General features: G+C 62.8%; 103 protein-coding genes (1 of these 103 running past the window's edge). 56 read left to right on the forward strand and 47 right to left on the reverse strand.

The genetic code is table 11. The features are described 5' to 3' along the window. Together HNO82_RS14590 and HNO82_RS14595 are read left to right on the forward strand one after the other, a co-directional pair. Window positions 1-1,289, forward strand: a 1,289-nt coding sequence (locus HNO82_RS14590) for an HNH/ENDO VII family nuclease (RefSeq protein ID WP_217509930.1), incomplete at its 5' end; no start/stop codon positions are given. 6 nt (window positions 1,290-1,295) lie between these two features. Further along, on the forward strand, window positions 1,296-1,715 hold the full coding sequence (locus HNO82_RS14595; protein WP_081486008.1) for an SMI1/KNR4 family protein: 420 nt from the start codon (window positions 1,296-1,298) through the stop codon (window positions 1,713-1,715). 205 nt (window positions 1,716-1,920) lie between these two features. On the opposite strand, the gene HNO82_RS14600 is transcribed toward HNO82_RS14595, so the two are convergent. The 9 genes from HNO82_RS14600 to HNO82_RS14640 all read right to left on the reverse strand — a co-directional run bounded on the left by HNO82_RS14600 (window position 1,921) and on the right by HNO82_RS14640 (window position 11,837). Continuing rightward, window positions 1,921-3,183 (reverse strand): EAL domain-containing response regulator, encoded by a 1,263-nt coding sequence (locus HNO82_RS14600; RefSeq protein ID WP_008325503.1) that lies wholly within the window; start codon window positions 3,181-3,183, stop codon window positions 1,921-1,923. Continuing rightward, complete coding sequence (locus HNO82_RS14605) at window positions 3,161-4,360, reverse strand: protein-glutamate methylesterase/protein-glutamine glutaminase (protein WP_175344226.1); 1,200 nt, start codon at window positions 4,358-4,360, stop codon at window positions 3,161-3,163. The genes HNO82_RS14600 and HNO82_RS14605 overlap by 23 nt, the downstream gene beginning before the upstream one ends. Next, on the reverse strand, window positions 4,357-5,250 hold the full coding sequence (locus HNO82_RS14610; RefSeq protein ID WP_175344227.1) for a CheR family methyltransferase: 894 nt from the start codon (window positions 5,248-5,250) through the stop codon (window positions 4,357-4,359). Before HNO82_RS14610 ends, HNO82_RS14605 begins: the two co-directional genes overlap by 4 nt. Window positions 5,251-5,254: 4 nt before the next feature. Beyond that, window positions 5,255-5,830, reverse strand: coding sequence for a chemotaxis protein CheW (locus HNO82_RS14615; protein ID WP_008325495.1), 576 nt, complete (start codon window positions 5,828-5,830; stop codon window positions 5,255-5,257). A 106-nt stretch (window positions 5,831-5,936) separates the two neighbouring features. Further along, window positions 5,937-7,757: a methyl-accepting chemotaxis protein gene (locus HNO82_RS14620; RefSeq protein WP_175344228.1), complete on the reverse strand. Its 1,821-nt coding sequence runs from the start codon at window positions 7,755-7,757 to the stop codon at window positions 5,937-5,939. A gap of 41 nt (window positions 7,758-7,798) precedes the next feature. Further along, window positions 7,799-10,003 (reverse strand): chemotaxis protein CheA, encoded by a 2,205-nt coding sequence (locus HNO82_RS14625; protein ID WP_175344229.1) that lies wholly within the window; start codon window positions 10,001-10,003, stop codon window positions 7,799-7,801. Then, complete coding sequence (locus HNO82_RS14630; RefSeq protein ID WP_175344230.1) at window positions 10,000-10,314, reverse strand: STAS domain-containing protein; 315 nt, start codon at window positions 10,312-10,314, stop codon at window positions 10,000-10,002. Before HNO82_RS14630 ends, HNO82_RS14625 begins: the two co-directional genes overlap by 4 nt. Window positions 10,315-10,356: 42 nt before the next feature. Beyond that, window positions 10,357-10,725, reverse strand: a complete 369-nt coding sequence (locus HNO82_RS14635) for a response regulator (protein ID WP_008325491.1) — start codon at window positions 10,723-10,725, stop codon at window positions 10,357-10,359. A 17-nt stretch (window positions 10,726-10,742) separates the two neighbouring features. Continuing rightward, a complete protein-coding gene (locus tag HNO82_RS14640; RefSeq protein WP_175344231.1) occupies window positions 10,743-11,837 on the reverse strand; it encodes a chemotaxis protein in 1,095 nt (364 codons plus the stop codon). A gap of 714 nt (window positions 11,838-12,551) precedes the next feature. Here HNO82_RS14640 and panB point away from each other — a divergent pair. Then, window positions 12,552-13,379 carry a 3-methyl-2-oxobutanoate hydroxymethyltransferase gene (gene panB, locus HNO82_RS14645; RefSeq protein ID WP_175344232.1) on the forward strand — a complete coding sequence of 276 codons (828 nt, stop codon included), beginning with the start codon at window positions 12,552-12,554 and terminating at the stop codon, window positions 13,377-13,379. A gap of 93 nt (window positions 13,380-13,472) precedes the next feature. Here panB and dnaJ read toward each other — a convergent pair whose 3' ends face one another. The 6 genes from dnaJ to HNO82_RS14675 all read right to left on the reverse strand — a co-directional run bounded on the left by dnaJ (window position 13,473) and on the right by HNO82_RS14675 (window position 21,918). Continuing rightward, window positions 13,473-14,603, reverse strand: coding sequence for a molecular chaperone DnaJ (gene dnaJ, locus HNO82_RS14650; RefSeq protein ID WP_008325488.1), 1,131 nt, complete (start codon window positions 14,601-14,603; stop codon window positions 13,473-13,475). Window positions 14,604-14,860: 257 nt separating this feature from the next. Then, complete coding sequence (dnaK, locus tag HNO82_RS14655) at window positions 14,861-16,804, reverse strand: molecular chaperone DnaK (protein ID WP_175344233.1); 1,944 nt, start codon at window positions 16,802-16,804, stop codon at window positions 14,861-14,863. 155 nt (window positions 16,805-16,959) lie between these two features. Then, entirely contained in the window at window positions 16,960-17,529 is a 570-nt protein-coding gene (gene grpE, locus HNO82_RS14660) for a nucleotide exchange factor GrpE (RefSeq protein WP_175344234.1), read from the reverse strand. Between the two features lie 588 nt (window positions 17,530-18,117). Then, on the reverse strand, window positions 18,118-19,227 hold the full coding sequence (gene hemH, locus HNO82_RS14665) for a ferrochelatase (RefSeq protein WP_175344235.1): 1,110 nt from the start codon (window positions 19,225-19,227) through the stop codon (window positions 18,118-18,120). 47 nt (window positions 19,228-19,274) lie between these two features. Beyond that, window positions 19,275-20,921, reverse strand: a complete 1,647-nt coding sequence (gene recN / locus HNO82_RS14670) for a DNA repair protein RecN (protein ID WP_175344236.1) — start codon at window positions 20,919-20,921, stop codon at window positions 19,275-19,277. Between the two features lie 79 nt (window positions 20,922-21,000). Next, complete coding sequence (locus tag HNO82_RS14675) at window positions 21,001-21,918, reverse strand: NAD kinase (protein ID WP_008325482.1); 918 nt, start codon at window positions 21,916-21,918, stop codon at window positions 21,001-21,003. A 36-nt stretch (window positions 21,919-21,954) separates the two neighbouring features. Between HNO82_RS14675 and HNO82_RS14680 the strand changes: the two genes are divergently transcribed. Both HNO82_RS14680 and hrcA read left to right on the forward strand, forming a co-directional pair. After that, entirely contained in the window at window positions 21,955-22,683 is a 729-nt protein-coding gene (locus tag HNO82_RS14680) for an HAD family hydrolase (protein WP_175344237.1), read from the forward strand. A 70-nt stretch (window positions 22,684-22,753) separates the two neighbouring features. After that, a complete protein-coding gene (gene hrcA / locus HNO82_RS14685) occupies window positions 22,754-23,782 on the forward strand; it encodes a heat-inducible transcriptional repressor HrcA (protein WP_008325480.1) in 1,029 nt (342 codons plus the stop codon). 118 nt (window positions 23,783-23,900) lie between these two features. Here the strand turns inward: hrcA and fur are convergent, their stop codons facing one another. Further along, entirely contained in the window at window positions 23,901-24,326 is a 426-nt protein-coding gene (gene fur / locus HNO82_RS14690) for a ferric iron uptake transcriptional regulator (RefSeq protein WP_008325479.1), read from the reverse strand. 212 nt (window positions 24,327-24,538) lie between these two features. Here fur and HNO82_RS14695 point away from each other — a divergent pair, with 212 nt between their 5' ends. The 5 genes from HNO82_RS14695 (at window position 24,539) to HNO82_RS14715 (ending at window position 27,599) form a co-directional block, all read left to right on the forward strand. Next, window positions 24,539-25,087 carry an outer membrane protein assembly factor BamE gene (locus HNO82_RS14695; protein WP_008325478.1) on the forward strand — a complete coding sequence of 183 codons (549 nt, stop codon included), beginning with the start codon at window positions 24,539-24,541 and terminating at the stop codon, window positions 25,085-25,087. 36 nt (window positions 25,088-25,123) lie between these two features. Then, entirely contained in the window at window positions 25,124-25,930 is an 807-nt protein-coding gene (gene dapB, locus HNO82_RS14700) for a 4-hydroxy-tetrahydrodipicolinate reductase (protein WP_008325477.1), read from the forward strand. Between the two features lie 157 nt (window positions 25,931-26,087). Next, window positions 26,088-26,783 (forward strand): MotA/TolQ/ExbB proton channel family protein, encoded by a 696-nt coding sequence (locus HNO82_RS14705; RefSeq protein ID WP_008325475.1) that lies wholly within the window; start codon window positions 26,088-26,090, stop codon window positions 26,781-26,783. Between the two features lie 33 nt (window positions 26,784-26,816). Further along, window positions 26,817-27,260 (forward strand): ExbD/TolR family protein, encoded by a 444-nt coding sequence (locus HNO82_RS14710; RefSeq protein WP_175344238.1) that lies wholly within the window; start codon window positions 26,817-26,819, stop codon window positions 27,258-27,260. 12 nt (window positions 27,261-27,272) lie between these two features. After that, on the forward strand, window positions 27,273-27,599 hold the full coding sequence (locus tag HNO82_RS14715) for a barstar family protein (protein WP_175344239.1): 327 nt from the start codon (window positions 27,273-27,275) through the stop codon (window positions 27,597-27,599). Window positions 27,600-27,662: 63 nt separating this feature from the next. Here the strand turns inward: HNO82_RS14715 and HNO82_RS14720 are convergent, their stop codons facing one another. The 6 genes from HNO82_RS14720 to HNO82_RS14745 all read right to left on the reverse strand — a co-directional run bounded on the left by HNO82_RS14720 (window position 27,663) and on the right by HNO82_RS14745 (window position 33,419). Continuing rightward, window positions 27,663-28,484 (reverse strand): phosphodiesterase, encoded by an 822-nt coding sequence (locus HNO82_RS14720; protein ID WP_175344240.1) that lies wholly within the window; start codon window positions 28,482-28,484, stop codon window positions 27,663-27,665. Beyond that, window positions 28,481-29,575 (reverse strand): ABC transporter ATP-binding protein, encoded by a 1,095-nt coding sequence (locus tag HNO82_RS14725; protein WP_175344241.1) that lies wholly within the window; start codon window positions 29,573-29,575, stop codon window positions 28,481-28,483. Before HNO82_RS14725 ends, HNO82_RS14720 begins: the two co-directional genes overlap by 4 nt. Continuing rightward, on the reverse strand, window positions 29,572-30,375 hold the full coding sequence (locus HNO82_RS14730) for an ABC transporter permease (protein ID WP_008325465.1): 804 nt from the start codon (window positions 30,373-30,375) through the stop codon (window positions 29,572-29,574). Before HNO82_RS14730 ends, HNO82_RS14725 begins: the two co-directional genes overlap by 4 nt. Window positions 30,376-30,385: 10 nt before the next feature. Then, window positions 30,386-31,243, reverse strand: a complete 858-nt coding sequence (locus HNO82_RS14735) for an ABC transporter permease (protein ID WP_008325462.1) — start codon at window positions 31,241-31,243, stop codon at window positions 30,386-30,388. Window positions 31,244-31,264: 21 nt separating this feature from the next. Continuing rightward, window positions 31,265-32,272, reverse strand: coding sequence for an ABC transporter substrate-binding protein (locus HNO82_RS14740; RefSeq protein ID WP_008325461.1), 1,008 nt, complete (start codon window positions 32,270-32,272; stop codon window positions 31,265-31,267). Window positions 32,273-32,333: 61 nt separating this feature from the next. Continuing rightward, window positions 32,334-33,419 carry a LacI family DNA-binding transcriptional regulator gene (locus HNO82_RS14745; protein WP_008325460.1) on the reverse strand — a complete coding sequence of 362 codons (1,086 nt, stop codon included), beginning with the start codon at window positions 33,417-33,419 and terminating at the stop codon, window positions 32,334-32,336. A 524-nt stretch (window positions 33,420-33,943) separates the two neighbouring features. On the opposite strand from HNO82_RS14745, the gene leuS reads away from it, so the two are divergent. From leuS to HNO82_RS14820, 15 genes are all read left to right on the forward strand, one after another. After that, complete coding sequence (gene leuS, locus HNO82_RS14750; RefSeq protein ID WP_175344242.1) at window positions 33,944-36,592, forward strand: leucine--tRNA ligase; 2,649 nt, start codon at window positions 33,944-33,946, stop codon at window positions 36,590-36,592. Between the two features lie 28 nt (window positions 36,593-36,620). Then, on the forward strand, window positions 36,621-37,166 hold the full coding sequence (locus HNO82_RS14755) for an LPS-assembly lipoprotein LptE (protein ID WP_175344243.1): 546 nt from the start codon (window positions 36,621-36,623) through the stop codon (window positions 37,164-37,166). A gap of 18 nt (window positions 37,167-37,184) precedes the next feature. Further along, window positions 37,185-38,204 (forward strand): DNA polymerase III subunit delta, encoded by a 1,020-nt coding sequence (gene holA, locus HNO82_RS14760; RefSeq protein WP_175344244.1) that lies wholly within the window; start codon window positions 37,185-37,187, stop codon window positions 38,202-38,204. Window positions 38,205-38,254: 50 nt separating this feature from the next. Beyond that, complete coding sequence (locus HNO82_RS14765) at window positions 38,255-39,523, forward strand: glutamate-5-semialdehyde dehydrogenase (RefSeq protein ID WP_175344245.1); 1,269 nt, start codon at window positions 38,255-38,257, stop codon at window positions 39,521-39,523. 27 nt (window positions 39,524-39,550) lie between these two features. Further along, a complete protein-coding gene (locus tag HNO82_RS14770) occupies window positions 39,551-39,976 on the forward strand; it encodes a CopD family protein (RefSeq protein ID WP_008325441.1) in 426 nt (141 codons plus the stop codon). Window positions 39,977-40,046: 70 nt separating this feature from the next. Beyond that, a complete protein-coding gene (locus HNO82_RS14775) occupies window positions 40,047-40,652 on the forward strand; it encodes a 2-hydroxychromene-2-carboxylate isomerase (RefSeq protein ID WP_008325439.1) in 606 nt (201 codons plus the stop codon). A gap of 99 nt (window positions 40,653-40,751) precedes the next feature. Next, window positions 40,752-42,008, forward strand: coding sequence for a THUMP domain-containing class I SAM-dependent RNA methyltransferase (locus HNO82_RS14780; protein ID WP_175344246.1), 1,257 nt, complete (start codon window positions 40,752-40,754; stop codon window positions 42,006-42,008). 175 nt (window positions 42,009-42,183) lie between these two features. Next, on the forward strand, window positions 42,184-42,597 hold the full coding sequence (locus HNO82_RS14785; protein WP_008325429.1) for a DoxX family protein: 414 nt from the start codon (window positions 42,184-42,186) through the stop codon (window positions 42,595-42,597). Window positions 42,598-42,756: 159 nt separating this feature from the next. Beyond that, window positions 42,757-43,614, forward strand: a complete 858-nt coding sequence (locus HNO82_RS14790; RefSeq protein WP_175344247.1) for a dioxygenase family protein — start codon at window positions 42,757-42,759, stop codon at window positions 43,612-43,614. 51 nt (window positions 43,615-43,665) lie between these two features. Next, window positions 43,666-44,577, forward strand: a complete 912-nt coding sequence (locus HNO82_RS14795) for a LysR family transcriptional regulator (protein WP_008325420.1) — start codon at window positions 43,666-43,668, stop codon at window positions 44,575-44,577. 332 nt (window positions 44,578-44,909) lie between these two features. Continuing rightward, entirely contained in the window at window positions 44,910-45,446 is a 537-nt protein-coding gene (locus HNO82_RS14800) for a 2,4'-dihydroxyacetophenone dioxygenase family protein (protein ID WP_249777016.1), read from the forward strand. Window positions 45,447-45,457: 11 nt separating this feature from the next. Continuing rightward, the gene (locus tag HNO82_RS14805) at window positions 45,458-46,192 is read left to right on the forward strand and encodes an SDR family NAD(P)-dependent oxidoreductase (RefSeq protein ID WP_175344248.1); all 735 of its coding nucleotides are present in this window, start codon (window positions 45,458-45,460) and stop codon (window positions 46,190-46,192) included. 228 nt (window positions 46,193-46,420) lie between these two features. Further along, window positions 46,421-47,710, forward strand: a complete 1,290-nt coding sequence (locus HNO82_RS14810; RefSeq protein WP_175344249.1) for an MFS transporter — start codon at window positions 46,421-46,423, stop codon at window positions 47,708-47,710. Between the two features lie 95 nt (window positions 47,711-47,805). Next, window positions 47,806-48,531, forward strand: a complete 726-nt coding sequence (locus tag HNO82_RS14815) for an SDR family NAD(P)-dependent oxidoreductase (RefSeq protein WP_175344250.1) — start codon at window positions 47,806-47,808, stop codon at window positions 48,529-48,531. Between the two features lie 172 nt (window positions 48,532-48,703). Beyond that, complete coding sequence (locus tag HNO82_RS14820) at window positions 48,704-49,501, forward strand: IclR family transcriptional regulator (RefSeq protein WP_175344251.1); 798 nt, start codon at window positions 48,704-48,706, stop codon at window positions 49,499-49,501. 45 nt (window positions 49,502-49,546) lie between these two features. On the opposite strand, the gene HNO82_RS14825 is transcribed toward HNO82_RS14820, so the two are convergent. Next, entirely contained in the window at window positions 49,547-51,166 is a 1,620-nt protein-coding gene (locus HNO82_RS14825) for an alkaline phosphatase D family protein (protein WP_175344252.1), read from the reverse strand. A 180-nt stretch (window positions 51,167-51,346) separates the two neighbouring features. Next, window positions 51,347-52,189, reverse strand: coding sequence for an oxidoreductase (locus HNO82_RS14830; RefSeq protein WP_175344253.1), 843 nt, complete (start codon window positions 52,187-52,189; stop codon window positions 51,347-51,349). A gap of 162 nt (window positions 52,190-52,351) precedes the next feature. Here HNO82_RS14830 and HNO82_RS14835 point away from each other — a divergent pair, with 162 nt between their 5' ends. Then, window positions 52,352-53,296 (forward strand): AraC family transcriptional regulator, encoded by a 945-nt coding sequence (locus HNO82_RS14835; RefSeq protein WP_175344254.1) that lies wholly within the window; start codon window positions 52,352-52,354, stop codon window positions 53,294-53,296. A gap of 337 nt (window positions 53,297-53,633) precedes the next feature. Next, a complete protein-coding gene (locus HNO82_RS14840) occupies window positions 53,634-54,836 on the forward strand; it encodes an ammonium transporter (protein ID WP_008325388.1) in 1,203 nt (400 codons plus the stop codon). 166 nt (window positions 54,837-55,002) lie between these two features. Here the strand turns inward: HNO82_RS14840 and HNO82_RS14845 are convergent, their stop codons facing one another. Beyond that, the gene (locus HNO82_RS14845) at window positions 55,003-55,602 is read right to left on the reverse strand and encodes a TetR/AcrR family transcriptional regulator (RefSeq protein WP_175344255.1); all 600 of its coding nucleotides are present in this window, start codon (window positions 55,600-55,602) and stop codon (window positions 55,003-55,005) included. 206 nt (window positions 55,603-55,808) lie between these two features. Here HNO82_RS14845 and HNO82_RS14850 point away from each other — a divergent pair, with 206 nt between their 5' ends. The 3 genes from HNO82_RS14850 (at window position 55,809) to HNO82_RS14860 (ending at window position 58,864) form a co-directional block, all read left to right on the forward strand. After that, window positions 55,809-56,594 carry an SDR family NAD(P)-dependent oxidoreductase gene (locus HNO82_RS14850; protein ID WP_175344256.1) on the forward strand — a complete coding sequence of 262 codons (786 nt, stop codon included), beginning with the start codon at window positions 55,809-55,811 and terminating at the stop codon, window positions 56,592-56,594. Window positions 56,595-56,681: 87 nt separating this feature from the next. Next, complete coding sequence (locus tag HNO82_RS14855) at window positions 56,682-57,494, forward strand: oxidoreductase (protein WP_175344257.1); 813 nt, start codon at window positions 56,682-56,684, stop codon at window positions 57,492-57,494. A gap of 356 nt (window positions 57,495-57,850) precedes the next feature. Beyond that, complete coding sequence (locus HNO82_RS14860) at window positions 57,851-58,864, forward strand: NADP-dependent oxidoreductase (RefSeq protein WP_175344258.1); 1,014 nt, start codon at window positions 57,851-57,853, stop codon at window positions 58,862-58,864. A 108-nt stretch (window positions 58,865-58,972) separates the two neighbouring features. Here HNO82_RS14860 and HNO82_RS14865 read toward each other — a convergent pair whose 3' ends face one another. The 4 genes from HNO82_RS14865 to HNO82_RS22280 form a co-directional block, all read right to left on the reverse strand. After that, window positions 58,973-59,116, reverse strand: a complete 144-nt coding sequence (locus HNO82_RS14865) for a hypothetical protein (protein ID WP_502709276.1) — start codon at window positions 59,114-59,116, stop codon at window positions 58,973-58,975. A gap of 41 nt (window positions 59,117-59,157) precedes the next feature. Continuing rightward, on the reverse strand, window positions 59,158-60,186 hold the full coding sequence (locus HNO82_RS14870; RefSeq protein WP_175344259.1) for a methionine synthase: 1,029 nt from the start codon (window positions 60,184-60,186) through the stop codon (window positions 59,158-59,160). A 26-nt stretch (window positions 60,187-60,212) separates the two neighbouring features. Next, window positions 60,213-61,196 carry a DUF1852 domain-containing protein gene (locus tag HNO82_RS14875; RefSeq protein ID WP_175344260.1) on the reverse strand — a complete coding sequence of 328 codons (984 nt, stop codon included), beginning with the start codon at window positions 61,194-61,196 and terminating at the stop codon, window positions 60,213-60,215. Between the two features lie 276 nt (window positions 61,197-61,472). Then, on the reverse strand, window positions 61,473-61,805 hold the full coding sequence (locus HNO82_RS22280) for a hypothetical protein (protein WP_249777017.1): 333 nt from the start codon (window positions 61,803-61,805) through the stop codon (window positions 61,473-61,475). A gap of 294 nt (window positions 61,806-62,099) precedes the next feature. Here HNO82_RS22280 and HNO82_RS14885 point away from each other — a divergent pair, with 294 nt between their 5' ends. Then, on the forward strand, window positions 62,100-62,852 hold the full coding sequence (locus HNO82_RS14885; protein WP_008325383.1) for a GAF domain-containing protein: 753 nt from the start codon (window positions 62,100-62,102) through the stop codon (window positions 62,850-62,852). A 59-nt stretch (window positions 62,853-62,911) separates the two neighbouring features. Here the strand turns inward: HNO82_RS14885 and HNO82_RS14890 are convergent, their stop codons facing one another. The 5 genes from HNO82_RS14890 to HNO82_RS14915 form a co-directional block, all read right to left on the reverse strand. Next, on the reverse strand, window positions 62,912-64,717 hold the full coding sequence (locus HNO82_RS14890) for a putative bifunctional diguanylate cyclase/phosphodiesterase (protein ID WP_175344261.1): 1,806 nt from the start codon (window positions 64,715-64,717) through the stop codon (window positions 62,912-62,914). 3 nt (window positions 64,718-64,720) lie between these two features. Beyond that, window positions 64,721-66,298, reverse strand: coding sequence for a methyl-accepting chemotaxis protein (locus HNO82_RS14895; RefSeq protein WP_175344262.1), 1,578 nt, complete (start codon window positions 66,296-66,298; stop codon window positions 64,721-64,723). A gap of 517 nt (window positions 66,299-66,815) precedes the next feature. Then, the gene (locus tag HNO82_RS14905) at window positions 66,816-68,771 is read right to left on the reverse strand and encodes a putative bifunctional diguanylate cyclase/phosphodiesterase (protein WP_175344263.1); all 1,956 of its coding nucleotides are present in this window, start codon (window positions 68,769-68,771) and stop codon (window positions 66,816-66,818) included. Between the two features lie 348 nt (window positions 68,772-69,119). Continuing rightward, window positions 69,120-69,980 carry an IclR family transcriptional regulator gene (locus tag HNO82_RS14910; protein WP_175344264.1) on the reverse strand — a complete coding sequence of 287 codons (861 nt, stop codon included), beginning with the start codon at window positions 69,978-69,980 and terminating at the stop codon, window positions 69,120-69,122. Beyond that, on the reverse strand, window positions 69,977-70,777 hold the full coding sequence (locus HNO82_RS14915; RefSeq protein WP_175344265.1) for an IclR family transcriptional regulator: 801 nt from the start codon (window positions 70,775-70,777) through the stop codon (window positions 69,977-69,979). The genes HNO82_RS14910 and HNO82_RS14915 overlap by 4 nt, the downstream gene beginning before the upstream one ends. 339 nt (window positions 70,778-71,116) lie before the next feature. Between HNO82_RS14915 and HNO82_RS14920 the strand changes: the two genes are divergently transcribed. From HNO82_RS14920 to HNO82_RS14945, 6 genes are all read left to right on the forward strand, one after another. Next, window positions 71,117-72,076, forward strand: a complete 960-nt coding sequence (locus HNO82_RS14920; RefSeq protein WP_008325343.1) for an MBL fold metallo-hydrolase — start codon at window positions 71,117-71,119, stop codon at window positions 72,074-72,076. Window positions 72,077-72,130: 54 nt separating this feature from the next. After that, window positions 72,131-73,876 carry an FAD-dependent oxidoreductase gene (locus HNO82_RS14925; RefSeq protein ID WP_175344266.1) on the forward strand — a complete coding sequence of 582 codons (1,746 nt, stop codon included), beginning with the start codon at window positions 72,131-72,133 and terminating at the stop codon, window positions 73,874-73,876. A gap of 41 nt (window positions 73,877-73,917) precedes the next feature. Continuing rightward, window positions 73,918-74,145 carry a DUF2783 domain-containing protein gene (locus HNO82_RS14930; RefSeq protein WP_008325340.1) on the forward strand — a complete coding sequence of 76 codons (228 nt, stop codon included), beginning with the start codon at window positions 73,918-73,920 and terminating at the stop codon, window positions 74,143-74,145. 67 nt (window positions 74,146-74,212) lie between these two features. After that, the gene (locus tag HNO82_RS14935) at window positions 74,213-75,580 is read left to right on the forward strand and encodes an MFS transporter (protein ID WP_175344267.1); all 1,368 of its coding nucleotides are present in this window, start codon (window positions 74,213-74,215) and stop codon (window positions 75,578-75,580) included. A gap of 359 nt (window positions 75,581-75,939) precedes the next feature. Beyond that, window positions 75,940-77,685, forward strand: coding sequence for an ABC transporter permease (locus HNO82_RS14940; RefSeq protein WP_008325334.1), 1,746 nt, complete (start codon window positions 75,940-75,942; stop codon window positions 77,683-77,685). Window positions 77,686-77,699: 14 nt separating this feature from the next. Next, window positions 77,700-79,037, forward strand: coding sequence for an ABC transporter ATP-binding protein (locus HNO82_RS14945; protein WP_008325332.1), 1,338 nt, complete (start codon window positions 77,700-77,702; stop codon window positions 79,035-79,037). 39 nt (window positions 79,038-79,076) lie between these two features. Here HNO82_RS14945 and HNO82_RS14950 read toward each other — a convergent pair whose 3' ends face one another. Both HNO82_RS14950 and HNO82_RS14955 read right to left on the reverse strand, forming a co-directional pair. Continuing rightward, window positions 79,077-80,723 carry a methyl-accepting chemotaxis protein gene (locus tag HNO82_RS14950; RefSeq protein ID WP_008325330.1) on the reverse strand — a complete coding sequence of 549 codons (1,647 nt, stop codon included), beginning with the start codon at window positions 80,721-80,723 and terminating at the stop codon, window positions 79,077-79,079. A 328-nt stretch (window positions 80,724-81,051) separates the two neighbouring features. After that, complete coding sequence (locus tag HNO82_RS14955) at window positions 81,052-82,506, reverse strand: MFS transporter (RefSeq protein WP_175344268.1); 1,455 nt, start codon at window positions 82,504-82,506, stop codon at window positions 81,052-81,054. Between the two features lie 141 nt (window positions 82,507-82,647). On the opposite strand from HNO82_RS14955, the gene HNO82_RS14960 reads away from it, so the two are divergent. The 3 genes from HNO82_RS14960 (at window position 82,648) to HNO82_RS14970 (ending at window position 86,036) form a co-directional block, all read left to right on the forward strand. Next, window positions 82,648-83,598: a LysR family transcriptional regulator gene (locus HNO82_RS14960; protein ID WP_175344269.1), complete on the forward strand. Its 951-nt coding sequence runs from the start codon at window positions 82,648-82,650 to the stop codon at window positions 83,596-83,598. Window positions 83,599-83,620: 22 nt separating this feature from the next. Continuing rightward, entirely contained in the window at window positions 83,621-84,013 is a 393-nt protein-coding gene (gene gloA2, locus HNO82_RS14965; protein ID WP_175344270.1) for an SMU1112c/YaeR family gloxylase I-like metalloprotein, read from the forward strand. 145 nt (window positions 84,014-84,158) lie between these two features. Then, on the forward strand, window positions 84,159-86,036 hold the full coding sequence (locus HNO82_RS14970) for an AI-2E family transporter (protein ID WP_175344271.1): 1,878 nt from the start codon (window positions 84,159-84,161) through the stop codon (window positions 86,034-86,036). Window positions 86,037-86,123: 87 nt separating this feature from the next. Here HNO82_RS14970 and ilvD read toward each other — a convergent pair whose 3' ends face one another. Both ilvD and HNO82_RS14980 read right to left on the reverse strand, forming a co-directional pair. Continuing rightward, window positions 86,124-87,986 (reverse strand): dihydroxy-acid dehydratase, encoded by a 1,863-nt coding sequence (ilvD, locus tag HNO82_RS14975; RefSeq protein WP_175344272.1) that lies wholly within the window; start codon window positions 87,984-87,986, stop codon window positions 86,124-86,126. A 196-nt stretch (window positions 87,987-88,182) separates the two neighbouring features. Further along, a complete protein-coding gene (locus HNO82_RS14980; protein WP_008325314.1) occupies window positions 88,183-89,616 on the reverse strand; it encodes an MFS transporter in 1,434 nt (477 codons plus the stop codon). A 414-nt stretch (window positions 89,617-90,030) separates the two neighbouring features. Between HNO82_RS14980 and HNO82_RS14985 the strand changes: the two genes are divergently transcribed. Together HNO82_RS14985 and HNO82_RS14990 are read left to right on the forward strand one after the other, a co-directional pair. Further along, window positions 90,031-90,984, forward strand: coding sequence for a 2-hydroxyacid dehydrogenase (locus HNO82_RS14985; RefSeq protein ID WP_175344273.1), 954 nt, complete (start codon window positions 90,031-90,033; stop codon window positions 90,982-90,984). Between the two features lie 70 nt (window positions 90,985-91,054). Then, window positions 91,055-91,966, forward strand: a complete 912-nt coding sequence (locus HNO82_RS14990) for a LysR family transcriptional regulator (RefSeq protein WP_175344274.1) — start codon at window positions 91,055-91,057, stop codon at window positions 91,964-91,966. 2 nt (window positions 91,967-91,968) lie between these two features. On the opposite strand, the gene mntP is transcribed toward HNO82_RS14990, so the two are convergent. After that, window positions 91,969-92,550, reverse strand: a complete 582-nt coding sequence (gene mntP / locus HNO82_RS14995) for a manganese efflux pump MntP (RefSeq protein WP_175344275.1) — start codon at window positions 92,548-92,550, stop codon at window positions 91,969-91,971. Between mntP and HNO82_RS15000 the strand changes: the two genes are divergently transcribed. Then, the gene (locus HNO82_RS15000) at window positions 92,549-92,701 is read left to right on the forward strand and encodes a hypothetical protein (protein ID WP_175344276.1); all 153 of its coding nucleotides are present in this window, start codon (window positions 92,549-92,551) and stop codon (window positions 92,699-92,701) included. The genes mntP and HNO82_RS15000 overlap by 2 nt on opposite strands. 138 nt (window positions 92,702-92,839) lie before the next feature. Here HNO82_RS15000 and HNO82_RS15005 read toward each other — a convergent pair whose 3' ends face one another. Next, a complete protein-coding gene (locus tag HNO82_RS15005) occupies window positions 92,840-93,778 on the reverse strand; it encodes a cation diffusion facilitator family transporter (protein WP_008325306.1) in 939 nt (312 codons plus the stop codon). Window positions 93,779-94,035: 257 nt separating this feature from the next. On the opposite strand from HNO82_RS15005, the gene HNO82_RS15010 reads away from it, so the two are divergent. Then, window positions 94,036-95,673 (forward strand): flagellar assembly protein A, encoded by a 1,638-nt coding sequence (locus HNO82_RS15010; RefSeq protein ID WP_175344277.1) that lies wholly within the window; start codon window positions 94,036-94,038, stop codon window positions 95,671-95,673. A gap of 107 nt (window positions 95,674-95,780) precedes the next feature. Then, complete coding sequence (locus HNO82_RS15015; RefSeq protein ID WP_175344278.1) at window positions 95,781-96,179, forward strand: cytochrome c oxidase subunit Vb family protein; 399 nt, start codon at window positions 95,781-95,783, stop codon at window positions 96,177-96,179. Window positions 96,180-96,200: 21 nt separating this feature from the next. On the opposite strand, the gene HNO82_RS15020 is transcribed toward HNO82_RS15015, so the two are convergent. After that, a complete protein-coding gene (locus HNO82_RS15020) occupies window positions 96,201-97,049 on the reverse strand; it encodes a LysR family transcriptional regulator (RefSeq protein ID WP_175344279.1) in 849 nt (282 codons plus the stop codon). A 126-nt stretch (window positions 97,050-97,175) separates the two neighbouring features. Here HNO82_RS15020 and HNO82_RS15025 point away from each other — a divergent pair, with 126 nt between their 5' ends. The 4 genes from HNO82_RS15025 (at window position 97,176) to HNO82_RS15040 (ending at window position 100,205) form a co-directional block, all read left to right on the forward strand. Continuing rightward, window positions 97,176-98,195: a bile acid:sodium symporter family protein gene (locus HNO82_RS15025; protein WP_175344280.1), complete on the forward strand. Its 1,020-nt coding sequence runs from the start codon at window positions 97,176-97,178 to the stop codon at window positions 98,193-98,195. A 127-nt stretch (window positions 98,196-98,322) separates the two neighbouring features. Next, window positions 98,323-98,694 carry a VOC family protein gene (locus HNO82_RS15030; RefSeq protein ID WP_175344281.1) on the forward strand — a complete coding sequence of 124 codons (372 nt, stop codon included), beginning with the start codon at window positions 98,323-98,325 and terminating at the stop codon, window positions 98,692-98,694. A 117-nt stretch (window positions 98,695-98,811) separates the two neighbouring features. Continuing rightward, window positions 98,812-99,546, forward strand: coding sequence for a helix-turn-helix transcriptional regulator (locus HNO82_RS15035; RefSeq protein WP_050978055.1), 735 nt, complete (start codon window positions 98,812-98,814; stop codon window positions 99,544-99,546). A gap of 137 nt (window positions 99,547-99,683) precedes the next feature. Then, on the forward strand, window positions 99,684-100,205 hold the full coding sequence (locus HNO82_RS15040; RefSeq protein ID WP_008325295.1) for a hypothetical protein: 522 nt from the start codon (window positions 99,684-99,686) through the stop codon (window positions 100,203-100,205). A gap of 81 nt (window positions 100,206-100,286) precedes the next feature. Here the strand turns inward: HNO82_RS15040 and HNO82_RS15045 are convergent, their stop codons facing one another. The 3 genes from HNO82_RS15045 to HNO82_RS15055 form a co-directional block, all read right to left on the reverse strand. Next, the gene (locus HNO82_RS15045) at window positions 100,287-101,120 is read right to left on the reverse strand and encodes a GGDEF domain-containing protein (protein ID WP_175344282.1); all 834 of its coding nucleotides are present in this window, start codon (window positions 101,118-101,120) and stop codon (window positions 100,287-100,289) included. Between the two features lie 142 nt (window positions 101,121-101,262). Then, on the reverse strand, window positions 101,263-102,831 hold the full coding sequence (locus HNO82_RS15050; RefSeq protein ID WP_175344283.1) for a methyltransferase regulatory domain-containing protein: 1,569 nt from the start codon (window positions 102,829-102,831) through the stop codon (window positions 101,263-101,265). 54 nt (window positions 102,832-102,885) lie between these two features. Further along, window positions 102,886-103,329, reverse strand: a complete 444-nt coding sequence (locus HNO82_RS15055) for a nucleotide pyrophosphohydrolase (protein WP_175344284.1) — start codon at window positions 103,327-103,329, stop codon at window positions 102,886-102,888. 194 nt (window positions 103,330-103,523) lie between these two features. On the opposite strand from HNO82_RS15055, the gene HNO82_RS15060 reads away from it, so the two are divergent. From HNO82_RS15060 to HNO82_RS15075, 4 genes are all read left to right on the forward strand, one after another. Continuing rightward, window positions 103,524-104,117 carry an attG domain containing protein gene (locus tag HNO82_RS15060; RefSeq protein ID WP_175344285.1) on the forward strand — a complete coding sequence of 198 codons (594 nt, stop codon included), beginning with the start codon at window positions 103,524-103,526 and terminating at the stop codon, window positions 104,115-104,117. A gap of 341 nt (window positions 104,118-104,458) precedes the next feature. Further along, window positions 104,459-106,111: a methyl-accepting chemotaxis protein gene (locus tag HNO82_RS15065; protein WP_175344286.1), complete on the forward strand. Its 1,653-nt coding sequence runs from the start codon at window positions 104,459-104,461 to the stop codon at window positions 106,109-106,111. A 185-nt stretch (window positions 106,112-106,296) separates the two neighbouring features. Then, complete coding sequence (locus HNO82_RS15070; protein WP_008325282.1) at window positions 106,297-106,506, forward strand: hypothetical protein; 210 nt, start codon at window positions 106,297-106,299, stop codon at window positions 106,504-106,506. Between the two features lie 266 nt (window positions 106,507-106,772). Further along, window positions 106,773-106,928, forward strand: a complete 156-nt coding sequence (locus HNO82_RS15075; RefSeq protein WP_008325281.1) for a hypothetical protein — start codon at window positions 106,773-106,775, stop codon at window positions 106,926-106,928. A gap of 42 nt (window positions 106,929-106,970) precedes the next feature. On the opposite strand, the gene HNO82_RS15080 is transcribed toward HNO82_RS15075, so the two are convergent. Beyond that, the gene (locus HNO82_RS15080; protein WP_175344287.1) at window positions 106,971-108,008 is read right to left on the reverse strand and encodes a TRAP transporter substrate-binding protein; all 1,038 of its coding nucleotides are present in this window, start codon (window positions 108,006-108,008) and stop codon (window positions 106,971-106,973) included. 82 nt (window positions 108,009-108,090) lie between these two features. Next, complete coding sequence (locus HNO82_RS15085) at window positions 108,091-108,840, reverse strand: SDR family NAD(P)-dependent oxidoreductase (RefSeq protein ID WP_175344288.1); 750 nt, start codon at window positions 108,838-108,840, stop codon at window positions 108,091-108,093. A 283-nt stretch (window positions 108,841-109,123) separates the two neighbouring features. Here HNO82_RS15085 and HNO82_RS15090 point away from each other — a divergent pair, with 283 nt between their 5' ends. Continuing rightward, complete coding sequence (locus tag HNO82_RS15090) at window positions 109,124-110,011, forward strand: LysR substrate-binding domain-containing protein (protein WP_175344289.1); 888 nt, start codon at window positions 109,124-109,126, stop codon at window positions 110,009-110,011. 86 nt (window positions 110,012-110,097) lie between these two features. Continuing rightward, window positions 110,098-112,143: a transketolase family protein gene (locus HNO82_RS15095; protein ID WP_349627568.1), complete on the forward strand. Its 2,046-nt coding sequence runs from the start codon at window positions 110,098-110,100 to the stop codon at window positions 112,141-112,143. A gap of 532 nt (window positions 112,144-112,675) precedes the next feature. Here HNO82_RS15095 and HNO82_RS15100 read toward each other — a convergent pair. Next, the gene (locus HNO82_RS15100; protein ID WP_006461922.1) at window positions 112,676-112,885 is read right to left on the reverse strand and encodes a cold-shock protein; all 210 of its coding nucleotides are present in this window, start codon (window positions 112,883-112,885) and stop codon (window positions 112,676-112,678) included. A 417-nt stretch (window positions 112,886-113,302) separates the two neighbouring features. On the opposite strand from HNO82_RS15100, the gene HNO82_RS15105 reads away from it, so the two are divergent. Beyond that, on the forward strand, window positions 113,303-115,343 hold the 5' portion of the coding sequence (locus tag HNO82_RS15105) for an HD domain-containing phosphohydrolase (RefSeq protein WP_175344291.1). Its footprint extends 899 nt past the window's final position; the window shows 2,041 of its 2,940 coding nt (coding positions 1-2,041); the start codon lies at window positions 113,303-113,305; the stop codon falls past the right edge of the window.

Below are 115,343 nucleotides of genomic sequence, written 5' to 3' on the forward strand. Positions count from 1 at the left end.
AGGCCAATGCCGCAACTGATCCTGCCGTGGCAACACAGCTCAATGATCAGGCCAGCGCGCTGGAAACCAAGTGGGGGCCAGATGGGAGCATGCGGACTCTCGCGCACACTGTTGTGGGTGGGCTGACCGGTGGTCTCGCCGGTGCAACTGGTGCGGGAGCGGGTACTTTAGCCGCACCTGAGGTGGCTTCGGCCTTGAATCAGGCTGGTGTTGATGCTGATCTGGCGAAAGCGTTGACGGCGCTGTCGAGTACCTTGGTGGGCGCGGCTGTAGGTGGGACGCCGGGAGGGGCTGCGGCTTATAACGAGGTCGTCAATAATTTCCTCAAGCATGCTGATGCTGCCGCGCTCAAGAAGGAAATTGAGGCTTGCAGCAAGAAGAACGGTCGTTGTAGCGACGGAGACGTCACCTCAATCTTTAAAAAATACAAGGAGATCTCTGACCAGAATATCGCCGCAGTGCAAAGCTGCATCATTTCAGGGGATGTAGCGTGCGTCCAAAAAAATCTGGCTGAAGCGGCGAGTGTCAACGAAGTAAAGGTATTGCCATTCGGCTATACAAAACTTGAAGATACGCTGATCGGGCGTCAAGCGAATGTGATCAGTTATGGTTCCGTGATGGGCAACGCGTCCCTGATGGGAACGGATGTTGATCAGGCGAAGGAGGTTGCGACCTTCAGGACGAATAACTGTGGTGGACTGAGCGCGGCTGCCTGTGATGGACTGGTAAAGCAGGCGATAAACTATCGTCTTGTCCGGATGGCAGCGTTGTCTGCTGTCGCGGCTACTACTCCAGCCCTGGTGGGTGAGGCAAGGAAGCTTGTCTTGCCAAAGGAAAAGCTACCGGCGGTAACGCCTGATCGTGATCGATTTACTGCGGATCAGGATTTGCCGAATGTATATTCCAGGCAGGAAGTAGCAAAGAGATATTTCGGGCAAGAAAGGCAATACTGGAGTGCTGAGCCAGTAGAAGTCGCTGGAAATTTTGTATATCGACGCGACGACCTTATCGACCCTAATCGGGTGGATAGCCAAACCGGAAAAACCAATCTAGAACTAATGCAGGCTGGCAGAGCCCCGATTGGGAAGGATGGGAACCCCGTCAATCTACATCATATGTTGCAAAATCAGGATGGTCCCATTGCAGAAGTTATGCAGACGTTCCATCAGGAAAACTACTCTGCTATACACATAAATGCCGGCTCGGAAATCCCATCTGGCATTAATCGCAGTGTATTCAATACGTGGCGGCGTAATTATTGGAAGAGCCGGGCGAACGATTTTAAGTGAGATGAAATGGATAATAAATTGGTTGAGGCAGTAGACGCTTTGATAAATGCATCAGCGGGTGAACGGATTAGATTGCTGGAGCCTGATGATGAATTGATTGATAACTATGAGTCGAAAATTGGAATTACCTTTGGCGACGAATATCGTTATTTTTTAAAGAACGCGAGCACCATTTTTTTTGGGAACATTGAGCCGTTAGTTCTTTCTCCTGATATCAATAGCAGGGGAGACTTGCTGCGAGCGGTAAAAGTTGCAAGGCAGTTGGGAGTTCCTTCAAATTGGCTCCCCATATGTGAGGATAACGGTGATTATTACTGCCTGGATCAAACGGGTAAGATCAGATTTTGGAGTGGAAATGGAGTGAGTTCGGAGAGCTGGCCGACGCTTGCAGATTGGATAAACGATGTATGGATTGATGGGAACTAAGCTTAGAATCTCGGAGATACATTTTCAGTCGATTCATCATAGCCTAATCCTGAGCGCACACTTTTCAGATGAGATGTTGACCTGCACCCCAAAATTAGTACGGCAATGATGCAGAGTCTGCCTCAAACGGAAGCAGCATAAAGAACCGGCGACGTACCGAAAACAGATTATTTCCACGCTCAATTCAACAGTCCAACAACGAATCTCAAGTCACACCACCGCTAACACTCCCCTTTCCCAGCGGCCGCAATTCGCCGAGCCGGCGATGATGCCCCTTCAACCATAACGGCAATTCATTGGCCGGCATGGGCTTGCCAATCAGATAGCCCTGCCCCAGGCTGCAACCGAAGTCCTGCAGCAGGCGCCAGTCTTCCATGGTCTCCACGCCTTCGGCCACCGTCACCAGCTCCAGCCGTTGCGCCATGTCCAGCGCGGATTGCAGAATCACGCGCAGGTTCTTGCGGTCATGTGCACCATGCACGAAGGAGCGGTCAATCTTCAGTTCCGTGAAGGGGATACGCGCCAACTGCTGCATCGATGAGAAGCCGGTGCCGTAATCGTCAATCGACAGACCAAATCCCTTCAGGCGCAAGCGCGCCAGCATGCCCAGTGAATTACCCTTGTGCGCCACCACCGAACTCTCGGTGATTTCCAGCACCACGTTTTCGGCCGGCAGCGCGTGCTTGTCCACCAGCTCCAGAATACGATGCAGGAAATCCGGCTGTTCCAGCGACAGCGGCGAGAGATTCACCGCCACCTTGATCGCCAGGCCGCGGCTGTGCCAGACGGCAGCCTGGGCCATGGCCTGGTCCATCATGCTGATGGTGAGATCGTGAATCAGGCCGCATTGCTCTGCCAGCGGAATGAATCGGTCCGGCGGCACCATGCCGCGTTCCGGATGCACCCAGCGCGCCAGCGCTTCCACGCCTTTGAGGATGCCTGTCTGCACATCTACCTTGGGCTGGAAATACGGCAGCACCTGACCACCGCCGATGGCCACGCCCAGATCGCTCTCACACATGGAAGGCTGGGGATCGGCATCGGCAAGAGCGTCGCCACCGTGGGGCCGGAAAGATCGCAGCGCTGCGTGCAGCTGGCCTTGATTGAGCGGCTTCTGCAATACGCCGATCAGGTTCATGCCCAGCGCGTGGATCATGGTCTCCACCGACAACAGCAGCGAGGTCTCTCGACTGGAGGCGACGATCAGAGGAATGTCGATACCCTTTTGCTGCAAGTGCTGGATCAGTTCAATGCCATCCATGCCCGGCATCTCCAGGTCGATCACGACCAGGCCCGGCGGCAGTTTCAACAGCGCCAGCAGGTCCAGCGCCTCGTTGCCGTTGCCGGCCTCGTAGATCAGATCGACGCCCAGCGCCTGCAGCAGCGACACGCTGTGCTGGCGCTGCAGGGCACTGTCGTCGACGACCAGTGCGGATTCGATCAGCTCATTGAGATTCTCTGGAGGCATATTGTTCTATCACTGCGGAGATATGATCGAGCGGGAGGACGTCACGGACGCCGCCCATGTGTATCGCTTCTTTCGGCATGCCGAAGACCACGCTGCTGGCCTCGTCCTGAGCATAGGTGGCGGCGCCGCAATCGGCCATCTCCCGCATCCCTCTTGCTCCATCGTCCCCCATGCCGGTCATGATAATGCCCACTGCATTGCTGCCCGCCGCCTTGGCCAGCGAGCGGAACAGCACATCCACCGAAGGCTTGTGCCGGCTCACCAGCGGACCATCCAATGTTTCCACATAGTACTGCAGACCATCGCGCCGCACGACCAGATGTCGACCGCCGGGAGCGATCAGCACCCGCCCCGGCAGAACCAGATCGTGATGCTCGGCTTCCTTGACCTCGGCACCGGAAATGCGGTGCAGGCGGTCGGCGAAACTGCGCGTGAAACGCTGCGGCATGTGCTGCACTACCACCACGCCCGGACAACGGTGGTCCAGGCGGCCCAGTACCCGCTCCAGCGCCTGCGGCCCTCCGGTGGAGGCACCGATGGCAACGATGCGCGCAGTCGGTGGACGATAACCATCCTCCCTTCCCGGCGCGGCCAGTACCGCATCGGCCGTATGACGCTGCAGGACCGCAGACCAGCCCTCATCATGCAGTATTTCTCGTGATGTTGCTTTGACCGGGCGCAGCCGGAGCGCGGAGGCCATGGCACCGGTACTGCCGGGCAATGCGCCCGCCGCTCCCCTGGTGCCGGGGCCGGCCAGCGCTGCGGCCCGGATGGCACTGGCCAGTTCGACCACCGCTTCACGAAGGAAATCGCGCACACCCAGTTGCGGACGGGCAATCACCGAGACTGCGCCGGCGGCCAGCGCCTCGGCAGCGATATCGCCCGCACCAGCGGCACGCGCACTGCACATGATGACCGGCGTGGGCCGCGTGGCCATGATTTGACGCAGAAAGGTGATGCCATCCATGCGCGGCATCTCAATATCGAGCAGGATCACGTCGGGCCACTCCTGCTGCATCTTGCGCAGGGCAAAGACCGGATCGGGTGCGGTACCGATGACGCGGATATCGTCAGTCTGCGCCAGCAGCTGCTGCACCAACTGGCGCACCACCGAAGAATCATCGATGACCATCACGCGGATGATGGAGTCTGCCCCCGATGCAGACGGCCCACTCATTGCGGCCTCCGATAAATCGAGGGGGAGTGCATCAGCAGGTCCAGTTCCATGCCGTGCAGCGATTCGGAATGGCCCACCACCAGGTAGCCGCCAGGGCGCAGGCGGGCGATCACGTCGCGCAAGACCTGCAGCTTGGTATCGCAATCGAAATAGATGATGACGTTGCGCAGGAAAATCAGGTCGTATAGTCCATCCTCGTGTTCATGCAGCGCGGTCAGATTGCGCCGGGCAAATTCGACCTTGGCACGCAGGCCGGCCTGCACCAGGAAATGCCCCTCGTACTCGCCAGTGCCGAGCAGGCAATAGCGGCGCAGATACAGACGTGGAATATTCTCGCCCCGCGCCATCGGATAAAGGGCGCGGCGGGCAAAGCGCAAGACGCGGGTGCTGATATCGGAAGCAAATACCGACCAGCTGCCGGGGGGCCGGTGATGGTCCAGCAACATGGCCAGAGAATAGGCTTCTTCACCGGTAGCGCTGGCAGCGCTCCAGACGCGCAGGCTCTTGTGGTCACGCCACTGCGGCAACAGCTCCTGGGTCAGGAAATCGAAATGACTCGGTTCACGGAAGAAATAGGTTTCATTGGTGGTGATGAGATCAATGGCGCGCTGGCGTTCCTCGGCGCCGTCCGCCGCGCTGATGAGACGATGATACTGCGCCAGTCCGCACAGGCCGAGTTCATGCAGACGATGACTGAGGCGGCTTTGCAGCAGCGCCTTCTTGGACAAGGGCAAATGCAGGCCGATGTGCTGCTTGAACAATTGCTGGAACAGCAGCATGTCCTCATCGCTGACCTCGGCATCGGCAGCGCTGGCGACAGAAACGGTCTGGCCCGCACCCCGATCGTGTACGGCGTCGCGCCTGCCTGCCAGGTTGCCGGTGCTGGCCATGGACCTACTCCTGTTGCGTTTGCGCCGGCAGCACCGGCCCGCCACCCAGGGCATCCTCGGCGCTCATTCCCAGGAGGCTGGCCAGTTCATCCACCGACAATACGCGCTGCACGTCCAGCACGACGATGAAACGCTCATTGACGTTGATCATCCCTTCGATGAAATCGGCGCGGATGCCCGCTCCAAAGGACGGACGCGGTTCGATGCTGTCAACGCCGATGCTCAGCACGGCGCTGACAGCATCGACCATCACGCCCAGCAACAGCATCTGCTCGTCCTGGATCAGTTCCATGATGATGACGCAGGTACGCTTGGCCACCACCGTGGGCGCGCGACCAAAGCGCACCGACAGATCGATGACCGGCACCACCGAACCGCGCAGGTTGATGACGCCGCGCAGGAACTCGGGCATCAGCGGCACTTCGGTCAGACCGCCGAATTCGATGATCTCGCGAATGCTGGCAATGGGCATGGCGAAGCTCTCGGTTCCGACCAGGAAGGTCAGGAACTGGCGGCTTTCGATGACTTCTTCCTGCTGCCGCTTGCGGGCGGATTCGCCATTCAACGATACGCTGGGCATGGCCTGCTCTCCTTGCTGCCGCGCTCATCCCACGGCCAATTGATGCGTACGCGGCCCGCAGGCGGCGCGGTGAAACGGGACTGGATCAACGCCATGATCTGTCCTCTCAGAAACGCTTGAACGAAGATTCATCCACGCCCGGCGCATCCTCATCCACATCCAGCATGGACAGACGCCGTGCGCTCTCGCGCTTGTCCTGGGCGGCATGCCGGGCAGGCTTGCGGCGACTGCCATCCGCCCCCGACTGTGGTGCGCCACTGGCACGTACCGCCGGCTTCTGCAACTCGTCCACACGGAAGAAACGCATCAGATCCTGCAGATGGATGGCCTGGGCACTCATCTCTTCCGAGGTTGCCGACAATTCCTCCGAGGCCGATGCGGTCATCTGCGTAGTCTGTGCCATCTGGTGCACGGCATTGTTGATCTGTTCCAGCCCGGTCGATTGTTCCGCCGACGCCGCAGCGATTTCCTGCACCAGGTCAGCGGTCTTGCGGATCGATGGCACCATCTGATTGAGCAGGCCGCCCGCCTTTTCGGCCAGGCCCACGCTGTTCTCGGCCACTGCAATGATTTCCTGTGCGGCACTCTGCGAGCGTTCGGCCAGCTTGCGCACTTCGGCCGCCACCACGGCAAAGCCCTTGCCGTGTTCACCGGCGCGCGCGGCTTCGATGGCCGCGTTCAGTGCCAGCAGGTTGGTCTGGTAGGCGATGTCATCGATGATGCCGATCTTGCTGGCAATCTGCTTCATCGCCGCCACGGTCTCGCGCACCGCCTGCCCCCCCTCGGTGGCGGCGCTTGCCGAGAGGCTGGCAATACCATCGGTGGTCCTGGCATTGTCGGCATTCTGGGCGATGGTGGCGGTGATCTCTTCCACCGAGGCGCTGGTTTCCTCGACGTTGGCGGCCTGCTGCGAAGCGTTGTGCGAGAGCGCCTGGGAGGACGAGGAAATCTCTTCCGAGGCCGAGGCCAAAGCACTGGCGGTGCCGCTGACATCGCCGATGACGTCGGTCCATTTGTTGACCATCTGTTGGGTGCTGTAGAGCACGCTGACCCGGTCGTTCTTGCGCAGCGGCACACTCACCGTCAGATCACCTTCGGCCACGCGGCGCAACACGCTCATGGCATCGCGCGGCTCGCCACCGATCTGCGAGCGGATGGTGCGATAGGCAAACCCGAGACAGGCAAACAGCACCACCACGGAGGCGCTCAGCAGCCAGAATATCTTCTGTTCCAGTTCGACGTAGTCGCGACCGGCCTTGAGCACGCGGGCCTGGGTGCGTTCGTCGACCTGGCGCAGGAAGTCATTGATCGGTGTCATCACGCGACCGAACAGCGCACGGTAGGTCTGGTCGAACACCAACTCCTGCGCCATGGCCTGGTTGGGTGCGCCGACCACGGTGAACTTGCCCTGACCATCATCGAACTCGCCCTTGACCGCATGGAAGGCGGTAATCTCGATACGCGAGAGCTGATCGGCCAGTTTCAGGGCCTCCTGCATCTTGGCCAGTTCGTCTTCGGTAAAGCCGGCACGCTTCATCAGTTCACTCAGCGGCACCGCCTGGGCACCCGCCTCCACCGGCAGTTTGCGGGCACTGACCAGATCCCAGTTGAAGCGATCATAGTTGGAGGGCCGCGCACGCTTGCCGTTGCGGATGTCGAGGATCATGTAGTACCGGTCCTCGTCATTGGGATCGCCCGTGGTCACGTAGGCGCGCGCGAACTTGGTCATGTCCTCGGTGGTACGTCGCAGTTCATTGGCCAGCGCTGCCGATTCATAGCGCGATTGGTGCGCATGTTCGAGCGCCGCATTGGCCTGGCGCAAGGTACTGGTGAGACTGATCACCACCGCCACCAGGATGGACAGGACTAAACACAGCCAGATGAAGATCTGCTTGATGCTCATCCTGTTGGTCATCGATTCTTGCATGCTCGCTTCCCCTCGTGGTGCGGGCGTCCGATCGGCGCCCGTCATGGCGCCGACGCCACGCTGCTTTCGGCGTAGGCCGCCGTATTGCCTTGTTCCTGTTGCTGGGTATGCTGCACCAGGTGCGCGATATCCAGGATCAATGCGACCCGGCCATCGCCCAGGATGGTCGATCCGGACAGCCCCTTGACCTTGCCGAACAAGCGGCCCAGCGGCTTGATCACCGCCTGGCACTCGCCCAGCAATCCGTCGACCAGCAGGCCGGCGCGCAATTGTCCGTACTGTACGATCACCAGGCTCTTGCGTCCCCTGCCCTGGTCACGCGCAGGCAGGTCAAACAGTTCGCGCAGCGGGACGAACGGCAAGGGCTCACCGCGTACAGAGACGATGTGGCTGCCGCTCTGCCGGGGTGGCATGTCGATGCACTCCACCACCATATCCAGCGGGATGACGAAGACCGCATTGCCCACCACCACCTGGAAGCCCGAGATGATGGCCAGCGTCAGCGGCAGGCGGATGCGCACCACGGTGCCACGGCCTGGTTCGGTATCGATGCCCACCTCACCCTGCAGGGCATCGATGTTACGCTTGACCACGTCCATGCCCACGCCCCGTCCCGAGAGCTCAGTGACCTGCTGCGCGGTGGAAAATCCGGGCTCGAAGACGAAGCGGAAGATCTCGCCATCACTGAGCTCGGCATCGGGCGCGGCCAGTCCCTGGGCGATGGCTTTTTCCAGGATACGCGCGCGATCCATGCCTCGACCATCGTCCATCACCTCCACCAGCACGCTGCCCGATTCGTGCATGGCATTGAGCCGCAGGGATGCCTTGGCCGGCTTGCCGGCAGCAATACGCTCGGCGGCCGGCTCGATGCCGTGATCGATGGCATTGCGCACGATGTGCATCAGCGGATCGGCCAGGCGCTCCACCATGGATTTGTCCAGCTCGGTCTCGGAGCCGGTCATGGTCAGCTCGATGTCCTTGTCGAGATCGCGGGCGATGTCGCGCACGATGCGCGGGAAGCGCTGGAATACTTCATTGATCTGCACCATGCGCAACGTCAGCGCGGCATCGCGGATCTGTTCCATCAGGCTGTCGATGGCCTGGGTGGCCTCCTCGAACTGGCTGTCCTTGCGACGCCGTGCGATCAGGCGTGCGCTGGCACCGGCGATGACCAGCTCGCCCACCAGGTCGATCAACTGGTCCAGCTTGGAGACCTCGATCTTGATGAACTTCTGTTCCTGCGCGCGCCGCTCCTCCAGTGGGCGAGGCCGCGCGCCCGCGTCGGTGGCCGCCGGCACCACGGCGGCGACCGCTTCCTCCAGGGTGACGGCTCCCAGGCAACGCCATTGGACTTCATTGAACAATGACAGACTGCGCCACTGGCCGGCCAGGCGGGCCGCGTCCTCGCGGGCCAGGCGTTGCAGTACCGCGGCATACGCGCACAGGGGACTGTGCGGAGGCAGGATGTCGATACGGCTGTCATCGCGCACGAATTCAAACACATCCTCCAGCGTTTGCCGGGTGGAATCGGAGACCAGGCAGATTTCCACGCCGAGATAACAGCTCTCGGCATCCATGGCGGCGGCCGCAGGCATGCCCGCCTCCACCGGCAGGATGGCGACGATGCGCCCCAGCGAACGCAGGTAGTGCAGGAAAGACAGCGGATCGAGCCCATCGCGCAAGACGTTCTCGTTGAACTGCAGCGACAGGTGCCAGTAAGGATAATCGGCCGCCGCCTGCAAGGCGGCATCCATGCTTGCCTCGTCGGTGGCGAGCAGGTCGGCAGCAGGACTGCCGGCAAGGCGCTGCCCGACCAAGGTCGGCTGACCAGAGACCAGCTCCCGCGATGCAATGGCCGATTGCGCCACCTCGTCCAGTTCGGCCAGCAGCGTGGCACGACGTTCGGCGTTGGGCTCCTCGGCCTCCTGATTGCGTTCGATGGCATCGACCAGTTCACCGATGTAATCGCCACACTGCAGCAGCAAGGACATCATGTACGCGTTCAGCGGCAGGCGCTCTTCGCGCACCAGGTCCAGCACATGCTCCACCTGGTGGGTGAACTGCACAATGCTGTCGAAAGCAAACAGGCCGGCCGAGCCCTTGATGGTATGGGCGGCCCGGAAGATGGCATTGATGCTGTCGCGGCTCGGACCTTCCATTTCGATCTGCAGCAAGGCGGCTTCCATGGCCACCAGCAGTTCGCGGGCTTCCTGGACGACGGCATCGCGTGCGGAATCCTTCTTCATTCGGCCTCCACGGCGGGACTGAAGCGCTCATGCAGTTGCAGCAGGTCCAGTGCGGCCAGCACGGCCGGACTGTAGGCACCGATCTCCAGCTGGCGACCAATGTTGGCCAGCTCGCGGCGCAACAGCAGCAGTAATTGGATGCCGGCGGTATCGAGCTCGTCCACACCGGACAGATCCAGCACCACGTGGGTCTGCGCAAGTGTCAGCGCGTGCAGCAATTCCGGCTTGCGTTCGGCTGCCTGGAAAATGGTCAGGCCACCACTCAGCGTGAGCAGCAGCCGGTCCTCTTGCACGGAATACGTCAGCGGCATTTTCGGGGTCTCGGTTGGGTCTTCAACGGTCCTCTGGATCGCTCAGGGTTGCACCAGCTTGGCCACTGCATCGAGCAGCACCGGCGGCAGGAAGGGCTTGTGGACCCAGGCCCGGATGCCGGCGGCCTTGCCTTCCTGCTTGCGCACCTCGCTGCTTTCGGTGGTCAGCATGATGACGGGGGTGAATTTGTAGGCCGGCATCTGCTTCATCTCGCGTACGAAGGACAGGCCATCCAGGTTGGGCATGTTGAGGTCGGAGATGACCAGATTGAACTTGCGGCCATCCAGTTTCTTCAGCGCTTCAAGGCCGTCGGCGGCTTCTTCGACCTGGTAGCCGGCGCTCTTGAGGGCGGCCGTGATGGTCTGCCGCAGGCTGAAGGAATCGTCAACGATCAATATGCTCTTTTCCATCTCGGTTCCTCGTTGTCTCAGAAAAAATCCACCTGCGACGGTGGCACGGGATGGCCCTGCTGGCCGGCATGAATCTGGCGCTGTTCCTGGGTGGTGTAGGTCTTTTCGAGCTCGGCCAGCCACTGCTGCGGCGAGGGCAGCGCCTGCGCTTCGATGGCCGCGCTGCGCAGACGCAGGATGTCCTGCTGCACGTGATCCAGGATCTGGCTGATGCGGTCCTGGAATTGCAGGTGGACCAGGATGTCACATACTTCGCGATCCACTTCGCGGCCTTCGTCCTCCAGCGCCTCCACGGTGGTGGTGAGCTTCATGGCCGAATGGCGGAAGTCGGCAATGATCTGGTCAATCACGGCGCGCGAATTCTCAGCGACACCGTCGGTACTGGCGGCGGCGTCCCCGTTGGCGCCAATGGCCGCCATGATCTGCTGGCGCGCGCTCTTGGCGCGGGCGGCGATCTGGCGGCTGTTCTCGGCCGAGCGCTCGGCCAGTTCCTGCCAGCTCTGCTCGTCGCTGAGCAGATCGGTCACGCCGGTCTGCCCGGCCAGTTGCTCATTTTGCTGGGCCAGGCGGCGAATCTCGTCATTGGCCGCCATGAGGCTGTCGAACTTGGTCACCAGCAGCTGACGCGAGGCCAGCATGCCTTCCAGCGCCGAGGCAATACTGCCCAATTGTTCAGCCGCATGATGCACGGTCTGCAGGATCTCGCCATTTGCGCCGTGTCTGGCGGGGTCCAGTGCGCCGCCAAGGCGCTCGTGGATGCCGACGAAGCGGGCGGTCAAACCGTCGATGGCCGATTGCGTCTGTGCCCGCGCCAGTTGCACATTGCCCTGCCACACCGGCAGTACTTCGCGCAGCAGTGCGGCCAGCGAGGCCTGTCCATCCACAGGTGCGGACGGCACCGGCGACAAGGTCGGTGCTGCGGCGGCCTGCGCCAGCGGCGGCTGCGGGGACGCCACCGGCACCGCCGCCGGGGCGGGCAGGCAAGTCAGGTAGAAGGCACCGCCGATCAGCAGGCCCACCAGCGCCCCCAGCCACCAGTGCTGGGCCAGCATCATCAACAGCAGCAGATTCACCAGGCACAGCACCGGCAAGATATTGCGAAGCGATTTCACAGCCACGTTTTCCTGTTGGTTGTTGTCAGCTCGGGGCAAACCGTAGGGCCACGGTGCACGTACCCTGCCCCTGACGGTGTTTACGGCAGGAACTGGCGCTTCTTTTGACAGGCCCTCCTGCCAGGCCAGGCATGGACGGAGACAAAGGCGATTGAGCGCCTCCGCCCCGAGGACAACCCGGCACCAATGCACCTCGCGACAGGTTCCAGCCTGCGCGCACCGACCCACAGCCTATTGTGCTGGCTGAGCGGGTCTGGCCTTGCGTGGAATAAAGGCCGAATTCCGCTTGAGTTGTCTGCACCACCTGAGCATGGACAGGATATTGCATTGAATCAACAAAAGCCAAAGCGGGCATGAGCGCCGGCCGCAGTGAAATCAACTACAATGCCGCACCCGACGTGCCGGGCGAAGGAAGGCATGGCACTGGAAAGCGGCCGCCGCATCGCCATCGACTGCCCGGTCGCAACTGGCAAGCGCTCACTGACCGCCCGTCTGGCCGCACTGTGGAGCGCGCGGGATCCGCATGGAGGAAACCCTGTCCCAGGATTGCCTGCAATCGCTGTCGGAATGCTACAGTCATTTTTTCTATCACTACGAAGAGGCGTCGGTGCCGACCATCAACACCGAGCATCTGGATCCGCTTCACAAGGATGCGGCACATCCAGGAAATGCACGGCAAGCGCGCCTTTCTCAATCACGGAGGTTGAATTCTTCATGGCAGGCTATCTTCAGGAATCGGGCGCTACGCGCGCCAAGCCGGTGACCACCCACACCCTGCAGGCGATGCGCGCCAAGGGCGACAAGATCAGCATGCTGACCTGTTATGACGCCAGCTTCGCCACGCTCATGGAGCGCGCCGGGCTGGAAACGGTGTTGATCGGCGACTCCCTGGGCATGGTCTGCCAGGGTCACGATTCGACCCTGCCGGTGACCATTCAGGACGTGGCCTACCACACGGCGGCGGTGGCGCGCGGCAGCCGTACCATGCTGATCATCGCCGACCTGCCCTTCGGCACCTACCCGACCCGCGAGGAGGCCTTCCGCAATGCCGCGCTGCTGATGCAGGCGGGCGCGCAGATGATCAAGCTCGAAGGCGGCGTGTGGCTGGCCGATACCATCAAGTTCCTCACCGAGCGCGGTATTCCGGTGTGCGCCCACATCGGCCTGACGCCGCAGTCGGTGCACCAGCTGGGGGGCTTCAAGGTGCAGGGCAAGACCAGCGATGGCGCCACCCAACTGCATGCCGATGCGCTGGCGGTGCAGCAGGCGGGCGCTTCTCTGGTGGTGATCGAAGCGGTACCGGCCACGCTGGGCAAGGAAGTGACCGACCGGCTCAGCATTCCTACCATCGGCATTGGCGCCGGCCCCGACTGCTCGGGCCAGGTACTGGTGATGCACGACATGCTGGGCGTTTTCCCGGGCCACAAGAGCCGCTTCGTACGCAACTTCATGGAAGGGGCCAGTGGCATCGAGGAGGCGGTGCGCCGCTATGTGGCGGCGGTCAAGGATGGCACCTTCCCGGCGCAGGAGCATTGTTTCTGAGTACCTGAGCTCGAGCGATGGACAAGAAAAAGGCCAGCGAAAAATCACGCTGGCCTTTTGCTTTGCTGCTGATGCTGATGCTGATGTCACAACTTACTCGAAGAATTCCTTGACCTTGTCCTTCCAGGTCTTGGTCTGCGGGCTGTGCTTGGCGCCGCCTTCAGTGGTGAGCTGCTCGAACTCGCGCAGCAGTTCCTTCTGGCGTTCGGTCAGCTTGACCGGGGTTTCCACCACGACGTGGCAGAACAGGTCGCCCGCATAACCGGAGCGCACACCCTTGATGCCCTTGCCGCGCAGGCGGAAGGTCTTGCCGCTCTGGGTGCCTTCGGGAATGGAGAAGGAGGCCTTGCCGTTCAAGGTCGGGGCTTCGATCTCGCCACCCAGTGCCGCCTTGGCGAAGGAAATCGGCATCTCGCAATGCAGGTCGTCGCCATCGCGCTGGAACACGTCATGCGGCTTGATGTGGATTTCCACATACAGGTCGCCCGGAGGACCGCCGTTGACACCCGGCTCGCCATTGCCCGAGGAACGGATGCGCATGCCATCGTCGATACCTTCAGGGATCTTGACCTCCAGCGTCTTGTTGCGCTTGATGCGGCCGGCGCCAGCGCAGGTGGTGCAGGGTTCCGGAATGATCTTGCCGCTGCCGTGGCACTTCGGGCAGGTCTGCTGGATGCTGAAGAAACCTTGCTGCATGCGCACCTGGCCATGACCGCCGCAGGTGGTACAAGTGACCGGCGAAGTGCCGGGCTTGGCGCCACTGCCGTGGCAGGTATCGCACTGGTCCCAGGAGGGCACGCGGATGGTGGTGTCGAAACCGTGGGCGGCTTGCTCCAGGGTGATTTCCAGGTTGTAGCGCAGGTCCGCGCCGCGATAGACCTGCGGGCCGGAACTGCGACCGCGGCCACCGCCGCCGCCGCCAAAGATATCACCGAAGATGTCGCCGAAGGCATCGGCAAAGCCACCCGCACCGGCACCGCCGCCTGCTCCCATATTGGGATCGACGCCGGCATGGCCGTAGCGGTCATAGGCCTCGCGCTTCTGCGGGTCCGACAGCATCTCGTAGGCTTCCTTGACCTCCTTGAACTTGTCTTCCGCGCCCTTGCTGTCCGGGTTGCGGTCAGGATGGTACTTCATCGCCAGCTTGCGATAAGCCTTCTTGATCTCGTCGTCGCTGGCGTTCTTCGCCAGTCCGAGCACTTCGTAAAAATCGCGTTTTGCCATGTTGTATAACCCACCTTGTTATTGTGTTCCGTCGCTGCTGCGATGGCCTGCATCTGCATCTGCGGCCGCGCACGCACGACCGGAAACCAACAATGTGAAAAAGCCGAGTTCAGCTTTTGACTGCGGACTCGGCGTACCGGCCTGGCCGAAAAAACAACCCGGCCGGGTGGATGCTTCTCAAAAATCCGCCCGGGCTGCGGTAAACCGCACCCGGGCGCGAGCGCTGACCTCAGGGGAAACGAGGCGTCAGTCCCGGATTACTTCACTTCCTTGAAGTCGGCGTCGACCACGTTGTCGTCCTTGGGTGCGGCACCACCGGCAGCGCCGGCCTGTGCACCTGCGGCGCCCGCAGCACCACCGGCAGCGGCGGCTTGAGCCTGCTGGTCGGCGTACATCTTCTCGCCCAGCTTCTGGGCCGCAGTCGACAGGGCTTCGGTCTTGGCATCGATGGTGGCCTTGTCGTCACCCTTCAAGGCTTCTTCCAGTGCCTTGATGGCGGACTCGATGACTTCCTTCTCGCCACCTTCGAGCTTGTCGCCGTATTCGCCCAGTGCCTTCTTGGTCGAGTGCACCAGCGCATCGCCCTGGTTGCGGGTCTCGGCCAATTCCTTCAGGCGCTTGTCTTCCTCGGCGTTAGCTTCGGCGTCGCGCACCATCTTTTCGATCTCTTCTTCATTCAAGCCCGAGTTGGCCTTGATGGTGATCTTGTTTTCCTTGCCGGTGGCCTTGTCCTTGGCGCCCACGTGCAGGATGCCGTTGGCGTCGATGTCGAAGGTCACTTCGATCTGCGGGGTGCCGCGCGGTGCCGGCGGGATGCCTTCCAGGTTGAATTCGCCCAGAGCCTTGTTGCCCACGGCCATTTCGCGCTCGCCCTGGTAGACCTTGATGGTCACGGCCGGCTGATTGTCGTCGGCCGTGGAGAACACCTGGCTGAACTTGGTCGGGATGGTGGTGTTCTTCTTGATCATCTTGGTCATGACGCCGCCCATGGTTTCGATACCCAGCGAGAGCGGGGTCACGTCCAGCAGCAGCACGTCCTTGCGGTCGCCCGAGAGAACCGAACCCTGGATCGCGGCGCCCACGGCCACGGCTTCGTCGGGGTTCACGTCACGGCGCGGATCCTTGCCGAAGAATTCCTTGACCTTCTCGATGACCTTGGGCATGCGGGTCATGCCGCCGACCAGGATCACGTCGTCGATGTCGGAGACCTTCACGCCGGCATCCTTGATGGCGGTACGGCAGGGCTCGATGGTCTTGGAAATCAGTTCCTCGACCAGCGACTCCAGCTTGGCGCGGGTGATCTTCAGGTTCAGGTGGACCGGTGCGCCATTGGCCATGGCGATGTAGGGCTCGTTGATCTCGGTCTGTTGCGAGGACGACAGCTCGATCTTGGCGCGTTCGGCCGAGGCCTTGATGCGCTGCAGGGCGATGGCGTCCTTGGACAGGTCCAGGCCGTTGATCTTCTTGAATTCCTCGATGATGTAGTCGATCAGACGCTGGTCGAAGTCTTCGCCACCCAGGAAGGTGTCACCGTTGGTGGAGAGCACTTCGAACTGCTTTTCGCCATCGACGTCGGCGATTTCGATGATGGACACGTCGAAGGTACCGCCGCCCAGGTCATACACGGCGATCTTGCGGTCACCCTTTTCAGCCTTGTCCAGGCCGAAAGCCAGCGCGGCTGCGGTCGGCTCGTTGATGATGCGCTTGACGTCCAGGCCGGCGATGCGGCCGGCATCCTTGGTGGCCTGGCGCTGGGCGTCGTTGAAGTAGGCCGGGACCGTGATGACGGCTTCGGTGACTTCTTCGCCCAGGTAGTCTTCGGCGGTCTTCTTCATCTTGCGCAGGACTTCAGCGGAAATCTGCGGCGGGGCCAGCTTCTTGTCACGCACGCCGATCCAGGCGTCGCCGTTGTCGGCGGCCACGATCTGGTAGGGCATCAGGTTGATGTCCTTCTGCACTTCCTTCTCGGTGAACTTGCGACCGATCAGGCGCTTGGCGGCATAGATGGTGTTCTTGGGGTTGGTGACGGCCTGGCGCTTGGCGGGAGCGCCGACCAGGATTTCGCCGTCTTCCTGATACGCAATGATGGAAGGCGTGGTACGCGCGCCTTCGGAGTTCTCGATCACCTTGGGCTGGTTGCCTTCCATGACGGAAACGCAAGAGTTGGTGGTGCCCAGGTCAATACCAATGATTTTTCCCATGATTTTTCCTTCGTTCTTTCAGCCCTGGATGTCGGGCTACAGGTGTTTTGAATGGTTTGAATATGTGGAGGAAAGCCGGACTTTCAAGCGCCGAAACCACCGGGACAAGCAAAAATGATGCCTTTTGCGCTTGCCCTCTTGCGGCGCCGGTCCGCTTACTTTCCCTGGGCCACCGTCACCAGCGCCGGACGCAGCAGACGGTCGGAAATCATATAGCCTTTTTGCAGCACGGCCACCACGGTATTGGCTTCCTGCTCGGCCGGCACGGCCGAGACGGCCTGGTGCTTCATCGGGTCCAGCTTGTCGCCGGCCTGGGGGCTCACTTCCTGCAGCTTGTTCTTCTCGAAGGCCGAAGTCAGTTGCTTGAGGGTCATGTCCACGCCTTCCTTGAGCGACTCCAGCGAGGCGTTTTCGATCTTCAGGGCCATTTCCAGGCTGTCCTTGACCGCCAGCAGGGATTCGGCAAAGCCTTCGATGGCGAACTTGTGGGCCTTGGCGATGTCTTCCTGGGCACGACGGCGGATGTTCTCGCCTTCGGCACGGGCACGCAGGAAGGCGTCCTGCATCTCGGCAGCGCGGGCTTCGGCTGCCGCCAGCTTGTCTTCCAGCGTGGGCTCGGCAGCGGCAGCGGGAGCGGCCTGCTCGGCAGCAGGGGCCGCAGCGGCCTCAACAGCCGGGTTGTCTTGCTGGACGGATGGGGACTCCTGTTTTTCCATGTCTTGCATTCCTGAATTACCTCCAACAAATCAATGAGTTACGTGCGTGCGGCGGTCCGATGCAGGGCGCCGTCCACGATGGGATGCGGCACAAGTAAGGTATCTCCCTGCTTTTTCAAGGGCTTTTTGGCACTTCCCGGCGACTTTTTGCCTATTTCTGCGATTTCAAGAAGAAAAATGTTACGCGCGCTTACAGAAATTACGGGGTCTGACTTCAAGTTAATTCGAGCCCGACCTAAACTGAATTCGAGTTCTCGCCCGCTGGGGCCAACTCGTTCGACGGCTTTACCACTTCCCCTCTCTTGTCGCGCCAACAAGGTGTCATCATGAAACTGCCACTGATTGCGGCCACCATTCTCGTCGCCCTGTACAGCCTGCTCGCTACCGCCTGGATCAGCTATACCCATCTGGTGGGTGAATACACGCTCTGAACGACTGCGCCAGCCCGGTTTTTTTCTTGTATGAACAATTTGGCCCGCCGCTACCCGGCAGGCTCATTGCCGGACAGGCAACAAAAGGCGTTCAGCCCGCTATTCTAGCAGGCTGACGTGATCAGGCCGCCGTTGCGCGCAGGCCGATATGAAGCTTCGTGAAAAATCAGCGATCCGCGCCGAGCGCCTTGGCGCGCTCGGCGGCAATGCGCTGCTGGTGCGCCAGCTCCTCGCGGGCGGCGGCGTTGCTCATGGTCGGCCAGCCGGCCAGATGCTGCTCGACCAGCTCCACCATGCCCTTGATCCAGGCCGGAGATTCATTCAGACAAGGGATGAAGTGAAATTCCTTGCCACCGGCGTGAAGGAAGTCTTCCTTGACCTCCATGGCGATTTCTTCCAGGGTTTCCAGGCAATCGCTGGTGAAACCGGGGCACATCACGTCGATGCGACGCACGCCCTGGCGGCCCAGTTCCTGAGCGGTCGGGGCGGTGTAGGGCTGCAGCCATTCTGCCTTGCCGAAACGCGACTGGAAGGTGACCTGATACTGATCCTCGGCCAGACCCAGCGATTGCGCCAGCAGGCGTGCGGTCTTGTAGCACTCGCAATGATAGGGATCACCCAGCATCAGCGTGCGCTTGGGCACGCCATGGAAGCTCATGAGCAGCTTGTCCGGCCGCCCGTGCAGGTCCCAGTGGTCCAGCACTGACTGGCGCAGCGCCTGGATATACGCATCCTGGTCGTGATAATTACGGATCAGGCGCAGCTCGGGAATGTTGCGCACCTGACGATAGTGATCGAAGACCGCATCGAAGATGGATGCCGTGGTCGTGCCCGAATATTGTGGATAGGCCGGCAGCACCAGAATGCGCGTACAGCCCTGCTCCTTCAACTGGTCCAGCACCTGCGGCAGGGAGGGCGTGCCATAGCGCATCGCATACACCACCTGCAGCTGATGATGTCCGCGCGCAGCCAGCTGCGCGCCCAGCGCCGTAGCCTGGGCCTGGGTATGCACGCGCAACGGAGAGCCTTCCTCGGTCCAGATGCTGGCGTATTTCTCGGCCGACTTGGACGAACGGAACGGCAGGATGATGCCGTTGAGAATGAACCACCACACCGCCCGCGGGATTTCCACCACACGTGGATCCGACAGGAACTGCTTGAGATAGCGCCGCAGCGCGCCAGCGTTGGGCGCGTCGGGTGTACCGAGGTTGACCAGCACCACGGCGGTGGAGGCCGGGCTGCCATGGGTGTAGGGAGGTTCTTTGCGAAAGGCCATAGTCGTTGAGCTTGGTGTTCTTGATGTTCTTGTGAGGGAAGCCGCGATCAGGAAGCCAGCAACTCGCGCGCATGCTTGCGCGTGGTCGCGGTGATTTCCAGTCCGCCCAGCATGCGGGCGATTTCTTCCACGCGCGCCTTGGCGTCCAGCCCGTCGATGTCGGAGAGGGTCTTGCCCCCTTCGCTGCGCTTCTTGACCTGGTAGTGCTGGTTGGCCTGGCTGGCCACCTGCGGCAGGTGGGTCACGCACAACACCTGGCGTTCCTGGCCCAGGCGCTTCAAGAGCCGTCCGACCACTTCGGCCACGGCGCCGCCGATGCCGCTGTCGACTTCATCGAAGATCAGGGTCGGCACCGTAGTGGCGGCCGAGGCGATGACCGAGATGGCCAGCGAGATACGCGCCAGCTCACCGCCCGAGGCCACCTTGGCCAGTGCGCGCGGTGCCACGCCGGCGTGACCGGCCACCAGGAATTCGACCTGCTCCAGTCCGTAGGCGGCCGGCTCCACGGCATTGAGCGCGATCTCGAAACGTCCGCCGGCCATCGACAGATCCTGCATCGCCGCCGTGACCGCCTCGCCCAGCGCGGCAGCGGCCTTGGCGCGCGCCCCGGAGAGCTTCTGTGCCAGAGCGAGGTAAGCGTCCTTGAGCTTGTCTTCCTGCGCACGCAGGGCATCGAGGTCGCTGGCGTCGGCCAGTTGCTTCAATTCTTCGGAGAGCTTGCGATGCTCCTCGGGCAGCTCATCGGGCTGCACGTAGAATTTGCGGGCCGTGGAGTGGATGGCCTCGAGGCGCTCTTCCACTTCCTGCAATCGCGCGGGATCGAGTTCGACGCGGCCGAGATAATCATTCAAGGCATAGACCGCTTCCTGCAACTGGATCTGCGCCGGTTCCAGTGCATCGAGCACGGGCTTCAGGGCGGTATCGACATCGACCAGCTTGCTCAGCTTCTGCGTGATCGAGGACAGCTGCGAGAGGATGGGGGACTCCGATTCCGAGATCACCCCCAGCGCTTCCTGCGCGCCGCCGATGAGCGCAGCGGCATGTGAGAGACGGCTGTGCTCGGTGCTGATGTCGGCCCATTCGCCGGGCTTGACGGCCAGCTTGTGCAGCTCGGCCACCTGCCACTCCAGGCGTTCACGCTCCAGCAAGACATTGCGCGCATCCTGTTCGAACTGTTCACGCTGACGCGCCAGGGCGCGCCAGGTCTTGTAGGCGGTGGCCACTTCGCGCGCAGGTTCCAGCAGGCCGGCCTGGCTGTCCAGCAACTGGCGCTGGGCATCGGCCTTCATCAGCGACTGGTGCGCATGCTGGCCGTGGATGTCCACCAGCATCTCGCCGACTTCGCGCAATTGCGCGGCGGTGGCGGCGCTGCCATTGATGTAGGCCTTGCTGCGGCCGGCATTGTCGATTACCCGGCGCAGCAGCACGCCGTCGTGCTCGCCGGTGAATTCGTGTTCGTCCAGCCAGGCCATGACTTCCGGCGTGGCGGTGAAGTCGGCGCTCACGTCTGCCTTGGCCGCCCCCTCGCGCACCACGCTGGGGTCGCCCCGTCCGCCCATGGCCAGCGCCAGGGCATCGATGAGGATGGATTTTCCGGCGCCGGTTTCGCCGGTGAAGACGGAAAATCCGCGCGCGAATTCGAGCTCGATGGCATCGACAATCACGAAGTCGCGAATCGTTAAGGTACGCAGCATGGTGGTCTCGCAGCGGGTTGGACGAACAGGCCAGGGGTGCCATGCAGACCGGCACACGCCGGCCGGGACAATGGCGCGCTTATTGTAAACGGCCTTCTATCGACGGGTATTCATTCCAGTGCAGCTTCTCGCGCAGGGTGTCGAAATAGCTCCAGCCCTCGGGATGCAGGAAGGTGATCTTGTGCGCCGAGCGGCGGATCACGATGCGGTCGCCATGCAGCACGCTGGTGAGCGACTGCATGTCGAAGTTGGCGCTGACCTCGCGTCCGGCCACAACCTGGATGACGATCTCGCAGGAATCCGACAGGGTGATGGGACGGTTGGACAGCGAATGCGGTGAAATCGGCACCATCACGATGCCATGCAGACTGGGATGCAGAATCGGTCCGCCGGCCGACAGGGCATAGGCCGTGGAACCCGTGGGCGTGGCCACGATGAGACCATCGGAACGCTGGTTGTACATGAAGCGGCCATCGACCTCCACCCGCAGCTCGACCATGCCGGAGGTGGAGCCACGCGCCACCACCACGTCGTTCAGAGCCAGCGCGCGGAAGATCTCGCTACCCTCGCGGTAGACCCTTGCTTCCAGCAGCGAACGCGACTCGGCTTCGACCTTGCCTTCCAGCATGTCGGCCAGAGCCGGTATCATGCGGTCCTGGGCAATATCGGTGATGAAGCCCAGGCGCCCCTGGTTGATGCCGATCAGCGGTACGTTGTACGGAGCCAATTGGCGCGCAATGCCGAGCATGGTGCCGTCGCCGCCGACCACGATGGCCACGTCGGCCTGCTGTCCGATCTGCTCGGGCGTCAGGCTGTCATAGCCTTGCAGGGCGATGTTCTCGGCGGTCTCGGACTCGAAGACCACGGTGTGGCCATGCGACTCCAGGAACACGGCGATGTCCGACAAGATCTGCGCGATGCCGACGGCCTGGAACTTGCCGACGATGGCGACGGTTTTGGGTACGGCTGCCTGAACGGGTAATTTGATGGGCCACATGCTGCGGATTAGACCATAATTTGAGATGACATTGTAATGAAACCAAGCGCTTCCCCCCTGCCCTCCTCGCCTGCGCCCTCCTCCATTGAGGCGGTGCTGTTCGATCTCGACGATACCCTGTGGGCCATCGAACCGGTGCTGGTACGCGCCGAAGGCCTGCTCTACGACTGGCTGCGCGAGCATGCGCCCGCCGTGGTGGCGGCCCATACGATTGCCAGCCTGCGCGAACGCCGCATGGCCTTGATGAAGACCGATCCCATGTATCGCATCGACCTCTGGAAGCTGCGCCATACGGCGCTGTCCGAGGTCTTCCGCGAGCATGACGTGGACCTGGCGCTGGTCGACCCGGCCATGGCCGTATTCTCCGAGGCGCGCAGCACGGTGGCGCTGTTCGATGACGTGGAACCGGCGCTGCTGCGCATGAAGGGACGGCTGACGCTGGGCTCGGTCTCCAACGGCTTTGCCGACCTGGATCGCATTGGCCTGGCCGGTCACTTCGGCGTCTCGATTGCCGCGCACCGCTTCGGCCGCGCCAAGCCCGACCCGGCCATCTTCCATGCCGCCTGCGAAGCGTTGCAGGTTGCCCCGGCGGCCACTGTCTACGTGGGCGACGACCCGCTGCTGGACGTACAGGGCGCACAGCAGGCCGGCCTGCGGGCGGTGTGGATGAACCGTTTTGAGCGCACGCTGCCGGCAGGCATCACGCCGGACGCCATCTGCCGCGACCTGCATGAGCTGCATGACTGGCTGCAAACGCAGGCCTGATTCTTCGTACAATGTCCCCCAGGACGGAGTCGCCGTCACATTTGGCGGATATGCCGCTAGAATATGCCCCATGCAACTCGATAACCGCGCCCGCACACTTTTGAAGGCCCTGGTCGAACGGTACATCGCCGACGGCCAGCCTGTGGGCTCGCGCGCCCTGTCGAAACTGTCCGGTCTGGAACTGTCCCCGGCGACCATCCGCAACATCATGGCCGATCTCGAAGAGATGGGCTTCGTCGCCAGCCCGCACACCTCGGCCGGGCGTGTGCCCACGCCGCGCGGCTATCGCATGTTCGTCGATACCCTGCTCACCGTCGAGGCCATCGACGAAAGCGCCCTCGAAGGCCGCCTGCAGTCGCGCCTGCAGCACAGCGGCTCGTCCCAGAAGATCATCACCAATGCGGCCCAGGTGCTGTCCTCGCTGTCGCAGTTCGCCGGTGTGGTAATGACTCCCAAGCGCGAATCGGCGTTCCAGCAGATCGAATTTCTGCGGCTGTCGGAAAAGCGCATCCTGCTGGTCATCGTCGACCAGGGTGGCGATGTGCAGAACCGCATGCTCTTGACCGAGGTCGATTACACCCCCAGCCAATTGACCCAGGCCGCCAACTACATCAACCAGCATTACGCCGGCCAAAGCTTCGACCAGGTGCGTGTGCATCTGCAGGGCGAGCTGCGCCAGCTGCGCGACGACATGACCACGCTCATGCAGGCCGCCGTCGAAGCCGGCAGCGACGCCATGAGCGAAGAGGCCGACAACAGCGTGGTCATCTCCGGCGAGCGCAACCTGCTGTCGGTGACCGACCTGTCCTCCAACATGAATTCGCTGCGCCGCCTCTTCGACATGTTCGAACAGAAGACCGGGCTGTTGCAGCTGCTGGATGTCTCCAGCAAGGCCACCGGCGTACAGATCTTCATCGGCGGCGAATCCCAGCTGGTGCCGATGGACGACATGAGCATCGTCACCGCGCCCTACGAGGTCAACGGCCGCATCGTCGGCACCCTGGGCGTGATCGGGCCGACCCGCATGGCCTACGAGCGCGTCATCCCCATCGTCGACATCACCGCCAAACTGCTCTCCAGCGCGCTGAGCCAGCACTGAGCCCGGCCAGCACAACCATCCCGCCAGAACGCAAAAAAGCCACGTGCGACCACACGTGGCTTTTTGCATTTTGCTTCACGCTGCCTTGCTCAAATCGAGCCAGGAAGCGATGGCGGGCTTATTTCTTCACTTTCTTGCAGTTTTTGCAATGACCGTAGAGGGCCAGGGCGTGGTCGGCGATCTCGAAACCATGCTCCTGGGCAATCTTGATCTGGCGCTTTTCGATCTCGGCGTCGAAGAATTCCTCGACCTTGCCGCAATCCAGGCAGACCAGGTGATCGTGGTGCGAGCCTTCGTTGAGTTCGAAGACGGCCTTGCCGGTTTCGAAGTGATTGCGCTGGAGCAGGCCGGCCTGCTCGAACTGGGTCAGCACACGGTACACGGTGGCCAGACCCACGTCCAGGTTGTCGGAGAGCAATTGTTTGTAGACGTCTTCGGCGCTGAGGTGGCGCACCGAAGTGTTCTGGAAGATCTCAAGGATCTTCAGGCGCGGCAGGGTCGCCTTCAGGCCGCTGGCCTTCAGTTCGGATGGATTGTTCGGCATGGTAGAGTGGGTTCCCGGGGTTTACTGGTCTCGAACAGGCGCGGCGGTCCACTGGGAAGACCTGGCGGACCGTTCCGGCGGGGCGGTGGGGAACGCCCTTTTACACCCGGAACGCACTCATGCCTATTTAAGAAGTAAGTTCTAGCTTATCATATAGTGCTTTAGGCTCATGGCTCAACCCGGTTGAAATCTTTATGCGCATGCTTTCCCGAATGAAGTCCCGTCATCACACCGCTGCCCTCGGCCTGCTGGCCGCACTGGCCGTCACGCTGGCCGGCTGTTCCTCGACCAAGGCGCCGGAACAGGCGGCGCCCACCGATACCTCGGGCGTGAAGGTGACCGGCAAGAGCAACAGCCTGTTCGGCTTCCTCAAGCCCTATCGCATCGACATCCAGCAGGGCAACTTCGTCTCCAAGGAAATGGTGGCGCAACTGCGCCCGGGCCTGACCCGCGACCAGGTGCGCTTCGTGCTGGGTACGCCGCTACTGACCGACATGTTCCACAGCAACCGCTGGGATTACGACTTCCGCCTGGCCAAGGGCAATGGCGAGATCATGACCAGCCGCGTCTCGGTGTTCTTCAAGGATGACCTGCTGGATCACGTCGAAGGCGGCCAGAACCTGCCCACCGAAAGTGAATACCTGACCCTGATCACCGATGCCAAGGTCGGTTCCAAGGCCAGCTTCACTGACAAACCCAAGGATGAGAGCGAGATCAAGCCGGCCTCGCCGGTGGCGCCTTCCTCGGCCACCAACAAGTAAGCCCTGTCTCCTGCACTTCCTTCTTCCGAGTTTCACATGACTGCATTGAATATCGCGGTGACCGGCGCCTCCGGGCGCATGGGCCGCATGCTGATCGAAGCCATCCTCAACGCCGAGGATCTCAAGCTCTCCGGCGCCCTCGATACGCCCACCTCAGCGGCCATCGGCACCGATGCCGGCCTGTTCCTGGGCAAAACCACGGGCGTGATCATTGAATCGGACCTGGCACGCGGCCTGGCCGGGGCTGACGTACTGATCGACTTCACCCGTCCGGAAGGCACCCTCAAGCACCTCGAATACTGCGCCGCCCATGGCGTGAAGGTAGTCATCGGCACCACCGGCTTCGAAGCCGAAGGCAAAGCGGCCATCGCCGAATTCGCCAAGCGCACCGCCATCATGGCCGCCCCCAACATGAGCGTGGGCGTCAACGTCACCATGAAGTTGCTGGAACTGGCGGCCAAGAATTTCTCGCACGGCTACGACATCGAGATCATCGAAGCCCATCACCGCCACAAGGTCGATGCGCCTTCCGGCACGGCGCTGAAGATGGGCGAAGTCATCGCCGATGCGCTGGGCAAGAAGCTCGATGACGTCGCCGTCTACGCCCGCGAAGGCGTCACCGGTGAACGCGATCCGTCCTCCATCGGCTTTGCCACCGTGCGCGGCGGCGACATCATTGGCGATCACACGGTGCTGTTTGCCGGCATCGGCGAGCGCATCGAGATTTCGCACAAGTCGTCCAGCCGCGTCTCGTACGCCATGGGCAGCCTGCGCGCCGCGCGCTTCCTGGCCGACAAAGAGACCGGCCTGTATGACATGCAGGATGTGCTGGGCTTCAAGTAAGCCTGGCCCGCCACCACAGGAAATGCCCGACGCTGCCGCGCCCCACCAGGTCCGGCAGCGAATTTTTTTGGGGCCGGCCGCTCCAAGCGACTGCCCCGGACTTCACCGTCATTGACTCCCTGCCGCAAGCGCGGCGTCTTTCCCGAAAGCACCTACCATGGAACAGAACATTGGATTTGCCCACTACTGGGCGCAAGGCGATGCCGTTTCCCACTCGGTGGCCTATCTGCTGTTGCTCATGTCGATCGCCAGCTGGTTCTACATCCTCTCCAAGGCCTGGGCCGCCTGGCGCATCCGCCGTGGCAGCAATGCGCTGGAACAGTTCTGGCAGGCACCGACCCTGGCCGATGCCACCGCCGCCATGCAGCGCGTGGACAGCGAACTGATCTACACCCCCATGGCCGAACGCGCCGCCGAAGCCGCCGACATCGGCACCCGCCAGCAAGGTACGCCATCGCTCAACGCCGCCACCGATCCGGGTGAACTGATCACGCGCACCCTGCGTCGCGAAATCAACCGGGTCTCGGCGCGCCTGGAACGCGGCCTCACCCTGCTGGCCTCGGTCGGCTCCACGGCCCCCTTCGTCGGTCTGTTTGGCACCGTCTGGGGTATCTACCATGCGCTGGTGGCGGTCTCGGCCAGCGGCACGGTGCAGATCGACAAGGTGGCCGGCCCCGTGGGCGAGGCGCTGATCATGACCGCGCTGGGCCTGTTGGTAGCCATCCCCGCCGTGCTGGCCTACAACGCCTTCACCCGCATCAATCGCGTGGTGCTGGCCGAACTGGATGGCTTCGCGCACGACCTGCATGCGTACCTGACCACCGGCGAGCGCGTCGGCGGCATGCGCAAATAATTTCTTCGACACGACCTTCGAGAGGAGTCCATCATGAGTTTCGGCGGATTCAACGACAACCACAACTCGGGCCCGATGGCCGACATCAACGTCACCCCGATGGTGGACGTGATGCTGGTGCTGCTGGTGATCTTCATCATCACCGCGCCCATGTTCACCCACGCCCTGAAGCTGGACCTGCCCACCGCGCAGTCCAGCCCGGCCCCGGAAAAACCGGAGACCATCACCCTGGGCATCGATGCCGCCGGCAAGCTGTACTGGGACGACCAGCCGGTCAGCGAAGCGGACATGGATGCGCGCCTGGCGGCTGCCGCGGCCAAAAAGCCGCAGCCCGAGCTGCAGTTGCGCGCCGACAAGTCGACCCGTTATGAGATGATCGCCGAAGTGATGTCAGCCGCGCAGGGTGCGGGGCTGACCAAGCTGGGCTTCGTCACCGATCCCAAGGACGGCGGCAAGCGCGAGAAGAAAGCAAACTGAAAGAGAGCAGGCATGGCCACCGTACAATTGGCGGGCGACCGCATCACCGACTGGGAGAGCTTCCACACCGAAAGCGCGCAAGCCTTCGGCTTCCCGGATTTCTATGGCCGCAGCATGGATGCCTGGGTCGATTGCCTGTCCTATCTGCGCGATGACGACGGCATGTGCAAGTTCAGGCTCAAACCCAAGGAAGTGCTGACCATCGAGATCAGCCACAGCGCCGACCTGCACCAGCGCCTGCCGGCGCTGGTGGAAGATGTGGAATTCTGCTGCACGGCCATCAATGACCGTTGCGAGGATTATGGCGAGCCGCCGGTGATTGCGCTGGTCTGGAAGTGATATCCCCTACTTCCATTCATCGCCGCCATCGCTGCGGCGGCCCCGATTGATCTATTGCACAGATCAATCGATCAACTCATCCCCATCATAAAACGGATACGGCCCATCGAATTCCCCGATGAAGGCCGTATGGCTGACCAGACTCCCCGCCGCCGCATCCCACCAGTGCAACTGGAAACCCGGCGGCTCCATCACGAAGCAGGACGGTGCCTGTGCATCCAGATCCAGTTGCACCTGATGCGACACCCCCGGACAAGTCGTCGCCAGCGTCCCGCCAAAGCGGCGCTGGATGGAGCGATGCAGGTGCCCGCACAGGATACGCTCGACCTGCGGATGCTTGCGTACTACCGCTTCGAGCGCCTGCGGATTGACCAGCCCCATGTCATCCATGTGTCCGATGCCGGTGGTAAAGGGCGGGTGGTGCATGGCAATCACGGTCGGACGCTGCGGCTGCTGCGCCAGCACCTCATCCAGCCACAGCAGGCTGGAGGCAGCCAGTTCGCCACCGCTGGCACGCGGGATCACGGTATCGAGCGCAATGATGCGCACCGGATACTGCTCGATCACATACTCGATGCGCTCGCCCCCCTGCTGCAGGTAGGCATGGTCGGCAAACGCGGCACGCAGCGCACGGCGCTCGTCATGGTTGCCCGGCAACAGGTAATAGGGCATGGTCAGCGGCGCCAGCAATTGACGCAGGCAGGCATATTCGGCGGGCTTGCCAAAGTCCACCAGATCGCCGGTGATGACCAGCACATCCGGCTTCTGCTTCAGTGCATTGACCTGCCGCACGCAGCGACGCAAGGCCTCGGCGGTATCCACCACGCGATAGGATTTCTTGCCATCGGTCTTGATGTGCAGGTCGGAAATCTGACCCAGGATCATGCGGTCTCCTTCTCGGCGCGCGGCGCCAGTTTCACCAGTGCCTCGGCGGGCACGCGAATAGCGATCTGCTGCCCGGCCTCCCACCAGCCACGGCGGCTGGTCTCTGCGATGACGGGACGCTCGGTACCGATCTCGATTTCAAAACGGCTGCGGTCGCCGAGGAAAAAGATGTTGAGCAACTTGCCGCGCACGCACTGGGCATCGGCTTCGGTGACATCCACTACCTCGACATCTTCGGGACGGAACAACGCGCAGGCCTGCTGCCCTTGTTGTGCCGCATCGAGCTGCTCCAGCAGCGGCAGGCTTCCGCTGGGCAACAACAATCTATCTCCTGAAACGATACCTTGCACGCGATTCATCGCGCCGATGAAATCGGCCACGAAGTCATTGGCCGGATGATAGTAGATTTCACGCGGCGTGCCGATCTGCGAGATCCTGCCACGTTCCATGACCACGATGCGGTCTCCCAGCGCCATGGCCTCGCCCTGGTCGTGGGTGACGTAAATGGCGGTGATGCCCAGACCACGCAGCAGCTTGTTGAGATCGCTGCGCACGGCTTCGCGCAGCTTGGCGTCCAGAGCGGTCAGCGGTTCGTCCAGCAGCAGCACGCGCGGCTCCATGGCCAGTGCGCGCGCCAGTGCCACGCGCTGCTTCTGGCCGCCCGAGAGCTGGTCCACGCGGCGATGCGACAGGCCCTGCAGATGCACCATGTCCAACAGGCGTTCCACCTGCTCGGCGCGTTCGCCGGCGGGGATCTTGCGGATCTTCATGCCATAGGCGATGTTCTCGCCCACGCTCATGTTGGGAAACAGCGCATAGTTCTGGAACACCATGCCCACACCGCGCTTTTCAATCGGCAGGGCAGTCACGTCTTCGTCACCGAAGAAGACTTGCCCGCCCGTATCGGGAAACTCCAGCCCCGCGATCATGCGCAGCGTGGTGGTCTTGCCGCAGCCCGAGGGCCCCAGCAGGACCAGGGTTTCACCGGGATGGATATCAAGGTCCAGCGGCTGCAGCGCACGCGTACCGTTGGAAAAGGACTTGGCGCATTGCTGCAGGCGGATGGAAACGGCTTCTTGCTTGGGCTTCATAGACTGACTTTCTTGCGTGTTGCCTGGGTCGCCCACTGCATGCCGATCAGGAGCGGAATGATCATGAAAAAGAAGATCAGCGTATAGGCCGATCCCACCTCCAGCCGCATCGATGCGTAAGCATCGGCCAGACCCACCGGCAGAGTCTGGGTCAGCGGCGTGTGCAGCATCCAGGTGATGTTGAATTCGCCGATGGACAGTGTCACGACCATGAGCGCCCCGGCCAGAATGCCCGAGGCCGCATTGGGAATGACGATGCCGAAGAATCGACGCAGGCGCCCGGCACCGAGGCTGGCGGCGGCTTCTTCCAGTTGCGCCAGCTGCGAGGACTGCATCACCGCCAGCACCGGCCGCACCATGAAGGGCAGCGTGAAGATGACATGGCCGACCAGGATGAAGAAGATGCTGGCGCGGAACTCGCGCAGCTGACCATAGGCCATGATCAGCGCCAGCGCAGTGGCCAGCCCGGGCACGGCCACCGGCATCATCAGCAATTCTTCGATGATGCGCGCCAGGCGACTGTGACCACCGCGATAGCGCGCCAGCATGTAGGCCAGCGGCACACCCGCCACCAGCGTCACCGCCAGGCAGGCCAGCGCGATGATGAGCGAGCGCCAGATGGTGGGCTGGTACATGTCCCACACCTGGGCTACCCAGCGCAGCGTGAGCCCGCTGGACAAACCGACGAAGAAATTCTCGGTCACACCGGCCAGCATCGACAGCACCACCGGCACCACCAGGAAGGCGCAGACCAGCAGCGTGAAGGCCAGCTGAAGATAAAAACGGAAACGATTCTGCATGGCCTCTTCCTTATGCCGCCGCCGCAACGCCGCTGCCGGTGAGCGAACGCGCCAGCGCCAGCACGGCCCAGGTGAACAGCCCCAGCACGATGGACAGCGAAGCGGCCGTGGCAAAGTTGGCGTAGCCGGTAAATTCGTTATAGATGGTCATGGGCAGTACATCGATATTGGCCGCCAGCGTGAAGGCCGTCCCGAAGGCACCGACGCTGGTGGCAAAACAGATCGCACCCGACGAGATCAGCGCCGGCAGCAGTGCCGGCAGCACCACGTGCAGCAGCACCTGCCAGGGCCTGGCGCCCAGCGAGCGCGCCGCTTCTTCCAGCGACGGGTCGAGCTTTTCGGCGGCGGCCACCACGGTCAGGATCACACGAGGAATCGAGAAATACAGATACCCCAGAAACAGCCCCGCCAGCGAATACGCAAACACCAACGATTCACCGAAGAGCCAGTTGGTCAGTGAACCGATCAGACCCTGGCGCCCGGCCAGCATGATGACCATGAAGCCGACCACCACGCCGGGAAACGCCAGCGGGAAGGTCAGCATGGCCAGCAACAGCGACTGGCCGGGAAAGCGATTGCGTTGCAGGAACAAGCCCACGAACACCGAGATGGCCAGCGTGGCCGCCGTCACCACCGCCGACAACAACAGCGTGGAGACCAGGCTGGTGAAGTAATGACGGTTGGTCAGCACCGCCAGATAGGCCATCGCCCCCTCCGGTCCCGAGGCGCCCACGCCGACCAGCCGCACCATGGGCAGCAGCCAGAAGGCGCAGAAGATCGTCAACCCGGGCAGGGCGAACCACAGCCACACGCCGTTGCCTGCGGTCCGAGGGCGCGCACCGGAGACGGAGGGGATCATGCTTTTCATGCTTGCTCCTGCGGTCTGCATTCAACGCACTTCGGCCAGGTAACGCTCGCCGAACTTGCGCTGGGCTTCGGCCATCTTGCCGTAGTCCACCGACTTGGCACGGGCGTATTCAGCAGCCGGCAGGAAGCGCGCTTGAGCTTCCTTGGACATGGCCGAGGCACGCACCGGACGCAGGTAGGCATTGGCCCAGATGGCCTGGCCCTGGTCGGACAGCAGGAAGTCCAGCACCTTCTTGGCGTCGGCCTGGTGCGGACCGTTCTTCACCAGCGAGACCACGTAGGGCACGGTGACGGTCCCTTCGGTGGGGATCACGAAGGCGACGTTGGCGTGGTCCTTGTACTTCGCACGATAGGCGTCGAAGTCATAGCCCAGCAGGATGGGGATCTCGCCCGAGATCAGACGCGCGTAGGAAGTCTGCTTGGGGACGATGGGCTGGTTCTTCTGCAGGTTCTTGAAGTAGGTGATGGCCGGCGAGAAATCGTCCAGCGTGCCGCCCATGGCCTGGTTGATGGCCACCGCGCCGACATAACCGACGAAGGCCGAGGCCGGGTCGAGGTAGCCGATCAGGCCCTTGTATTCGGGCTTCTGCAGGTCGGCCCAGGACTTGGGCACGGGCTTGCCCTTCAAGGCATCGACGTTGACCATGATGCCCAGGGTGCCGGAGTGGATGGTGACCCAGTAACCGTCAGGATCCTTCAGTCCGTTGGGAATGTCATCCCAGTGCGCCGGCTTGTAGGCGGCCACCAGGTCCTTTTTCTTCGCTTCGATGCCGAAGGACACGCCCAGGTAGGTGAAATCAGCCACCGGACTGGCTTTCTCGGCGGTCAGCTGGGCCAGGGCCTGGCCGCTGTTCTTGTTGTCGGGCGGCACGGTGATGCCGGTCTTGTCCTTGATGGCCTTGATCTGCGCGGCCCAGTCGGCCCACTCGGGCGGACAGTTGTAGCAGATCGCGGTCTGGGCCGATGCAGCCAGGGAAGCCGACAGCAACAGCGCGCCGGCAGCAGTTTGAATAACACGTTTCAGGAACATGTCAGATCCTTTCCTAGAGGTTGAACAACGAGGGGACAACGAATGAGCCATTGCGGATACATCACGACGAAAGCGGTGCAGGCGGCGCCACCGACCCGCCCGCGCGCAGGACGTGCGGGAGGATGTGGCGCACGGCGTCGGTGGCGGCAGTGCTGATGGCGGGACCCTCCCCGGCGGCAGCCACGGCCGCCGCAGGCACCGCACGCTCGATGGCCTCGACCAGGGTGCGCAGGGCGACATCGCCAATCTGCTCCGAAGGTTGAACCACGCTGGCCAGCACCGGCTCGATGAGGGCCCCCACGGGAATGCCGTCGAAACCCATCACCGAGATATCGCCCGGCACCTGCAAGCCCAGCGCGCGCAGGTCGCGCATGGCACTCAGGGCCAGCAGGTCGTTGGAACAGAACAGGGCCGTGGGACGGTGCAGCGGATCGGCCATCATCTGCTGATAGTCGGTGGCGGCCGTGAGCGTATGGCGCTCGACCTCGATGGCCGGCAGCGGCGTGAGACCTGCGGCCTGCATGGCATCGAGATAGCCGCTATGGCGCTGCATGGCGCGATCGGAGGCATTGAAGCGCCCCGAGAGCATCTGGATGCGGCGATGCCCCAGCGCGATCAGGTGGCTGACGGCATCGCAGGCAGCGACGCGGTTGTCTACCGAAACTGAAGCGCGGTGGCTGGCCGCACCGGTGGCGGCCAGCTGGTTGTAGGCCAGCACGAAGGGAATGCGTTCGCGTTCCAGCAGGTCCAGCGTGGCATTGGCGCCGGCATCGGCCACCGTCAGGATCACGCCATCGACGCGATGCCCGAGCAGCAGTTCGACTGCGGCCGATTCGTCTTCCGGCAGGTACTCGGTGGTGGTGAACATGACCGAATAGTCCAGCGCCCGCGCTGCCAGCTCGATACCTTGCAGGCACTGGGCGAAGACCGTGTTGGACAGGGTCGGCACCACCACCCCGACCGTGCGCGAATTGCCGGCGCGCAGGTTGCGCCCGGTGAAATTGGGACGAAAGCCCAGCTCGGCGATGCTGCGATGGATCTTCTCGGCGGTTTCCGCACTGACCGAGCCTGGCTTGTTGAGCAGGCGCGAGACGGTGGCAATGGAGACGCCAGCCAGATGGGCAACTTGTTTGATGGACGGACGCACGGGGGTTTCCGGGGCAAATGAAAACGATTTCATGATGCCGCCCGATTGTTACGCCCTCATGACCACTAAAGCCTACGAGATGTGAACGAAAAATTCATAACTGCCTGGTCCGGGAGACTTTCAATTGAAGGACAAGCGACGCGGCCAAATTCTCCCCAACCCGAATAAAAAATTGCTTTTTCACAATTTTTCGAGAATTAACAAGAATACTTTCGAGAACACGCCACTCGGCGGCTGTCGATGGTTTCATACGCCATGCCAGCTCCCATGCAGGCCAGCAACACCGACCCAGTCCGTCGCCCCCTCGTAGGCGGGAACCGTGTAGCTGCTATCCCTGTTGCCACACTGCTCAGGCACAGGGGTCTTGGCCCGCCTCTTTACCGAGGCGGGTTTTTTTTTCGGGCAGGCGGGTTGACGGTCGGCCAAGGCGGGCCGGAATGCCGCGCCGGGGCGGCGAGCCGGTATAATGCAGGGTTTCGAATTGCAATCCCCTCCCAACCGAATTCCATCCGTATCAGCCCGTCATGCAAGATAAATACAGCCCAGCCGAAGTCGAACAGTCCGCACAGCAGCACTGGAACGCCATCGACGCCTACAAGACCGTCGAAAACGCCCGCGACAAGGAAGGTCGCGACAAGAAGAAGTTCTACGCCTGCTCGATGCTGCCCTATCCCTCCGGCAAGCTGCACATGGGCCACGTGCGCAACTACACCATCAACGATGTGATGTACCGCTACCTGCGCATGAACGGTTACAACGTCCTGATGCCCATGGGCTGGGATGCCTTCGGCATGCCCGCCGAAAACGCCGCCATGGCCAATGGCGTGCCGCCGGCGCAGTGGACTTATTCCAATATTGAATATATGAAGTCGCAGATGCAGTCGATGGGCCTGGCCATTGACTGGTCGCGCGAAATGACGGCCTGCCGTCCCGAGTACTACAAGTGGAACCAGTGGATGTTCCTGAAGATGCTGGAGAAGGGCATCATCTACAAGAAGACCGGGACCGTGAACTGGGATCCGATCGACCAGACCGTGCTGGCCAACGAGCAGGTCATCGACGGCCGTGGCTGGCGCTCGGGCGCCGTGATCGAAAAGCGCGAGATCCCGATGTACTACGCCAAGATCACCGACTACGCCGACGAACTGCTGGAACACGTCGAGACCAAGCTGCCCGGCTGGCCCGAGCGCGTGCGCCTGATGCAGGCCAACTGGATCGGCAAGTCCACCGGCGTGCGCTTTGCCTTCCCGCACCAGATCAAGGGCGCGGACGGCCAGCTCATCAACGATGGCAAGCTCTTCGTCTTCACCACCCGCGCCGACACCATCATGGGCGTGACCTTCTGCGCCGTCGCCCCGGAACACCCGCTGGCCACGCTCGCCGCAGAAAACAATCCGGCCCTGCAAGCCTTCATCGCCGAATGCAAGCAAGGCAGCGTGATCGAAGCCGACATGGCGACCATGGAAAAGAAGGGCATGCCCACGGGCCTGTTCGTCACCCATCCGCTGACCGGCGAGCAGGTCGAAGTCTGGGTCGGCAACTATGTGCTCATCACCTACGGCGACGGCGCCGTGATGGGCGTGCCGGCGCATGACGAGCGCGACTTTGCCTTCGCCCGCAAATACAATCTGCCGATCAAGCAGGTCATCGCCGTGGAAGGCAAGACCTACTCCACCGAGGCTTGGGAAGAGTGGTATGGCGACAAGGAAGCCGGCAAGACCATCGCTTCGGGCAAGTACGATGGCCTGGGCTATCAGGCCGCCGTCGATGCGGTGGCCGCCGATCTGGCCGCACAGGGCCTGGGCGAGAAGAAGGTGACTTTCCGCCTGCGCGACTGGGGCATCTCGCGCCAGCGCTACTGGGGCACCCCCATCCCCATCATCCACTGCCCCGATTGCGGCGACGTGCCCGTGCCCGAGAAGGACCTGCCGGTGGTGCTGCCGGAAGACTGCGTGCCGGACGGCAGCGGCAACCCGTTGAACAAGCATGAGCAATTCCTCAAGGTCGACTGCCCTTGCTGCGGCAAGCCGGCGCGCCGCGAAACCGACACCATGGACACCTTCGTGGATTCGTCCTGGTACTACATGCGCTATACCTCGCCGGGCAGCAACGAGGCGATGGTGGACTCCCGCAACGATTACTGGATGCCCATGGACCAGTACATCGGCGGCATCGAACACGCCGTGCTGCACCTGCTGTATGCGCGCTTCTGGACCAAGGTCATGCGCGACTTCGGCCTGGTCAAGTTCGATGAGCCCTTCACCAACCTGTTGACACAAGGCATGGTCTTGAACGAGACCTACTATCGCGAAGACGCTGCCGGCAAGAAGACCTGGTACAACCCGGCCGACGTCGACCTGTCCTTCGACGACAAGGGCCGTCCGGTCTCGGCCGTGTTGAAGGAAGACGGCCAGCCGGTGATGATCGGCGGCACCGAGAAGATGTCCAAGTCCAAGAACAACGGCATCGACCCGCAAGCGCAGATCGACCAGTACGGTGCCGACACGGCCCGCCTGTTCACCATGTTTGCCTCGCCGCCGGAGCAGACCCTGGAATGGTCCGGTGCCGGCGTGGAAGGCGCCAACCGCTTCCTGCGCCGCGTCTGGGCCTTCGGCTACAACAACGCCGCGCGCATCACCGCAGCCGGTGCGGTCGATGCAGCCCAGCTCGATGATGGACTGAAGACCCTGCGCCGCGAAGTGCACAAGGTCCTGCAGCAAGCCGACAACGACTTCAAGCGCATCCAGTACAACACCGTGGTCTCGGCCTGCATGAAGATGCTCAACACGCTCGAAGCCGCCAAGCCGGCTGCCGGTGCCGCGGGTGATGCGGTGATTGCCGAATGCTTCTCGATCTTCCTGCGCGTCTTGAATCCGGTGGCCCCGCACATCACCCATGTGCTGTGGCAGGAACTGGGCTATGCCAAGGCACAGGGCGACATCCTCGATGCGGCCTGGCCGCAGGTCGATGCGGCGGCGCTGGAGCAGAGCGAGCTGAAGCTGGTGGTGCAGGTCAACGGCAAGCTGCGCGGTGAAGTCACCGTCCCCAAGGATGCCGACAAGGCCGCCATCGAAGCAGCTGCGCTGGCCAATGAAGACGTCAAGAAATTCCTGACCGGCGCACCGAAGAAGGTGATCGTGGTGCCGGGCAAGCTGGTCAACATCGTTGCCTGATCCGGCCCAACCTCAACGACGGAACTCCATGCACGCTCAAGTCCAAATCAAGCGTTTCTCGCAATGGCTGCTGCTGCTGGCCGCGGCCGTGATGCTCACGGCCTGCGGCTTCCATCTGCGCGGCGCCGCCGACCTGCCCTTCAAGACCATCTACCTGGGCTTCACGCCCAACTCGGTGGTCGGGGTGGAACTCAAGCGCAACATCGAGGCCAGCGGTGCCAGGGTGGTGAGCGAACCCAAGGAGGCTGAAGCCAACCTGAAGGTGCTGACCGATACCCGCGACCGCCAGGTACTGACCTTGAACACCGATGGCCGCGTGCGTGAATACGCGCTGTTCCAGCGCTTCACCTTCTCGGTCACCGATGCCAAGGGCGTGCTCGTGATCCCTCCCACGGCCATCACCCTGCGTCGCGTCATCACCTATGACGAGAACCAGGAACTGGCCAAGCAGGCCGAAGAAGCCCTGCTCTACCGCGACATGCAGTCCGACCTGGTGCAGCAGATCCTGCGACGCCTGTCGGCCTCCAAGACGGCCATCCGCAACGAGAAGGCTGCGGCCGGTGCGGATTCCTGACCGGCGCACGGGATCACCATGCAGCTGCGCCACGACTCCCTGGACGCCCATCTCGGCAAATCGCTGGCCTCACTCTATGTGATCGCCAGTGACGAGCATCTGCTGGCCCTGGAAGCGGCTGACAAGATCCGCCGCAGCGCCCGCGCCAACGGTTATACCGAGCGCGAGGTGCTGGTGGTGGAGCGCAGCTTCAAGTGGGGCGAACTGCTGGCGGCGAACCAGTCGCAATCGCTGTTCGGCGACAAGAAGCTCATCGAGCTGCGTATCCCCACCGGCAAGCCCGGCAAGGATGGCGGCCAGGCGCTGCAGGATTACGCGGCCAATCTGTCGCCCGACAATCTCACCATCATCAGCCTGCCCAAGCTGGACTGGGCCACGCAGAAGGCGGCCTGGGTCGGCGCGCTGCAACAGGCGGCGGTCTACATCGACATCCCGCTGGTGGAACGCGCCCAGTTGCCGGGCTGGATCGGCAACCGGCTGGCCGCCCAGCAGCAGAGCGCAGACCGGGCCTGCCTGGACTTCATCGCCGACCGCGTGGAAGGCAACCTGCTGGCCGCACACCAGGAGATCCAGAAGCTGGCCCTGCTGCATCCGCCCGGCCAGCTCGGTTTCGACCAGGTGCAGGATGCGGTGCTCAACGTGGCACGTTACGATGTCTTCAAGCTCAACGAAGCCATGCTCTCCGGCGACATTGCGCGCCTGACGCGCATGATGGAGGGTCTCAAGGGCGAAGGCGAGGCCCTGCCGCTGGTGCTGTGGGCCGTCACCGAAGAAATCCGCACCCTGCTCAAGCTCAAGTCCGGCATGGCCCAGGGCAAGCCGGTGGGGGCACTGTTGAAGGAATACCGCATCTGGGGCCCGCGCGAACGCCTCATGGAACCGGCCCTGCGCCGCATCAGCCTGGGCGCGCTGGAACAGGCCCTGCAGCAAGCCGCCCTGGTGGACCGGATGGTCAAGGGCCTGCGCGCCCGCAGCTTTGCCGGCGACCCATGGGACGCCTTGCTGCAGCTGGGACTGAAACTGGCACGCGGACACTGACATCACCCGCATTGAACCCGACGCGCGCAGCGCGCCCCGGAGAAAACCCTATGGAAAACATCGACCTCTACATGAACCGCATCGGCCAGCAGGCCCGTGCCGCCTCGCGCGCCATGGCGCGCGCCGATACCGCCGCCAAGAACCAGGCGCTGCTGCTGATCGCAGCCGCCATCCGTCGCGAGGCTGACGCCCTGCGCGCGGCCAATGCGCTGGACCTCGACGCAGCGCGCGCCAATGGCCTGGCCGAGGCCATGCTGGACCGCCTGACCTTGTCGGACAAGGCCATCGCCACCATGGCCGAGGGTCTGGAGCAGATTGCGTCCCTGCCCGACCCCATCGGTGAGATCAGCAACATGAAGTACCGCCCCACCGGCATCCAGGTCGGCCAGATGCGCGTACCGCTGGGCGTGATCGGCATCATCTACGAAGCCCGTCCCAACGTCACCGTGGATGCTGCCGGCCTGTGCATCAAGAGCGGCAACGCCACCATCCTGCGCGGCGGTTCCGAAGCCATCCATTGCAACCAGGCGCTGGCCAGGCTGGTCAAGGAAGGCCTGGCCGGTGCCGGTCTGCCGGAAGAAGCGGTGCAGGTGGTCGAGACTACCGACCGCGCTGCCGTGGGTGCGCTCATCACCATGCAGGAATACGTGGACGTGATCGTCCCGCGTGGCGGCAAGGGCCTGATCGAGCGCCTCATGAAGGAAGCCAAGGTGCCGATGATCAAGCACCTCGACGGCATCTGCCACGTCTACATCGACGATAAGGCCGACAGCCGCAAGGCGCTGGATGTGGCCTTCAATGCCAAGTGCCATCGCTACGGCACCTGCAACACCATGGAAACCCTGCTGGTCGCGCGCAACATTGCCGCCACCATCCTCCCGCCGCTGTCCGAGTTGTATCGCGTCAAGGAAGTGGAACTGCGCTGCGATGCCGAAGCTGCCGAGATCCTGGCCGGGTATCCGCTGCTCAAGGCGGCCACCGAAGAGGATTGGGACACCGAATACCTGGCGCCCATCCTGGCCGTGAAGGTGGTGGCCGACATGGATGAGGCCATTGAGCACATCAACCGTCATTCTTCGCAGCACACCGACAGCATCGTCACCGAGGACTACACGCGCGCCATGCGTTTCCTGCGCGAGGTGGATTCGGCCTCAGTCATGGTCAATGCCTCGACCCGCTTTGCCGATGGCTTCGAATACGGCCTGGGGGCGGAGATTGGCATCTCCAACGACAAGCTGCATGCACGCGGCCCGGTGGGACTGGAAGGACTGACCTCGCTGAAATACGTGGTGCTGGGCCAGGGACAGGTACGCCAGTAATCTCTTACGCCAACCACAAGGACCGCCATGCTCTGGATCAAAGCCCTGCACATCGTCTTCATCGCTTCCTGGTTCGCCGGCCTGTTCTACCTGCCGCGCATCTTCGTGAACCTGGCCCAGGAAACCGACCTGGTCGCGCGCGAACGCCTGCTGGGCATGGCGCGCCGCCTGTACCGCTTCACCGGCATGATCTCGCTGGTGGCACTGGTGCTGGGCGTGTGGCTGCTGGCCATCACCTGGTCATTCTGGAAAGGGCCGGGCAATGGCTGGCTGCATGCCAAGCTGTTCCTGGTGGTGCTGGTCATCGGCTACCAGCACGCCTGCGGCTCGCTGCTCAAGAAATTCGAACACGGCAAGAACGTGCGCAGCCACGTCTGGTATCGCTGGTTCAACGAAGTGCCGGTGCTGCTGATGCTGGCCATCGTGATCCTGGTCGTGGTCAAGCCATTCTGATCCAAGCAATCGTTCTGCATTTTTCTGTCGTCATCCGCGTCATTCCACACCCATCCTTCCGGAGCCGGTCATGAGCAAAGTCTGTGAGTACTTCTTCGCGCCGCATTCGCCCTTCGCCTATCTGGGCCACGATCGTTTCGTCGCCCTGGCGGAAAAATACCAGGTGCAAATCCTTCCCAAACCCTTCGATCTGTCCAGGATCTTCGGTGTCTCCGGCGGCCTGCCCCTGGCCAAGCGCGCACCGCAGCGCCAGGCCTATCGTTTGAAGGAACTGGCACGCTGGAGCGAATTCCTCGGCAAGCCCATGATCCTGCAACCGACCTATTTCCCGGTCAACAGCGACAATGCCTCGCGCCTGATCATCGCCACCCAGCTGGCACACGGTACCGCGGCCGCGCTGCGCATGACCGGTGCCATCATGCGCGCGGTGTGGGAAGAGCAAAAGAACATCGCCGATCAAGACACCCTGGTGGCCATCGCCAATGCCCTGGAACACGACGGCGCCGCCCTGCTGAAGTCGGCTGAAACGGCCAGCGTGCAAGCCGAGTTCGACCGCTTCACCGATGAAGCCAATGCCGCCAGCGTCTTCGGCGCACCGTGGTACCTCTACCAGGGTGAAGGCTACTGGGGCCAGGACCGCCTCGACTTCGTCGAGCGCGCCTTCGCGAAGGGCTGAGCGAGCAGCGTACAATGACGCCGGAGTGCGCTACAAGCAGCGCACTCCGGCTTTTTCCATTTTTGATACTTTGTTTTCCAACGGACAAAAGGTACTCCCATGCAATCCCCCGACACCCATTACTCTTATTTCTGCCCCTGCCCGCGCGGCCTGGAAGCGGCCCTGGCCGAGGAACTCAACGAGATCGCCCAGCACGCCGGCCCCGCCGCCAACCTCAAGGTGCACAACCAGGTGCCCGGTGGCGTGCATTGCTCCGGCACGCTGCTGGCGGCCTACCAGATGAACCTGCACTCGCGCATCGCCAGCCGTGTGCTGCTGCGCATGGGCCATGGTTCCTACAAGAACGAGAATGACATCTACGACCTCACTCTCGCACAAGCCTGGGAAGACTGGTTCAAGGTCTCGCACACCATCCGCGTGGACCTGACCGCCGTGAAATCGCCGCTGCGCAGCCTGGAGTTCAGCACCCTCAAGATCAAGGATGCGATCTGCGACCGCTTCCTCGACCAGTTCAAGCTGCGCCCCTCGGTCAACACCCGCACGCCCGACATGCGCATCGCCGGTTTCGTCGATGCCCACAATTTCACGGTCTATCTCGACACCTCCGGCGAGGCGCTCTTCAAGCGCGGCTGGCGCGAAGAAACCGGTGACGCACCGCTGCGCGAGAACCTGGCGGCGGGCCTCTTGCGCACCGCAGGCTGGAAGCCGGGGGTGCCACTCTTCGATCCCATGTGCGGTTCCGGCACCATCCTGGCCGAGGCCGCGCAGATCATCGCCGGGGTGCCGCCAGGTGCGCGCCGCCGCTTCGCCTTCGAGAAGTTCAGCAACTTCGATGCCGATGCCTGGTTCGCCATCAAGGGCGATTTCAAACCCAATCCGATTCCGACCACGCCTACGCTCTTCGGCAGCGACATCTCCGGCGACATGGTGGAACTGACCCGCAAGAACCTGGTGCGCGCCGGCGTGCACTTCGAGGTACCGCTGAAGCAGATCGAAGCACAGGAAATCAAGCCGCCGGTCGATGCCGAGGGCAAGCCGCTGGTCGGCATCATCCTCTCCAATCCGCCTTACGGTGAGCGTATCGGCGTGCGCGGCGACCGCGCCTTGCCGACCGAGGAATTGTTCGCGCAGTTCTTCAGCGCCTTCTCCAGCACCTTGAAGCAGCGCTTTGCGGGCTGGAGCGTATTCCTGTTCTCGGCCGACCTCGGCCTGCCCAAGCTGATGCGCCTGAAGGAAGCCCGCAAGACGCCGTTCTTCAACGGCGCCCTGGAATGCCGCCTGTTCCGCTTCGACATGGTGGCCGGCTACAACCGCCGCGAGGAAGCCAAGCCGGTCCCGCGCGACGGCGAAGACTGATCCTCTCCGGCGCGGATGGATTGTCAACTTCTTCAAGACGATCCGTCCCGCCGCAGCCGGTTTATCCGGCTCGCATTCTTCCCTACAGTGTGGACGTGGCCGCTGCCGATTGCGCAGGCAGAAAAAGGCGCAAGGCCGGCCATCCTTCATCCACTCCACACTTTCCGGGATCATCATGACCACCGTTACCGTCAACACCCGTGCCGACTACGCCGCCTTCCTGCTGCGCGTCACCATGGGCATTTTCTTCCTGGTCCACGCCGGCCTGAAACTCTTCGTCTTCACTCCGGCTGGCACGGCCGGCTTTTTTGCCTCGCTGGGCGTGCCGGGCTGGTTCGCCTATCCGGTGATGGCACTGGAAGTCATCGGCGGCATCGCGCTGGTGCTGGGCTACTATGGCCGCTGGCTGGCCCTGCCGCTGGCAGCAGACCTGCTGGGCGCAATCGTGCTGGTGCATGGCAAGGCCGGCTTCTTCTTTACCAACCCCAAGGGCGGCTGGGAATACCTGGCACTCTGGATCGTCGGCCTGATCGCCGTGTTCCTGCTGGGTGACGGGGCCTTTGCCCTGAAACGCGAAACGCAGCGCTGATGCGCCATCGATGGCAACATGGGCAGCACGCATCGATCAATGCCGGGCCTGTGCCCGGCTTGGTTCATCAATGCAACTAAGCAATCAGGCATCACGGCAGCAAAAAGCCAAATGCTATAAATGTTTTATATCCTTTACCGGGATTCCAAGGAAATCATCATGTCCACCGTGTCCACCACAGGCCGCACCACCGATAGCCTCCCCCTGCCCTCGCTGTTCGTCTCGCACGGCTCGCCCATGCTGGCCGTCGAACCTGGTCGCACGGGACCGCTGCTGGCCAGTATCGGTGCGACGCTGCCACGTCCGCGCGGCATCGTGATGGTGTCGCCGCACTGGGAGACCTTTACCCCGCGCGTGGGCAACCAGAGCAAGCCGCGCGTGATCCATGATTTCGGCGGTTTCCCGCAGGCGCTCTATGAACTGGATTACCCGGCCCCAGGCGCACCGGCCCTGGCCGAGCACGTGGCGCAACGCCTGCGCGAGGGCGGACTGCCAGCCAATACCGATGGCGGCTGGGGGCTCGATCACGGGGCCTGGGTGCCGCTGCGCTACCTCTATCCGCAAGCCGATGTGCCGGTGATCCAGCTGTCGCTGCAATCCCAGCAACCGCCCGAGTATCACTACCAGGTTGGCCGCCTGCTGGCGCCGCTGGCCAGCGAAGGCATCCTGCTGATCGGCTCGGGCAGCTTCACGCACAACCTGCGCGAACTGCGTCGTACAGAGGCCGATGGCGGCGACGCGCCGCATACGGTGGAATTCCTGCGCTGGTTCCTCGAACGTATGCAGGCCGGTGATCTGCAGGCTCTGTTTGGCTACCGGACTACGGCCCCGCATGCGGTGCGCAGCCATCCCACCGACGAACATCTGCTGAGCCTGTTCTTCGCCATGGGCGCGGCCGATGACTGGACCCGACTGGTTCACCTGGACAGCGGTTCCACGTATCATAGCCTGCGCATGGACGCCTTCGCCTTCGGCACCGGCTCCCGCCTGCTGGCACAACTACCGGCCGCTGCCTGAGCCCCGTCTTCCCGATGGCGCCAGCGCGGCGCCATTACGGGGAAAGACGATTTGAACAAACTGCGCGAAATCGAATGCTTCATCGCCGTGGCCGAGCTCGGCAGCTTCGTCAAGGCCGCCGATGCACTGGGCATCTCCAAGGCGGCGGTTTCGCGCACGGTACTGGAACTGGAGGCACGCCTCGGGTCACGCCTGATGCAGCGAACCACGCGCCGGCTTTCGCTCACCGAGGCAGGCAGTCTCTACCTGGAGCGCTGCAAGCAGATCGTGACCGCCCTGGAAGAAGCCGATGACCTGCTCTCGGCAGGCAGCGCCAAGCCCGTCGGGCTGTTGCGCATCAATGCCCCGGTCACCTTCGGCATCCTGCACCTGGCACCGCTATGGCCGATGTTCCTGGACCGGCATCCGGAAGTGGAGCTGGACATCACCTTGTCGGACCGCATCGTCGACATCATCGACGAGGGCTATGATCTGGCGATCCGCATCGCCAGGCTGGCCGATTCCACGCTGATCCATCGCAAGCTCACCAGCACCAGCCTGCCCATCTGCGCCTCACCCGCCTACCTGGAGAAACACGGCACGCCGCATCATCCGCACGAACTGGCACAGCACCAGATCATCAGCTACAGCTACAACCAGGGCAAGGACGAATGGCAGTTCAGCGGCCCGGAAGGTCCGGTGAGCGTGCGTATCCATGCCCGCATGCACGTCAACAATGGGGACAGCTGCGTGCAGGCGGCCCTGGGCGGCATCGGCATCACACGCCAGCCAACCTTCATGATCGACCAGTACCTGCGCAGCGGGCAGCTGGTTCCCCTGCTCCCCGACTACACCGTGCCGGACCTGGGCATCTATGCGGTCTACCCCAGCCGCGCCCACCTGCCGGCCAAGGTGCGCGCGATGCTGGACTTTCTTTCCGAAGCGTTCTCCCAGGTGCACTGGTCCGCACCGGACGCCCACTGATCGGCGGATCGCCCGATACCGCACTGGTAGCACAGCGGGCATTCTCGCGGTGCGACCGCCTTCTCCCGCAGGCTGGCTTGAACGGCAGCCACGCATAATTTTCACGCATCCTCACCAAAGCTTGCCGGCTCGCCTTGTGCCGTGTGCGCTAGGCTTCGCACGCTTGCTGAAACACCGGAAAACCGACGCCAAGCTCGCTTTCGTGCCGCCCCAACCTACCCTGACCCGCCATTGACACATCGTCTTCTATAGCCGACATTGACCATATAGCGAACGCATTGTCCATATAGCGGACAGAACGCAAATTCAGCAGAACAACGACAGGAGACCCCATGACAACCCTTGACACCCCCATGCCCGCCGATCTGAAGATGAAGCCCTACCAGCTCCCCAACCCGAAGGAAGCGCCGCTGGAGATCGTGGTCAATCCGGCCGTGCCGGAGGACGAACGCATCTGGGTACCGCAGGCGGAGAACGTGTGGTTCCGTCCGCTGTGCCTGAATGTCTCGCAGGGCTACTGGACCAACCTGCTGCGCGTGCGCAAGTCCGGCGTGCTCTCGCGCCACCGTCATCCGGCACCGGTGCATGGCATGGTGCTCAAAGGCCGCTGGCGCTATCTGGAACACGAGTGGATCGCCGAACAGGGCAGCTATGTCTTCGAGCCGCCTGGCGAGACCCACACCCTCTACGTGCCTGAAGACGTGGAAGAGATGATCACCTACTTCCACATCACCGGCGTGATGTTCTATTGCGACCCCTGGGGCAAGTTCGAAGGCTATGAGGACGTCTTCACCAAGCTCGACATGTGCCGCAAGCACTATGAAGCGGTTGGACTGGACAGCGACTACGTCAATCGCTTCGTACGCTGAGGATGCACGAAATGACTTATTCCCGCGCCTCCCATGACTTTGGCGACTGCGTGGCCGTAGTCACCGGCGGCCATGGCGGCATCGGCGCGGCCATCGGCGCACGTCTGGCCGCGGGGGGCGCGCAGGTCGTCGTCTGGGACCAGCAGCACGACGCTGCCTCGCCCTATCGGCAAGAAATCCTCGACATCACCGATGCCGCTGCGGTCATGCAGGCCGCACAGCGACTGCTGGCCGACACCGGGCGCATCGATTTCCTCATCAACAACGCCGGTTACGCCGGCCCTACCGTGCCGCTGGACGAGTACGACGTTACCCAATGGCATCGCATCGTGCAGGTCAACCTGCTGGGCGTCTTCCATGCCTGCCGCAGTGTGACGCCGGCCATGCGCGCAGCCGGGCGCGGACGCATCGTCAACATCGCCTCGCTGGCCGGCAAGGAAGGCACGCCCAATGCCTCGGCCTACAGCGCCGCCAAGGCAGGCGTCCTGGCGCTGACCAAGTCCTTGGGCAAGGAGCTGGCCGAGACCGGCGTGCTGGTCAACGCCATTGCACCGGCCGCCGTGAAGACCGCACTGCTGGAGCAGATGTCGCCGGAGCATGTGCAGACCATGATCGCCAAGAGCCCCATGCGTCGCCTGGGCACGGTCGATGAGGTCGCCGACATGTGCGCATGGCTGTGCTCCGGGTCCTGCAGCTTCAACACCGGTGCCGTGTTCGATCTTTCGGGCGGGCGCGCAACTTACTGAGCGGCTTGCCGCTCGGCCACCAGAATCATCCGGGCAAGCAAGGATCGCATGCCTGGGCAGGCACAAGCAGCCCAGGCAGCGCCGGAAGAGCAACACGCGGGGACGGACTCCACACCGTCCTCAAGACCGCATCCTTGCATGACGCTTCGGCCATGTAGCTGCGCGACAGACGCAGCCGGTACGAAGCACGCCAATGGCAGCACATCATTCACACTGGAGACGTAACCCATGGAAGTCCAAAAGGAAAAGAGCCCCCGGCTCAAACGCATACAGGTAGTCGCACTGAGCTTCCTGATGCTGGCAGGCATCGTCAACTACCTCGACCGCAGCACGCTGTCCATCGCCAATCACTCGGTGAGCCAGGAGCTCAACCTGTCGGCCTCGCAGATGGGCCTGCTGCTGTCGGCCTTCTCGCTGGCCTATGCCTTCTCGCAATTGCCCATCGGCGCCATGCTCGACAAGTTCGGCGCGCGCGTGATGCTGGGCGCGGGCATGTTCATCTGGTCGGTGGCACAGCTGGCGGGCGGCTTCGTGAGCAGCCTGCAGCAGTTCCTGGTGGCACGGGTGTTCCTCGGCCTGGGTGAGGCACCGCAATTCCCGGCCGGTGCCAAGGTGGTCTCGGAATGGTTTGCCATGCGCGAGCGCGGCGGGCCGACCGGCATTTTCGTGGCCTCCTCCACCATCGGTCCGGCGCTGGCGCCGCCCATCCTCACGATCCTGATGCTCTCCTTCGGCTGGCGCATGATGTTCGTCATCATGGGCGTGATGGGTATCGCGGTGTCGGTGGGCTGGTACCTGTTTTACCGGAATCGCAACGAAGTCCAGCTCACGCCTTCCGAGGTGCTGTACCTGGCCGACGACCATGACAACGAGCCCAACGCCAATGCCAAACTGAGCTGGTCAGAATGGAAGAGCCTCTTCACCTATCGCACCACCTGGGGCATGCTGTTCGGCTTCATGGGCGTGATCTACATGGTGTGGCTGTACCTCACCTGGCTGCCCGCCTACCTGGAACATGAACGCCATCTCTCCATCGCGCGCACCGGCTGGGTGGTGGTGATTCCCTACATCTTCGGCACGCTCGGCATGCTCTCATCGGGCTACATTGCCGATGGCCTGATGAAGCGCGGCATGCCTGCCATCCGCAGCCGCAAGTGGCCGATCTGCGCGGGCTTGATCGGCGCCGGCGCCTTCACCATTCCGGCCGCCTATACGCCCAGCACCACCATGGCCATCGTCTACATCTCGCTGGCCATGGCCTTCGTGAACATGGCTTCCGGTGGCGCCTGGGCGCTGGTCTCGGTGGCCATTCCGCGGCGCCTGGTAGCTTCGCTGGGCAGCATGCAGAACTTCGGCGGCTATCTCGGCGGCTCGCTGGCACCGGTCATCACGGGCGTGGTGGTGGACCAGACCCACTCCTTCGTCAATGCCCTCCTGATCAGTGCCGCCGTGGCCTTTGCCGCCGCGCTGGTCTACATGTTCGTGGTGGACAAGCCGATCGAGGCACACGCCGCCTGAGGCAAAACTTCACTCGTCAGTAGCCTGACCCGATGCCGCCGCCCGTTGGTAGCGGCATCCAGCCAGTCTCCTGCCACTCACAAGAAGGAACCTTCATGAGCTTCATTCCCGACCTGCTCCGGGGCAAGACCGCCCTCGTCACCGGCGGCACCCAAGGCATAGGCGCGGCCGTCGCATGCCAGCTCGCCGCACTGGGTGCACGCGTCATTGCTGCCGGCCTGCCGCCCTTGGCGCATGAGCCATTCGAGGGCAGCGGCATCACCCTGGCGGAGATGAACGTGGCCAGCGAAGACAGCGTGCGCGCGGTGCTCGCCGGCCTCACGCAACTCGATATCGTGGTCAACTGCGCCGGCATCATCAAGCGCGGGGAAGAGCTGGAGACCGAGGTCTTCGAGCAGGTCATCGCGGTCAACCTCACCGGCACCATGCGCGTCTGTGCTGCCAGCCGCGAACTGCTCAAGCAGTCCGGGGGCTGCATCGTCAATACTGCCTCCATGCTCAGCTTCTTCGGCGGCGGGCTGGTGCCGGGCTACAGCGCCAGCAAGGGCGGCGTGGCGCAGCTGACCAAGTCGCTGGCCATCGCCTATGCGGCCGACGGCATCCGCGTCAATGCGGTGGCGCCGGGCTGGATCGCCACCCCGCTCACGCAAGCCCTGCAGGACGACCCCGTACGCGCCGGGCCAATCCTGGCGCGCACACCGCTGGGCCGCTGGGGCAAGCCGGAAGACATCGGTCAGGTGGTTGCTTTCCTGTGTTCACCGGCGGCCTCCTTCATGACCGGTGCCATCGTGCCGGTCGATGGCGGCTATCTGGTGGCCTGACACCACCGCAATCGTTTCACGTGCAATGCCATTTGCCCGCGCCGGCTCCAGACGGCGCGGGATTTTTTGCAAACGGGCTCGGCTATAATCTGGCCCGAATCCGGTAACCCATTCCGTACCGCCATGTGGTCCGTTTTCTGGTCCGATCCCCGTACCGTTTCCTGCACCGCTCATGCCCGACCAAGACCAACAACCCGACGACGCCAACAAGATTGCAGGCACGGCCGCCTTCTCCAAGTTCATGGCGGTGCTGCAGCTCATCGCCGACCAGGAAGCGCCGCTCTCCATCGCGCAGCTGGCTGCGCTGTCGGGCTATCCGCGCCCCACGGTCTATCGCATCCTCGGCGCGCTCATGGCCGAGGGCATGGTGGTGGAGAACCCGCGCAGCAAGCAATATGAAGTCGGGCCGCGCCTGATCCATCTGGCCAGCCGCGCCTGGGACCGCAGCGACATCCGCACCACGGCCATCGAGCCGTTGCGCCAGCTGCGCGACATCACCCGCGAGACCGTGCATCTGGCCGTGCCCAGCGACCACAGCATGGTCTACATCGAGAAACTGGAAAGCCCGCAAGCCGTGCGCATGGATTCGCGCATCGGTACGCGCGTGACCTTGTATTCGAGTTCAGTGGGCAAAGCCTACCTGGCCGCACTGGAACAAGCGCAGCGCGAGCGCCTGATGCGCGCGCTGCATCTGCAAGCCTTCACGGCCAACACGCACACCACGCTGGAGGCCCTGCGTGCCGATGTCGACGAGACCCGCACGCGCGGCTATGCCGAAGATCGCGAAGAGAACGAAGCCCAGATTTTTTGTTATGGCGCGGCCATCATCGGTGCTGATGGCGTACCGGTGGCCTGCGTGAGCGTGAGCATTCCGCTGTATCGCCGCCTGGCCGATGCGCAGCAAGCCTATGTGATGCCGCTGCTGCAAGCCTGCGCGAACATCTCGCGCAGGCTTGCCGGACCGGGCTGAATCCGGTCCGCTTCCGCCCTCACTCTCTGCACTACCCGCAGGCGATCAGGCCTCGGGCGGCAATTCCACCTTGTAGATTTCCTTGCCTTCAGTGTTGTGGAGGGTGACTGTCAGGGTCTTGCTCCTCGCATCGATCTTGCCGATCCCGAAGAACTGCAACAGTTCAACCGGTGAGCGGTTCTGCTTCATGTCAGCCGGGACGCTGACGAAGCGCACGTCCGGACCGAAGGTGCGATCGATCTCGCCTGGTCCGAAGGTACCTGCATTGATCGGGCCGCCGACGAATTCCCAGAACGGTTTGAAGTCGGTGAACTGGGCGCGCTCCGGTGCGTAGTGCGTGGCCGAGGCGTAATGCACATCCGCTGTCACCCATACCACGTTCTTGATGTCATGCTGCTTGATGAAGCGCAGCAGTTCGGCCACCTCCAGTTCGCGTCCGGAGGGCTTGCCATGGTCGGCATTGGCCCAGGCCTCGAAAGTCCCCTTGGGGACATCGGCATTCAGATCGGGGACCACGATGGAGAGCGGCATGTCGCTGGCGATGAGCTTCCAGGTCGAGCGCGAACGCAGCAGCGCCTGCTTGATCCAGCGCATCTGCCCGGGGCCGAGGAAGTCGGCGTCGTGGCCGCCCTTCTGGCGGTTGGGAGTATTGCGGCCGCGATAGCTGCGCTCGTCCAGCATGAACACCTCCAGCAGCGGACCGTGGTTGAAGGCGCGATAGATGCGGAAGGGATCGGCGCTGTCGATGCGGAAGGGATTGTGTTCGAACATGGCCTGGCGCGCGCGGGCCGCCAGCACGTCGATGTTGCGTTCGTCGTAGCGCTTTTCGGCCGCACCGATCACCTGGCCGGGATACCAGTTGTTGCGCACCTCGTGGTCATCCCACTGCACCAGGAAGGGCACCTCGGCGGCGAAGCGGCGCTTGTTGGCGTCCAGCATGTTGTAGGCAAAGTTGCCGCGATAGTCGTCCAGCGTCTGCGCGACCCTGGACTTGGCTTCGGTCACCACGTTGCGCCACAGTGTTCCGTCCTCCAGCTTCACTTCGGCCTGGATGGGGCCATCGGCATAGATCTGGTCGCCCGAGTGGATGAAGAAATCCGGACGGAAGCGGCGCATGCTTTCATAAACGCGATAACCGCCCCACTGCTCATTGATGCCCCAGCCCTGCCCGGCTTCGTCGCCCGAAAAGGCGAAGGTGATGTCGCGCGCCTGGCCATGTGCAGAGGCAGGCAGCATGAGGCTGCCGGTCAGCGTTTCGCTCAGGGCCGATTCATGCTGCAGGTCCTGGAAGCGCACGCGATAGTAGACGCGTTCTCCGGCCGGCAGGCCACGCAGGTCCACGCGCGCGGTGTAGTCCTCCCGTGCCAGCGCGGTCGGGCCGACGATGCGCACGGGATTGCTGAAGTTCTCGCGGGTGGAATACTCGACCAGCATGCGCGCATTGCGATCGGTACGCGCCCAGAGCATGGCGCTGTCACGCGTCACATCGCCGCTCATGACGCCGCCGGGCAATTGCGGGCGCAGGCGTTCGGAGGTGATGATGGCCGGTGCGGCGGAAAAGGCGGCCGGGGCGCTCAAGGTGGTGGCGGCGGCCACCGTGGTCAGTGCGCTGTCGCGCAGGAAGCGGCGACGGCTGTGGTCGGCTGGCGGGTATTGGTCTGGCATGGCGGCTCCTGTGAGGGTGAGGGATACACGGGGGGAGCTGCAATCTAGCAATCCAATATGACCGTCCAATGAAACCATGATGACCAATCCTGACCGCAGCTGAAATGCAGTCAGTCGCTCGAAAATATACGCCCCCTCCGCGCAGTGATGTTCTTCGGTGGACCCGTCACGCAAGGGCATTTACGGAAAGTCGGTGGAGACGGAGACCTGTTCCCATGCGTCGATCTCCTGACTCATCTTCGTCAGCTTTTCCCGCACCAGCCTGACTGCATCGCTGCCCAGCAGGAGATGCTCCGGGGCGTTGACATCGTCGGCCAAGGCCAGGATTACCTGCGCCGCCTTCGCCGGATCGCCGAGCTGGTGACCGCTCTTGGCCTGACGCGCAGCGCGGATCGGATCGATCACTGCGTCATAGTCGGAGAGGCTGCGCGGCGAACGGACCATGGAGCGGCCTGCCCAGTCGGTGCGGAACGAGCCTGGCGCTACCGCCGTGACCTTGATGCCGAAGTCAGCCACTTCCTTGGCCAGGGTCTCTGAAATGCCTTCCAGAGCAAACTTGCTGCCACAGTAGTAGGCGATGCCCGGCATGGTAATGAATCCACCCATGGAGGTGATGTTGATGACATGGCCGCGTCGCCGCGTCCGCATGGCCGGCAGCACGGCCTTGATCATGGCGACGGCACCGAAGACATTGACGTCGAACTGATGCCGCATCTGCTCCAGCGAAGACTCTTCCAGCGCCCCTTCATGACCGTAGCCGGCATTGTTGACCAGGACGTCGACAGGACCAAGGCGCTCGGTCGCGCTGCCGATGACACTGTCAATGGAAGGAAAATCGGTGACATCGAGCACCACTGCCATCGCCCGCCCCGGTGCGAGGTGCTCGAAGACCGCTCGCGCCTCCTCGTTGCGCACTGTGCCTATTACTGTATGTCCCGCCTGCAAGGCCGCATGGGACAGCGCACGTCCAAAACCTGAGCTGACACCCGTAATCAGAAAATTCAATTTGTCGGACTTCTGCATGACCATCGCCACATCTCCCGTGAAACCGCCCTCCTGACGAACCAAACCGGTTCATCACCCGGGAAGGCGACGGCTTCAATGATAGGCAGGTGCACTTGACTGCACCATGTCGGTTGGCATTCAATGTTTGCCTAAACCTATCAATTGACGATGACGGGACGCATGAAGACATCTCAAGCTTTGACCTCGGGTGTGCACCAGCGCATGGTGGACCTGCTCATGCAGCTCGCGCCTGAAGAGGGCTACAACCTCTCGCTGCTGCCGGATGTGCGCCTGCTGCGTTCCAATCGCCGCCTGCGTGAAACACCGGTGCTCTACGAGCCGGGCATCGTCGTGGTCGTGCAGGGAAGAAAGCGCGGCTACCTGGGCGGGAAGACCTATCTCTATGATGCCCGCCACTATCTGGCCGTCTCCGTGCCGGTGCCATTCACGATGCAAACCGATGCCAGCGCGAAGGCGCCACTGCTGGCGATCTACTTTCGGCTGGACTTCCAGCTGCTGGCCGAAGTGCTCTTGCAGATGGACCAGACCGATGTGCGCGCCAGTCCGCAAACCATGTTCGCTACCCGGATGGACGAGAGGATGTCGGCCTCCGTCCTGCGCCTGCTGGAGGCCATGTGCATTCCGATGGAGGCCCGCATACTGGGCCGCTCCCTGGTCAAGGAAATCTACCTGCGGGTACTCAGCGGCGAACAGGGCGCCTCCATGCGAGCCGCATTGCGCAATGACGGACAGTACGCAAAGGTAGCTCGCGCCATCCGGAAGATCCATGCCGCCTACGCGGACAAGCTGGACGTGGAACAGCTGGCGCAAGAAGCCGGGATGAGTCCGCCATCCTTTCATGCGCATTTCAAGGCGGTCACCGCCACCTCGCCCATGCAGTATCTCAAGTCCACGCGTCTGCATCAGGCGCGTCTGCTGATGTTGCGCAACGGCCTGACGGTAGCCGCAGCCAGCGCCACCGTGGGCTACGAAAGCGCATCCCAGTTCAGCCGTGAATTCAAGCGATTGTTCGGCATGACGCCCGTGCAGGAGGTCACCAGAATGAAGACCGCCTACGCGCTTCCCGCGCCGGATCCTGCTGCGCTGTTCGTATCATCGCACTAGGCGGGCCCTAGGTACGCGGCGTTTCCTGCGGCTCCCACGGAGGATGACTGCCGAAGTCCTCGGCGAGATAGTCGACGAAGCGGCGCACTTTGATCGGAATTCCCCGCGCGCCGGGAAGGCGAAGACCATGGGACTCGCGCACCAAAATGCAGCTCATCAACCTGGAGCATGCCCGCAACGCACGAAGTTCGTGCGCAACGTTCACTGACAAGATCCTGATGCACCAGAAAAGTCGTTTCAAATCAAGGAACTGCGAATTTTTCACCAAAATGGAACGGAAATTGCTTTAGTCCTGGCTTTCAAGCATTTTCTTGCACACTTTTTGGGAGATTTTCTGGTGGACGATCACAAAAACGGCGCAGACGCCCTCTTCATCCTGCTGGGGGCGATCATGATTCTGGCCATGCACGCCGGCTTTGCCTTCCTTGAGCTGGGGACGGTACGCAAGAAGAACCAGGTCAATGCTCTGGTGAAGATCCTGGCGGACTTTGCGGTCTCGACCATCGTCTATTTCTTCATCGGCTACTACGTGGCCTATGGCGTGAGCTTCTTTGCGGGAGCCGAGACGCTGGCCCAGCGCAGTGGTTTCGAGCTGGTGAAGTTCTTTTTCCTGCTGACCTTTGCGGCGGCCATTCCGGCCATCATCTCGGGCGGCATTGCCGAGCGTTCCAAGTTCAATCCGCAGCTGGTGGCCACGGCCGTGCTGGTGGGTGTGGTCTATCCCTTCTTCGAGGGCATTGCCTGGAACCAGCACCTGGGTGTGCAAGCCTGGCTGGCGGCGACCTTCGGTGCGCAGTTCCATGACTTCGCCGGTTCCATCGTGGTCCACGCCGTAGGCGGCTGGATCGCCCTGCCTGCGGTGCTGCTGCTGGGTGCGCGGCGTGGCCGTTACAGCAAGGAAGGTGCGGTGGCGGCGCATCCCCCCTCCAACATACCCTTCCTGGCCCTGGGCGCATGGATTCTGACGGTGGGCTGGTTCGGCTTCAACGTGATGAGCGCGCAGACGCTGGACAAGATGAATGGCCTGGTCGCGATGAATTCGCTCATGGCCATGGCCGGGGGGACGCTGGTGGCCCTGATGATGGGACGCAACGATCCCGGTTTTGCCTACAACGGTCCACTGGCCGGACTGGTAGCGGTATGCGCTGGCTCGGACCTGATGCACCCGCTGGGCGCGCTGGTCACGGGTGGCATTGCAGGCGCGATTTTCGTATGGATGTTCACCCGCACGCAGAACAAGTGGAAGATCGACGATGTACTGGGCGTATGGCCGCTGCACGGGCTGTGCGGACTGTGGGGCGGACTCGCAGCCGGCATCTTCGGCTTGCAGGCCCTGGGCGGAAGGGGCGGTGTGTCGTTCATGTCGCAGCTCATCGGCAGCCTCATGGGCATTGCCATTGCGGCGGCAGGAGGCTGGATCGTCTATGGCTTGCTGAAGAAAATGGTGGGGATTCGTCTTGATCCGGAACAGGAATTTGAAGGCGCGGATCTGGCCATTCACAAGATTTCTTCGACCGCGGAGAGGGAGACCAGCTGGTAAGTCCGGTGAGGCAATGCAGATGAAGTCCGTTGATTGCGGCAAACGCTGACGGACGCATTGATTGCGACGCGAAAACGCCAACACAAAAGAATCAAGCCAAACAATTTCCCGCCTGCACTTGCACTTCTGCGAACTCGTGCATTTGACGATCAAATGCACAAGAGTTCTATGAAGACTGGAAATCCTGATTCGTTTCAGCTGCATTCAATGTGGCCATGAGCCGGTCCCGGACAACCGACAGGATTTCGTCTGCCAGAGGGAGATCATCCGGACATGCGCGCGACATGACGAGTGCACCGACCGCACACGCCAAGATGCTCAGGTTTTGAGCCCTCTCCTCTCTCCCCTCGAACGAATCCGATTCTGCGCTGAGCTTGCTTAGCGTTGCCAGCATCTTTTCGATACCTGCTGCAAAGCTGGCTCGAACAGCCTCGGGCTGGCGCGCAGCGTCCCCGCCTAGCGCAGCGATCGTGCATCCATTCGTCCGGTTGTCCCGATGGGCGCGAGAGAGATAGTGCCTTACCAGCTCAGCAATCTCGATGCCCACGGATTGCTCTGCAGTCTGTGCGAGACCACAAGCCGCCGATTCTGCAATGAGGTCGGATTTGGAGGCGAAGTGCTTGTAGAACCCGCCATGAGTAAGACCCGCGGCGGACATCAAATCGGCAATGCCGACCCCATCATAGCCGTGCTCACGAAACAACAGAGACGCAGTTTCAACAACGCGCGCACGGTTTGCCTGTACCTGGGCCTTTGTAACCTTCATGGATATCTCATCGTGAAATGTTCAGCAGTGAGAATCCTACCACATTTTGATTATGACTATAATCAAAGTATTGACATCAATGATTATGATCATCATCATTGCATCTCTACCTGCCTCGACTCTTTGCCCCCTGCTCCACGCGATCAGGGCGCCGGGGGAGTGGGGAATTTAAACAACGCAATCGCCAGCGAACAAGGAAACCCGCCATGAGCAAGTTACCGACAGCCCTTATCACCGGAGCCTCCAGCGGTATCGGTGCCACCTATGCCCAACGTTTGGCCCGGCGAGGTCATGCACTGGTGCTGGTAGCACGGGATCATGAACGTCTCAACAAATTGGCAGCCAGCTTGCACGATGACACCGGCGTGGCCGTCGAAGTCTTGCCCGCTGATTTGACGAACCCGACCGACCTGGTCGGACTCGAAACCCGCTTGCGCGAGGACTCCGACATCGAAGTGCTTGTCAACAATGCGGGGATTGCTCAGTCAGGCCGGTTTGTTGAGCAGACGGCGCAAGGCATTGATCGCCTGATTGCACTCAATACGACGGCGCCCACCCGCCTTGCGGCCGCAGTGGCGGGACGTTTTGCCGGGTCCGCGAGAGGCGCTATCGTCAATATTGGCTCCGTCGTGGGTTTCGCTCCCGAGTTCGGAACCGCGATCTATGGCGCCACCAAGGCCTTTGTCCTGTTTCTGTCCCAGGGACTGCACCTGGAGCTTTCTCCCAAGGGCGTCTACGTTCAAGCGGTTCTGCCTGCGGCGACGCGCACGGAAATCTGGGAGCGTGCAGGAATCGATGTCAACACGCTGCCTGAGGTCATGGATGTCGGCGAACTGGTCGATGCCGCGCTGATCGGATTTGATCGCCGCGAACTGATCACGATCCCGCCACTTCATGTCGCCGAACGATGGGAAGCGTTGGAGCAAGCTCGTCTATCTCTGCTGGGAGATATCCGGCAAGCGCATGCCGCACAACGCTATCAACTCAAGTAAGTATCCGCCTATAACCGCTCTGTCACGCACTCCCCTTTCACGGGCGAGTGCAAACAACGAGCAGCAATAAATGAACAGGAGTCCGGGATGTCGAAGCAAAACCGCATTGCACTTGTTACCGGTGCGTCATCAGGGATAGGCGAGGCCACCGCTGAGCGGTTCGCGGCACTCGGCTATCGCGTTTACGGAACAAGCAGGCGTGGCAAGCAGGCCAGCCAGGGGGCGTTCCCTTTCTTGCGCATGGATGTCACGGATGACGAGTCAGTGAAAAACGCCATTGATGAAGTGCTCCGCCAGGAAGGCCGCATCGACGTGCTGGTCAATAACGCGGGATTTGGCCTCGGACCGGCAGCGGCGGAGGAAAGCTCCCTTGATCAGGTAAGAATGCTGTATGAGACGAACGTCTTCGGGCTCATCAGAGTGACCAATGCAGTACTTCCGACGATGCGCAAGCAAGGCAGCGGTCGTATATTGAATGTTGGCTCGGGACTGGGGATTATTCCCGCTCCCTACAATGCGCATTACTCCGCAACCAAGCATGCCATCGAGGGTTACTCCGAATCTCTTGATCACGAGGTTCGTGAATTCGGAGTACGTGTGCTGGTTATCGAACCCGGCGTGACACGGACCTCCTTCGACACGAGCGTTACCCCACCCGACCGCCCCCACCCGGCCTACGACCGCAGCCGTCAACGATACCTTGTCGCCTACAACACCGCGATGGCTGCAGCCGATAGCGCGGAGAGCGTGGCAGAAACCATCATCCAGGCTGCTGGGGCAGGGTCTCCATCGCTCCGCTATCCCTCTGGGAAAGTGGCACGTCAGGGCGCTTTTGCAAGGCGATTCTTGCCTCGGGCTTTCCTGGACAAGATTCTTCACAAGCAATTTGGTCTGGGGTGATTCACCGCCCACGCTGGATCCATCGCGACCGAAACAGTGCTGTGGTCTGCCCTTCACATCCTCATTGCACACGGATGCTCCACGTACAAGGCTTATCACCATGGTGTTGAGAAATCGTAACGGAACACGGCCGGGTCCAAGCGAACCAGGACGTCCGGACGTGCTGAAATCAGGGCGGACTGCCGTCGCTGCAGGCCAGTCTCGGAGCGCAACGCAACTCGTGAAGAACCCGGATACCGCTGCAACCGACAAGTTCGCAACGATGAATGCGTTTGAGATGCGGGCCCTTTTGATGATTCTCTAGGCCTGCTGCTCGCTCGGGCGCCGAGTCCCCTCAACAGAAAAAAGAAGGAAGTATGAAAGCACTCATTCTGAAGCGTTATGGCAGCCTGCAAAATGTAATGTTCGAGGACATCTCCAAACCTGTCATTGCTCCCGATGAAATTCTCGTCGAGATCCATGCGGCAGGATTGAATCCAATCGACTACATGATCCCCAAGGGCATATTCAAGCCTATCCTGAAGTTCAACATGCCGGCAACGCTGGGAAGTGACCTGGCCGGCGTTGTCGTCGAGGTCGGCAGCAAGGTAACGCGCTTCAAGGCGGGCGACAAAGTCTTTGCGAGCATTTTCGATCTGGGCAAAGGCAGTCTGGCCGAATACGCCGCCGTGCCTGAGTTTGCAGCCGCCCTGAAGCCCGACAACTTGAGTTTTGCCGAGGCAGCCTCGGTTCCGATGGTGGGACTGACTTCGTGGCAGGCCCTGGTCGTACGTGCGCAGACCCGAGCAGGCCACAAGGTTTTCATACCAGCCGGCTCGGGGGGCATTGGAACCTTTGCCATTCAGCTCGCCCAGCGACTGGGGGCCACTGTCGGCACGACCACGAGTACGAGCAATATGGAGTGGGTACGTACTCTCGGTGCAGACGAAGTCGTGGACTATAAGAAACAGAATTTCGAGGATGTCATGCAGGGCTATGACACCGTGCTCGGCACCGTTCGAGGCGACGCATTGGAGAAAGCGCTACGCATACTCAAGCCGAAGAGCAAGATCGTTTCATTGATCGGCCCGCCCGATGGAGCATTCGCTTCTCGGAGAGGTATGAATCTACTGATGAGAATCGTCTTCAGCTTGTTGAGCAGAAGAATAATCCGCCTGGCCAAACAACAGGATACGCACTACTCGTTCCTGTTTGTTCAACCGAACGGGGAGCATCTGGCAATCATCGGCTCCATGCTCGAGAGTGGACAGATTCGTCCCGTCATTGACAGGATTTTCTCATTTGAGAATGCAAAGCTTGGACTGGAATATCTGGAAACAGGCCGTGCAAAAGGCAAGGTCGTCATCGAGCTGAAAGATACGACGATCTGAACGCATTGCCTTTCTGCATGGCAGCGTGCCCCCACTGCTACAGGACAGTCTGATTCATGCGCCCGGACAGGTCCGCGGCGCATTCTCTTGGCTCGCCATATCAATCCGTCAGGGACCTGCCTTTTGACGCAGGGCTTCGCGCACCGCGAGACCGGCATCCCGGATCAGCTTGACCAACTGCTCGCGGCTGGGGCGGTACTGCAGACAGTCGATGATCGTCGGTGCTTCACCGCTGTTGCAAATCGTGGTCACGACGAATGCCTGCGTCGACGTTCAGAGCGTGGGCAAGATGATCAAGCCCCCAGCTCCCGGCGCACAATCTCCGCCCCCGCGCACAAGGCATCGAGCTTGCCGGCCGCTACCTCCCTGGGCAGCGGCGCCATCCCGCAATTGGTACAGGGATAGAGCTTGTCCGCCGCCACGAACTGCAATGCCTGGCGCAGGGTGGCCGCGACTTCCTCAGGCGTTTCGATGGTGTGATTGGCCACATCGATGGCTCCCACCATCACCTTCTTGCCGGCAATGAGTTCGATCAGATCCATGGGAACGCGCGCGTTGTGGCATTCCAAAGAGACGATGTCGATGCCCGATGCCTGCAATTTGGGGAAGGTCTCCTCATACTGTCGCCACTGCGAACCCAGTGTCTTCTTCCAGTCCGTGTTGGCCTTGATGCCGTAGCCATAGCAGATGTGCACGGCGGTCTCGCACTTGAGCCCCTCAATGGCCCGCTCCAGCGTGGCCACGCCCCAGTCGTTGACCTCATCGAAGAAGACATTGAAGGCCGGTTCATCGAACTGGATGATGTCCACTCCCGCCGCCTCCAATTCGCGCGCTTCCTGGTTGAGGATCGTGGCGAATTCCCAGGCCAGCTTCTCGCGACTCTTGTAGTGGCTGTCGTAGAGGGTGTCGATCATGGTCATCGGTCCGGGCAGGGCCCACTTGATCGGCTGCCGGGTCTGGCTGCGCAGGAAGCGCGCATCGTCGACGAACACCGGCTTCTGGCGCGAGACCGCACCGACCACCGTCGGCACGCTGGCATCGTAGCGATTGCGGATGCGTACCGTCTCGCGCCTGGCAAAATCCACCCCGTCAAGATGCTCGATGAAGGTGGTCACGAAATGCTGGCGCGTCTGCTCGCCATCACTGACGATATCGATACCCGCCCTTCGCTGTTGCTGCAACGACAGGCGCAACGCATCGCGCTTGGCTTCCAGCAGTTCATCCCCCTGCAGCTTCCAGGGGGACCAGAGGGTCTCGGGCTCGGCAAGCCAGACGGGCTTGGGCAGGCTGCCGGCGGTGGAGGTGGGCAATAGTTTTTTCACGATGGAGAACCTTGTGGGTGGAGAGATCAATGGGTGCAAGCAGACGACCACTGTTCGAGCACGCTGCGATACGGCTTGATGAAGTGCTCCTCGGCAAAGCGTCCCTGCTGGAGCGCCAGACGACTGCGCTCCTCGCGGTCATAGACGATGCGCGTGAGGGAATAGTCCTCATGCTGCAGACTGGGGCGGTAGGTCTTTCCGGCGGCGGAATTGGCGTTGTAGATTTCGGGGCGATAGATCTTCTGGAAGGTCTCCATCGTGCTGATGGTGCCGATCAGCTCCAGATTCGAGTAGTCGCGCAGGAGGTCGCCGCTGAAGTAGAAGGCCAGCGGAGCGGCACTGTCGGGCGGCATGAAGTAGCGGACCTTCAGGCCCATCTTGGCGAAGTAGGCATCGGTCAGTGAGCTTTCGTTCTGGAGATACTCCACGCCCAGTACCGGATGCACATTTTCGGTACGGTGATAGGTCTTGCTGCTGGCCACGCTCAGGCAGATCACGGGCGGCTTGCTGAAGTGCGCCCGGTAGGCCTCCGATTGGACGAATTGTTTGAACAGCCTGCCATGCAGTTCGCCGAAATTCTCCGGCACGCTGAAGCTTGGCTGCTGCTTCGTGTGCTCCAGCAAGACGACGCTGAAATCGTAGTCGCGCACGTAAGAAGAAAAATTGTTGCCAACGATCCCTTCGATGCGTTCACCGGTCCGGTGATCGAGGATGTTGGTCTTGAGCACCTCGATCAATGGCAGTGCCTGGCCGGTATCCTGTCCTTCCAGGCCCATTTCCACCGAGATGATCTCCAATGCCACGGCATAACGGTCGGCCTTGGGATTATCCCAGTGGGCCAGTGCATTGAAACGGTTGTTGATCATGCGGAAGGTGTTGCGCAGGTTCTCCTGACGCTGCGCGCCCCTGGCCAGGTTGGCGAAGTTGGTGGTGATGCGCGTGTTGTCGGCGGGATGATAATCCTCGTCGAAACAAATGCTCTTGATGGCAAATGCGAAGTCCTTGCTCATGATGTTTCTGCGCCCCTGTGCTGAAGTCGTGTCTGCCGACAGCGCGGCGGACTCGATGCGGTCAATGTACCGGGCGAATTCTATGCTGCCCAATCCATGAATAAAAATGATTTGATCTCATTGACCAATGAGATTGGCTCATACATTTCCATTCTCGGCCCGGGGCGCGGGCGAAAAAAAGCCCCGCTCCTCGCGGAGCAGGGCAAACGCCTTCTCGGGGGGATGAGAAGGCGGGACAGCGTTCCGGCGCGGAGGATGCGCCGGAGCAGTTGCGTTCTATTGCACGTGAGCCGGGGGCAGCTTGCCGAAAAAGTCGGCCATGTTGCCCTCGGTCCAATCCTTCACCAATTCGCCATCGCACCAGACGCGATAGGCATACAGCCGATGTTCGTCAGGCCCGCCCGAGGCGCGGCTTTCGATCAGATAGGTGGTACCCCCGATTCGGATTTTCATCTCATGAGAAATCGAGGAGGACTGCTCTTGCCCCCCCATGGCTTCTCCCGTTTCTTCCACAGCGTTGCCCTCCCTTCCCCGCTCCAACCAGCCTGCCGGCCCCCAAGGCTTGACGCAGGTCAGCTTCCGGACAAAACGCGGGCGCTTGTCCGACATCTTTTCGCAATGCGCACTACAATGCCCGCTTGGCAAGGACATCCCTGCAAGATGGCGCACATCCACGCATTCCCGCAGAGCGAGAATCCGGTAATGACAAGGAACACGTAAGCTCCCCTGACTACAGTATGAAGCTTTGTTTATTTCATATTTTGCCCACAGCATATGCTCCGGAAAGTGAAAGATATTAAAGAATCTACGATTCGTTGCATTTCTGCCATGCGAAAAATATTAAATATGTGAAATATACAAATTCACTCACCGCACAGCTATACTTTTACAAGGATCAATCAAATGGGTCGTGCAGTACCATCTGATGACAACGAGATGCCCCCCGGGGACCCGGCGATGACTTCGCGAGAAGCTGCCAGACTGCTGGGGGTCTCGATCACGACCGCCCAGATGTGGATGGAGAGCGGCATGCTGGCCTCCTGGAAAACGCCGGGCGGCCATCGGCGCACCCGGCTGAGCTCGGTCATGACCTTGCTTGGCCATCGTGAAGTGAAACAACCCGAGCCCACTGCCGGTCACGCTGGGCCACAGATCGAGGTTCCTTATCCGGTCAGCCCGAACGAGCCAGAACGTGCGCGCTTTGTTGAACAGACAATGGAAGACACACATTCCGAGGCCCGCTTTCATCGCCTGACATGGCTCGCCAGCGAACTGCTGGATGTACCCATTGCCCTGGTCACTTTCCTGACCTCGGAGCTGCAGATCTTCCGTGCGGCACATGGCCTGAACATCAGCTCCACGCCGCGCTCGTGGGCCTTCTGCAATTACGCCGTGATGCAGGAGGAAATCTTCACCGTCTCCGATGCCACCAAGGATCCCCGCTTCGTCAATAACCCGATGGTCACGGGCGTACCCTTCATCCGCTTCTATGCCGGCATCCGCCTGATGTACCAGGACCGTGCCTTTGGCTCGCTGTGCGTGATCGACACCGAACCGCGCATCTTGCGCGCCCACGAACGACAGGCACTGGAAGAACTCGCGGCCCTGGCGACCGACATCCTGTCGCTGCAACTGCTGGAATCGAAGCGCCAGTGACTTCGCCACCCTGAGCAGCGTGCAGGCGCTTACGCGCAAGCTCAAGAAGCAGCCGCTGCTCATCGCACCATCCCCAGCCACTCCTCCAGTTCCTCTGCCGGCATCGGTCGCGCAATCGCATAGCCCTGGGCGAAGTCACAGCCCAGGTGATGCAGGATCCTGGCGGTTTGCTCGCTCTCCACACCTTCGGCCACGACGCTGAACCCCAGCTGATGGGCCAGATGGATGATGGAAGGCACGATCACCTGATCGGCCTCGTTTTCGACCAGTCTGCTGATGAAGGAACGATCGATCTTCATGATGTCAGCCGGAATGCTCTTCAGGTAGGACAGATTGCTGAAGCCGCTGCCGAAGTCATCGATGGCCACCTTCACGCCCAGCTCGCGGATGGCCTGCACGCGCTGGCGCACCACTGCAGGATTGCTGGCCATGGCGCTTTCGGTGAATTCGATTTCAATCAGACCCGGCGGGACCGCATGCTGCTTCAGCTGGGCGGCCAGCAGGCGCAGGATGTCGTCGGACTCGAAATCGCGCGCCGAGGTATTGATGGCAATGGGCACCCGATGGCCGCGCGCATGCCAGGCGGCCGCCTGCACCACCGCATGGCGCACGACCCAGGCCGTGATCTGGCGAATTTGCGCCGTCTTCTCGGCCAGCGCGATGAAGATCGCGGGCGAGATGTTGCCCAGGACAGGGTGATGCCAGCGGATCAGTGCTTCCACCCCCACGCAACTGCTGTCGCGCAAGCGCACCTTGGGCTGGTAATGCAGGCTCAGTTCATCGGAAGAGTTGAAGGCCATCGGCAGCGCCGACAGCAACCAGAACGCATTACGCTGGTTTTCCGCATGTACCGATTCGAACTGGCGCGGACAGACGCCCTCCTCGCGACCCACGTCGATGACGGTCAGCAGCGAGCGTACGACGTCGCTGCCGGCAATGTCATCCACCGCCGGCAGTACGCCGATGGCGATGTCGAGCTGATGCGGAATGCCGTGGATTTCCAGCGCCTGGACGAACTGTTGACGCACGTTGGCGATGTGCTCTTGTCGCTGCGCGGCAGTTCCTTCGTGGAGGAAGACGAAGGTGGTCGTGGTCACACGATAGACCGGCTGGTAGTCCAGCGCTTCGCACAAGGCACGACTGACCTGTACCAGGAAGGACTCGGCATAATCCCAGCCGAGTGCCTTGACCATGTCGAACAGATATTCACGTGAACAGATGTCCACGCCCAGCGCTGCGCACGGCAAGCCGGTATCGCCCTTTACATGCGCCCGTGCGCGCAGCACTTCCATGAGCCGGGCGCGATTGGGCAAACCCGTCACATGGTCGGTATAGCCCCGGTTGCGCAACTGTTCGAGCCGCTCCATGACCATGCAGGCCAGTTGCTCCAGCCTGGCCATCTCGGCCGGCCCGAAGTGCTCGCGGGGACGCGGATCGATCAGACAGAGCGTACCCAGCGCATGACCTTGCGACGATCTCAGCAGCGCGCCTGCGTAGAAGCGGATGCGCGGTGCAGCAGTCACCAGCGGGTTGTTGCGAAAGCGCCCATCCTGATGCGTATCGAGCACCACCAGGCTGCCGCGCGCCAGAATGGCATGGGCGCAGAAGGACATCGAGCGCGGAGTCTCCTGCGCCGACAGACCGGCACGGGACTTGAACCACTGCCTGTCCTCATCCACCAGCGAGATCAGGGCGATCTCCACGCCAAAGAGCGTGCGCGCCAGTTCGGTGATCTGGTCACAGGACTTGTCGGGCAGCGTATCGAGTACGCAATATCCCTGCAACGCCGCCAGGCGTGCATCTTCATCGTCCGGCAAGGCGGCCGGGGCTGCACAGTAGGCGTGGCCGGTATTTTCAAGAAGCACGAATCAACCCGCCACGAGCGCCGTACGCCCGCTCGGCGCCAGCTTGAAGGTGGAAACCAGGCGCGCCAGGGCACCGGCCTGCGAGGTCAGCGCCTCTGCTGCCGCAGCGGCCTGTTCCACCAGTGCCGAATTCTGCTGGGTCGCTTCATCCATGTGACCGATGGCATCGTTGACCTGCTCGATACCCTCGCTCTGTTCGCGGCTGGACAGACTGATCTCGGCGATCACCTCAGTCACCTTGCGCACGCTGGCGACGATCTCTTCCATGGTCCGGCCGGCATCCTTGACCTGGTCGCTGCCACTATCGACCTTGGCCACCGAGGCGCCGATCAGTTCCTTGATTTCCTTGGCCGCCGAGGCGCTGCGCTGGGCCAGGGTACGCACCTCCGAGGCCACCACCGCAAAGCCGCGTCCGCCCTCGCCCGCCCGAGCCGCCTCGACGGCGGCATTGAGCGCCAGGATGTTGGTCTGGAAAGCGATGCCGTCAATCACGCTGATGATATCCACGATCTTGACCGAGGATTGATGGATGTCTTCCATCGTCGCCACGACATTGCCCATCATGTCGCCGCCCCTGACCGCGATATCCGAGGCCGAGGCCGCCAGTTCATTGGCCTGTACCGCGTTGGCCGCACTCTGTCGCACGGCCGAGGTGATCTGCTCCATGGCGCTGGCGGTTTCCTCCAGCGAGCTGGCCTGACGTTCCGTGCGGCCGGAGAGGTCCGTGTTGCCCGAGGCGATTTCAGTGGCCGCACGTTCGATCGCATCGGTTCCCTGACGTACCTGGCCGACGATGGCAGCCAGGCTGTCGCGCATCATGCCCAGCGCATGCAGCAGGCTGCTCCGGTCGTTGGTTCGGGTGACGACCTCCACGGCCAGGTCGCCATGCGCAATGCGCTGCGCGATGGCCATCGCATAGGCCGGTTCACCGCCGAGCTGACGCAACAGTCCGCGCGTAATGGTGAAGGCAACCCCCACCGCAATCAGGATCGCCACCGCCGCCAGCATGGCGATGAAACGCAGAGCGTCGGTCGCCGAGCGCTCGACCTGCGCGCCTGCTGCCGTACTTTGTGCATCGATCTGCTCGATGAGCAGGTTGATGTCGCCCACGATCTTGCGCCGCAAGGGACTGCAATCATTGACCAGGAAATCGCGATACGCCTCCATCGCCCCGCTCTCGCGATATTGACGCGGACGCTTGAGTTCATCAGCCATCTGCAGCAAGCCGGTGCGCACGATGGCGAACTGCGGGATGCCGGCCAGGCGCGGTTCCAGCTTCTGCAACAGCTTGAGATAGAGCGCCTTCTGCTGGTCGAGGATCTTCAGTTCGGATTGCGCATCGGCGTCGCTCAGGAAGACGTACGCATTGCGTGCGGCCAGACCGGTCTGATCCAGCGCTTCGCGCGCCTCGTAGAGCGGTTTCAGGCTTTCGTTCTGTTCTTCATTGGCACGCGCGATCGAGGCGCGCAAGGCATTGATCCCCACCATGGCCACCCCGACCAGTACGAGCATCATCACCAGCAGACTGGCGAACCCCAAGCTCAGCTTCACGCCGATCTTCATGTTTGACAAGGCCTTCATTCACTTTCCCGGATCACGTTTGCGATAAAAATATGAAAAATATGCAAATAATCACGAAACATCGCGATGTTTTGTTCGCATATTTCATAATTTTTGCAGTATTTACTCACACAAAGGTCTTACCAGCAAATGAAACTTGCGGACGTGTCTCGTTTCCATCACGTTATGACATGCTGATGACGCCAATGCGAGTAGTTGGCAGATCGCTGGCGCTCGAGCATCTGTGGCATCAGCGCAGACGGGCCAGGTGGGGAAAACAGAAAGGCTGGACGGCAGCTGGCATCCGTGGAGAGCGAACCGCTCAGCAATGCAGAAAAAAAAGCGACCGGCCAAGCGATCGCTTACATGGGGAGAAGAATGTCAGCGCGTCACGTAGTGAGCACCACCTTGCGACAATTCTCGCGCTTCTCGTTGAAGATCCGATAGCCTTCGGCCGCTTGGTCCAGGGGCAGGCGATGCGTGATGATGGCGCGCCGATTCGACAAGGACCATGCCGAGACGGCCCCAACGCAGCGCGTCAGCCACGCTGAGGTGTGGCAGCCGACCGGTTCTCGATCCAGGGCTGGACCTGGCCGGCCGCCAGCGGTACCGAGAACAGGTAGCCCTGGCCATAGAGCGCACCGAGCTCGCGCAGGCTCTGCAGATGCGCGGATGTTTCCACGCCCTCCACCACGCAGGTCAGCTGCATGTCATGCGTGAGCGCCAGCAATGACTTCACGATCTTGTGGCTGACCTCGTTGTGTTCGATGTCGGCGACGAAACTCTTGTCGATCTTGATGCGCGTCAGCGGCAAGGCATGCAGGTGGCTCAGGCTGGCATAACCGGTTCCGAAGTCATCGAGCGTGATACCGCAGCCGAGCTTGCGCACGGCACTGAGCAGCTGGCGTGATTTCTCCAGATCCTGCAACACGGCCGTCTCGGTGATTTCCAGATCCAGCCGCGCAGGACAAAACCCCGAGCTGGCGATCACCTGCACGATCTGTTCCATGCCTTCGCTGGTGTTGATGTCGTTGGCCGAGAGATTGAACGACAGGCGGATCGCGGACGGCCAGGTGACTGCGGCCTGCAGGGCTTTCTTCAGCAGGATCACGCTCAACGGGTTGATGATGCCCATGCGCTCGGCAGCGGGAATGAATTCGACCGGCGCCACCACGCCCTTGACCGCGCTGTGCCAGCGCGCCAGGGCTTCGAAGGCGATCGGTCGGCCATCCTCCAGACTTACGATGGGCTGGAAGAATACCGACAGTTCGCGATCAAAGTCGGCCAGCCGCAAGGCCTGCTCGATGTTGGCATTGCGCTGGATCTGCGCCTTGTCCTTCTCCGAAAAGAGCGTGACGGTACCGCGCCGTTCGCGCTTGCCCTGATACAGCGCATAGTCGGCATGTTCATAGAGCGAACTGGCATCAACCGCCATGTCGGGGAAGGTGGCCACGCCCACCGAGGCAGCGATTTGCACCGTCGCCTTGTAGAGCACGAAGGGGCGGCGCAGCGCAGCGCAGATGCGATCCCCGAAACCGGTCAGGGCCTCATCGCTTAGGCCGGCGTCGATGATGATGGCAAACTCGTCGCCACCCAGGCGCGCCAGGTGGAAGCGCTCGTCCAGGCACACTGCTGTCAGACGCTGGCCCACTTCCACCAGCAGCTGGTCACCGTGGGTATGACCATACAGATCATTGACGGCCTTGAAACCATCGAGGTCAAGAATGGCGACGGCAAAGCGCTGCCCGTTGGCGGTGGCACGCGTACATATCTCGTTGAGCTGGGCGAAGAACTTGCGGCGATTGGGAATCTGCGTGAGCGAATCGAGGTTGGCCAGACGCAGGTTCTCATTGCCCAGGAGCGCCGTCCTGACCTGCGCATCAATGAGCCGGGTGAAATCGTTGTAATGGCTGTTGACGATGGCCAGCATGCCGATGGTCACCAGTACCACGTTCATGGCCGCGGCCACGAAGGTCGGAATATGCGTGCCGAGGAAGAAGACCGTGAAGATGCCATTGACGATCAACGCAACCGACAGTGCCGCCGAGCGCAGATACATCAGGCAGAAGATGCAGCAGATGACGGTGATGCCCATGTAGAACGCCACATGGGCCTGGGCATAACTGTCGCCATAAGGAAACATCAGCACCGACCACAGCGAGAAACTGAGCGCAATGGGTGCTGCCAGGAAATTGGTACGCTTGAGCGCCCTGGCAGCCATGCCGGGGGTCGGGTCCACATGGCGCCCGCGCCACCAGAAACTCAAGCGCGTCACGCACAGGACCGTCAGCGCGGCCGGGAAATACAGCGCCAGCCAGTGCGGGGCCAGCGGGTAGTAGGTATGCGCCAGCGCCCAGCTGTTGATCAGCAGGATCAGATACATCATCGGCATCTTGCCGGAGAACGCGCGGTACTGCGCAATCAGCAGCTCGGGCTGATCATAATGGACACGCCAGTAGGCGCGCACCATGTTCATCAATGAGGAAGCAGACATCCTTTGCTCTATGCCTTTTCAACTTGTACGCCGCGACCAGGGCGTCATGAGGGCCGGGCATCAGCCAAGCAACCATTTGTCATCCGGGCATTGATTATAGGGGCGCCGGGGCTGCTGCAAACTCAGGAAAAGCCCGATGTAAACCCGCTTTCCGGGTAATGGCGCGACGCTGCGTATCCAGCATTGAGCAATGGCAACTTTCCCTGCGGCATGCAGCTGCTGACCAAGCCGTTCAAGATGGATACGCTGGCGCGGCGCGTCCAGCAGATCCTGCAGAGCAGCACCATGTACGATTGAAAAAACAATAAATAATATAAATTATATAAACGATATAGAAGATCTGAACATCTATTCGGCTGCCATCGGCGCAGCCTGTTCGAAGGCGCCCAGGCGCCATGACACGGTATGGGCTGCCGCCCGCAGCAGCTGTGCCACCTCACCCTCGATGGCCGTATCAAAGCTGCCGCTGCTGCCCATGACGGCCATCACCAGCGCCAGTTGTCCGGCGTGATTGAATACCGGCGCAGCCAGGGTATGGATCCCCGGCACCGGTCGCCCCAGCGCCTGGTCCATGGCCTGCAGGCGGATCTGGCGCAGCCGTTCGGCGTAGTCGTGGCGCAGGTTGCCATCGGCATGGCAGACGCTGTCGGGATGGGCGCCTTCCATGCGGATCGCATCCATGGCCAGCGCACCGGCCAGCATGTCTGATGGCAGGTGTGCGGCACACACACGTCCAATGGCGGTATGTACCATCGACAGCACCGTACCGATGCGCAGGCTTACGTGCTGCGGTCGCGAAGATTCCTCCAACCGCACTACCGTCGGGCCCAGCGGCCCGACCACGGCCAGCGCCACCGAAAGGCCCGTGGCCTGGGCCAGCGGAGCCACCTCGGCCTCAGCCTCACGCAGGGGCGAGAGTCGCTGCAGGGCCGCCAGCCCCAGTTCCAGCGAAAGCGTACCGGGGAAGAAACTACCCTGGGCATCGCGCGCCAGCAAACCGATCTTCTGCAGACTCACCAGGTGCGGAAAGGCCTTGGCTGCCGGCATCCCGGCCAGTCTGGCCAGGTCGCCCAGCGGGAGCGGCCGTCCGGCTTCCAGCAAGGCATCGAGCAGGGCGCCGGTGCTGTCGAGCGACTGGATACCGCGCTGACTGCGCTCACCTTCCTGATCGCCCTCCACCGTGGTCAAGGCGTGCGGCGTACTCTTCATGGGACAAACTCCCCTTCCTCGTCGGTCTGTTCTGCAGCCGCCAGCGTGGCCGCGATGGCCTCGATGCAGCTGCGCAACTGGCGCGCCACCACGCCGCGCCAGCCGGTATCGATGACACCACTGGGCCCGATCACGGTCACCAGCAGCAGCAACTGCTGCCGTGCATCCAGCAAGGGCATGCACAGACTGCTCACGCCCGGACTGGGCAGGTCGACCGCGCGCTCCATGCCGCGCTTGCGGATGGCATCGAGTTCTTGCTGGACATGCTTGAGCCAGCCCTTCGGCTGGGCGGGATGCTGCGCCTCCCACAGAGCCTGCCAGTCGGCATGTGGGGTAAAGGCGCAGTAGGTGCGTCCGGTGGCGGTTTCCGAGAGGGCCATGACGGTGCCCACATGCAGGTTCACGTGCAGTGGCTTGCCGGCATGGGCGTAATGCACGATGGTCGGGCCGGCCGGCGTGGGCAGGGTGACCGCCACGCTCAGGCCGGTCTCCTGGCTCAGTTGACGGACCTGCGGCAAGGCCTGGCGATAGGCCGGTTCCCGGGCCAGCCGCGCCATGCCCAAACGCAGGGCCAGCGGGCCGGATTCATAGTAGCCCTCGCCGGGGGTGCGTTTGATCAGGCCCAGCCTGAGCAGACTCACCAGGTAGGTATGGGCTTGCGCCGAGGACAATTCGGCCGCAGCCGCCAGCGCCACCAGCGGCAATGGCTGGCGCGCCTGGGCCAGCGCCTGCAACAGGCGCCCGGCCACTTCCACGCTCTGGATGCCGCGTTGTGTCTTGACGGGGGATGCGCTCATCCGATGATTCCAAGGTTTCTGATGACGGGCAATGGCAGCGGCAAGCATTGCTGCGCGTCCGGCTGCCCTGCGATACGAGACCCTGGATTCTAATCCAACTCCCGTCCGGCAAGACATCCTCCACGTCATGGTGCAGAAAACGTCAATTAACCTCTGACAAGCGTATTTGCTATTGACTAATCAAAACGCGCTGACTAAGATGCGATCAACCTGCTTGTCGCAGGCAACAACAACAAGATTTGACCCGCATTGATCCAAGACGGGTTGGACGGAGACTCCCCCGATGGCACACGCCATGTCCAGCCGCGTCCCCACCCAACGAACCAGAACGAGGCAGACATGGCCAAGGCTTTTGCATCCCAGGCGGATCTCGACGCCAAGAAGATCACCTTTGAACGCATCTCGGAAAACGCCTACGCGTACACCGCCGAGGGCGATCCCAACTCCGGCGTCATCATCGGCGACGACAGCGTGATGGTCATCGACACCACCGCCACCCCGGCCATGGCGCAGGACCTGATCGCGCGCATCCGCAGCGTGACCGACCTGCCCATCAAGTACGTGGTGCTGACGCACTACCACGCCGTGCGCGTGCTGGGCGCCTCGGCCTATTTCAAGGAAGGCGGCGAGCAGGTCATCGCCAGTCGCGGCACCTACGAGATGATCGTCGAGCGTGGCGAGGCCGACATGAAGTCCGAGATCGAGCGCTTCCCGCGCCTGTTCGCCGGGGTGGAAACGGTGCCCGGCCTGACCTGGCCGACCATGGTCTTCGAGAAGGAAATGACGATCTTCATGGGTCAGCTGGAAGTGAAGATCGCCCATCTCGGCCCTGGTCACACCAAGGGCGATACGGTGGTGTGGATCCCCGGTCAGAAGGTGCTGTTCTCGGGCGATCTGGTGGAATACGACGCCGCCTGCTACTGCGGCGATGCCCAGCTGGAACCCTGGCCGGCCACGCTCGATGCCCTGGCGGCCCTGCAACCGGAAGCCCTGGTCCCCGGCCGCGGGCCGGCGCTGCAAGGGCGCGAGCAGGTCACGCAGGCCATCGCCTATACCAGGGATTTCGTCTCCACCCTGCTGCGCGCAGGGCGCGAAGCCGTGGCCGGCAAGATGGGGCTCAAGGAGGCCATGGCGCACACCCGCAAGTTGATGGATCCCAGGTTCGGCCAGGTCTTCATCTATGAACACTGCCTGCCCTTCGATGTCACGCGGGCCTATGACGAGGCCTCCGGCATCACCCATCCGCGCATCTGGACGGCAGAACGCGACAAGGAAATGTGGGCCGCACTGCAAGCCTGAGCGCACCGCAAGCGCCCGCAGTCAGAAGAGAAAAGAACAGCGAGGAGACCGGCCATGAACCCCAGCCCAGCCATTGATTATCAGCAGCAACGTTTCAGCTATCAGCCCTGCCCGGAGCAAACCAGACCCGCCGGCGCCGCCGTGCATCCGGTGGTCGTCGTCGGCGCCGGCCCGGTCGGGCTGGTGACCGCCATCGACCTCGCCCGGCAGGGCATTCGCGTCGTGCTGGTCGATGACGACGATACGCTCTCCACCGGCTCGCGGGCGATCTGCTTTGCCAAGCGCACGCTGGACATCTTCGACCGCATCGGTTGCGGCCAGCGCATGATGGACAAGGGCGTGGGGTGGCATCGCGGCAAGGTGTTTCTGCGCGAGGAGGCCATCTACGAATTCGACCTGCAGCCCGAAAGTGGCCACGCGCGGCCGGCCTTCATCAACCTGCAGCAGTACTACGTGGAAGGCTACCTGCTGGAACAGGCGCGCAGCCATGACCTCATCGAGCTGCGCTGGAAGAGCCGGGTCAGCGCCATCGCGCATCACGCCGACCACGAAGTGCTGACGGTAGAAACCCCGGAGGACAGCTACCAGCTCAAGGCGCGCTACGTGGTGGCGGCCGATGGCTCGCGCAGCCCCTTGCGCCGGATGATGGGACTGGAAAGTGTGGGCCACACCTTCCGCGACCGCTTCCTCATCGCCGACGTCAAGATGGAAGCGCCCTTCCCGGCGGAACGCTGGTTCTGGTTCGATCCGCCCTTCCATCCCAACCAGTCGGTGCTGCTGCATCGCCAGCCCGATGATGTCTGGCGCATCGATTTCCAGCTCGGCTGGGACGCCGATCCGGTCCTGGAGAGAACGCCCGAACGCGTGATCCCGCGCGTACAGGCGCTGCTCGGCAAGCAGGCGCAATTCACCCTGGAATGGGTGAGCGTCTATACCTTTTCCTGTGTGCGCATGGACAGCTTCCGTCATGGCCGCGTCCTGTTCGTGGGCGACGCCGCGCACTGCGTCTCGCCCTTCGGTGCGCGCGGTGCCAACAGCGGCGTGCAGGATGCCGAGAACCTGGCCTGGAAGCTGGCCTTCGTCCTGCAGGGCAAGGCGCCCGAAAGCCTGCTGGACAGCTACGCCAGCGAGCGCCAATACGCCGCTGACGAGAACCTGCTCAACTCCACCCGCTCCACCGACTTCATCACGCCCAAGAGCGCCGTCAGCCGCCGCTTCCGCGATGCCGTGCTGGGGCTGGCGCGTGAGCATGTATTCGCACGCAGACTGGTCAACAGTGGCCGCCTGTCACTGCCCGCCACCCTGCACGACTCCCCCTTGAGCACCCGCGACAGTGCCCCTTTCCTGGGTGCCATGCAGGCCGGGGCCCCCTGTACCGATGCCCCTGTCTCGATGGACACCATGCCGGGCTGGCTGCTACCCCATCTGGGCGACCAGTTCGTGGCCATGATCTTCGCCCCGGCTGCCGCCCTGCCCGCCGTCCTGCTGCCGGCACTGGCCCGACTGAGCGACAACGGGGTGCCGCTGCGCCTGCTGTTTGTCAGCGGCGTCGCGACCACCGCCGCCGACCGTGCCGTGCTGGCAACCCTGGGCCCCGACGCCGTCCAGGTGGAGGACATCGAGGGCCTGGTGGCACAACGCTATGACGGCCAGCCACACACCTGCTATCTGATCCGTCCGGACCAGCACGTCTGCGCCCGCTGGCGCGGGATAGACGCGTCGGCGCTGGAACACGCCCTGCAGCGCGCCACCGGCTACAGCCACGACACCCTGTCCACGGCCGAACTGGATGCCGCCTGAACCCATCGCAAAACCACCCGCCCCTTCAACAAGGAGACACCATGAGCCTCAACACCGCGCCCAATCTGACGCACCCCGATGACTTCTACGAAGCCCTCATCGAAATCCATCGCGGCCTGGACGATGCCGCCAGCCAGGACCTCAATGCCCGCCTGATCCTGCTGCTAGCCAACCACATCGGCGGCCACGACGTGCTGATCGAGGCCATGCAGCGCGCCCGCGCCGGCCTGGCCCCGGCAGCCTCGGCGACGCTGGCCGAAGCGGCCTGAGTCATATCCATCCTTCCTCGACATCCACAAGAGCGCCGCCACAGGCGCCTATCCAACGGAGACATTCATGATGACCCCATCCCAGGGCGCCGGCACGCTGGCCGCCCCTTCCGCGCTCGATCTGGGCGTGGCGGCCGAAGACGCGATTTATCGCAAGGTCTGGCTGCGCATCATTCCCTTTCTCTTCATCTGTTACGTAGTGTCCTTCCTGGACCGTATCAACATCGGCTTCGCCCAGTTGCAGATGAAGCAGGATCTCGGCTTCAGCGACGCCATGTATGGTCTGGGCGCGGCCGTGTTCTATGTCGGCTACGTCCTGTGCGAAGTGCCCAGCAACATGCTGCTGGCACGTTTTGGCGCACGCCGCACCTTTTCCCGGATCATGGTGCTGTGGGGGCTGGCATCGGTGGGCATGATGGCGGTCAACGATGCCACGCACTTTTACATCCTGCGCTTCCTGCTGGGCGTATTCGAAGCCGGTTTCTTCCCCGGCATCGTGCTCTATCTCAGCTACTGGTTTCCGGCGCAGCGCCGCGCGGCGGTGATGGCGATCTTCTTTGCCGGGGTGGCGGTGGCGGGGGTATTGGGCGGACTGGTCTCGGGCTGGATCATGCGTGACATGGCTGGCGTGATGGGTCTGTATGGCTGGCAGTGGATGTTTGCCATCGAAGGTGCACCAGCGGTGGTGCTGGGCCTGCTGGTGATTTTCCTGCTGCCCGACGGACCGGCACAGGCCAGGTGGCTGACCCCGCAAGAAGCCGGTTTCCTGCAGACCCGCCAAAACCAGGAAGCGCTGCGTACCCATCATGTGAGACCGCATTCGCTGATGGCGCTCAGGCAGGCGCTGTCGCATCCTCAGACCTACCTGTTCGCCTTCATCTACTTTGCGCTGACCTGCGGCTCGCTCACGCTGAACTTCTGGATGCCACTGATGATTCGCGACTTCGGCATCAAGGATGTGGTCGAGGTCTCGCTCTATACGGTCATCCCCAACGCCATCGGCGCCATCGGCCTGATCCTGATCGCGCGCCGCTCGGACCGCCGCAACGAGCGTCACGGCCACTTCCTGATGTGCACCACCGGCGGTGCGCTGGCGCTGGCCGCGCTGACCCTGCATCCTTCCAGCTTTGCGGTCTCGCTGGGACTGCTGTCGATGGCGGCGGTGCTGATCTTTGCGGCCCTGCCGATCTTCTGGTCGCTGCCGCCCGGACTGCTCCCGAGCCAGACCATCGCACCGGGCATCGCCTTCATCTCCAGCGTGGGCATCACCAGCGGCATCGTCAGCCCCTGGCTGATCGGTCTGGTCAAGACGCGCACCGGCAATATCGATATCGCGCTGTATATCCTGGCGGGATTGCTGTTGCTCAGTGGCTTGACGATGTGGACGATGATTCCACGCAGAGCGACGCAGGAAGGGCCGCAGCATCGCGCCTGAAACGATCCGGCGGTCCGGGGAGAAAAGCCGTCCTGCGAGAGCAGGGCGGCTTTTTTACTATCGACATGCGAGACGAATCGGATCGCGTACGGTTCGCGTCAGCCGGGATGACAGTCCGTGCGTTAAGCGTCCACCCGGTCGCGTCAGGCAGTCAAGCAAATGTCGGCATCCGGGAAGGTGGTCAAGAAACTGTCAGAATTCCTTGCTACAGTGGCGCCGCCGGTCCCGGGGGGCGACTGATCCATCAGGCATGGGATCGCGCACGACCGGATTGAAGCCGTTGACCACGTCTTGCCCAGCCACGAACGCTACCACCGCGACCAACACCAACACCGCCATCCAGCCTCGCCGCCATGACAATGAAGACCACCTCGCCGCAACTGACGGCCTATGAAGAAGTCAAGCCTGGCTTCGGCTGGATCGATGCGCTGGTGCTGGCGGTGCTGTTCGGCCTGCTGTGGAGCGCGCTGCACTTCGGCCGTGGCATGCTGGTGCACTTCGACCCGTCCGACCAGCTGGAGGTCGACAGCTCGCCCGCCATGATCCCCTATTACGCCGGCCGCACCCTGCTGCGCATGTGGATCGCCTTTGCTTTCTCGCTCTTCTTCGCCATCGGCACCGGCTACCTGGCCGCCAAGAGCCGCCGTGCGCGCGCCCTCATCCTGCCTGCGCTGGACATCCTGCAATCGGTGCCGGTGCTGGGTTTCCTCTCGGCCACCGTGGCCGGTTTCATGGCGCTGTTCCCGGGTAGCCTGATGGGCGTGGAATGCGCGGCCATCTTCGCCATCTTCACCGGCCAGGTGTGGAACATGGCCTTCGGCTTCTATCACTCCATGGTCACCATCCCGACCGACATGCAGGAAGCCGCTACCACCTATCGCCTGACCGCCTGGCAGCGCTTTCGCACCGTGGAGCTGCCGGCATCGGCACACAGCCTGATCTGGAACTCGATGATGTCCTTCGGCGGCGGCTGGTTCTTCGTGGCGCAGAGCGAAGCCATCAGCGTCATGAACAAGGACCTGAAGCTGCCCGGCCTGGGTTCCTACATGGCGCAGTCCATCGCCCAGGGCGACCATACGGCAGCACTGTGGGCGGTCATCGCCATGCTGGCGCTGATCCTGGTGAGCGACCAGCTGGTGTGGCGGCCACTGCTGGCCTGGGCCGACAAGTTCAAGATCGAACTGACCGAATCGAGCTCGCCGCCGACCTCTTGGGTGTATGACCTGCTGCGCGGTTCCTACGTCTTTACCTGGCTCGATGAGAAATGCTGGCAGCCGCTGGGTGACTGGCTGGCGCGTCATCGTCCCGCCACCTCGGCAGCGCTCACGCCGGCGCGCATCACCCGCCAACGCTGGACCAAACGCGTGTTGACCGGCGCGATCTGCGGCCTGCTGATCTTCGAAGCCCTGCGCGGACTGGTCGCGGCCATCGATGCGCTGCACGGCGCGATGAGCTGGAGTCTGTTCGGTCACATCGTCTGGCTGGGCTTCCTGACCATGCTGCGGGTGCTGGCCATGACCGTCATCGCCACCCTGATCTGGACCCCGGTGGGAGTATGGATAGGCTCCAAGCCGCACATCGCCCGCTTCGCGCAACCGCTGGCGCAGATCGGCGCATCCTTCCCCGTCAACATGACCTTCCCGCTGGTGGTGGGCTGGTTCGTCGCGGCCAACGTCAGCATGAACTGGGGCAGCATCCTGTTGATCGCCATGGGCACGCAGTGGTACATCCTCTTCAACGTGATTGCCGGCGCCATGGCCATTCCCAATGACTTGAAGGAAGCCGCACGCATGTACGGACTGTCACGCTGGAACCTGTGGAAGACGCTGATCCTGCCGGCCATCTTCCCGTTCTGGGTGACCGGTGCATGTACCGCCGCCGGAGGGGCCTGGAACGCCTCCATCGTGGCCGAGCTGGCCAGTTGGGGGGATGTCTCGCTCAAGGCCGATGGCCTGGGCGCCTATATTTCGGCAGTCACCAAGTCCGGTGACACGCCTCTCATCATCGCCAGCATCGGCGTGATGTCGATGTTCGTCGTGCTGATGAACAAGTTTGTCTGGCGTCGCCTGTATGCCTTCGCCGAACGCCGTTTCCGCCTCGATTGATCGTGAGCCAACCCATGACACCCTCGCAACAACGCCCTGCCGTCGCCGAACTGTGCGCGGTCAGCAAATCCTACAATACCGCCGGCGGCCACGAGCTCAAGGTGCTCGACAACATCGACCTGGCCGTCCACGAAGGCGAACTGCTGGCGCTGCTGGGCCAGTCCGGCTCGGGCAAGTCGACCATCCTGCGCTGCCTGACCGGCCTGGTGGAACCCAGCTCGGGCCACACCATGGCCGCCGGCAAACAGCTCAATGGTGTCAATCGTGATGCGTCGGTGGTGTTCCAGACCTTCGCCCTCTATCCCTGGCTGACCGTGGAACAGAACGTGGCCGTAGGCCTGATGTCGCACAATCCGACCCGCGAGGAACGCGACGCGGCGGTCGACCGCGCCATCGAACTGATCGGCCTGGGCAACTACCATAGCGCCTATCCGCGCGAACTCTCGGGCGGCATGCGCCAGCGCGTGGGCATTGCACGGGCGCTGGTCTCCAAGCCCAAGCTCTTGTGCCTGGACGAAGCCTTCAGCGCCCTGGACGTGCTGACCGCCGAAAACCTGCGCCAGGAACTCATCAGCCTGTGGCGCGCACCGGACAGCGGCCTGACCTCCATCTTCATGGTTACCCACAACATCGAGGAAGCGGTGGAAATGGCCACCCGCATCGTCGTGGTGTTCCCGCGTCCGGGTCGCCTGGGTCTGGTGCTGGAGAACCCGCTACCCTATCCGCGCGACTCCAAGAGCCCGGAATTCCAACGTCTGGTCAACATCATCCACGAAGCCATCACCACCCTGACGCTGCCCGACCTGCCGCCGGAAGTGCACGTGCCGGGTGAGCCGATCTCGCGCGGACGCAAGCGCATGGAATCCATCCCGCTGATCCCGGTGGGGCAGATCCTGGGCCTGATGAGCCTGTTGAACGACGAACCGGAGTTGAACAACATCTACGACATCTCCGACGAGATCGGCAAGGAATTCGGCGAGACCATCGCTACCGTGAAGGCCGCAGAGATCCTGGAACTGGTGGACACCCCCAAGCAGGAGGTCTACCTGACCGATCTCGGCCGCCGCTTCGTGGCGGCCGACCGCCAGGGACAGCGCGCCATCTTTGCCGAGCAGGTCTACAAGCTGCGCATCTTCCACATCATCCTGGCGGTGCTGGGCGAGGCCGAGGAGATCGAGGCCGAGCGCGTATTGAAGGACATCGGCAGCGCCCTGCCCTATGACAATCCTGAAAAGACCTTCGAGACCATGATCGCCTGGGGCCGCTATGCCGGTCTCATGGATTACAACGCCAAGAGCGGCATGGTGTTCGTGCCCAAGGACGAGGACGAGGACGACGGCCCCCAAGGCTGAGTGCCGCCCCCCTGCCGCTTCGCTCTCTCGGTATCGGTCTCAGTGCAGGGCCGCCAGCGGCGCGCTCTGCAAGGCCGGTGCCGTCGGGCTTGCGGGTGCGTTGTCGGTCATGGTCGAGGCATCCTGGCGGATCTTGAAGACCGACACCACCTTCAGCAAACCCGAGGCCTGCTGCGACAGCGACTGCGCCGCCGCACTGGCCTGTTCCACCAGCGCTGCATTCTGCTGGGTCACCTGATCCATCTGCACGATGGCGGTATTGATCTGCTCGATGCCGCTGCCCTGCTCCTGGGTGGCAGTGGAAATCTCGTTCATGATCTCGCCGAAGCGCTGCACCGAAGCCACGATGCCGCTCATCTGCTGACCGGCGCTGGCCACCAGTTGCGAGCCCGCCCCCACGTGTGCCATCGATTCACCGATCAGATCCTTGATCTCCTTGGACGCCACGGCGCTGCGTTGTGCCAGCGAGCGCACCTCCGAGGCCACCACCGCAAAGCCGCGCCCCTGCTCGCCGGCGCGGGCCGCTTCCACAGCCGCATTCAAGGCGAGGATATTGGTCTGGAAGGCGATGCCTTCGATCACGCCGATGATGTCGGCCATCTTGCCGGAACTGGCCGAAATCTTGTCCATGGTCGAGACCACGCGATCAAAGGCTTCGCTGCCGCTGGCGGCCGTCTGCGCGGCACCGCCCGAGAGGCGCAAGGCTTCGCTGGCATGGCTGGTGTTCTGGCGCACGGTGGTGGTCAGCTCTTCCATGCTGGCGGCGGTTTCCTCCAGCGAGGCCGCTTGTTCTTCCGTACGTTGCGAGAGGTCGAAATTGCCCTGGGCAATCTGGCCACTGGCCACCGAGATCGTCTCGGCGGCCGACTTGATGCCGTGTGCGATTACGTTCAACTGATAACGCATCTGCTCGATCGACGCCATGAGGCTGGCGCCGTCGCCCTCACGCAGACGCACCGTGGCCGTGAGATCGCCCGAGGCAATCTCGCGCGCGACGGCCTGCGCTTCCGACGGCTCGGCCCCCAACTGGCGCAGGATGCTGCGCGCGATCATCGCCGAGGCGACCACGCCTGCGAGCAAGGCCAGCGCCACCGCGCTGAGCATGATGGAACGAAGCCAGGCATAGGTGCTGCGGGCACTGGCGGCAGCGTCGTCGTTGAGCTGGTCTTCGAATTCGGCCAGTTCGGTCAGCGACTTGATCCAGGCCTGCTGCTTGGGCCGCACTTCGGTGATGAGCACCTTGACGGCATCGGCCGGCTGGTTATCCAGCCCCAATTGCAGCGCCTTGGCCATCAACGGCACGGCGGCCGCCTCGTCGGACCTGATCTGGGCCAGCAACTGTTTCTCGCGCTCGCTGGTGGCCGCTTCGGTGTTGAACATCTTGTCCAGCGCGAGCAAGGCATCGCCATAGATCTTTTCCTGGCGCGCCAGCGTCTGCGCTTCTACGCGCATGCCTTCCTGGTCATCGAGCAGGGCAATGTTGCGAATGGCGATGGCGCGCTGGCTCAGTGCGTTGCGCATGGTGGCAACCAGCCTGGTTTCGGCATTGTTGACGGAGGTGATGTCGCTGAGGGCATCATTGATGCGCGACATGCCCGCCATGCCCAGCAAGGAAATGCCCAACAGAAACACGAGAATCAGGCCGAAGCCCAATGCCAGCCTGGTCACGACTTTCAACTTGCCCATGGTATTGCCCCCTTTTGTGGTATCCCCCGGCCGATGCAGGATGAGGCCGGAGAGAGTTGGACGGAGCTTGCAAGGGTGGACTGCGAAACCTGAACGCTTGAGTGGGGCGAGGAGGATGAAACGGGACGCTGTTGTGCTTGTAATTCGCCCTGGGTGGCAGTCGGCACGCCGGCAAGCAGAAGCAGTCTATGCTCCCGCCTGCCGGGACAAAGCGAGAATCAACGAGGATTTAAGGGCTCACTAAAAAGTTACCAATTCAGGTACATTTCAGTCAATGATGAGTTCCAGGGAGCTTGACGTTTTCTGCACCATGGCTCGCAAATGCAGATCAGGCGGGCGATTGCGCCTTGCGACGCAGGCGGCTGGCGCTCACTGCCGTAGCCAGCGCGGTAGCCAGGACCGCGACCCACAGGGCAAGACGGATCGCCTCGCCATCCTGCGTCGCACTCATCTTGAGCTCACCTTGGGCCACCGCACCGGCGGTGTAGATCGCCAGGATCGTGCCCAGCATGGCCGCGCCCAGGCACTGGCCGAAGGTACGCATGATGGCCAGCACGCCCGAGGCATTGCCACTGCGTTCGCGGGCGACATTGGAAAGCATCTCGCGGTTGTTGGGACTCTGGAAGAAACCGAAGCCCATGCCGCATACCAGTGCGCGCCAGCCAATGTCCCAGGCCTGGGCGTGATCGGGCAGCAAGGCCAGCAAGCCCAGCCCGACCGTAAAGAGCGCCAGGCCCAGGCTCGACAGCAAGGCCGGAGAATGACGGTCGGCCAGCTTGCCTGCATGCGGCGCCACCAGCACGATACCCAGCGGCCACGGGGTGAACAGTGCTGCCGATTCAAAGGCGGTGTATCCATAGCCGTTCTGGAACAGGAAGGGCAAGGCCACGAAAGCGATGCCCTGCCCCACGAAGGACGCCAGCGAGGTCAGTGCGGCCAGCGAGAAACGTGCATTGGCAAAGATGTCCAGCGGCAACAGCGGTTCCGGTACACGGCGCTGGCCGCGCACGAAGGCGGTACCGGCCAGCAGCGCCACCAGGGCGTAGGCTGCCGCCTCCAGCATGGCGTGGGTACCCTGGCCCGGTTCGGCAAAGCGCGCACAGGTATCGGCCGCCATGATGATGGCGCCCATGGCCAGCGCCGACCACAGCGCACCGGCCACGTCGAAGGGCGCCTGCGCCGGCTTGCGTGTTTCCGGAATGGCGCTCCACGACAGCAGCACGGCGAGGATGCCCAGCGGCACGTTGATGAGGAAGATCCATTCCCAGCCCAGCGCAGCCAGCAAGGTGCCGCCCAGTACCGGACCGATGGCGGTACTGGCCGCCACCAGCACGGCATTGAGGCCGAGGATGCGCCCCAGCAGGCGGTTGGGAAAGACGGTGCGATGAATGGCCGGCGCAATGCTCAGCATGGCTGCACCGCCCAGGCCCTGCAACACGCGCATGGCAATGAGCAGGTCCACCGAGTGCGACAATGCACAGCCCAGCGAGGCCAGCGTGAAGACAGCCAGCCCCGCCGTGAACTGGGAGCGGAAGCCCAGTCGCGACGACAAGGCGGCGAAGGCGGCCAGCGTCATGGCCGTAGCCAGCAGGTAGGCATTGGCGACCCATACCGAGGCGGCGGCCGAGGTCTGCAGGGCCTGGCTGATCTGCGGGAGGGCCACGTTGATGATGGTGCCGTCGAAGACGGCCATGGTGGTGGCCGTCATCACGGCCAGCATGGCGCGGCGGCGCTGTACGCCCGGCAGGCCTTCGTCGCCGGGCAGATCGGAAAAGAGTGACATGGAGATCGCTTGGGAAGATCGAATCAGGTCTTCACTATAGCCAGCCACGAGACAAGGCGGAAGACGCACGGCCTGCATTGGATCATTGCATGCAACGCCATGCCTCCAATCATGTCTGCTACCGCATGCTAGGATGCCGTCATGTCCGATACCGACCTCAACCTGCTGATCGCCCTCGATGCCCTCATCGCCGAAGCCAGCGTGGCCGGGGCTGCGCGCCGCCTGGGCCTGAGTGCCTCGGCCATGAGCCGCACCCTGACCCGCCTGCGCCAGGCCACCGGCGACCAGTTGCTGGTACGGGCCGGACGACAGATGGTGCTGACTCCCTGCGCAGAAGCCCTGCGCGAACGGGTGCGCAATGTGGTGCACGAAGCCCGATCGGTCTTGCGTCCCTCGGTACCGGAACTGGACCTGGCCCGGCTGGAGCGGGATTTCACCCTGCGCGCCAATGAAGGCTTCATCGAAGCCTGCGGTGCCGCACTCATCAGTGCCGTGGCGGCAGAGGCCCCGCTGGTGCGGCTGCGCTTCGCGCCCAAGGTGGAGCGCAGTCCGCTGCCGCTGCGCGAAGGCAGTGCCGACATCGAGATCGGCGTGGCCAGCGAGATGGGACCGGAGGTGCGTCTGCAAACCCTGTTTCGTGATCGCTTCGTGGGTGCGGTACGCATCGGACATCCATTGGCCGCCTTGCGCCGCGTCAGTGCCGAGCGCTATTGCGCCCACGAGCATGTGAGCGCCTCGCCACGAGGCGAGCGCAACGGCCCCATCGATGCCGCACTGGCCGGGCGCGGCCTGGTGCGCAAAGTGGTGGCAGTCGTGCCCAGCTTTCCGGGCGCGCTGGCGGTGGTGCGTTGCTCCGACCTGGTGACCATGGTGCCCTACTCCTTCCTGACCCAGGCGGGGGCACCGCGCAAGGATGGCAGTGCCTCCGGCATCCATCTGTTCGAACTGCCGGTGGCCACCGACCCCATCATCGTCTCGCTGATGTGGCATCCCCGCGTAGAGCTGGACCCGGCCCATCGCTGGCTGCGCGACAAGGTGCGCGCGGTCTGCGCCGGGCTGGCGCAGCGCGGCCCCAAGGGCCGTCCCGGCTGAACCCTCTTTCTGAAAGCATCCCATGCAGCTGCAAGGCATCCATCATGTGGCCCTCATCTGTTCCGACTATGCGGCCTCCCGCGCGTTCTACGTCGATCTGCTGGGCCTGCGCGTGATTGCCGAACATTACCGCGACGCACGCGACTCGTGGAAACTGGACCTGGGCCTGCCCGACGGTACGCAGATAGAACTGTTCTCCTTCCCCGCCCCACCGTCGCGTCCTTCGCGTCCCGAGGCCTGCGGTCTGCGCCATCTGTCCTTTGCGGTCGCCGATGTCGCCGCCAGCAAGGCCGAACTGGAAGCCCGTGGCGTGGTCGTGGAAGAGATCCGCGTGGATGAATACACGGGCCGGCGCTTCACCTTCTTCGCCGATCCGGATGGCCTGCCGCTGGAATTGTATGAAGTGTCGCGCTGAACCACCCCCTCTGCAAGCCTCGCCGCACCTGATGTTGCGGGGCATGGTGCAGAAAACGTCAAGGCGCGATGCGCGCACTGCAAGGGCAAGGGCTATACTCGCGCTGCATCGCTGACCGGCCCGCCTTCCTGCCCTCATCCTCTCCATGCAAAACCTCAAGACTTCCGCCTTTTCACGCCTGAATTCCACCACCCTCCTGGGGGCGGCCGTGGTACTGGGCATGCTCTACTTCGGCCGCGACATCCTGGCCCCGCTGGCAGTGGCCGGCATTGCCAGCCTGATCATCCTGCCGCTGGTGAGGAAGCTCGCCGCCCTGGGCCTGAACCGGGCTGCCGCCGCCATGGTATCGGTGCTGCTGGTGGGCGGCTGCCTGGTGGCACTGGCGGTGGTGCTGACCTTCCAGTTGGTGAGCGTAACCAGCGATCTGCCGCAATACCGCGAAGCCATCCAGGACAAGGTAGAAAGCGTGCGTGCCATGACCGAGCGTCCCTTCGCCCGGCTGGAGGCCGAACTGAGCGCGGTGATCCCGCAGCCGCTGCCGGAGAGCGCGCGCAGCGGCAAGAAGAACAGTCGTGCCGCCGCAGCAGCAGCCGCCGCCGCCCCCGAAACCGATACCCGCATGTCGGTGCGCGGGGCCTTGCGGCGGCTCTTTGCGCTGGCCTGGGGACCGATCGGCCAGGCCGGCATCGTGCTGGTCTTGCTGGTGTTCATCCTGCTGGAACAGGAATCCCTGCGCGAACGCCTGATCCGCCTGGCCGGACTGACCGAGATGAGCCGCACCATGCAGGCACTGGGCGATGCGGCAGAGGGCGTATCGCGTTTCTTCTTTTCACAGTTTCTGGTCAACCTGGTGTTCGGCCTCATCATGGGTGCGGTGCTGGCCGCCGGGGGCGTACCGCATGCGGTGCTCTGGGGCGCGCTGGCCGGGGTGCTGCGCTTCGTCCCCTACCTGGGTGCACTGGCCTCGGGCCTGATGATCTCGATCTTCATCGCCGCCATCGATCCGGGCTGGTGGCTGGCGCTGTCTTTCCTGGCGTTCTATGTGGGGCTGGAAGTGATCGTGGCCAATTTCATCGAACCGCGCGTGTATGGTCATAGCTCGGGCCTCTCGCCGCTGGCGGTGATCGTCTCGGCGCTGTTCTGGGGCACGCTGTGGGGACCCATCGGCCTGCTGCTCTCCACTCCGCTGACGCTGTGCCTGGTGGTGGCCGGGCGCCATGTGTCGGCCCTGGAACCGATCACCATCCTGCTGGGCGAGGCGCCCGACATGACACACGCCGAGCGTTTCTACCAGCGTGCCCTGGCCGGTGAATCGGACGCCATCATCCGCGATGCCCGCACGCATCTGCAGAAGCAGAGCTTTGCCAAGTACTGCGACCAGATCCTGCTGCCCGGCCTGGCCCTGGCGGCGCTGGATTTGCGCCATGGTCGCATCGAAGGAGCGCAGCAGGAGCGTCTGCTGCATGCGGTCTCGCAGTTGACCGAAGTGCTCACGCAAAGTCCCGGCGCGCCGCGCAGCCTGCGTCGGCGCCGCGAGGTACCGCTGCTCAACAGCAGCGTCGGTGCGCATCTGCGTGAACTGCGCCAGGCGCGGCTGGGACGCTGGCAGGGTTCGCTGGATGTGCCGCAAGGGTCGGTGGTGCTGTGCGGTGGCTTGCGCCATGAGCGCGATGACCTGCTCTCCGAACTGCTGGTGCATGCGTTGCGCGTGACCGGCATCGATGCCCGCAGCATCACGCTGGACCAGCCCGAGGAAGGACCGCCCGATACCAGCAAGGCCGAACTGGTGTCCATCGTGTTCCTGGTCTATCCGGTGCGAGAGAAACTGGACGCCTGGATGGGGGTAGTACGCGACCTGCGCGAGAACCTGCCGCATGCGCTGCTGGTAACGATTCGTCCGTCCTTCTTCAACGAGGAAGTCGAGGCCGCGACCGTGAAGGAACAGGTGGACATGGTGCTGTCGTCCTTCGAGGAAGGGCTGGCATTTGCGTCTACGCACATGCGACCGGCAATCAAGGTCTAAGCCTGGCCAGACGCAGCACAAAAAAAATCGCCCAGCTTGCACCGGGCGATTTTTTTGGCAGCGGTGACCGGCGACGGCCACGTACGATCAGCGCTTCAACTGCGACAGATCACGCACGGCACCACGATCGGCCGAGGTGGTCAGCGCGGCATAAGCCTGCAGTGCCTGCGAAACCACGCGCTGGCGGTTGCCCGGCTGCCACGCGGCATCGCCACGGGCTTCCATGTCGGCGCGACGCTTGGTCAGTTCTTCACCGGAAATGCGCAGGTTGATGCTGCGGTTGGGGATGTCGATGTCGATCATGTCGCCCTCTTCCACCAGACCGATGGCGCCGCCTTCAGCCGCTTCCGGCGAAGCATGGCCAATCACCAGGCCGGAGGAACCACCGGAGAAACGACCATCGGTGAACAGCGCGCAAGCCTTGCCGAGACCCTTGGACTTGATGTACGAAGTCGGGTACAGCATTTCCTGCATGCCGGGGCCGCCCTTGGGGCCTTCGTAGCGCACGATGACCACGTCGCCGGCCTTGACCTTGTCGCCCAGGATGCCTTCGACGGCGGCGTCCTGGCTCTCGAAGACACGTGCGGTGCCGGAGAACTTCAGGATGCTTTCATCCACGCCGGCGGTCTTGACGATGCAGCCCTTCTCGGCGATGTTGCCGTACAGGACCGCCAGGCCGCCATCTTGAGAATAGGCGTGTTCGCGATCACGGATGCAGCCGTTGGCGCGATCCAGGTCGCTGTCTTCAAAACGCTCTTCCTGCGAGAAGGCCACTTGCGTCGGCACACCACCGGGGGCGGCGCGGAACAGCTTGTGCACGGCCGGATCGCTGGTGACGCGGATGTCGAATTTCTCGATGGCTTCACCCAGGGTCTTGCTGTGCACGGTCGGACGCGAAGTGTCCAGCAGGCCGGCACGGGCCAACTCACCGAGGATGGAGATGATGCCACCGGCGCGGTGCACGTCTTCGATGTGGTACTTGTTGGTCATCGGCGCGACCTTGCACAGGCAGGGAACACGACGCGAAATGCGGTCGATGTCGGCCATGGTGAATTCCACCTTGGCTTCGTGGGCTGCGGCCAGGAGGTGCAGCACGGTGTTGGTGGAGCCGCCCATGGAGACGTCCAGGGTCATGGCGTTTTCCCAGGTTTCCTTGGTGCAGATGTTGCGCGGAAGGATGCTGTAGTCATCCTGTTCATAGTGGCGCTTGGCCAGTTCGACGATCAGGCGGCCGGCGCGCAGGAACAGTTCCTTGCGGTCGGCGTGGGTGGCGACGATGGTGCCATTGCCCGGCAGCGACAGGCCCAGCACTTCGGTCAGGCAGTTCATCGAGTTGGCGGTGAACATGCCCGAGCAGGAACCGCAGGTCGGACAGGCCGAGCGCTCCACTTCGGCCACGTCGGCATCCGAGATGTTCTTGTCGCCGGCCTGGATCATGGCGTCGACCAGGTCCAGCTTGATGACCTTCTTGTCGGTGTTGACGGTCTTGATGACCTTGCCGGCCTCCATCGGGCCACCGGAGACGAAGACCACGGGGATGTTCAGGCGCATGGCGGCCATGAGCATGCCCGGGGTGATCTTGTCGCAATTGGAGATGCAGACCATGGCGTCGGCGCAGTGGGCGTTGACCATGTATTCGACCGAATCGGCGATCAGGTCGCGCGAGGGCAACGAGTACAGCATGCCGTCGTGGCCCATGGCGATGCCGTCATCCACGGCGATGGTGTTGAATTCCTTGGCCACGCCGCCGGCCGCCTCGATCTCGCGCGCCACCAGCTGGCCCAGGTCCTTCAGGTGCACGTGACCCGGCACGAACTGGGTGAAGGAGTTCACGACCGCGATGATGGGCTTGGTGAAATCGCCATCCTTCATGCCGGTGGCACGCCACAGCGCACGCGCGCCGGCCATGTTGCGGCCTTGGGTAGTGGTATAGGAACGATAGGTCGGCATGATGGGTGTCTCCTCAGGGCTGCTTAGGGAAAAAGGGAGCACAAGAGTGCCTCCGAGGAGAGTGTTTGTCCAATATATAATTCGATACGTATTAATATCCACAAGATATTAATACGTATCAGTACGAACATTCCTCGTCAGCAACAGAAAGGCCCGCAACAACGCGGGCCAGTCGCTTTCTCCATGCACTGCGCGCTCAGGCTTCGTCCCCCGCCTTGCGTACCGTGATCGGCTCCACTACGCTCAACAGCAGCACCAGGCACAGCAGCGAAGTGCCGACCATGTAAAGGAAGACACTGCTCCAGTCATAGCGGTCCAGCAGCATTCCCACGGCCAGGGGTGCACAGGCGCCACCGATCTGGCCCAGCGAATTGACGATGCCGAACGCGGTCGGGTAGGTGGACTTGGTGGCCAGGCCCATGGGATAGGCCGAATAACCGGCAAAGCCGATCCCCAGCATCAGGCCCGACAACATCAGCATGGCGCCGAGATAGAGCACGCTGTCGGGCGCATCCACCAGCATGAGCGTCATCACGGCGGTACCCAGCGCGCCCAGCAGCATCATGGGCTTGCGGCGGCCACCCAGCAGGCGGTCCGAGATCACGCCCCCCAGCATGTTGCCCGCGACCGCACCGATGAACGGTGCCGAGGCAAGGAAACCCATCTTCACCGAAGCAAATCCCTTGACCGTGACCAGATAGGTCGGGATCCACGACATGAAGATATTGCTGATGCCGATCATGCAGCCATAGCCGAGAGCCACGCCGATCACGTTCCAGGACGTGAAGACCTGGCGCAAGGTCTCCAGGCGCGGCACACGACGGGTACGGTTGATGCCGTCCAGCCATGGCATCGGTGCCACCTGCGCACCCTGCCCCGCAACAGTGCCGGCGCTGGCCGCACCGGCCGACAGCTCCTGGGTGATGTAACGGCGCTCGGCCTCATTGCAGAAGCGGTTTTCGGCGGGCGAATTGGTCACCAGGAAGAACCACAGAATGGCCAGGAAGATGCCCGGCACCGCAAACACGTAAAAGATTTCGCGCCAGCCCCAGAGCTGGATGACGATGATGCACACCGTCGGCACGATCAGCGGACCCAGCTTGGAAGCCGCAATCCACAGTCCGGTGGCGGTCCCCTTTTCCTCCGGCGGGAACCAGCGATTGATGACGTTGGTACAGCCAATGCCCAGTGGCCCTTCCGACAAACCGAGACCGACACGGTAGAGCTGCAACAGCAGCACCGATGAAGTCGTGCCCATGAGCCCGGTAAACAACGAGGTCAGCAACATGAAGACGGAAAACAGCATGCCGGTGGTCTTGGCACTCAGGCGCTTGTACATCAACCCGACCGGAATCTGCACCAGACCATAGGCAAACGAAAACAGACTCACGATCAGTCCGGCCTCGGTGTTGGAGATGCCGTACTCCTTTTTCATGTACGGCAGGGCGATGCCGAAATTGGCGCGATCGGCGCAGGCAATGGCCCAGATCAGGAAGATCAGGCCCATCACCACCCAACGGTAGCGGGTGGGTTTCTGCTCTGACAAACGGCTGGCCGCAGGGGCAGCAATTGCAGAGGATGCGGTGGAACTATGGCGGCCGACGGGGTCGGCGGCGTCGACAGGATTCATCGTCGAACTCCTTTGGTGGCGTGTCTCGTGGTTATCGTTATGGTTGGCGGCAACGGCGTGGCGATGCGCCCGTGTCAGGAGGGCAGCGCGCGCTGCCTCCGGTGTGATCCCAGGTTCATGCTTGTCTCCAGTGCAGGTGGCGGGCTTTGTTGTGCGTCCCGCAAAGGGATCTGTTGGCGCCCGACGTTGATGGCGACCTTGCGTGTCTTGCAGGCCGACGCCGGGAATCATGGCCGTGCCCCTGCGTGGCGTCCAATCTTTTCTGGCTATCAGGTGATGTGCAGATTGAATCGATATTGATACCCGATCAGGTGCCATTTCCTGAATCAATTGATAGCCTTTTCGGATTGGACGTGCTGGCGGAATGCCCGCATCATCGCCCCGCATTGCCATCGAACGAGAAGGAGTTCTCCCATGAAACGCCACGTACTGCAGCTCAATCCCATCCTGGTTCCTGCCATCAATGACAAGCTGGAGAATCTCTATCACATGCACCGCCTGTTCGAGCAGGAGGACAAGGAAGCCTACATCGCACGCCACGGGGCCGTCATCGAAGGGGTCATCACCGGCGGCCATACCGGTATCAGCAACGCCCTCATGGATCGCCTGCCGGCCTTGAAGGTCGTGGCCGTCAATGGCGTAGGGACCGATGCAGTGGATCTGAACCATGCGCGCAGCAAGGGCTTGCCGGTCACCGGCACCTTCGGTGCACTGACCGAGGACGTGGCCGATCTGGCGCTGGGCCTGATGCTGGCGGTGAGTCGGCAGATCTGTCCGGGTCACGCCTTCGTGCAGCGCGGTGACTGGGTGCGCCATCCTTCGCCGACGGCGATTCCCCTCTCGCGTCGCCTCAGCGGCAAGCGCGTGGGCATCGTCGGCATGGGCAAGGTCGGCCGTGCCATCGCCCAGCGCGCAGCGGCCTTTGGCTGCCCCATCGCCTACACCGACCTGCGCGCCATGGACGACCTGCCCTACACGTTCCAGCCGGCATTGCTGCAGCTGGCGCGCCAGAGCGATGTACTGGTGCTGGCCGCTGCCGCCGACAAGGCGCAGGGCATCATCAACGCCGCCGTCCTGGATGCGCTGGGACGCGAAGGCATTCTCATCAATATCGCGCGCGGCAAGCTGGTGGTGGAAGAGGATCTGGTGGATGCCCTGCAACGTGGCGTCATTGCCGGTGCGGGGCTGGATGTGTTCGTGGACGAACCCAACGTGCCGCCGGCCCTGCTGCAGATGGACCAGGTGGTGTTGCAAGCGCATCGCGCCAGCGCCACCGTGGAATCGCGCACGGCCATGGGCGAGATGGTGCTGGCCAGTCTGGCGCAGGGGCTGGCAGGGCGGCGCCCCGAAGGTAGCCTGACCACCTGAATCCGACCACGGCCGCAGCGGGGAGCGGCCATGCCTATAATGCAGGCGCTCCCCTTACCGGCACATCCTCATGCTCGATCTGGCTCAAGTCCGTTGTTTCGTGGTCGCTGCGACCGAACTCAATTTCCGTCGTGCGGCGGCGTTGCTGAACATGACCCAGCCGCCTCTGTCACGCCAGATCCACTTGCTGGAACACCGGCTGGGTGTGCAGTTGTTCGAACGGGTGGGGCGCACGGTGCGGCTCACCACCGAAGGCCGGGTGTTCCTGGCCGACGCGTCGCGCCTGCTGCAATTGTCGGAACAGGCCGAGAGCACGGTACGCCGCGCCAGCCAGGGCAAGACCGGGCGCGTGCGGGTAGGCTTCACGGGCGCGGCCGGCTACGAGCTGATCCCGGAGTTGCTCATGCAGGCGCGCAAGAGCCTGCCCGAGATCGATGTGGTGCTGTTCGAACTGATTTCGGTGGCGCAGCTGGAAGCCTTTAGCGCCAACACCATCGATATCGGCTTCCTGCGCCCGGTATCGTCGCGCCAGCCGCTGGAATTGCAGCTGGTCGATGAGGAACCGCTGGTGCTGGCCATGCCCCAGGGGCATGCGCTGGCGCTGCATGAACGCATCGCCACCAGCCAGCTCGATGGTCAGCCCTTCATCATGCACTCCCCCACGCATGGCAAGTACTTTTACGAACGCATCATGGCCATGCTGGGCGCGGCGGACGTCAAACCGGATTTCACCCAGTACATCGACCAGAGCCATACCATCCTCTCACTGGTACGCGCCGGCCTGGGCGTTGGCATCCTGCCTGCCTCGGCACAGCGTTTCCATTACGATCGGGTGGAGTTCCGGCCGCTGGCCGGGGAGGTGCCGCGCGCCGAGATGAGCATGGCGTGGCGCGCGGACCAGGACAATCCGGCGGTGACGGCCTTTCGCCTCATGGCCACCGGATACTGCGCCGAGCGCGCGGCACGACTGCACAGGGCCTGAGTTCAAGCGCCCGCGCGGCTCATGTGCTCGTAGAGAATCGCTGCGCCCACGCCGATGAGAACCACACCCCCGACAATCTCGGCACGCTTGCCGATCAGATGGCCCAGCACGCGGCCGACCATCACGCCGATGGTGACCATGGTGGTGGTGGCCAGGCCGATCAGCAATGAGGCTTCCAGGATGTTGACATCGATGAAGGCCAGGCCCACGCCCACGGCCATGGCGTCGATGCTGGTCGCCACAGCGGTGAGCGCCAGCATGACCACGGATTGCTTCTGCGGGGTCGCATCGGCCTCGTCTTGCTCATCATCCTCGCTCAGACCTTCGCGGATCATGCGCGCGCCCAGCACCAGCAGCAGTACGAAGGCGATCCAGTGGTCCCATTCGGCGACCCACTTGGTGGCCACGGAACCGGCAAACCAGCCGATGAGCGGAGTGATGGCTTCGATCACGCCGAACAGCAGACCGATACGCAGCGCCTGCAGCAAGCGTGGCTTCTGCATGGCGGCACCCTTGCCGATGGCTGCCGCAAAGGCGTCAGTGGACATCGCGAGCGCGAGAAGAACGAGAGCGGGGAAATTCATGAACGGGGTTCCTTGGCCGGGCGAAGTCCATGGACGTGCCTGCGCGCCCAGCCTGGCCGCAGGATACGTCTATGGTCTCGCCTACCTGGATGGCTACCCGCGCCACGGCATCGATGCTGCCGAGAATGTTGACACGGGCTCTTCCGGATGACCCGGAAGCTGGCTACTCCCCAAAGAGAAGCCCGGATTTTAAACGAAGACGGCCGTGCCCGACAAGTCGTCGTGCAGAGTTCGTCACAATGTAGTGCTCCACGCTACACAGTGTATTGCCACGCAGTCATTGTGACGATCAGTGCGCTGCCCCCTGCTCCACCGGATCCACATGCGTCATCACATCCAGCACATGATGCGCCGCCAGCACCCGCCGGCGCGCATCGATGGCAATGGCATGGCCCTCGGTGACGGTGAGGGCGCCATCGATTTCCAGATGCACGTCCACCAGCGTCAGGTCACCCATGCGCCGCGTACGCAGATCATGCAGCCCCTGCACGCCGGGCGTGGCGAGGATGGTGGCGCGGATAGCCTCGGCTTCCTCGGCCGAGACGGCACGGTCCATCAGGTCATGCAGCGCGCTCCAGAAAAATCCCCAGCCGGTGCGCACCACCATCAAACCCACGACCGCCGCCGCCACCGGATCAAGCAAGGTGAAACCGGCCAGGCTGCCGACGATGCCCAAGGCCACCACCAGCGACGAGGCCGCATCCGAACGCGCATGCCAGGCATTGGCCACCAGCATGCTCGAACGCACGCGCTCGGCGATGCGCAGCATGTAGCGAAACAGCAGTTCCTTGGCCAGCAAGGCCGCCAGTGCCACCCACAAGGCCGCCACGTGTACTGGCGGGGTGTGGCCGTAATGCTGGATCTTCTGCGCCGCCGATACCAGCATGCCCAGACCCACGGCCAGCAGCAGCGCACCGAGTGCCAGCGAGGCCGCCGTTTCGTAACGCTGGTGACCATATTGATGATCGTCGTCGGCCTGCTTGCGGCTGTGGTGCCCGGCCAGCAGCACCACGAAGTCGGAAATGAGATCAGACAGCGAATGGATGCCGTCCGCAATGAGCGCCTGCGAACCGGAAAACACGCCCGCCGTGACCTGCAGCATCACCAGCGCGATGTTGACCACGATGCTCACCAGCGTACTGGCACGCCCGGCACGATAACGTGCCGCACTCAAGGCGTCGTCGCGAGGATCTTCCCCCTTGAAGTCTTCTATTTGGGTACTTAACATAAAACCAACGATAAGAGCCTAATCTAGAGCCAAAATTGGCAAAACTTGTGCTATCGAACAAATTACTGGATCATCTTGCCACATTACAATGTCAACTGTATTGCGTCAGGGGGACTGCCGCCGGCATGATGCCGACCCGGCACGTATGGATGGCGCCTTGAGGGCGCACGCCTCCATTGCACAAGACGATATCGCGGCCGCCATCACCCGCAGGGGATCCGCAGCAGACCCGGTGCAGCATCACATCGAGGAACAGCATGAACCAAGCAACTCCGCAACCGCTGTCGTTTGCGTTCGACCGGGCCAGCGGCGAACTGAGCGCAACGTGGCAGCCCACGCCGGGCTTCCCGCCGCTCACGCTGGCCTTCCTGAAACAGTCCATGACCGATCATGGTCTGACCAAGCTGTTTTTCCAGGATTCGATCCTCAACGCCTTCGTGCGCAAGGCAGAAGATGCCAAGGAGGCGGTCACGCAGGTCATCGCCGAACGGCGCGATGGCGAGTTCTCGCTGGAGGTGGCCGATGACCTGATGACGGCCTCGCTGACCCTGGTGCCGCCCTATGGGGGCCGCGCCAAGAGCGTGGAAGTGGTCAACGCCATCCGCGCGGCCGGGATCACCTACGGCATCCTGCACGAGCAATTGCGCGGCGCGCTGTCGGCCGGTTTCTGCAACAAGCTGGTAGTGGCCCAGGGTCTCATGCCCACGCCGGCCGAGCCGGCTCGTTTCGAGAGCCTGCTGGAAGAAAAGGAAGAGGAGCTGGCCGACATTGACGAAGATGCCGTGGTCTCCTACGCCGACATGGGCCATATCCTGCTGGTCAAGGTGGGCGATGCGCTGATGCGCCGCATTCCGCCCGTACCGGGCCAGGACGGCATCGACATCCGCGGCGGCAAGGTACCGGCGCGGCCGATTGCCGACGCCCCCTTCTCCAAGGAATGTATCGGTGCCGAGCCCAGCGAGGACGACCCCAATCTGCTGGTGGCCATCGTGCCGGGCCAGCCCACGGTCATCAAGAATGGCGTGAAGGTCAATCCGGTGCTGGATGTTGAAAACGTCGACCTCTCCACCGGCAACCTCAGCTTTGAAGGCACGGTCAAGGTCTCGGGCGACGTGCTCACGGGCATGAAGATGCACGTGGGTGGCGACGTGGTGATCAACGGTACCGTGGAAGCGGCCGAGATCGTGGCCGGCGGCAGCGTCACCGTCAAGGGCGGCGTGATCGGTCACAGCGAAGGCGTGACGGCGCAGGCCGGGACCACCGCCATTGCCTCGCGCATCAGTTCGCAAAAATCGGTGCAGGTGATGTTCGCCGAGAGCGCCCACATCGAAGCTGCCGAAGACATTCTGGTGCTGGGCAATGCCCGCCATTGCGAACTGCTGGCCGGCAACGAGATCACGGTGGGCAAGGGCAATCCGCGCACCGGCCACATCATCGGCGGGCGCGTGGAAGCCACCAACCTCATTCGTGCCAACGTGATCGGCGCCTCGACCACCACGCATACGCGCATCCAGGTCGGTCTCGATCCGTATCTGGAAGAGAAGATCGCCATCAAGGAACAGGAATACACGCGCAAGGTGGCCGAGCTGGACCGTACCATCAAGCAACAGAGCTACTACAAGCTCAACCCCGAGAAGGCCACGCCGGAAATCCTCCATGAGACCAGCGACAAGCGCAAGGCGCTGGCCTACGAGGTCAAGGTGCTGCTGGAAGAAGTGAGCCAGATGAAGGAAGGCATGGTGGCCGCGGAAGACGCTCGCATCATCGTGGCCAAGGCGGTCTACGAAGGGACCGAGTTGCGCATCGGACATGAGGTGTGGCCGGTGCAATCCGACCTGGGAGGCGGTACGGCACAGCTGTTTGAAGGCGATATCCGCTACAACCCGAAAAAGTAGGTTTGCCCGGTTTTCTTGTTTTCGCCAGCCTGTGGATAAATCGTTTCTCGCATTGGCACTGCGTTTATCCACAGGACATCAGGCTTTACCACTGATCCATTGCTCCCATGCAAGACCTGCTTCCCCATCCAGACCTGGCGCAATTGCGCGCCCTGGCTACCGAGAGTGCGGCCATCACCACGCCCTGCAATTGCCGCACAGCCGACAGCCGCGGCTGGATCAGCCTGCCGCTGTCCTTGCCGGAGACCCAGCTGGTGGACGTGGCCACGCTCATCACCGACCCCTACGACGAACCGACCTTCACCGAATACCATCCGCACGGCACGCGCTATGCCTCGCCGGAGGCGCCCATCGCACCGGCCTGGTATCCCTGCAACCGCAGCAACGTCGCCCGCTGCACGCAATGCGGGCGCCATTATCTGCGCTACGTGGAAGCCGGTGGCTACTTCGTGGACCGGCGCATCCGTTCACTGGCGGACCCCGCCCTGATTGTCGAGACGACCTGAAACCCGCCCCGGACAAGCTGTTCAGCCACGACTCAGGCGGCTGGCCATGAGGATCTGGTAGAGCGTATCGGCCGGGCGCGACAGGCGCCGCGCGGTCAGGGCTACATATTCCACATCCGGCAGGCGCGGCAGGGCCGCGTGATTCAAGGGCTCCACCAGGTCGCGTGAGCCCAGGTGCTGCGGCAGGGCTGCCAGACCCAGCCCGCCGCGCGCAGCCGCCATGCAGCCGGCATGACTGCCACTGGTGCAGACAATGCGCCAGTGATGACCCGACTTGCCCAGTGCCTGCAAAGTGGCCGCGCGGGTGATGCTGGGCTCGGGCAGCAGGATCAGCGGCAAGGGTTCGCTCAGATCGACCAGCGTATCGGGGCGCGTAAGCCACTGCATGGGGGTGGAAAACATGCTGTGTCCGCGTGACTCGCCCGCGCGGCGCTTGCCGACCAGCAGGTCCAGCTTGCCTTGCTCCAGCGCGGCATACAGATCGCTGGTGAGCCCGATGGTGATTTCCAGTTCGACTTCCGGATGCTGGCTGCGAAAGGCCGCCAGCATGTCCGGCAGCGGGCCCATGGCAAGGTCGTCGGAGGTGCCGAAGCGGACCCGGCCGCGCAAGCGCGGGGCACTGAACTGCGCTTCGGCCCGCGCATGGGCCTGCAGGATCAGGCGCGCGTGCACCAGCAGGCTCTCGCCATCGGCGGTCAGCGCCGAGGAATGCGTGTCGCGCACGAACAGGCGTCGCCCCAGACTTTCTTCCAGGCGACGGATATGGTCGCTCACGGTGGATTGCGTCAGGCCAAGCTGGCGCCCGGCCTCGGTGAAGCTGGAAGCAGTGGCAGCCGTGGCAAAGGTCTGGAGCCAGAGGGGATTGAGCATGCGGCCATTATCATCGGATTTTCCGATGACAGTCAACGCGATCAGAGGGGTTCCCGATAGCCGTGCACTTTCCTATGATGAGGGCAAACCCGGGCAATTTCCTTCCATTTTCTTCGCGAGCGCGCCATGAACCGCTTCCTCCCCGACCGCTTCACCCAGTTGCTCATCGGCACCGTGCTGCTGGCCACCCTGTTCCCTGCCACCGGCGGCTTCGAGCATTTCATGCACATCGCCAGCAATGCGGCCATCTCGCTGCTGTTCTTCCTGCACGGCGCCAAGCTCTCGCGGGAGGCGGCGCTGTCGGGGCTGAAGCAGCCACGCCTGCATCTGCTCACGCTGGCTTCCACCTTCCTGCTGTTTCCCCTGCTGGGCCTGGCCCTCAGGAGCGCCGTGCCCGACCTGCTGACGCCGCAGTTGTGGATGGGCGTGCTGTTCGTCTGTACGCTCTCCTCCACGGTGCAGTCTTCCATCGGTTTTACCTCGATCGCTCGCGGCAACGTGCCGGCGGCGATCTGCGGCGCCACCGCCTCCAACCTGCTGGGCATCGTCATCACGCCGTTGCTGGTGACGCTGCTGCTGCATCGTCACCACCAGGCCAATGGCATGACGCAGGTGCTGAGCATCCTGCTGCAGTTGCTGCTGCCCTTCGTGCTGGGCAACCTGATGCGGCCCTGGATCGGCGCCTGGATCAATCGCCACAAGGTCATCGTCAACGTGGTTGATCGCGGCGGCATTCTGCTGTCGGTCTATGCCGCCTTCAGCGTGGCCGTGGCGCAGGGCGTGTGGCACCTGTTTCCGCCCGCGCAACTGGCCTTGCTGGTGCTGGTCAATGCCGTGCTGCTGGGGACCGTGCTGCTGGCAACCACCTATGGCGCCCGCGCCCTGAAGATGCCGCGTGGTGATGAAATCGTGCTGGTCTTCTGCGGCTCCAAGAAGTCGCTGGCCTCGGGCATTCCCATCGCTTCGGTGCTGTTTGCCGGCAGCGGTGCGGCCGTGGTGCTGCTGCCGATCATGCTGTTCCACCAGATGCAGCTGATGCTTTGCGCGGTGCTGGCGCGGCGCTATGCGGCCCGGCACGATAGTGATAGTGAACAAATCGGCCAGACCGCGCAGCCGGAGGGCGCCCCGGCCACGGCGACGCGCTGATTCGTGAAGGTTGCTTCCTCAGGGCGCGAGGGCTACTGACAGAACGGTGTCAGTAGCCCTCACGCATGATGCGCTCCATGCCAACCGGCATGCACAACGCTCCCCTCACAAGAAAAGGAAGAACATCATGCAAACCCAAGTCAACTGGTTCGAGATCGCCACCAAGGACCTGCAGCGCGCCACCCGCTTCTACGAAGCCGTTTTTGCCACCACGCTGCGCCAGGAACAACTGTCGGAAGAAGGACCGATGGCCATCTTCGTGCGTGACGATGGCCAGTCCGTCGGCTGCCTGACCTCACCCGGCTGGCTGGAGCCGACCCGTCAGGGCACGCTGATCTATCTCGATGCAGGCCCTTCCATCCAGGCCGTCCTGGATCGCGTCGAGGCCGCCGGTGGCGAAGTCACCATGCAGCGTTTCCAACTGCCCAACGATATCGGCTATATCGCCCAGTTCATCGACAGCGAAGGCAATCGCCTGGCCCTGCACGCCATGCACTGAATGCTGTGGCGCGCCCGCTGAATCTCACGCCCGCATCTTGCACAGCAGCATCGAAGTTCGTGGCGGGCCAGGAGCATGCGTGCCAGAATGGCGCGCATCTTTTTTTCTCTGCCAGTCATGCGTCGAGCCGATCGCCTGTTCCAGATCACCCAATACCTGCGCGGACGCCGTCTCACCACGGCGCGTCAGCTGGCGCAGTGGCTGTCGGTGTCGGAACGCACGGTCTATCGCGACATCCGCGACCTGTCGCTGTCAGGTGTGCCGGTGGATGGCGAAGCCGGGGTCGGCTATCGCATCAAGCCGGGCTATGACCTGCCGCCGCTGATGTTCAACAGCGATGAAATCGATGCACTGGTGATCGGCATGCGCATGGTGCAGGCCTGGGGCGGCCCGCAACTGGGGGCTGCGGCCGCATCGGCGCTGGCCAAGGTGGTGCTGGCCCTGCCCAGGGAAAAGCGCGATTTCGTCGAGGCCACGCCGCTATTTGCTCCGGCCATGCAGGACGATGGCAGCCAGGGTGAGCGGCTGGAAGCCATCCGCCAGGCCATCAACAGCCGCCACAAGCTGCTGCTGCATTACACCGATGCCCAGCAGCGCAGCAGTCAACGCGTGGTATGGCCACTGGCGCTGGCCTTCTTTGGCGGTACCTGGCTGCTCGCGGCCTGGTGCGAGCGGCGCGAGGACTTCCGCTCCTTCCGCCTGGACCGGGTGCAACAGATGAGCGAACACGGCCACTATCCGGACCGCAATGGTCGCCGCCTGCCAGACTTCGTACGCGCCATGCGGCGCCAGGCGCGCGCCTCCTCTGCGACCTCGACAGGTACGGACACACCGTCCACCCCACCCGCCTGACTCCACCTGCCGCCTTGACACCGCAAAAATACGGTGCCGCTTGGAAAAAATCACGAAAGCCCCCTACAATCGACTCCCCGGCCCGCCCTGCGCGCCGTACCGACAACATGCCAAGACGGCAATTTCCGGGAGTTCGCTTGAAGATCGTATCTCGCCTGTGCACCTGCCTGCGTCCGCGCGTGTCTGCGCTGGTGCTCACGCTGGCCGGTGCCATGGCTGCAGCACCGGCGGCTCAGGCCGCGCCGCAGCCCAGCTTCGGCATCGAAGTCGGCAATGCCCTGCTGTGCCTGAACCAGCTCAACAGCAAGTATTTCTTCGATTACCTGGTCGCCGCCTTCGGCCCGCCCTACAAGACCGAGGGCGGTGCCTACTGGTTCAAGGCCTCCAATGTCTCGCTGTGGGGCATGCAGCCCACCGATTTCCTGGTCAATGACAGCAACAGCCAGGCTGATTTCATCGGCGCCTACTTCAAGACCACGCCGGTCAAGCTGAGCGATGCCATCAAGGCGGCGCTGGGCATCCGCTTCACGCCCGAGGATGACTCGGCCTATCCGGTGCGACAGTCGCAGGCCGGCAGCAAGATCGTCTACAACGACACCAACGCCAAGATGTATTGCGCCAAATCCAAATTCCTGGTCCCAGGACCCGAGCAACCCTGACTCCGAGCTGGGCCAGCCCCATGAAAAATGCCGCGCGGTGGGCGACCATCGCGCGGCATTGTCATTGGGTCCTGGGCGTGGCTACGCTATCGACGCCTTCACGAGATCTTCGCTGGTACGAATGCAGTCGCGGCCCGACGCCTTGGCCAGCGCCAGCGCCTGTTCCGATTCGCGCAGCACGGTATCGGGTTCGTCCACCTGGCGCTGCGGTGCCACGGCAGCAATGCCGATGCTGATGGTCACGCGGCCGGTAGGACTGGCGCTGTGCTCGATGTTGAGTTGCTCGATCGACGTGCGGATGCGCTCGGCCACGATCAGCGCGCCTTCCAGGCGCGAGCCCGGCAGCAGCACGGCGATCTCCTGGGTACCGAAGCGCGCCAGCAGGTCCTCCGGGCGTACGTTGGTATCACGGATGGCGCTGCCGACGCGGCGCAGTACCTTGTCACCGGCCATGCGGCCATAGCTGGCGTTGTATTCGTCGAAGAGATCGATGTCGATCATGATGATGGCCAGCGACAGACTGGTACGGGCCGCACGGTTGAATTCTTCCAGCAGTCCGCGCTCGAACTGGCGTCGGTTGGCCAGGCCCGTGAGCGCATCCTCCAGGCCCACGCCGGCCAGGGTCTTTTCCATTTCTTCCAGGTGGGTGCGGGCATCGTCACGTTGCTCCACCAGTTGCTTGTGCTCATCCTGCAGCTGCTGCATGCCCGCTTCCAGCTCGGACAACGGTTGCAGCAACTGCCGCGCCAGCCCCCAGGACAGCAGCGCCGATACGAGCACCAGCAGCACGGCAGCGACGGCCAGGCCCTGAGTACTGCCATTGAGGGCCATGGCGGTGAGCACGATGGCTGTCAGCAGCGCGGCAGCGGTGCCGGCCAGGGTCAGGCGTGTTTGGAGTTTGCGGGACAGGGACATAAGCTGGAAACCGACTTTCCTTAAAGAGAGCTTCGGCGCCTCGATGGCAGACAAGGCAGATGCGGCCGTGCAGGCCGACAATACGGCCACGCGGAATGCTACAGGCTAGTGCGCTGCGATGCAACGCGCATTGCGCGCCGGATCAGGCCACCTGCAAGGCCCGCAGCAGGGGGAGCCGGGTCCGTGCAAACAGTCGCGCCTGGGTGGCCAGTTCGGCCAGGTTCTCATCCTCGGCTTCCAGCCGCACGCCATCGCGTACCAGCCGCTTGCCCTGCGCGGCGATATGCCGCCAGGCCTGCGCGGGCCAGGCTTCGACGTCATCGCCGCAGACTTCACGCGCCAGCAGGAACAACTGCTCGACCCGCTCCACCTTCACGCCGCCTCCGGTCAGCGGGCTGACCAGGTGGCTGATGTCGCCCTCCTGGCTGTCCGGCAGCACCAGCGCCGCGCGTTGCAGCAGATAGGCATTGAGGTCGGCCGTGCGGCGCGCGATCTGGGCCTGGGTGGCGGCGTCGGGCTCGGGCGGCAGCGGTGCGGCGTGGCCGGTACCGATGAGCATGAGGGCCGAGTCGATCACCTGCGCCAGATTCAGATTGCGATGCGCCAGCGAGGCCGCCAGGTCCACCAGAGTATGCGGCCGGTAGTCCGAGAGCGCCTGCAGGATGGGCTCGTAGATCAGGCGGTTGAGCGTGATCTCGGAGGCCACGTTCTGGATCGTCAGCGGCACCTTGTCCGGTTCGGTCAGCAGTACCACGCTTTGCAGCGCCAGGGCCTGCACACGCTGGCGCTCGTCCTGCACCTGGGCGCCACGGACCCAGTAATCGCGGCGGAAAGTCTGGTTGACCATGAAGTCGCGCGTGCTCTGGTACAGCACCGGGTCGTCGATCCCGGCCAGGCACTGGCGCTGCGCGGGCGTCAGGTTGGCCATGTCGAGATGGTCGATGTAGTGCGCCGGACAGGCAAACTGCAAACCCGCCGGCGAGAAGCGACGATGGATCTCGGCAAACGCTTCGGCATGCCAGTCACGGTTGAAGTACTCGTGCGCCAGGTAACTGCGCGGCTGCTGCAACAGCAGCTTGAGCCGGTCCCGCATGAAGGGGTTGGCCTGGGCGTAGACCGGGTCGGTCTCGAACAGACGCGTCGCGAAGGCCAGCGCAGCCTCGATGCGGTCCGCGGTAGGCAGGCCGCGTTCCTCGTTGCCGGCCAGTTGCGTGTGCTGCACCAGCAGGTCGCGCAGCGGCATGAAAGCCGACCAGCCCGGCTGGGTGTTGTAGCTCAGGTAGAGCACCCCGCCCGGTTTGAGCTTGCGGTCGATGAAATCCAGAATGATGGAGCGGTTGTCTTCGGACACCCAGCTCCAGATACCGTGCAGGGCGATGAAATCGAAATCCGGCAGATCGTCGCGACGACAGAAGTGCGAGAAGCTGGAGTCCTCCAGCTGCGCGCCGCTGCCGCTGGCGGCCGCCAGCTCCCGGGCGAAGGCGGCCTGCAAGGGATTGAAATCATTGCCCCACCAGCGCGTGGTGGACGCCGCAGCGTGGAAGTTGGTCGACAGCCCCTGGCCGAAGCCCAGTTCGCAGGCAGTCTGGATGGCCGGCGCCTGCAGGCCGTGGAAGGCGAAGGCCAAGGGCAGGCGTGCCGGATTCATGCCGGGGTAGTAGCCGTAGGTATAGGCGATGTCGACGACGTAACCGTCATTCCAGTTGGTCAAGGCAGGCTCCGGGCAGCGAACGTGGGAAGTGGGCAAGCAAGGAAGAGGCCAGCCTCAGGTGCGAGTCGGGGCATCGGGCGCGCCTTCATCGGCATCATCGGCCGGGCTGGCCAGGGCACTGTATTTGCGCGCATTGCCACGAGCCAGCTCGACCGGGTACTTGCGGCGATTCAGTTCCATCTTCTCCAGCACTGCGCTGCGCAGATCCACCCCGGTGTGGTCGGCCAGCTGGATGAGATAGACCAGCACATCGGCCATTTCATGACGGATGCCCGTGCGCGCGGCATCGTCCAGTTCATGGTCGGCGCCGGTGGGCAGCCACTGGAAATGTTCCATCAGCTCGGCCACCTCCACCGACAGGGCCATGGCCAGGTTCTTGGGCGTGTGGAAACGCAGCCAGTCACGCTCGCCGGAAAAACGGCGGATGAGCTCGCGCAGTTCGTGCAGATCGGACGGGGCGCCCGCAGGAGGAAGCGGGCCGGAGGGAGAGTCTGTCATGGGCTTGGCGTCGGATCGGATGTTGTAGTATTGCCTTGTTGTCGGCCAGGTACTTTATCACCAACCCACACAAACCGGCCTGCACGCTTGATCTGCGACAGGTTGGAGTTAGCGGCAATGATGCACAATGCCTCAATCCATCTCACGCCTGTTGATGAAATGGGTTCGAGGAAACACGCCACATTCTGACGAACATGCTGACACTTCTCCGTTCCCCGCTGCGTCTTCTGTCCTGCGCCCTGCTGGCCACCGTGATCCTGGCCACGGGCTGTGATCGTCATATCGACGACGAACTGGCCGCCCATGAAGCGGCGCAGACCACGCTGGGCGTCACCCCCAGGCAATTCTCCGATCGCTTCAACAAGCGCCTGGCCGACGTGCTCAAGGACATGAACGTGGAAGAGCCCGAGCACATGGCCCGTCTCTACATGCTCGATGCGGCACGCCTGCATCCGGGCCAGTACGAATATGTGCTCGATACCCGCGTGGGGCCGGCCCAGACCACGCTCATCGGTACGCTCAACAAGAAGGGCGAGCTGCGCAACGTCGGCGTGATGATGACCAACAAGGTCCCCGGCGCCCGTGACGAATTCCTGATCTGTGCGACCAGTGCCGCGCGCAGCTTCATCTCCGGTGGACAAGACAAGCTGCTGCCCCTGATTACCCGACTCACCACGGTCGCCCTGGACAATCCCGGCCAGCGCATGACTGAAGTGGTGGCCGACCAGTTGCTCTCGGTAGAAGTGGTCCCGCAGGGCGTGCTGTTTCAGGTACAGCCGCGCCAATGATCTGCGCCCCGGCCTGCCGGTGACGATGACGATGACGGGCGGAAACAGTTTCCACCCATCAAAGCCAATGCTGCCCCTGTTTCTGATGCACCCATGGAAAGGTCTGCCTGTTTAAAGGATTGAAAGCGCGGACCTGGGTTTAGATTCTGATGATCGTGGTTTCCGCGTTGCGCCGACCAGGCCGGACACAGGCTGGCAGCCTGCATGAGAAGCGGAAAGGCCACAGAACGCCTTTACACCAGGGTCGTCGCGCTTGGGGAAAAAGTGCGACGGCTTTCTATAACAGCGGCAGGACCGTGATCCCGCAACGTCAGGACCGGTCAGGGCAATGGGGGGCAAGCATGCGCACGAATCTACCGATCACCACCAATGAACGCTTGTTGGAGGATGGCAAGTCCATCGTCTCCAAGACCGACCTGCAGGGCAACATCACCTACGTCAATCCCTACTTCGTGGACATCAGCGGTTTCGACGAAGAGGAGCTCATCGGGGCACCGCAGAACATCGTGCGCCATCCCGAGATGCCGCGCGAAGCCTTCGCCGACATGTGGGCCACCCTCAAGGAAGGACTGCCCTGGAACGGACTGGTCAAGAACCGCTGCAAGAACGGCGACTACTACTGGGTCCAGGCCAACGTCACCCCGGTGCGCGAGAACGGCCGCGCGGTCGGCTACATGTCGGTGCGTACGCGCCCCACGCGGGAACAGGTGCAGGCTGCCGAGAGCGCCTATCGCCGCTTCGTCGCCGGCCAGGCGCGCGGCCTGCGCATCCGTCGCGGCGCAGTGGCGCGCACCGGCTTGATCGGCTGGCTGCAGGGGCTGCGTGATCTGTCGCTGGCCAGGCGGCTGGGTTGGCTCATGAGCGTATTGACGCTCATGTTCATTCTCGGTGGTGCCGTGGCCGGCAGTGCCTTGCAATCAGCCGGGGGCAGCCCGTATGCGGTCTGGCTGGGCACGCTGGCTGGCGCCGTCCTGCTGCTGGGATCCTGGGCGGTGCTGCATGCGAGCGTCGTGGCGCCCTTGCGACGCGCCATCAAGGCTGTCCATGGCCTGGCCGGTGGCGACCTCGATCTGCATATCGATACCGATGCACGCGGCGATATGGGACTGCTGCTGCAAGCCCTGCAACAGCTCAACGTGAACCTGCGCGCCATCATCGGTGACGTACGCCGCAACGTCGAATCCATGACCATCTCCACCGGCGAGATCGCCAGCGGCAACATGGACCTCTCGGGCCGCACCGAATCGCAGGCCTCGGCGCTGGAGGAGACGGCCTCCAGTGTCGAGCAGTTCGCCGCCACCGTGCGCCAGAATGCCGACTCGGCCGCCAACGCCGACCGCCAGGCGCAATCGGCCTCGGCCATCGCCCAGCGCGGCAGCCAGTCGGTGCAACGCATGGGCAAGACCATGCAGGAGATCGACGCCGCCTCGCACAAGATCGTGGACATCATCGGACTCATCGACGGCATCTCTTTCCAGACCAACATCCTGGCGCTCAACGCCGCCGTCGAAGCCGCCCGCGCCGGCGAGCAAGGGCGCGGCTTTGCGGTGGTGGCATCCGAAGTACGGACCCTGGCGCAACGTTCGGCCGCCGCGGCCAAGGACATCAAGGGTCTCATCGACGACTCGCGCGCCAAGGTCGAAAGCGGCAACCAGCTGGTGCGCGAAACCGCGCAAGCCATGGGCGACCTCGGGGGCGCGGTGGAAAACATGGCGGTGACCATGGCCGAGATCACGGTGGCCAGCAACGAACAGAGCGGCGGCATCGAGCAGCTCAACCAGGCCGTCAATGCCATCGATGAAACCACGCAGCAGAATGCCGCCCTGGTGGAACAGGCAGCCGCAGCCGCCGAAAACCTGCGCGACCAGTCCGTCAAGCTGAGCCAGGCGGTCTCGGTATTCAAGATCAGCTACGGCAGCCCGCGCTCGCCGGCTGCTGCGTCAGCCGCCACCGCGACACGCCAGAAGGAATCGACCCTGGCGCTGGCGCAGTAAGTGGGCAGGGCATGTCGCTGCAACAACATGCCAACACCGCTTTACAAGGCATTGCATTTCTTTACCCGTTGCAGGGCTGTCCGCACCTTTGCAGGGGCGGCGCGCTTGCCTATGATGAACTCCTGTCCGCATCTCCCTCACCAGAGGGGGATGCCGGCTGCCTACCTACTACAAGGGAGTTTCACATGAGCGTATCTTCGGTCTCCTCCAGCAACAGCAGCTTCTACAACACCATCATCCAGCCGATCAAGAATGTCGCCTCCGAAGTCGGTGATGACATCGAGAGCGCCTACGACACCACGGTCGATGCCGTTTCCTCGGCCGCCCACTCGGTGGCCGACAGCGTGAGTTCGGGCATCAAGGCCATCGGCAACATCATCGATACCTCGGCCTGATCCTGAGTACAGCAGCATGGCGCAGGAATGGCGCCATGCAATCATCCCCGCTTTGCGACTGACCGCCAGCCCGAAGCCTCTCTGCTGGCCATCCGTTTTCACCGGGAGCTGCGCACATGGACAAGGAGCACGTGCACTGTGTTGACTGAGCCTGTGCGAAAGGTATCGACATCCTTTGTTGCAATTGCCTGACTGCGCTTAGCAAACTGTCGGTGTTCAATGCTGCCTCACTGCATCTCTTTCCTTTTCTTTGCATGAGGTTGACCATGAAACGATTGACGACACTGCTGGCAGCAGCACTGCTGCTGACCACACTGGGTGGCTGCGTCTGCGCCCCCTGGTTCTGCGGTCCGGGACCGGGCGGCGGAGGTGGGCCACGCGGCGGCTGGGGCGATGGCGGCCACGGTGGCGGGCCGCGCTGAGCGCGATACGAGCGGCCGGACCATCGTCCGGCCTTTTTCATTTCAGCCCAGCGCCCCTACGCTGCCTTCCAGCAGTTTCCAGGCGTCCTCGCCGAACTTGGCACGCATGTCCTTGTAGAAGTTGGCCTGCGCCAGCGCCTGCTTGAACGAATCCTTGTCGGCCTCGATGATCTGCAAACCCTTGCCCGCCAGGTCATTGCGCGCCATCCCGGAGAAGGTGGCGATGTCGGCACGCTCATCGGTAGCGGCCTGGTCGAGTTCACGGCGCACGATTTCCTGGATGTCCTTGGGCAGCCTTTCAAAGGCGCGACGATTACCCAGGATCCAGTAGGCATCCCATACGTGATTGGACAGCGTGCAGAATTTCTGTACTTCGTACAGGCGCGCAGTGCTGATGATGGCCAGGGGATTTTCCTGCCCTTCCACCAGCTTGGTTTGCAGCGAGGAATAGACCTCGTTGAAGTTGATCGGTGTGGGGCTCGCACCCAGCGCCGAAAACAGCGAGGTCAGCATCGGTGCCGCCGGCACGCGCAGCTTCAGGCCCTTGACGTCGGCAGCACTCCTGATCGGCCTGGTCGAGGTGGTGATCTCGCGAAAACCATTATCCCAGGGCTTGGACATGGCCAACAGGCCGACCTTCTCGATCTGTGCGCGCACATGGGCCCCCAGGGCGCCATCCATGGCTTTCCAGACGGCGGCGTAATCCTGGAAGGCAAAGCCGGTATTGACGATGCCGGCTGCCGGCACCAGGGTGGAGAGCACCGTGTTGGCCTGATTGAAGAACTCCACGCCGCCATTGCGGATCTGCGACATCAGGTCGGTATCCGACCCCAGCTGGTTGGCCGGAAACAGCTTGATCTCCATGCGTCCGTTGGTGGCATTGCGGATGCGGTCGATGGCTTCCTGGGCGCGTTTGTTGACCGGGTGGGACGGGTCCTGGCCGGTGGCGAATTTATAAGTAAACTCGGCCGCACTGGCCGGCCGCGTGAGAATGGAAAACAGCGGCAATGCAGCGGCCACGGCGCCCGCCTTCAATACCTGGCGGCGGTGGATTTTCTTGGATGCGATCTCGTCTTTCATCTTCTGTCTCCTGTCGTTTTTTTAGAACTCATGGTGGGAATCGATGAAGCCGCGCCGGCCGCTACGCCGGCGCCAGAACAACTCAATGGATCAGCATGCCGCCGTTGACATCCAGCGTGATGCCGGTGCAGTACTGCGACAGGTCGCTGGCCAGGAACACGCATACGCCGCCCACATCCTCCGGCCCGCCCAGACGGCCCAGGGGAATGGTCTGGGCGATCTCGGCCTTTTTCTCCGCGCTCAGGATGTCCTTGTTGATGTCGGTCGAGATGAGACCTGGCGTGACGCAATTGACGCGGATGCCTTCCGGTCCGAACTCGCGCGCCATGGCGCGCGCCAGCCCCAGTACCCCGGCCTTGGCCGCCGAATAGTGCGGACCGCCCAGAATGCCGCCACCGCGCTGGGCCGACACCGAGGAGATGCACACGATGGAACCGCTCTGCTGCGCGCGCATGGCCGGCAATACGGCCTGTGACATGTAGAGCGTGCCGCGCAGGCTGACGTCGAGGATACGGTCGTAGTCCTTGCCGCTGATGTCGAGGAACTTGGCCGGCTGGGTGATACCGGCATTGTTGACCAGGATGTCGATGCGACCGAACTGCCGCAGCACGGCCTGCGCCGCCGCCTCGCAGGACGCCTTGTCGGTGACGTCGGCCACCAGGCCCAGATGACCCTCGCCCAGGCGAGCCGCTGCCGTCGAGGGCTCGGCGCGTTCCAGATCGAGGATGACGACGCGTGCGCCTTGTGCGGCCATCAGGCGCGCGGTGGAAAATCCCAGGCCGTTGAGGCCGGCGCCGCCGGTGATGACGGCGACTTTGTTCTTGAGCAGCATGGTGTGGTCTCCTGAAAGTGACATGCGAACGAGCAACAGCGAAGACCTGCGCCACCTAGCAGGCTGGCGGCTGCCGGTGCAATGGCACTCGTGGATGGGTGTCTGCCTGTTGTTCTGGCGGCGATCTTCGAACTTTCATCCGACGCCGACAAGTGATGCTTTGTCATGGAAATGTGACGAAGCTTCATCTGCCGCATCGATGCGCTAAAATCGGCCGCACGCCCACGCCGGTGCATGCTGTAGCGCAGCAGAATCCTTCACAAGAGCAAAAAAACGAGACACCATGATTCCTCCATTGACCTCCCTGATGGCCTTCGAGGCGATCGCGCGCAGGAAGAGTTTCAACCTTGCCGCTGCCGAACTGCACCTGACGCCCTCGGCCATCAGCCACCAGGTCGCGCGACTGGAAAAGCTGCTGGGGCTGCGTCTGTTCGAGCGCTCCACCAAGGGGGTGGAACTCACGCCGGCAGGGCAGAGCTATCTCAACCGGGTGGCCGGTGCGCTCGGTGCGATCAATTCGGCCACCGACGATCTGCGGCATGGTGTGGAGAATTCGCTGCAGATCCACTCCAGTCCCAGCTTTGCCAGTCTCTGGCTGATGCCGCGCATCGGCCGCTTCACGCAGCGCCATCCGGAGATTGCCTTCGGCTTGTCGGCCTCGCCGGAAATATCCGATTTCGAGATCGGACAGGTAGACCTGGATATCCGCTGTGGCGTGCCGCACTGGCCGGATCTGGAAATCGAACCGGTGCTGTCGGAGCAGGTGATTCCGATGGCCAGCCCGGACTTCCTCGCGCGTCACCGCATCGAGACACCGGAAGACCTGGTGCTGGCACCGCTGATCCAGTCGCGCGGCAGTCTGCTGCAATGGCCGGAATGGTTTGCCCGCTACGCACCGGACCTGCGCCCGGAACGCATCGCACTGCGTTTCGACCGCGCCATGATGAGCATCGAAGCGGCGGTACAGGGATTGGGCGTGGTCTTCGAGAGCAACGCCTTCGGCGCCGGCCATCTGGCCAGCACTCGCCTGCAGCCGGTGTTTGCCGAGGGCATGACACTGGAGATCACGCAACACTTCGCGGTCTGTCCGGCGCGCAACAAGTCGCGGCCTGAGGTGGTGCTGTTCCTGCAGTGGTTGCGCGAAGAGAGCGGAACGATTTCGCCTAGTTGAAGCCAATTCAGCCAAGCCTGAATTTTCATCGCTTGCCTGCATGTGCACTGCGCGCCAAGAATAAGCCTCCACCATTACAACGGAGACTGACGCACCGCCCCGCCACCGGGTCGGCGCGCCTTGATGTCATGACCCCACATCCCCTGCAGCCGCTGGCGCATGCCATCCGCTTCCTGTCCATCGATGCCATCGTGCGTGCCACCGAGGGCCACCAGGGCGTTCCGCTGGGCATGGCCGAGATCGCCACGGCCCTGTATGCGCGCCATCTGCGCTTTCATGCGGACGACCCGACCTGGCCTGACCGCGACCGCGTGGTGCTCTCCAATGGTCACGGCTCGATGCTGCTCTACAGCCTGCTCTACCTCACCGGTTACGAACACATCACGCTGGAGGAACTGCGCAACTTCCGCGAGTTCGGCTCGCACTGCGCCGGCCATCCGGAATACGCGCCGCATCTGGGCATCGAAGTCACCACCGGTCCGCTCGGCCAGGGCATCGCCAATGCCCTGGGCATGGCCGTGGCCGAGGCTTATCTGAATGCGCGTTTCGGCGACGACATCGTCAACCATCGCACCTATGCCTTCGTCGGCGACGGCTGCCTGCAGGAAGGCATCGGACAGGAAATGATTTCGCTGGCCGGTCACCTGCGTCTGTCCAAGCTCACCCTGCTGTGGGACGACAACCAGATCACCGATGATGGCGCCACCGAGCTCTCCATCAGCGAGAACGTGGCCGAGCGCTTCCGCGTGGCGGGCTGGCATGTGGTGGAAGTGGACGGGCACGATATCGATGCCGTCTCGCGCGCACTGGATGCCGCACACGCCTCGGACCGGCCTTCGATGATCGCCTGCCGAACCGTCATCGGACGTGGTATCCCGCGCGTGCAGGGCCAGCGCGGCGGTCACAGTGCCCGCCTGTATCCGGAGGATGCCCAGGCCGCACGCGCGCTGCTGCAATGGCCGCATGCGCCCTTCGAGATTCCACCGGAGATCCTCTCGCCGTGGCGCGGATTCGGTCAGCGCCATCGCGATGAACATGCGGCCTGGCAGCGGCGTCTGCAGGCCCTACCGGCGACACAACGCGCCGAATTCGAACGCCTCCTGCGCGGTGACTTGCCCGACCGATGGCAGGACGTGTTGCTGCAATTCAAACGCACCGCGCATGAGCCCGCGCAGGCGCAAGGCGGCATCCTGATCTCGGCCGCCCTCAACCAGTTGCTGGCCGAAGTGATCCCGGAACGCATGGTCGGCTGCGCCGATCTCGAAGCACCCACCGCGCACAAGGGTTCGCTCAACGCCTTTACTGCCGCCGACCGCAGCGGTGCCTACGTGCATTGCGGGGTGCGTGAACATGTGATGGGCGCGATGGCCAATGGCATGGCCGCGCATGGCGGCGTGATCCCGCTGGCCGTGACCTATCTGGCCTTCTCGGATTACGAACGCCCGGCCATGCGCATGGCCGCGTTGATGGGCTTGCCGGTCAAGTTCGTGTTCAGCCATGACTCCATTGGCATCGGCAAGAACGGGCCGACACACCAGCCGGTGGAAATCCTCGCCGCGCTGCGCGCCATGCCCAACATGCTGGTGATGCGTCCGGCCGATGCCAGCGAGGTGGTGGAATGCTGGGAAGTCGCCATGCAGCATCGGAGCGGGCCGGTGAGCATGGTGTTGGCTCGACAAAGCTTGCCGCCGGTGCGCAAGCGCTTCGAGGTGAGCAATCTGAGTGCGCGCGGCGGCTATGTGCTGGCAGAGGCGCAATGCGGGGCGCGCCAGGTCACCTTGCTGGCCACTGGCTCGGAGGTCGCCATCGCCTGCGCTGCGCGCGATCTGCTCGAAGCCCGTGGCGTGGCTACGGCGGTGGTCTCACTGCCATGCTGGGAATTGTTCGACCAGCAGGACAGCCACTATCGTCACGCCGTGCTGGGCAGTGATACGGTGCGCGTGGGGATAGAGGCGGCGCTGCGCTTTGGCTGGGATCGCTACCTGGGGGAGCGCGGTGGTTTCGTCGGCATGACGGGATTCGGCGCACCGGGACCGGCCGATGTGCTGTACCGGCATTTCGGGATCACGCCGGAGGCGGTGGTGGCGCAGGCTTTGCAGCTGCTGGATGGTCCACACAGACTGGCTACATAAACCATTTATATCGTTTATATTGTTTCCAGAACGCAAAAAGCCCATCTGAAACCAGATGGGCCGTTCATTGATTAACGCTGGATTCCCTCATGACCCTGGCGATCTGCCAGGTGCTGCAAGAGTGTCCCGCCCGGCCTATCTGGCCGGTGCTGGACTCAATCCAGGTGTTCGTGTTGTGGTCCGGAAGCCGCCGTTGGTGCGGTCCGGTGTCACGCTTCTACGAGCGATTAATTAACTATTTGCTACACGGCTTGCGCCGTGATCGACGCGCCCCTGCCGTCAAAGTTCACCTGCCCGCACTATCTGCACGGCCACAGGAGAGTCTCTGGCAGGGGCGGCGCCCTGCGCTGCCCTCTCCTTCGGAACCGACCCTCCCTGGCTATCTGCCAGGTGAGCGTCTGCGAATGAATTCGCGCCGACATGAAAGGGCTGCGGAGTCTGCCGGCCTGGTCCCTGGAGCGTATGGAATTCCGGGGACGTTCAGGCGCGGACAGCGGGGATATCCTGCTTCGCTTGCGCGAAAATCGCGGTCTTAGATGACCTTGATGTTGGTGGCCTTTTCACCCTTGGGACCGACACCGCGGTCGAACGACACGCGCTGGTTTTCCGACAGGCTGCGGAAGCCGTTGGACTGGATGTCCTGGAAGTGCGCGAAGACGTCGGCACCGCCGGCATCAGGAGTGATGAAGCCGAAGCCCTTGGCATCGTTGAACCATTTGACTACGCCGGTTTGAGTGCTCATGTTTGTTTCCTTTGGAAAGTTTGGGACGAATGAAGGCATCTGCCTGGAAGGCACTTGAAACCAAGAACTGAAACCGAAGGAAAGAAAACAGAACGACCGAGGAGGGAACGACAGTCAGGCGGAATTGGAACCAACAAGAATACAACTTGATGCAAGTACAAATCGTATTGTACACCAATTGCTACAACGTGCCGTGATCTGTTGATAAATGTGTGGTTTTTCTGTCGGCATGTCCAGCGTGTCGCCGCCACCGGGCCACGCCCGCAGACGCCGCGTGACCGCTTTTTGCTGGCCCAACGTAATTCCGGTATATTGACGCGGAGATAAAAGAGGCCGTGTCCCGTTGTGCGCCGGTGGGTGGGCGGCGCCGATGGCATCGCGGGTTCCGCTGCATGTCACCCAGTCACTGCGTGCTCGATGCCCCTTCCCGAACGCCCCTTGTTTGATCCCTCTGATGACGACGCCACCGTGCCTGGTCTGCCGGTGCGCTTCGGCATTTCCGCACTGGTGATGGCGGGCATGGTCCTGCTGGCGGTGGTGCTGGTCTCAGTAGGCTGGTGGGGGGCACGCCAGGTGCTGCTGGACATGGCCGAGCGTTCCGCCGAGGATGCCGGACGCATCATGACCGAGCGCTCGCGACGCATCATCGACCCTGCCGTGGCCACGCTGCGCCAGCTGGCCTTCGATCCGATCACCGAATCCACCCGGCTTGATGAGCGCCTCACGCGCATCGCGGCCTTCTCCATCGACCTGGTTGCCAATCCGCTGGTGTCGGCGGTCTACGTGGGCTATCCCAATGGCGACTTCCTGCTGGTGCGCTCGCTGCGGGGTGCGGAGCAGCGCGCTTTCTTCTCCGCGCCGACTGCATCGGCTTTCCTCGTGCAGACCATCGTGCACGATGCCCACGGTGCGCAGCACGGGCAATACCGCTTCTACGACGCCGAGCTGAAACTACTGAGCCTGCGCGACGAGGCCGGCTATCGCTTCGACCCGCGCACGCGCCCCTGGTACGCCACGGCGGACCGTTCGCTGATCCCCTCCATCTCGGCCCCTTACGTATTTTTCACCACGCGCCAGATCGGTATCAGCCTGTCGCAGCGTGCCCGCAACACCGATGCCGTGGTGGCCATCGACATGACACTCGATGACCTCGCCGCCAGTCTGGGCAACCTGCGCCTGACGCCCCACAGTGAGCTGGCGCTGGTGGACGAGAACCAGCGCGTGATCGCCTACAGCGACATGGCGCGCGTACTGGAGCAGGACGGCGAGAACTTCCGTTTCCGGGGCCTGCCGGAGCTGGATGTACCGAGCCTGTCGCACCTGGCCGAGCGCGCACGGGATGGCCAGACCAGCACGCTCTACAGCGTGGGCGGACGGGAGTGGCTGGGTCTGTCATTGCCCTTCAATGTCATCGACGGCCATGCCCTCAAGCTGCTCATTGCGGCCCCCGGCGACGAGCTGCTGGGCCAGCTCGACCGCAATCGCAAGACCCTGGTACTGGTAGCCTTTCTGGTGGTGCTGGCCTTCCTGCCATTGGGGTGGTGGGCCGGACGCGCCATCGGCCGCAGCATGGAGCGACTCGCCCTGCGGGCCGGACGCATGTCGCGCTTCGACTTCCGCATCCAGAACCGGCGTCGCAGCACCCTGCGCGAGATCAACATGCTCACCGACATGGTGGACCACGTGAGTCTGACGGTAGAAGCTTTCCTCGACATCAGCGCCATCCTCAGTACCGAGACGCATGTCGAAGAAATGCTGCAGCAGGTGCTGGAGAAGTTCGTGCAGGCCACGCGCTGCGACGGTGGCGCGGTCTATCTGTGGCAGCGCGAGGGCAGCCAGATGCAGCGGGCTGCGGCCTATGGCCAGCAATGCGGCCTGGCCGACAGCATGGCCTATGACGAGCAGGGCGCAGAGGCTTCAGGGGCTGCTTGTGCGCTTGAAGCACGCGAGACCGAGGATGGCCGCCTGCGGGTGGAACTGGACCTGCGTGGCCGCAATGGCTCGCTTGAAGGTCTGCTGGTGCTCATGCACGCCCATGACAGCGCCCACGAGGATCCGCGCTTCCTGGCCTTTGCGCGGCGTCTTTCAGGCATGCTGGCCGTGGCCATCGAGACACGTCAGCTGATCGCCGCACAAAAGGCGCTGCTGGAGTCCCTGATCCGTCTCATGGCCGATGCCATCGATGCCAAGAGTCCCTACACCGGTGGCCACTGCGAGCGGGTACCGCACCTGGCCATCCAGCTGGTGGACCGGCTAGCGCAGGAAGACCAGGGCCGCTATGCCGACTTCCGGCTCGACGAAGACCAGCGCTATGCCTTCCAGCTGGCCGCGCTGCTGCACGACTGCGGCAAGGTCACCAGTCCCGAGCACATCGTGGACAAGGCCACCAAGCTGGAAGTGATCCACAACCGCATCCATGAAGTGCGCATGCGCTTCGAGGTTCTGTGGCGCGATGCCG

This window comes from Herbaspirillum sp. C9C3 (assembly GCF_013359625.1).
In the GTDB taxonomy this organism is placed as follows: Bacteria; Pseudomonadota; Gammaproteobacteria; order Burkholderiales; family Burkholderiaceae_D; genus Herbaspirillum.

Bases quoted from the DNA above. Each gene is read 5' to 3' on its own strand.
- HNO82_RS14595 (WP_081486008.1), top strand. From the start codon at position 1,296: ATGGATAATAAATTGGTTGAGGCAGTAGACGCTTTGATAAATGCATCA.
- HNO82_RS14600 (WP_008325503.1), bottom strand. From the start codon at position 3,183: ATGCCTCCAGAGAATCTCAATGAGCTGATCGAATCCGCACTGGTCGTC.
- HNO82_RS14605 (WP_175344226.1), bottom strand. From the start codon at position 4,360: ATGAGTGGGCCGTCTGCATCGGGGGCAGACTCCATCATCCGCGTGATG.
- HNO82_RS14610 (WP_175344227.1), bottom strand. From the start codon at position 5,250: ATGGCCAGCACCGGCAACCTGGCAGGCAGGCGCGACGCCGTACACGAT.
- HNO82_RS14615 (WP_008325495.1), bottom strand. From the start codon at position 5,830: ATGCCCAGCGTATCGTTGAATGGCGAATCCGCCCGCAAGCGGCAGCAG.
- HNO82_RS14620 (WP_175344228.1), bottom strand. From the start codon at position 7,757: ATGCAAGAATCGATGACCAACAGGATGAGCATCAAGCAGATCTTCATC.
- HNO82_RS14625 (WP_175344229.1), bottom strand. From the start codon at position 10,003: ATGAAGAAGGATTCCGCACGCGATGCCGTCGTCCAGGAAGCCCGCGAA.
- HNO82_RS14630 (WP_175344230.1), bottom strand. From the start codon at position 10,314: ATGCCGCTGACGTATTCCGTGCAAGAGGACCGGCTGCTGCTCACGCTG.
- HNO82_RS14635 (WP_008325491.1), bottom strand. From the start codon at position 10,725: ATGGAAAAGAGCATATTGATCGTTGACGATTCCTTCAGCCTGCGGCAG.
- panB (WP_175344232.1), top strand. From the start codon at position 12,552: ATGGCAGGCTATCTTCAGGAATCGGGCGCTACGCGCGCCAAGCCGGTG.
- dnaJ (WP_008325488.1), bottom strand. From the start codon at position 14,603: ATGGCAAAACGCGATTTTTACGAAGTGCTCGGACTGGCGAAGAACGCC.
- dnaK (WP_175344233.1), bottom strand. From the start codon at position 16,804: ATGGGAAAAATCATTGGTATTGACCTGGGCACCACCAACTCTTGCGTT.
- grpE (WP_175344234.1), bottom strand. From the start codon at position 17,529: ATGCAAGACATGGAAAAACAGGAGTCCCCATCCGTCCAGCAAGACAAC.
- hemH (WP_175344235.1), bottom strand. From the start codon at position 19,227: ATGGCCTTTCGCAAAGAACCTCCCTACACCCATGGCAGCCCGGCCTCC.
- recN (WP_175344236.1), bottom strand. From the start codon at position 20,921: ATGCTGCGTACCTTAACGATTCGCGACTTCGTGATTGTCGATGCCATC.
- HNO82_RS14675 (WP_008325482.1), bottom strand. From the start codon at position 21,918: ATGTGGCCCATCAAATTACCCGTTCAGGCAGCCGTACCCAAAACCGTC.
- HNO82_RS14680 (WP_175344237.1), top strand. From the start codon at position 21,955: ATGAAACCAAGCGCTTCCCCCCTGCCCTCCTCGCCTGCGCCCTCCTCC.
- hrcA (WP_008325480.1), top strand. From the start codon at position 22,754: ATGCAACTCGATAACCGCGCCCGCACACTTTTGAAGGCCCTGGTCGAA.
- fur (WP_008325479.1), bottom strand. From the start codon at position 24,326: ATGCCGAACAATCCATCCGAACTGAAGGCCAGCGGCCTGAAGGCGACC.
- HNO82_RS14695 (WP_008325478.1), top strand. From the start codon at position 24,539: ATGAAGTCCCGTCATCACACCGCTGCCCTCGGCCTGCTGGCCGCACTG.
- dapB (WP_008325477.1), top strand. From the start codon at position 25,124: ATGACTGCATTGAATATCGCGGTGACCGGCGCCTCCGGGCGCATGGGC.
- HNO82_RS14705 (WP_008325475.1), top strand. From the start codon at position 26,088: ATGGAACAGAACATTGGATTTGCCCACTACTGGGCGCAAGGCGATGCC.
- HNO82_RS14710 (WP_175344238.1), top strand. From the start codon at position 26,817: ATGAGTTTCGGCGGATTCAACGACAACCACAACTCGGGCCCGATGGCC.
- HNO82_RS14715 (WP_175344239.1), top strand. From the start codon at position 27,273: ATGGCCACCGTACAATTGGCGGGCGACCGCATCACCGACTGGGAGAGC.
- HNO82_RS14720 (WP_175344240.1), bottom strand. From the start codon at position 28,484: ATGATCCTGGGTCAGATTTCCGACCTGCACATCAAGACCGATGGCAAG.
- HNO82_RS14725 (WP_175344241.1), bottom strand. From the start codon at position 29,575: ATGAAGCCCAAGCAAGAAGCCGTTTCCATCCGCCTGCAGCAATGCGCC.
- HNO82_RS14730 (WP_008325465.1), bottom strand. From the start codon at position 30,375: ATGCAGAATCGTTTCCGTTTTTATCTTCAGCTGGCCTTCACGCTGCTG.
- HNO82_RS14735 (WP_008325462.1), bottom strand. From the start codon at position 31,243: ATGAAAAGCATGATCCCCTCCGTCTCCGGTGCGCGCCCTCGGACCGCA.
- HNO82_RS14740 (WP_008325461.1), bottom strand. From the start codon at position 32,272: ATGTTCCTGAAACGTGTTATTCAAACTGCTGCCGGCGCGCTGTTGCTG.
- leuS (WP_175344242.1), top strand. From the start codon at position 33,944: ATGCAAGATAAATACAGCCCAGCCGAAGTCGAACAGTCCGCACAGCAG.
- HNO82_RS14755 (WP_175344243.1), top strand. From the start codon at position 36,621: ATGCACGCTCAAGTCCAAATCAAGCGTTTCTCGCAATGGCTGCTGCTG.
- holA (WP_175344244.1), top strand. From the start codon at position 37,185: ATGCAGCTGCGCCACGACTCCCTGGACGCCCATCTCGGCAAATCGCTG.
- HNO82_RS14765 (WP_175344245.1), top strand. From the start codon at position 38,255: ATGGAAAACATCGACCTCTACATGAACCGCATCGGCCAGCAGGCCCGT.
- HNO82_RS14770 (WP_008325441.1), top strand. From the start codon at position 39,551: ATGCTCTGGATCAAAGCCCTGCACATCGTCTTCATCGCTTCCTGGTTC.
- HNO82_RS14775 (WP_008325439.1), top strand. From the start codon at position 40,047: ATGAGCAAAGTCTGTGAGTACTTCTTCGCGCCGCATTCGCCCTTCGCC.
- HNO82_RS14780 (WP_175344246.1), top strand. From the start codon at position 40,752: ATGCAATCCCCCGACACCCATTACTCTTATTTCTGCCCCTGCCCGCGC.
- HNO82_RS14785 (WP_008325429.1), top strand. From the start codon at position 42,184: ATGACCACCGTTACCGTCAACACCCGTGCCGACTACGCCGCCTTCCTG.
- HNO82_RS14790 (WP_175344247.1), top strand. From the start codon at position 42,757: ATGTCCACCGTGTCCACCACAGGCCGCACCACCGATAGCCTCCCCCTG.
- HNO82_RS14800 (WP_249777016.1), top strand. From the start codon at position 44,910: ATGACAACCCTTGACACCCCCATGCCCGCCGATCTGAAGATGAAGCCC.
- HNO82_RS14805 (WP_175344248.1), top strand. From the start codon at position 45,458: ATGACTTATTCCCGCGCCTCCCATGACTTTGGCGACTGCGTGGCCGTA.
- HNO82_RS14810 (WP_175344249.1), top strand. From the start codon at position 46,421: ATGGAAGTCCAAAAGGAAAAGAGCCCCCGGCTCAAACGCATACAGGTA.
- HNO82_RS14815 (WP_175344250.1), top strand. From the start codon at position 47,806: ATGAGCTTCATTCCCGACCTGCTCCGGGGCAAGACCGCCCTCGTCACC.
- HNO82_RS14820 (WP_175344251.1), top strand. From the start codon at position 48,704: ATGCCCGACCAAGACCAACAACCCGACGACGCCAACAAGATTGCAGGC.
- HNO82_RS14825 (WP_175344252.1), bottom strand. From the start codon at position 51,166: ATGCCAGACCAATACCCGCCAGCCGACCACAGCCGTCGCCGCTTCCTG.
- HNO82_RS14830 (WP_175344253.1), bottom strand. From the start codon at position 52,189: ATGCAGAAGTCCGACAAATTGAATTTTCTGATTACGGGTGTCAGCTCA.
- HNO82_RS14835 (WP_175344254.1), top strand. From the start codon at position 52,352: ATGAAGACATCTCAAGCTTTGACCTCGGGTGTGCACCAGCGCATGGTG.
- HNO82_RS14845 (WP_175344255.1), bottom strand. From the start codon at position 55,602: ATGAAGGTTACAAAGGCCCAGGTACAGGCAAACCGTGCGCGCGTTGTT.
- HNO82_RS14850 (WP_175344256.1), top strand. From the start codon at position 55,809: ATGAGCAAGTTACCGACAGCCCTTATCACCGGAGCCTCCAGCGGTATC.
- HNO82_RS14855 (WP_175344257.1), top strand. From the start codon at position 56,682: ATGTCGAAGCAAAACCGCATTGCACTTGTTACCGGTGCGTCATCAGGG.
- HNO82_RS14860 (WP_175344258.1), top strand. From the start codon at position 57,851: ATGAAAGCACTCATTCTGAAGCGTTATGGCAGCCTGCAAAATGTAATG.
- HNO82_RS14875 (WP_175344260.1), bottom strand. From the start codon at position 61,196: ATGAGCAAGGACTTCGCATTTGCCATCAAGAGCATTTGTTTCGACGAG.
- HNO82_RS22280 (WP_249777017.1), bottom strand. From the start codon at position 61,805: ATGTCGGACAAGCGCCCGCGTTTTGTCCGGAAGCTGACCTGCGTCAAG.
- HNO82_RS14885 (WP_008325383.1), top strand. From the start codon at position 62,100: ATGGGTCGTGCAGTACCATCTGATGACAACGAGATGCCCCCCGGGGAC.
- HNO82_RS14895 (WP_175344262.1), bottom strand. From the start codon at position 66,298: ATGAAGGCCTTGTCAAACATGAAGATCGGCGTGAAGCTGAGCTTGGGG.
- HNO82_RS14905 (WP_175344263.1), bottom strand. From the start codon at position 68,771: ATGTCTGCTTCCTCATTGATGAACATGGTGCGCGCCTACTGGCGTGTC.
- HNO82_RS14910 (WP_175344264.1), bottom strand. From the start codon at position 69,980: ATGAAGAGTACGCCGCACGCCTTGACCACGGTGGAGGGCGATCAGGAA.
- HNO82_RS14915 (WP_175344265.1), bottom strand. From the start codon at position 70,777: ATGAGCGCATCCCCCGTCAAGACACAACGCGGCATCCAGAGCGTGGAA.
- HNO82_RS14920 (WP_008325343.1), top strand. From the start codon at position 71,117: ATGGCCAAGGCTTTTGCATCCCAGGCGGATCTCGACGCCAAGAAGATC.
- HNO82_RS14925 (WP_175344266.1), top strand. From the start codon at position 72,131: ATGAACCCCAGCCCAGCCATTGATTATCAGCAGCAACGTTTCAGCTAT.
- HNO82_RS14930 (WP_008325340.1), top strand. From the start codon at position 73,918: ATGAGCCTCAACACCGCGCCCAATCTGACGCACCCCGATGACTTCTAC.
- HNO82_RS14935 (WP_175344267.1), top strand. From the start codon at position 74,213: ATGATGACCCCATCCCAGGGCGCCGGCACGCTGGCCGCCCCTTCCGCG.
- HNO82_RS14940 (WP_008325334.1), top strand. From the start codon at position 75,940: ATGAAGACCACCTCGCCGCAACTGACGGCCTATGAAGAAGTCAAGCCT.
- HNO82_RS14945 (WP_008325332.1), top strand. From the start codon at position 77,700: ATGACACCCTCGCAACAACGCCCTGCCGTCGCCGAACTGTGCGCGGTC.
- HNO82_RS14950 (WP_008325330.1), bottom strand. From the start codon at position 80,723: ATGGGCAAGTTGAAAGTCGTGACCAGGCTGGCATTGGGCTTCGGCCTG.
- HNO82_RS14955 (WP_175344268.1), bottom strand. From the start codon at position 82,506: ATGTCACTCTTTTCCGATCTGCCCGGCGACGAAGGCCTGCCGGGCGTA.
- HNO82_RS14960 (WP_175344269.1), top strand. From the start codon at position 82,648: ATGTCCGATACCGACCTCAACCTGCTGATCGCCCTCGATGCCCTCATC.
- gloA2 (WP_175344270.1), top strand. From the start codon at position 83,621: ATGCAGCTGCAAGGCATCCATCATGTGGCCCTCATCTGTTCCGACTAT.
- HNO82_RS14970 (WP_175344271.1), top strand. From the start codon at position 84,159: ATGCAAAACCTCAAGACTTCCGCCTTTTCACGCCTGAATTCCACCACC.
- ilvD (WP_175344272.1), bottom strand. From the start codon at position 87,986: ATGCCGACCTATCGTTCCTATACCACTACCCAAGGCCGCAACATGGCC.
- HNO82_RS14980 (WP_008325314.1), bottom strand. From the start codon at position 89,616: ATGAATCCTGTCGACGCCGCCGACCCCGTCGGCCGCCATAGTTCCACC.
- HNO82_RS14985 (WP_175344273.1), top strand. From the start codon at position 90,031: ATGAAACGCCACGTACTGCAGCTCAATCCCATCCTGGTTCCTGCCATC.
- HNO82_RS14990 (WP_175344274.1), top strand. From the start codon at position 91,055: ATGCTCGATCTGGCTCAAGTCCGTTGTTTCGTGGTCGCTGCGACCGAA.
- HNO82_RS15000 (WP_175344276.1), top strand. From the start codon at position 92,549: ATGAACGGGGTTCCTTGGCCGGGCGAAGTCCATGGACGTGCCTGCGCG.
- mntP (WP_175344275.1), bottom strand. From the start codon at position 92,550: ATGAATTTCCCCGCTCTCGTTCTTCTCGCGCTCGCGATGTCCACTGAC.
- HNO82_RS15005 (WP_008325306.1), bottom strand. From the start codon at position 93,778: ATGTTAAGTACCCAAATAGAAGACTTCAAGGGGGAAGATCCTCGCGAC.
- HNO82_RS15010 (WP_175344277.1), top strand. From the start codon at position 94,036: ATGAACCAAGCAACTCCGCAACCGCTGTCGTTTGCGTTCGACCGGGCC.
- HNO82_RS15015 (WP_175344278.1), top strand. From the start codon at position 95,781: ATGCAAGACCTGCTTCCCCATCCAGACCTGGCGCAATTGCGCGCCCTG.
- HNO82_RS15020 (WP_175344279.1), bottom strand. From the start codon at position 97,049: ATGCTCAATCCCCTCTGGCTCCAGACCTTTGCCACGGCTGCCACTGCT.
- HNO82_RS15025 (WP_175344280.1), top strand. From the start codon at position 97,176: ATGAACCGCTTCCTCCCCGACCGCTTCACCCAGTTGCTCATCGGCACC.
- HNO82_RS15030 (WP_175344281.1), top strand. From the start codon at position 98,323: ATGCAAACCCAAGTCAACTGGTTCGAGATCGCCACCAAGGACCTGCAG.
- HNO82_RS15035 (WP_050978055.1), top strand. From the start codon at position 98,812: ATGCGTCGAGCCGATCGCCTGTTCCAGATCACCCAATACCTGCGCGGA.
- HNO82_RS15045 (WP_175344282.1), bottom strand. From the start codon at position 101,120: ATGTCCCTGTCCCGCAAACTCCAAACACGCCTGACCCTGGCCGGCACC.
- HNO82_RS15055 (WP_175344284.1), bottom strand. From the start codon at position 103,329: ATGACAGACTCTCCCTCCGGCCCGCTTCCTCCTGCGGGCGCCCCGTCC.
- HNO82_RS15060 (WP_175344285.1), top strand. From the start codon at position 103,524: ATGCTGACACTTCTCCGTTCCCCGCTGCGTCTTCTGTCCTGCGCCCTG.
- HNO82_RS15065 (WP_175344286.1), top strand. From the start codon at position 104,459: ATGCGCACGAATCTACCGATCACCACCAATGAACGCTTGTTGGAGGAT.
- HNO82_RS15070 (WP_008325282.1), top strand. From the start codon at position 106,297: ATGAGCGTATCTTCGGTCTCCTCCAGCAACAGCAGCTTCTACAACACC.
- HNO82_RS15075 (WP_008325281.1), top strand. From the start codon at position 106,773: ATGAAACGATTGACGACACTGCTGGCAGCAGCACTGCTGCTGACCACA.
- HNO82_RS15080 (WP_175344287.1), bottom strand. From the start codon at position 108,008: ATGAAAGACGAGATCGCATCCAAGAAAATCCACCGCCGCCAGGTATTG.
- HNO82_RS15085 (WP_175344288.1), bottom strand. From the start codon at position 108,840: ATGCTGCTCAAGAACAAAGTCGCCGTCATCACCGGCGGCGCCGGCCTC.
- HNO82_RS15090 (WP_175344289.1), top strand. From the start codon at position 109,124: ATGATTCCTCCATTGACCTCCCTGATGGCCTTCGAGGCGATCGCGCGC.
- HNO82_RS15100 (WP_006461922.1), bottom strand. From the start codon at position 112,885: ATGAGCACTCAAACCGGCGTAGTCAAATGGTTCAACGATGCCAAGGGC.